Origin of the sequence: Sodalis sp. RH24, assembly GCF_047324145.1 — a bacterium.
Lineage (GTDB): Bacteria > Pseudomonadota > Gammaproteobacteria > Enterobacterales > Enterobacteriaceae > Acerihabitans.
In genome coordinates this window covers 1,265,344-1,378,362 of sequence record NZ_CP178729.1, presented here as the reverse complement: position 1 = coordinate 1,378,362, position 113,019 = coordinate 1,265,344, and the positions used below count along the sequence as shown (strand labels likewise).

At 55.2% G+C, this 113,019-nt stretch carries 112 protein-coding genes, 2 tRNA genes and 8 pseudogenes (2 of these 122 cut by a window edge); 65 read left to right on the top strand and 57 right to left on the bottom strand.

Going from position 1 to position 113,019, the window contains the following annotated elements; genetic code table 11:
• Both ACL2XG_RS06380 and ACL2XG_RS06375 read left to right on the top strand, forming a co-directional pair.
• On the top strand, positions 1-867 hold the 3' portion of the coding sequence (locus ACL2XG_RS06380) for an amidohydrolase (protein ID WP_410015491.1). The gene continues 285 nt to the left of window position 1, outside the view; 867 of the gene's 1,152 nt are visible here — the last part of the coding sequence; its start codon lies off the left edge, out of view; it ends in the stop codon at positions 865-867.
• 1 nt (position 868) lies between these two features.
• Positions 869-2,215 (top strand): MmgE/PrpD family protein, encoded by a 1,347-nt coding sequence (locus ACL2XG_RS06375; RefSeq protein WP_410015490.1) that lies wholly within the window; start codon positions 869-871, stop codon positions 2,213-2,215.
• 115 nt (positions 2,216-2,330) lie between these two features.
• Here ACL2XG_RS06375 and ACL2XG_RS06370 read toward each other — a convergent pair whose 3' ends face one another.
• The 4 genes from ACL2XG_RS06370 to ACL2XG_RS06355 are packed head-to-tail and all read right to left on the bottom strand — an operon-like array spanning position 2,331 to position 7,260.
• Positions 2,331-4,655 carry a molybdopterin-dependent oxidoreductase gene (locus ACL2XG_RS06370; RefSeq protein ID WP_413722577.1) on the bottom strand — a complete coding sequence of 775 codons (2,325 nt, stop codon included), beginning with the start codon at positions 4,653-4,655 and terminating at the stop codon, positions 2,331-2,333.
• A gap of 31 nt (positions 4,656-4,686) precedes the next feature.
• On the bottom strand, positions 4,687-5,448 hold the full coding sequence (locus tag ACL2XG_RS06365; RefSeq protein WP_413722578.1) for an amino acid ABC transporter ATP-binding protein: 762 nt from the start codon (positions 5,446-5,448) through the stop codon (positions 4,687-4,689).
• Positions 5,441-6,367: an amino acid ABC transporter permease gene (locus ACL2XG_RS06360; RefSeq protein WP_413722579.1), complete on the bottom strand. Its 927-nt coding sequence runs from the start codon at positions 6,365-6,367 to the stop codon at positions 5,441-5,443. The genes ACL2XG_RS06365 and ACL2XG_RS06360 overlap by 8 nt, the downstream gene beginning before the upstream one ends.
• The gene (locus ACL2XG_RS06355) at positions 6,364-7,260 is read right to left on the bottom strand and encodes an ABC transporter substrate-binding protein (RefSeq protein WP_413722580.1); all 897 of its coding nucleotides are present in this window, start codon (positions 7,258-7,260) and stop codon (positions 6,364-6,366) included. The genes ACL2XG_RS06360 and ACL2XG_RS06355 overlap by 4 nt, the downstream gene beginning before the upstream one ends.
• Positions 7,261-7,630: 370 nt before the next feature.
• Between ACL2XG_RS06355 and ACL2XG_RS06350 the strand changes: the two genes are divergently transcribed.
• From ACL2XG_RS06350 to ACL2XG_RS06340, 3 genes and pseudogenes are all read left to right on the top strand, one after another.
• Positions 7,631-7,753 (top strand): PfkB family carbohydrate kinase, encoded by a 123-nt coding sequence (locus tag ACL2XG_RS06350; RefSeq protein WP_413723594.1) that lies wholly within the window; start codon positions 7,631-7,633, stop codon positions 7,751-7,753.
• 1 nt (position 7,754) lies between these two features.
• Positions 7,755-7,949, top strand: a pseudogene (locus tag ACL2XG_RS06345) (dihydrodipicolinate synthase family protein); the annotation flags it as partial.
• Positions 7,943-8,302 (top strand): annotated as a pseudogene (locus ACL2XG_RS06340) (proton-translocating transhydrogenase family protein); the annotation flags it as partial. The pseudogenes ACL2XG_RS06345 and ACL2XG_RS06340, both read left to right, overlap by 7 nt.
• A 37-nt stretch (positions 8,303-8,339) precedes the next feature.
• Here ACL2XG_RS06340 and ACL2XG_RS06335 read toward each other — a convergent pair.
• The gene (locus tag ACL2XG_RS06335) at positions 8,340-8,765 is read right to left on the bottom strand and encodes a MarR family winged helix-turn-helix transcriptional regulator (protein ID WP_410015485.1); all 426 of its coding nucleotides are present in this window, start codon (positions 8,763-8,765) and stop codon (positions 8,340-8,342) included.
• Positions 8,766-9,109: 344 nt separating this feature from the next.
• Between ACL2XG_RS06335 and ACL2XG_RS06330 the strand changes: the two genes are divergently transcribed.
• Both ACL2XG_RS06330 and ACL2XG_RS06325 read left to right on the top strand, forming a co-directional pair.
• Entirely contained in the window at positions 9,110-10,537 is a 1,428-nt protein-coding gene (locus ACL2XG_RS06330) for a non-oxidative hydroxyarylic acid decarboxylases subunit C (protein WP_410015484.1), read from the top strand.
• Between the two features lie 25 nt (positions 10,538-10,562).
• Entirely contained in the window at positions 10,563-10,802 is a 240-nt protein-coding gene (locus ACL2XG_RS06325) for a non-oxidative hydroxyarylic acid decarboxylases subunit D (protein WP_413723587.1), read from the top strand.
• 101 nt (positions 10,803-10,903) lie between these two features.
• On the opposite strand, the pseudogene ACL2XG_RS06320 reads toward ACL2XG_RS06325, so the two are convergent.
• Positions 10,904-11,110: pseudogene (locus tag ACL2XG_RS06320) on the bottom strand (AAA family ATPase); the annotation flags it as partial.
• Between the two features lie 392 nt (positions 11,111-11,502).
• On the opposite strand from ACL2XG_RS06320, the gene ACL2XG_RS06315 reads away from it, so the two are divergent.
• The 3 genes from ACL2XG_RS06315 to ACL2XG_RS06305 are packed head-to-tail and all read left to right on the top strand — an operon-like array spanning position 11,503 to position 12,998.
• On the top strand, positions 11,503-12,117 hold the full coding sequence (locus ACL2XG_RS06315) for a DUF2913 family protein (protein ID WP_413722581.1): 615 nt from the start codon (positions 11,503-11,505) through the stop codon (positions 12,115-12,117).
• A gap of 33 nt (positions 12,118-12,150) precedes the next feature.
• A complete protein-coding gene (locus ACL2XG_RS06310) occupies positions 12,151-12,612 on the top strand; it encodes a universal stress protein (RefSeq protein ID WP_413723586.1) in 462 nt (153 codons plus the stop codon).
• 20 nt (positions 12,613-12,632) lie between these two features.
• Positions 12,633-12,998: a hypothetical protein gene (locus ACL2XG_RS06305; protein ID WP_413723585.1), complete on the top strand. Its 366-nt coding sequence runs from the start codon at positions 12,633-12,635 to the stop codon at positions 12,996-12,998.
• A 1,056-nt stretch (positions 12,999-14,054) separates the two neighbouring features.
• On the opposite strand, the gene ACL2XG_RS06300 is transcribed toward ACL2XG_RS06305, so the two are convergent.
• Both ACL2XG_RS06300 and ACL2XG_RS06295 read right to left on the bottom strand, forming a co-directional pair.
• Complete coding sequence (locus ACL2XG_RS06300) at positions 14,055-14,954, bottom strand: helix-turn-helix domain-containing protein (protein ID WP_413722583.1); 900 nt, start codon at positions 14,952-14,954, stop codon at positions 14,055-14,057.
• Between the two features lie 12 nt (positions 14,955-14,966).
• Positions 14,967-15,611 (bottom strand): TetR/AcrR family transcriptional regulator, encoded by a 645-nt coding sequence (locus ACL2XG_RS06295; RefSeq protein ID WP_413722584.1) that lies wholly within the window; start codon positions 15,609-15,611, stop codon positions 14,967-14,969.
• Between the two features lie 349 nt (positions 15,612-15,960).
• Between ACL2XG_RS06295 and ACL2XG_RS06290 the strand changes: the two genes are divergently transcribed.
• The gene (locus tag ACL2XG_RS06290) at positions 15,961-16,137 is read left to right on the top strand and encodes a glycogen synthase (RefSeq protein ID WP_413722585.1); all 177 of its coding nucleotides are present in this window, start codon (positions 15,961-15,963) and stop codon (positions 16,135-16,137) included.
• A gap of 420 nt (positions 16,138-16,557) precedes the next feature.
• Here ACL2XG_RS06290 and idnD read toward each other — a convergent pair whose 3' ends face one another.
• The 3 genes from idnD to ACL2XG_RS06275 all read right to left on the bottom strand — a co-directional run bounded on the left by idnD (position 16,558) and on the right by ACL2XG_RS06275 (position 19,847).
• Complete coding sequence (gene idnD / locus ACL2XG_RS06285; RefSeq protein ID WP_413722586.1) at positions 16,558-17,604, bottom strand: L-idonate 5-dehydrogenase; 1,047 nt, start codon at positions 17,602-17,604, stop codon at positions 16,558-16,560.
• Positions 17,604-18,968 (bottom strand): MFS transporter, encoded by a 1,365-nt coding sequence (locus ACL2XG_RS06280; protein WP_410015481.1) that lies wholly within the window; start codon positions 18,966-18,968, stop codon positions 17,604-17,606. The genes idnD and ACL2XG_RS06280 overlap by 1 nt, the downstream gene beginning before the upstream one ends.
• Before the next feature lie 111 nt (positions 18,969-19,079).
• Positions 19,080-19,847 carry an SDR family oxidoreductase gene (locus ACL2XG_RS06275; protein WP_413722587.1) on the bottom strand — a complete coding sequence of 256 codons (768 nt, stop codon included), beginning with the start codon at positions 19,845-19,847 and terminating at the stop codon, positions 19,080-19,082.
• 412 nt (positions 19,848-20,259) lie between these two features.
• Between ACL2XG_RS06275 and ACL2XG_RS06270 the strand changes: the two genes are divergently transcribed.
• The gene (locus tag ACL2XG_RS06270) at positions 20,260-21,513 is read left to right on the top strand and encodes an enolase C-terminal domain-like protein (RefSeq protein WP_410015479.1); all 1,254 of its coding nucleotides are present in this window, start codon (positions 20,260-20,262) and stop codon (positions 21,511-21,513) included.
• A 48-nt stretch (positions 21,514-21,561) separates the two neighbouring features.
• On the opposite strand, the gene ACL2XG_RS06265 is transcribed toward ACL2XG_RS06270, so the two are convergent.
• Positions 21,562-22,275 carry a FadR/GntR family transcriptional regulator gene (locus ACL2XG_RS06265; RefSeq protein ID WP_410015478.1) on the bottom strand — a complete coding sequence of 238 codons (714 nt, stop codon included), beginning with the start codon at positions 22,273-22,275 and terminating at the stop codon, positions 21,562-21,564.
• Positions 22,276-22,577: 302 nt separating this feature from the next.
• Between ACL2XG_RS06265 and ACL2XG_RS06260 the strand changes: the two genes are divergently transcribed.
• Entirely contained in the window at positions 22,578-23,873 is a 1,296-nt protein-coding gene (locus ACL2XG_RS06260) for an MFS transporter (protein WP_410015477.1), read from the top strand.
• A 179-nt stretch (positions 23,874-24,052) separates the two neighbouring features.
• Here the strand turns inward: ACL2XG_RS06260 and ACL2XG_RS06255 are convergent.
• Positions 24,053-24,940: pseudogene (locus ACL2XG_RS06255) on the bottom strand (12-oxophytodienoate reductase); the annotation flags it as partial.
• Positions 24,941-25,173: 233 nt separating this feature from the next.
• The gene (locus tag ACL2XG_RS06250) at positions 25,174-25,782 is read right to left on the bottom strand and encodes a TetR/AcrR family transcriptional regulator (RefSeq protein ID WP_413722588.1); all 609 of its coding nucleotides are present in this window, start codon (positions 25,780-25,782) and stop codon (positions 25,174-25,176) included.
• Between the two features lie 78 nt (positions 25,783-25,860).
• Here ACL2XG_RS06250 and ACL2XG_RS06245 point away from each other — a divergent pair, with 78 nt between their 5' ends.
• On the top strand, positions 25,861-26,745 hold the full coding sequence (locus ACL2XG_RS06245) for an SDR family oxidoreductase (protein WP_413722589.1): 885 nt from the start codon (positions 25,861-25,863) through the stop codon (positions 26,743-26,745).
• 153 nt (positions 26,746-26,898) lie between these two features.
• Here ACL2XG_RS06245 and ACL2XG_RS06240 read toward each other — a convergent pair whose 3' ends face one another.
• Together ACL2XG_RS06240 and ACL2XG_RS06235 are read right to left on the bottom strand one after the other, a co-directional pair.
• Positions 26,899-27,777, bottom strand: coding sequence for a helix-turn-helix transcriptional regulator (locus ACL2XG_RS06240; RefSeq protein ID WP_413722590.1), 879 nt, complete (start codon positions 27,775-27,777; stop codon positions 26,899-26,901).
• A gap of 28 nt (positions 27,778-27,805) precedes the next feature.
• Positions 27,806-28,438 carry a YbhB/YbcL family Raf kinase inhibitor-like protein gene (locus ACL2XG_RS06235; RefSeq protein WP_413722591.1) on the bottom strand — a complete coding sequence of 211 codons (633 nt, stop codon included), beginning with the start codon at positions 28,436-28,438 and terminating at the stop codon, positions 27,806-27,808.
• A 291-nt stretch (positions 28,439-28,729) separates the two neighbouring features.
• Between ACL2XG_RS06235 and ACL2XG_RS06230 the strand changes: the two genes are divergently transcribed.
• The gene (locus ACL2XG_RS06230) at positions 28,730-30,751 is read left to right on the top strand and encodes a TonB-dependent receptor domain-containing protein (RefSeq protein WP_413722592.1); all 2,022 of its coding nucleotides are present in this window, start codon (positions 28,730-28,732) and stop codon (positions 30,749-30,751) included.
• A 34-nt stretch (positions 30,752-30,785) separates the two neighbouring features.
• On the opposite strand, the gene ACL2XG_RS06225 is transcribed toward ACL2XG_RS06230, so the two are convergent.
• The 7 genes from ACL2XG_RS06225 to ACL2XG_RS06195 form a co-directional block, all read right to left on the bottom strand.
• Positions 30,786-31,631, bottom strand: coding sequence for an AraC family transcriptional regulator (locus ACL2XG_RS06225; protein ID WP_413722593.1), 846 nt, complete (start codon positions 31,629-31,631; stop codon positions 30,786-30,788).
• Between the two features lie 643 nt (positions 31,632-32,274).
• Positions 32,275-32,580 carry a transcriptional repressor gene (locus ACL2XG_RS06220; RefSeq protein WP_413723584.1) on the bottom strand — a complete coding sequence of 102 codons (306 nt, stop codon included), beginning with the start codon at positions 32,578-32,580 and terminating at the stop codon, positions 32,275-32,277.
• A gap of 48 nt (positions 32,581-32,628) precedes the next feature.
• Positions 32,629-33,054 (bottom strand): hypothetical protein, encoded by a 426-nt coding sequence (locus tag ACL2XG_RS06215; protein ID WP_410015469.1) that lies wholly within the window; start codon positions 33,052-33,054, stop codon positions 32,629-32,631.
• A 552-nt stretch (positions 33,055-33,606) separates the two neighbouring features.
• Positions 33,607-34,365 (bottom strand): ABC transporter ATP-binding protein, encoded by a 759-nt coding sequence (locus ACL2XG_RS06210; protein ID WP_410015468.1) that lies wholly within the window; start codon positions 34,363-34,365, stop codon positions 33,607-33,609.
• Entirely contained in the window at positions 34,362-35,294 is a 933-nt protein-coding gene (locus ACL2XG_RS06205; protein WP_413722595.1) for an iron chelate uptake ABC transporter family permease subunit, read from the bottom strand. Before ACL2XG_RS06205 ends, ACL2XG_RS06210 begins: the two co-directional genes overlap by 4 nt.
• A gap of 22 nt (positions 35,295-35,316) precedes the next feature.
• Positions 35,317-36,276, bottom strand: coding sequence for an ABC transporter permease (locus ACL2XG_RS06200; RefSeq protein ID WP_413722596.1), 960 nt, complete (start codon positions 36,274-36,276; stop codon positions 35,317-35,319).
• Positions 36,277-36,299: 23 nt separating this feature from the next.
• Positions 36,300-37,286, bottom strand: a complete 987-nt coding sequence (locus ACL2XG_RS06195; protein WP_413722597.1) for a siderophore ABC transporter substrate-binding protein — start codon at positions 37,284-37,286, stop codon at positions 36,300-36,302.
• Positions 37,287-37,543: 257 nt separating this feature from the next.
• Between ACL2XG_RS06195 and tnpC the strand changes: the two are divergent.
• Positions 37,544-38,266, top strand: a pseudogene (tnpC, locus tag ACL2XG_RS06190) (IS66 family transposase); the annotation flags it as partial.
• 146 nt (positions 38,267-38,412) lie between these two features.
• On the opposite strand, the gene ACL2XG_RS06185 reads toward tnpC, so the two are convergent.
• Positions 38,413-39,315 carry a LysR family transcriptional regulator gene (locus ACL2XG_RS06185; protein ID WP_413722598.1) on the bottom strand — a complete coding sequence of 301 codons (903 nt, stop codon included), beginning with the start codon at positions 39,313-39,315 and terminating at the stop codon, positions 38,413-38,415.
• A 136-nt stretch (positions 39,316-39,451) separates the two neighbouring features.
• Between ACL2XG_RS06185 and ACL2XG_RS06180 the strand changes: the two genes are divergently transcribed.
• Complete coding sequence (locus ACL2XG_RS06180; protein ID WP_413722599.1) at positions 39,452-40,198, top strand: SDR family oxidoreductase; 747 nt, start codon at positions 39,452-39,454, stop codon at positions 40,196-40,198.
• Here the strand turns inward: ACL2XG_RS06180 and ACL2XG_RS06175 are convergent.
• Together ACL2XG_RS06175 and ACL2XG_RS06170 are read right to left on the bottom strand one after the other, a co-directional pair.
• A pseudogene (locus ACL2XG_RS06175) lies at positions 40,190-40,282 on the bottom strand (transposase); the annotation flags it as partial. The gene ACL2XG_RS06180 and the pseudogene ACL2XG_RS06175 sit on opposite strands and share 9 nt — an antisense overlap.
• Positions 40,283-40,579: 297 nt before the next feature.
• Positions 40,580-41,188 carry a TetR/AcrR family transcriptional regulator gene (locus ACL2XG_RS06170; protein ID WP_410015461.1) on the bottom strand — a complete coding sequence of 203 codons (609 nt, stop codon included), beginning with the start codon at positions 41,186-41,188 and terminating at the stop codon, positions 40,580-40,582.
• 93 nt (positions 41,189-41,281) lie between these two features.
• On the opposite strand from ACL2XG_RS06170, the gene ACL2XG_RS06165 reads away from it, so the two are divergent.
• Positions 41,282-42,163 (top strand): SDR family oxidoreductase, encoded by an 882-nt coding sequence (locus ACL2XG_RS06165; protein WP_413722600.1) that lies wholly within the window; start codon positions 41,282-41,284, stop codon positions 42,161-42,163.
• A 133-nt stretch (positions 42,164-42,296) separates the two neighbouring features.
• Positions 42,297-43,045 (top strand): annotated as a pseudogene (locus ACL2XG_RS06160) (2-hydroxyacid dehydrogenase); the annotation flags it as partial.
• Positions 43,046-43,378: 333 nt separating this feature from the next.
• On the opposite strand, the gene ACL2XG_RS06155 reads toward ACL2XG_RS06160, so the two are convergent.
• Positions 43,379-43,454, bottom strand: a tRNA-Asn gene (locus ACL2XG_RS06155).
• A gap of 92 nt (positions 43,455-43,546) precedes the next feature.
• A complete protein-coding gene (mtfA, locus tag ACL2XG_RS06150) occupies positions 43,547-44,323 on the bottom strand; it encodes a DgsA anti-repressor MtfA (protein WP_413722601.1) in 777 nt (258 codons plus the stop codon).
• Positions 44,324-44,416: 93 nt separating this feature from the next.
• Here mtfA and ACL2XG_RS06145 point away from each other — a divergent pair.
• The 10 genes from ACL2XG_RS06145 to ACL2XG_RS06100 all read left to right on the top strand — a co-directional run bounded on the left by ACL2XG_RS06145 (position 44,417) and on the right by ACL2XG_RS06100 (position 52,668).
• Positions 44,417-44,506: transfer RNA gene (locus ACL2XG_RS06145), tRNA-Ser, on the top strand.
• Between the two features lie 219 nt (positions 44,507-44,725).
• Positions 44,726-45,634, top strand: coding sequence for a cation diffusion facilitator family transporter (locus tag ACL2XG_RS06140; RefSeq protein ID WP_410015439.1), 909 nt, complete (start codon positions 44,726-44,728; stop codon positions 45,632-45,634).
• Between the two features lie 407 nt (positions 45,635-46,041).
• On the top strand, positions 46,042-46,461 hold the full coding sequence (locus ACL2XG_RS06135; RefSeq protein ID WP_410015438.1) for a DUF6515 family protein: 420 nt from the start codon (positions 46,042-46,044) through the stop codon (positions 46,459-46,461).
• 278 nt (positions 46,462-46,739) lie between these two features.
• A complete protein-coding gene (gene pepT / locus ACL2XG_RS06130) occupies positions 46,740-47,972 on the top strand; it encodes a peptidase T (RefSeq protein ID WP_413722602.1) in 1,233 nt (410 codons plus the stop codon).
• The gene (yddG, locus tag ACL2XG_RS06125) at positions 47,972-48,919 is read left to right on the top strand and encodes an aromatic amino acid DMT transporter YddG (protein ID WP_410015436.1); all 948 of its coding nucleotides are present in this window, start codon (positions 47,972-47,974) and stop codon (positions 48,917-48,919) included. The genes pepT and yddG overlap by 1 nt, the downstream gene beginning before the upstream one ends.
• A 167-nt stretch (positions 48,920-49,086) precedes the next feature.
• Positions 49,087-50,073 (top strand): 2-keto-3-deoxygluconate transporter, encoded by a 987-nt coding sequence (kdgT, locus tag ACL2XG_RS06120; RefSeq protein ID WP_413722603.1) that lies wholly within the window; start codon positions 49,087-49,089, stop codon positions 50,071-50,073.
• Between the two features lie 170 nt (positions 50,074-50,243).
• The gene (locus ACL2XG_RS06115) at positions 50,244-50,543 is read left to right on the top strand and encodes a hypothetical protein (RefSeq protein ID WP_410015434.1); all 300 of its coding nucleotides are present in this window, start codon (positions 50,244-50,246) and stop codon (positions 50,541-50,543) included.
• Positions 50,544-50,723: 180 nt separating this feature from the next.
• Entirely contained in the window at positions 50,724-51,800 is a 1,077-nt protein-coding gene (gene apbE / locus ACL2XG_RS06110; RefSeq protein WP_410015433.1) for an FAD:protein FMN transferase ApbE, read from the top strand.
• Between the two features lie 14 nt (positions 51,801-51,814).
• The gene (locus ACL2XG_RS06105; RefSeq protein ID WP_410015432.1) at positions 51,815-52,201 is read left to right on the top strand and encodes a DUF305 domain-containing protein; all 387 of its coding nucleotides are present in this window, start codon (positions 51,815-51,817) and stop codon (positions 52,199-52,201) included.
• A 335-nt stretch (positions 52,202-52,536) separates the two neighbouring features.
• Positions 52,537-52,668, top strand: coding sequence for a hypothetical protein (locus ACL2XG_RS06100; RefSeq protein WP_410015431.1), 132 nt, complete (start codon positions 52,537-52,539; stop codon positions 52,666-52,668).
• 600 nt (positions 52,669-53,268) lie between these two features.
• On the opposite strand, the gene ACL2XG_RS06095 is transcribed toward ACL2XG_RS06100, so the two are convergent.
• From ACL2XG_RS06095 to ACL2XG_RS06080, 4 genes are all read right to left on the bottom strand, one after another.
• Positions 53,269-53,640: a helix-turn-helix domain-containing protein gene (locus tag ACL2XG_RS06095; RefSeq protein WP_410015430.1), complete on the bottom strand. Its 372-nt coding sequence runs from the start codon at positions 53,638-53,640 to the stop codon at positions 53,269-53,271.
• A 189-nt stretch (positions 53,641-53,829) separates the two neighbouring features.
• Positions 53,830-55,050, bottom strand: coding sequence for a glycosyl transferase (locus tag ACL2XG_RS06090; protein WP_410015429.1), 1,221 nt, complete (start codon positions 55,048-55,050; stop codon positions 53,830-53,832).
• A gap of 51 nt (positions 55,051-55,101) precedes the next feature.
• Positions 55,102-55,896 (bottom strand): mannosyl-3-phosphoglycerate phosphatase-related protein, encoded by a 795-nt coding sequence (locus ACL2XG_RS06085; protein WP_410015428.1) that lies wholly within the window; start codon positions 55,894-55,896, stop codon positions 55,102-55,104.
• A gap of 523 nt (positions 55,897-56,419) precedes the next feature.
• Complete coding sequence (locus ACL2XG_RS06080) at positions 56,420-56,653, bottom strand: DUF2525 domain-containing protein (RefSeq protein WP_410015427.1); 234 nt, start codon at positions 56,651-56,653, stop codon at positions 56,420-56,422.
• A gap of 182 nt (positions 56,654-56,835) precedes the next feature.
• On the opposite strand from ACL2XG_RS06080, the gene dsrB reads away from it, so the two are divergent.
• A complete protein-coding gene (gene dsrB / locus ACL2XG_RS06075; RefSeq protein WP_410015426.1) occupies positions 56,836-57,033 on the top strand; it encodes a protein DsrB in 198 nt (65 codons plus the stop codon).
• 85 nt (positions 57,034-57,118) lie between these two features.
• Here dsrB and rcsA read toward each other — a convergent pair whose 3' ends face one another.
• Positions 57,119-57,754, bottom strand: a complete 636-nt coding sequence (gene rcsA, locus ACL2XG_RS06070) for a transcriptional regulator RcsA (RefSeq protein ID WP_410015425.1) — start codon at positions 57,752-57,754, stop codon at positions 57,119-57,121.
• Between the two features lie 455 nt (positions 57,755-58,209).
• On the opposite strand from rcsA, the gene ACL2XG_RS06065 reads away from it, so the two are divergent.
• The 18 genes from ACL2XG_RS06065 to ACL2XG_RS05980 all read left to right on the top strand — a co-directional run bounded on the left by ACL2XG_RS06065 (position 58,210) and on the right by ACL2XG_RS05980 (position 79,096).
• Positions 58,210-58,467 (top strand): hypothetical protein, encoded by a 258-nt coding sequence (locus ACL2XG_RS06065; protein ID WP_410015424.1) that lies wholly within the window; start codon positions 58,210-58,212, stop codon positions 58,465-58,467.
• A gap of 269 nt (positions 58,468-58,736) precedes the next feature.
• Positions 58,737-59,525: a trehalose-phosphatase gene (gene otsB / locus ACL2XG_RS06060; protein ID WP_410015423.1), complete on the top strand. Its 789-nt coding sequence runs from the start codon at positions 58,737-58,739 to the stop codon at positions 59,523-59,525.
• Positions 59,522-60,904 (top strand): alpha,alpha-trehalose-phosphate synthase, encoded by a 1,383-nt coding sequence (otsA, locus tag ACL2XG_RS06055; RefSeq protein WP_410015422.1) that lies wholly within the window; start codon positions 59,522-59,524, stop codon positions 60,902-60,904. The genes otsB and otsA overlap by 4 nt, the downstream gene beginning before the upstream one ends.
• A gap of 1,122 nt (positions 60,905-62,026) precedes the next feature.
• Complete coding sequence (gene flhD / locus ACL2XG_RS06050; RefSeq protein WP_410015421.1) at positions 62,027-62,377, top strand: flagellar transcriptional regulator FlhD; 351 nt, start codon at positions 62,027-62,029, stop codon at positions 62,375-62,377.
• A 2-nt stretch (positions 62,378-62,379) separates the two neighbouring features.
• Complete coding sequence (flhC, locus tag ACL2XG_RS06045; RefSeq protein ID WP_410015420.1) at positions 62,380-62,961, top strand: flagellar transcriptional regulator FlhC; 582 nt, start codon at positions 62,380-62,382, stop codon at positions 62,959-62,961.
• A 125-nt stretch (positions 62,962-63,086) separates the two neighbouring features.
• The gene (gene motA / locus ACL2XG_RS06040; protein ID WP_410015419.1) at positions 63,087-63,977 is read left to right on the top strand and encodes a flagellar motor stator protein MotA; all 891 of its coding nucleotides are present in this window, start codon (positions 63,087-63,089) and stop codon (positions 63,975-63,977) included.
• Positions 63,974-65,143, top strand: a complete 1,170-nt coding sequence (gene motB, locus ACL2XG_RS06035) for a flagellar motor protein MotB (protein WP_413722604.1) — start codon at positions 63,974-63,976, stop codon at positions 65,141-65,143. Before motA ends, motB begins: the two co-directional genes overlap by 4 nt.
• A 10-nt stretch (positions 65,144-65,153) precedes the next feature.
• Positions 65,154-67,211 carry a chemotaxis protein CheA gene (cheA, locus tag ACL2XG_RS06030; protein WP_410016568.1) on the top strand — a complete coding sequence of 686 codons (2,058 nt, stop codon included), beginning with the start codon at positions 65,154-65,156 and terminating at the stop codon, positions 67,209-67,211.
• A 38-nt stretch (positions 67,212-67,249) separates the two neighbouring features.
• Positions 67,250-67,747 (top strand): chemotaxis protein CheW, encoded by a 498-nt coding sequence (gene cheW, locus ACL2XG_RS06025; RefSeq protein WP_410015417.1) that lies wholly within the window; start codon positions 67,250-67,252, stop codon positions 67,745-67,747.
• A 990-nt stretch (positions 67,748-68,737) separates the two neighbouring features.
• A complete protein-coding gene (locus ACL2XG_RS06020; RefSeq protein WP_413722605.1) occupies positions 68,738-70,408 on the top strand; it encodes a methyl-accepting chemotaxis protein in 1,671 nt (556 codons plus the stop codon).
• Between the two features lie 40 nt (positions 70,409-70,448).
• Entirely contained in the window at positions 70,449-72,068 is a 1,620-nt protein-coding gene (locus ACL2XG_RS06015) for a methyl-accepting chemotaxis protein (protein WP_413723429.1), read from the top strand.
• 34 nt (positions 72,069-72,102) lie between these two features.
• The gene (gene cheR, locus ACL2XG_RS06010; RefSeq protein WP_410015415.1) at positions 72,103-72,963 is read left to right on the top strand and encodes a protein-glutamate O-methyltransferase CheR; all 861 of its coding nucleotides are present in this window, start codon (positions 72,103-72,105) and stop codon (positions 72,961-72,963) included.
• The gene (locus ACL2XG_RS06005; protein WP_410015414.1) at positions 72,960-74,006 is read left to right on the top strand and encodes a chemotaxis response regulator protein-glutamate methylesterase; all 1,047 of its coding nucleotides are present in this window, start codon (positions 72,960-72,962) and stop codon (positions 74,004-74,006) included. Before cheR ends, ACL2XG_RS06005 begins: the two co-directional genes overlap by 4 nt.
• A gap of 40 nt (positions 74,007-74,046) precedes the next feature.
• Positions 74,047-74,436: a chemotaxis response regulator CheY gene (gene cheY, locus ACL2XG_RS06000; protein WP_410015413.1), complete on the top strand. Its 390-nt coding sequence runs from the start codon at positions 74,047-74,049 to the stop codon at positions 74,434-74,436.
• A gap of 12 nt (positions 74,437-74,448) precedes the next feature.
• Complete coding sequence (gene cheZ / locus ACL2XG_RS05995; RefSeq protein WP_413722606.1) at positions 74,449-75,090, top strand: protein phosphatase CheZ; 642 nt, start codon at positions 74,449-74,451, stop codon at positions 75,088-75,090.
• 148 nt (positions 75,091-75,238) lie between these two features.
• Positions 75,239-76,381 carry a flagellar biosynthesis protein FlhB gene (gene flhB / locus ACL2XG_RS05990; protein ID WP_413722607.1) on the top strand — a complete coding sequence of 381 codons (1,143 nt, stop codon included), beginning with the start codon at positions 75,239-75,241 and terminating at the stop codon, positions 76,379-76,381.
• 1 nt (position 76,382) lies between these two features.
• Positions 76,383-78,470: a flagellar biosynthesis protein FlhA gene (gene flhA / locus ACL2XG_RS05985; RefSeq protein WP_410015410.1), complete on the top strand. Its 2,088-nt coding sequence runs from the start codon at positions 76,383-76,385 to the stop codon at positions 78,468-78,470.
• Positions 78,467-79,096 (top strand): flagellar protein FlhE, encoded by a 630-nt coding sequence (locus tag ACL2XG_RS05980; protein WP_413722608.1) that lies wholly within the window; start codon positions 78,467-78,469, stop codon positions 79,094-79,096. The genes flhA and ACL2XG_RS05980 overlap by 4 nt, the downstream gene beginning before the upstream one ends.
• Here ACL2XG_RS05980 and ACL2XG_RS05975 read toward each other — a convergent pair.
• From ACL2XG_RS05975 to flgA, 3 genes are all read right to left on the bottom strand, one after another.
• The gene (locus ACL2XG_RS05975; RefSeq protein WP_413722609.1) at positions 79,086-79,529 is read right to left on the bottom strand and encodes a flagella synthesis protein FlgN; all 444 of its coding nucleotides are present in this window, start codon (positions 79,527-79,529) and stop codon (positions 79,086-79,088) included. The two genes, ACL2XG_RS05980 and ACL2XG_RS05975, sit on opposite strands and share 11 nt — an antisense overlap.
• Before the next feature lie 9 nt (positions 79,530-79,538).
• The gene (gene flgM, locus ACL2XG_RS05970) at positions 79,539-79,835 is read right to left on the bottom strand and encodes a flagellar biosynthesis anti-sigma factor FlgM (protein ID WP_410015407.1); all 297 of its coding nucleotides are present in this window, start codon (positions 79,833-79,835) and stop codon (positions 79,539-79,541) included.
• Between the two features lie 96 nt (positions 79,836-79,931).
• Positions 79,932-80,678 (bottom strand): flagellar basal body P-ring formation chaperone FlgA, encoded by a 747-nt coding sequence (flgA, locus tag ACL2XG_RS05965; protein ID WP_413722610.1) that lies wholly within the window; start codon positions 80,676-80,678, stop codon positions 79,932-79,934.
• 195 nt (positions 80,679-80,873) lie between these two features.
• On the opposite strand from flgA, the gene flgB reads away from it, so the two are divergent.
• From flgB to flgL, 11 genes are all read left to right on the top strand, one after another.
• Complete coding sequence (gene flgB / locus ACL2XG_RS05960) at positions 80,874-81,284, top strand: flagellar basal body rod protein FlgB (RefSeq protein ID WP_410016566.1); 411 nt, start codon at positions 80,874-80,876, stop codon at positions 81,282-81,284.
• A gap of 7 nt (positions 81,285-81,291) precedes the next feature.
• Positions 81,292-81,696, top strand: a complete 405-nt coding sequence (flgC, locus tag ACL2XG_RS05955; RefSeq protein ID WP_410015405.1) for a flagellar basal body rod protein FlgC — start codon at positions 81,292-81,294, stop codon at positions 81,694-81,696.
• A 12-nt stretch (positions 81,697-81,708) separates the two neighbouring features.
• Entirely contained in the window at positions 81,709-82,377 is a 669-nt protein-coding gene (gene flgD, locus ACL2XG_RS05950) for a flagellar hook assembly protein FlgD (RefSeq protein ID WP_410015404.1), read from the top strand.
• Positions 82,378-82,434: 57 nt separating this feature from the next.
• The gene (gene flgE, locus ACL2XG_RS05945) at positions 82,435-83,640 is read left to right on the top strand and encodes a flagellar hook protein FlgE (RefSeq protein WP_413722611.1); all 1,206 of its coding nucleotides are present in this window, start codon (positions 82,435-82,437) and stop codon (positions 83,638-83,640) included.
• A 21-nt stretch (positions 83,641-83,661) separates the two neighbouring features.
• Positions 83,662-84,420, top strand: a complete 759-nt coding sequence (locus ACL2XG_RS05940) for a flagellar basal body rod protein FlgF (protein ID WP_413722612.1) — start codon at positions 83,662-83,664, stop codon at positions 84,418-84,420.
• A gap of 19 nt (positions 84,421-84,439) precedes the next feature.
• Positions 84,440-85,222 carry a flagellar basal-body rod protein FlgG gene (gene flgG, locus ACL2XG_RS05935; protein ID WP_410015401.1) on the top strand — a complete coding sequence of 261 codons (783 nt, stop codon included), beginning with the start codon at positions 84,440-84,442 and terminating at the stop codon, positions 85,220-85,222.
• Positions 85,223-85,492: 270 nt separating this feature from the next.
• A complete protein-coding gene (locus ACL2XG_RS05930) occupies positions 85,493-86,119 on the top strand; it encodes a flagellar basal body L-ring protein FlgH (protein WP_410016565.1) in 627 nt (208 codons plus the stop codon).
• Between the two features lie 93 nt (positions 86,120-86,212).
• Positions 86,213-87,277 (top strand): flagellar basal body P-ring protein FlgI, encoded by a 1,065-nt coding sequence (locus tag ACL2XG_RS05925; RefSeq protein WP_410016564.1) that lies wholly within the window; start codon positions 86,213-86,215, stop codon positions 87,275-87,277.
• Positions 87,277-88,251, top strand: a complete 975-nt coding sequence (gene flgJ, locus ACL2XG_RS05920; RefSeq protein WP_413722613.1) for a flagellar assembly peptidoglycan hydrolase FlgJ — start codon at positions 87,277-87,279, stop codon at positions 88,249-88,251. Before ACL2XG_RS05925 ends, flgJ begins: the two co-directional genes overlap by 1 nt.
• A 133-nt stretch (positions 88,252-88,384) precedes the next feature.
• Positions 88,385-90,031: a flagellar hook-associated protein FlgK gene (flgK, locus tag ACL2XG_RS05915; protein WP_413722614.1), complete on the top strand. Its 1,647-nt coding sequence runs from the start codon at positions 88,385-88,387 to the stop codon at positions 90,029-90,031.
• Positions 90,032-90,079: 48 nt separating this feature from the next.
• Entirely contained in the window at positions 90,080-91,045 is a 966-nt protein-coding gene (gene flgL / locus ACL2XG_RS05910; protein WP_413722615.1) for a flagellar hook-associated protein FlgL, read from the top strand.
• 110 nt (positions 91,046-91,155) lie between these two features.
• Here the strand turns inward: flgL and fliR are convergent, their stop codons facing one another.
• The 13 genes and pseudogenes from fliR to fliF all read right to left on the bottom strand — a co-directional run bounded on the left by fliR (position 91,156) and on the right by fliF (position 102,093).
• Positions 91,156-91,941, bottom strand: a complete 786-nt coding sequence (gene fliR, locus ACL2XG_RS05905; RefSeq protein ID WP_410015397.1) for a flagellar biosynthetic protein FliR — start codon at positions 91,939-91,941, stop codon at positions 91,156-91,158.
• Between the two features lie 2 nt (positions 91,942-91,943).
• The gene (fliQ, locus tag ACL2XG_RS05900) at positions 91,944-92,213 is read right to left on the bottom strand and encodes a flagellar biosynthesis protein FliQ (protein WP_410015396.1); all 270 of its coding nucleotides are present in this window, start codon (positions 92,211-92,213) and stop codon (positions 91,944-91,946) included.
• A 23-nt stretch (positions 92,214-92,236) separates the two neighbouring features.
• Entirely contained in the window at positions 92,237-93,001 is a 765-nt protein-coding gene (fliP, locus tag ACL2XG_RS05895) for a flagellar type III secretion system pore protein FliP (protein ID WP_410015395.1), read from the bottom strand.
• Positions 93,002-93,030: 29 nt separating this feature from the next.
• Positions 93,031-93,396 (bottom strand): annotated as a pseudogene (fliO, locus tag ACL2XG_RS05890) (flagellar biosynthetic protein FliO); the annotation flags it as partial.
• A complete protein-coding gene (fliN, locus tag ACL2XG_RS05885; RefSeq protein WP_410015394.1) occupies positions 93,397-93,816 on the bottom strand; it encodes a flagellar motor switch protein FliN in 420 nt (139 codons plus the stop codon). It lies immediately after the preceding pseudogene.
• Positions 93,809-94,810: a flagellar motor switch protein FliM gene (fliM, locus tag ACL2XG_RS05880; protein WP_410015393.1), complete on the bottom strand. Its 1,002-nt coding sequence runs from the start codon at positions 94,808-94,810 to the stop codon at positions 93,809-93,811. Before fliM ends, fliN begins: the two co-directional genes overlap by 8 nt.
• A gap of 5 nt (positions 94,811-94,815) precedes the next feature.
• Positions 94,816-95,295 carry a flagellar basal body-associated protein FliL gene (fliL, locus tag ACL2XG_RS05875; protein ID WP_410015392.1) on the bottom strand — a complete coding sequence of 160 codons (480 nt, stop codon included), beginning with the start codon at positions 95,293-95,295 and terminating at the stop codon, positions 94,816-94,818.
• Between the two features lie 149 nt (positions 95,296-95,444).
• Positions 95,445-96,881 carry a flagellar hook-length control protein FliK gene (locus ACL2XG_RS05870; protein ID WP_413722616.1) on the bottom strand — a complete coding sequence of 479 codons (1,437 nt, stop codon included), beginning with the start codon at positions 96,879-96,881 and terminating at the stop codon, positions 95,445-95,447.
• Positions 96,878-97,321, bottom strand: a complete 444-nt coding sequence (gene fliJ / locus ACL2XG_RS05865) for a flagellar export protein FliJ (RefSeq protein ID WP_410015390.1) — start codon at positions 97,319-97,321, stop codon at positions 96,878-96,880. The genes ACL2XG_RS05870 and fliJ overlap by 4 nt, the downstream gene beginning before the upstream one ends.
• Before the next feature lie 18 nt (positions 97,322-97,339).
• Positions 97,340-98,701 (bottom strand): flagellar protein export ATPase FliI, encoded by a 1,362-nt coding sequence (fliI, locus tag ACL2XG_RS05860; RefSeq protein WP_410015389.1) that lies wholly within the window; start codon positions 98,699-98,701, stop codon positions 97,340-97,342.
• Positions 98,701-99,390: a flagellar assembly protein FliH gene (gene fliH / locus ACL2XG_RS05855; RefSeq protein WP_410015388.1), complete on the bottom strand. Its 690-nt coding sequence runs from the start codon at positions 99,388-99,390 to the stop codon at positions 98,701-98,703. The genes fliI and fliH overlap by 1 nt, the downstream gene beginning before the upstream one ends.
• Positions 99,383-100,375 (bottom strand): flagellar motor switch protein FliG, encoded by a 993-nt coding sequence (fliG, locus tag ACL2XG_RS05850; protein ID WP_413722617.1) that lies wholly within the window; start codon positions 100,373-100,375, stop codon positions 99,383-99,385. Before fliG ends, fliH begins: the two co-directional genes overlap by 8 nt.
• Positions 100,372-102,093: a flagellar basal-body MS-ring/collar protein FliF gene (gene fliF / locus ACL2XG_RS05845; protein WP_413722618.1), complete on the bottom strand. Its 1,722-nt coding sequence runs from the start codon at positions 102,091-102,093 to the stop codon at positions 100,372-100,374. The genes fliG and fliF overlap by 4 nt, the downstream gene beginning before the upstream one ends.
• A 234-nt stretch (positions 102,094-102,327) precedes the next feature.
• Between fliF and fliE the strand changes: the two genes are divergently transcribed.
• Positions 102,328-102,639, top strand: a complete 312-nt coding sequence (gene fliE, locus ACL2XG_RS05840) for a flagellar hook-basal body complex protein FliE (RefSeq protein ID WP_410015385.1) — start codon at positions 102,328-102,330, stop codon at positions 102,637-102,639.
• A 264-nt stretch (positions 102,640-102,903) separates the two neighbouring features.
• Here fliE and lysM read toward each other — a convergent pair whose 3' ends face one another.
• Positions 102,904-103,341 (bottom strand): peptidoglycan-binding protein LysM, encoded by a 438-nt coding sequence (lysM, locus tag ACL2XG_RS05835; protein WP_410015384.1) that lies wholly within the window; start codon positions 103,339-103,341, stop codon positions 102,904-102,906.
• A gap of 160 nt (positions 103,342-103,501) precedes the next feature.
• Between lysM and ACL2XG_RS05830 the strand changes: the two genes are divergently transcribed.
• Positions 103,502-103,750 (top strand): hypothetical protein, encoded by a 249-nt coding sequence (locus tag ACL2XG_RS05830; RefSeq protein ID WP_413722619.1) that lies wholly within the window; start codon positions 103,502-103,504, stop codon positions 103,748-103,750.
• 30 nt (positions 103,751-103,780) lie between these two features.
• Here the strand turns inward: ACL2XG_RS05830 and ACL2XG_RS05825 are convergent, their stop codons facing one another.
• Entirely contained in the window at positions 103,781-104,215 is a 435-nt protein-coding gene (locus ACL2XG_RS05825) for a hypothetical protein (RefSeq protein WP_413722620.1), read from the bottom strand.
• Between the two features lie 517 nt (positions 104,216-104,732).
• On the opposite strand from ACL2XG_RS05825, the gene ACL2XG_RS05820 reads away from it, so the two are divergent.
• The gene (locus ACL2XG_RS05820; protein ID WP_410015381.1) at positions 104,733-104,936 is read left to right on the top strand and encodes a hypothetical protein; all 204 of its coding nucleotides are present in this window, start codon (positions 104,733-104,735) and stop codon (positions 104,934-104,936) included.
• Positions 104,937-104,965: 29 nt separating this feature from the next.
• On the opposite strand, the gene ACL2XG_RS05815 is transcribed toward ACL2XG_RS05820, so the two are convergent.
• The 5 genes from ACL2XG_RS05815 to fliD all read right to left on the bottom strand — a co-directional run bounded on the left by ACL2XG_RS05815 (position 104,966) and on the right by fliD (position 108,018).
• Positions 104,966-105,127 carry a YnfU family zinc-binding protein gene (locus tag ACL2XG_RS05815; protein WP_410015380.1) on the bottom strand — a complete coding sequence of 54 codons (162 nt, stop codon included), beginning with the start codon at positions 105,125-105,127 and terminating at the stop codon, positions 104,966-104,968.
• 144 nt (positions 105,128-105,271) lie between these two features.
• The gene (locus ACL2XG_RS05810; RefSeq protein ID WP_410015379.1) at positions 105,272-105,526 is read right to left on the bottom strand and encodes a CsbD family protein; all 255 of its coding nucleotides are present in this window, start codon (positions 105,524-105,526) and stop codon (positions 105,272-105,274) included.
• A gap of 119 nt (positions 105,527-105,645) precedes the next feature.
• Positions 105,646-106,023, bottom strand: a complete 378-nt coding sequence (fliT, locus tag ACL2XG_RS05805) for a flagellar protein FliT (RefSeq protein WP_413722621.1) — start codon at positions 106,021-106,023, stop codon at positions 105,646-105,648.
• A 138-nt stretch (positions 106,024-106,161) separates the two neighbouring features.
• Positions 106,162-106,551 carry a flagellar export chaperone FliS gene (gene fliS, locus ACL2XG_RS05800; protein WP_413722622.1) on the bottom strand — a complete coding sequence of 130 codons (390 nt, stop codon included), beginning with the start codon at positions 106,549-106,551 and terminating at the stop codon, positions 106,162-106,164.
• Positions 106,552-106,590: 39 nt separating this feature from the next.
• Positions 106,591-108,018: a flagellar filament capping protein FliD gene (gene fliD, locus ACL2XG_RS05795; protein ID WP_413722623.1), complete on the bottom strand. Its 1,428-nt coding sequence runs from the start codon at positions 108,016-108,018 to the stop codon at positions 106,591-106,593.
• Between the two features lie 280 nt (positions 108,019-108,298).
• Between fliD and ACL2XG_RS05790 the strand changes: the two genes are divergently transcribed.
• The 3 genes from ACL2XG_RS05790 to fliZ all read left to right on the top strand — a co-directional run bounded on the left by ACL2XG_RS05790 (position 108,299) and on the right by fliZ (position 111,438).
• Positions 108,299-109,828 (top strand): flagellin, encoded by a 1,530-nt coding sequence (locus tag ACL2XG_RS05790; protein WP_410015375.1) that lies wholly within the window; start codon positions 108,299-108,301, stop codon positions 109,826-109,828.
• Positions 109,829-110,070: 242 nt separating this feature from the next.
• On the top strand, positions 110,071-110,793 hold the full coding sequence (locus ACL2XG_RS05785; RefSeq protein WP_413723430.1) for an RNA polymerase sigma factor FliA: 723 nt from the start codon (positions 110,071-110,073) through the stop codon (positions 110,791-110,793).
• A gap of 135 nt (positions 110,794-110,928) precedes the next feature.
• Positions 110,929-111,438, top strand: coding sequence for a flagella biosynthesis regulatory protein FliZ (gene fliZ, locus ACL2XG_RS05780; RefSeq protein WP_410015374.1), 510 nt, complete (start codon positions 110,929-110,931; stop codon positions 111,436-111,438).
• Between the two features lie 62 nt (positions 111,439-111,500).
• Here fliZ and putA read toward each other — a convergent pair whose 3' ends face one another.
• On the bottom strand, positions 111,501-113,019 hold the 3' portion of the coding sequence (gene putA / locus ACL2XG_RS05775) for a trifunctional transcriptional regulator/proline dehydrogenase/L-glutamate gamma-semialdehyde dehydrogenase (RefSeq protein ID WP_413722624.1). The gene runs 2,420 nt beyond the window's last position; only the last 1,519 of its 3,939 coding nucleotides appear in the window; its start codon lies beyond the right edge, outside the window; its stop codon occupies positions 111,501-111,503.

Sequence of the window (113,019 nt, the reverse complement as noted above, 5' to 3'; positions counted from 1 at the left end):
GGCGTGATGCATGCCTGCGGCCATGATTTTCATAGTTCGGCCGCACTCGGCGCCGCCATCCTGCTCAAGCGCCGGGAGGAGGGATTACAGGGCAGGGTGCGCGTGCTGTTCCAGGCGGCGGAAGAAACCGGCCTGGGTGCGCCGGATCTGATTGCCACCGGCGCGCTGGACGACGCCGCGGTCATTTTCGGCATCCATAACGATCCCACCCTGCCGGTGGGCGTGGTGGGCGGCAAGGACGGCGCGCTGACGGCGGGCGTGGACAGGTTCGAGATCAAGATCGCCGCCAAAGGCTCCCATGCCGCCAAGCCGCACGAGGGCAACGATCCCATTATTATCCTCGGCCAGCTGATTGGCGCGGTGCAAACCCTGATCAGCCGCAACGTGCCGTCCAACAACAATGCCGTGGTATCCATCACCCAGGTCCACAGCGGCAGCACATGGAATGTGATCCCGGATACCGCCTATATCGAGGGCACGGTGCGGACTTTCAGCCAGGACGTGCGCGATCTTATCGAGCAGCGCTTCCGCCAGCTGGTGCAAGGCATCGCCGAGGCCTATGGGGCGCAGCTGGAATTTTTATGGCACGCCGGGCCGCCGTCGGTAGTGAATACGCCGGAATGGGTGGCTTTTGCCCTGGAACAGGCCACCGAGACCGGCTTTGAGGCAAGGCGCGTCGACGCCAGCCCCATCGGCGAGGATTTCGCCTTTTACCAGCAGAAACTGCCCGGCACCTTCATGATGGTCGGATCCGGCGGCCCCCATGCGCTGCACCACCCGAAATTTCGCGTGGACGATCGCGCTTTATTCCCCACCGCCCGTTATCTTGCGCGCCTGGCCGGCGAAGCGCTGAAGTCGCTGGCGTAGCATGAGCGAAACGCTCACCCGGCGGCTGGCGACGCTTATCGTCGACACCCGGCCAGACGAAACGGCGCGGGGAAAATCCCGGGCCGGAGTGCTGGACTATCTGGCGGTGACCCTCCCGGTGCTGCTTGGACGCGTGGCTGACAGCGGCCTGGTTTGCCTGCGCCGGGTCTATGACGGCCGGGATGCGCGCACGCGGGCGCTGCTGCTGGGTTATGCCGGCCATGCGCTGGACTATGATGATTTTCACCCCGACTTTCGTGGCCATCCCAGCACCGTGATCCTGCCGGCGCTGTTCGCCCTGGCCGCAGAGCATCCGACGGTCGGCGCCGCGAGGTTTCTCGACGCCTATGCCGTCGGGGTGGAAGCGGCGGGGCGGCTGGGATTGGCCGCCGGCCGCCGGCATTACGCCATGGGTTTTCACAGCACCGGCACCCTGGGCACGCTGGCGGCAACGGCGGCGGCGGCGCGGCTGGTGAAGGCCGACGCCGGTGCGACGGCGGTGATGCTGGGCATTGCCGCCACTCAAGCCAGCGGGCTGCGCGCGCAGACCGGTTCCGCAGCGAAACCCTTGCATGCCGGACTGGCGGCGCAGGCCGCGGTGGCCGCTTGCCAGCTCGCGTTGGCGGGGTTTTCCGGACAGCCTGACGGGATTATCGAGGATTTTCTGGCGGCCAGCTGTGGCGGCCGACAGGATCCGGACCTGTTGACCGACCGTTGGGGCGAACCTTGGCGCATTGTCACTCCCGGGCTGGAGTTCAAGCCGTATGCCGCCTGCAGCGGTACCCACAGCGCCGCCGATGCGGCGCGCCGGTTACGCCGGCAGTGGCTGGACAGCGGCCATACCCTCGACGCGCTGCTGGATAGGCTTGATCATATCGAGGTGGCGTTTCCGCCGGGCGGCGATCTCGCGCCCTCGGTGCGCCGGCCCCGTAACGGTATGGAAGCGCGCTTTAGCCTGGAATACGTTATCGCCGCCGGCCTGTTGCTTGATGATCTTACCCTTGCGGAATTTGCCGAAGGGCCGGTGAATCCGGCGATTTCGGCGCTGGCGCAGCGGGTCAGCCGCTGTCCCGACCCACTGGCGCCTCCCGATGAGCTGGACCCCTCCGCCCGTTTCCATCAGGTGACGCTATTTTTCCATCACGATGCGCCGCTGCGTTGTAAGGTGACGCGCCGGGAGAGCCTGTCCCATCCGGTGGACCTGTCGCATAAGCTGCGGCGCTGCCTGGCGGGTGAAACGGATGCGACGATCGACGCCATCGAAAGCCTGAGCCGCCTGGATTCACCCTCGGCGCTGTCCCGGCTGGGGACGTTACTCCTGTCGGCGCTTCATCAGCCCCGCCGATAGACGCGCTTTACGCTTGACTCATCCCGCCGGCCTCCGCGTTTCACTTGCGCGCCGCGGCCGCTCCCTGCCCGCCGCGCCCCGGCACGCTTAATGATGTCCGTGCCGCAATCGATGCTTACCCACCGCTGCTTTCCGGCCGACGTGACACCGCGACCGGCGGCTCAAAGACCCTGACTTCCGGCGCCTCGCCCGCAAAACGGCCGACGCGCACCACGGTAATCTGACCGGCGCAGCCCTGGCTGAGCGAAGAGGTGCCGATGTCCAGCGTCAGCACATTGGGATTGCCATGGCGGCAGACGGGTCTCTCCGCCAACGGATCCACCGGATCGTACCAGGCGCCGGTCGGCAACTGTACCACCCCCGGCATAATACGCGCGCTCACCTCAGCGCTAGCCAGCACCGTGCCGCGGCCGTTGACCAGCTCAACCACGTCGCCGGTGGTTATGCCGAGGCGCCGCGCGTCGTCGGGATTCAGGCAACATATCTCGCGCCCGCCGCGTTTGCGGCTGACGCTGTACTGTCCGAAATCAAGCTGGCTGTGCAGACGCGATTCGGGCTGGTTGGCAATCAGATAAAAAGGATGCTGTTCGTCGGGCCGTTGTTGCGGCTCAAGCCACACCGGATGTCCCGGACAGTCCGCATAACCAAAGCCGGCGATGGTCTGGGAGAAAATCTCGATTTTGCCGCTCGGGGTCGGCAGCGGATTGCGCTCCGGATCCTGGCGAAATGCCCGCAGCAGCCGGCCTCCATCCCGATCCTGCGGCAGTTCCAGGATGCCCTGCTGCCAGAATGTGGCAAAATCAGGCACGCTGACGTCACGTTCACGCAGACGTTCACGCATCTGCTGATAGAGATGCGCCAGCCATTCTCGGGCGCTGCGTCCCTCGGTAAACGCCGCTTCCCGGCCGAGCCGCCGAGCCAGTTCGGTAAAAATGGCGTAATCATCCTTCGCTTCGCCGTAAGGCGTGGCCGCCTGCTGCATGGCAACCAGATACCGGTCCGTCGGTGCGCCGCCGATGTCTTCCCGCTCCAGCGTCATGGTGGCGGGCAGCACGATATCGGCATGACGCGCCGTTGCCGTCCAGGCGGTCTCATGCACGATCAGCGTATCAAGCCGGCAAAACGCCCGGCGCAGGCGCGCCAAGTCCTGATGGTGATGGAACGGATTGCCGCCCGCCCAATAGGCTAGCCGGATGGTCGGATAGGTAAGATGGCGCCCGTTGTAAACGAATTTTTCACCGGGATGCAGCAGCATATCGGCCACGCGCGCCACCGGGATAAACCGGTCGATACCGTTTTTACCCTGCGGCAGCGCCGGGAATGCCACCTGGTTGTGGTGCTTGCCGTAATGGCCCAGCGCGCCCAGCGCATAAGCGTAGCCCCCGCCCGGCAGTCCCGGCTGCCCCAACGCCGCCGCCAGCACGAGCCCGAGCCATACCGGCTGCTCGCCGTGCTCCGCCCGCTGCAGCGAGTGCGCCACGGTCACCATCACCCTGCGTCCATGTAACTGGGCCGCCAGCGCGTCGATACGCGCTGCGGGGATGCCGCAGATGGGCGCCGCCCAGGCGGCATCGCGGACCTGTCCGTCCACGTCGCCGCGGATATAGGCCACCAGCTTTTCCCAACCGACGCAGTAACGTGCCAGGAACGCCGCATCAATCCACTGGCGGTTTGCCAATATGTGCAGCAGCGCGAGGATCAGCGCCGCGTCGGTGCCGGGACGTATCGGCAGCCACTCACCCCGGGCCTCGGCGGGCAGATCGCTTTCCAGCGGGCTGACCGAGATAAAAGTTGCGCCGCGCCGCGCCGCCTGGTCTATAAAACCGCGCTCAGTGTGTTCGCTCATCCCGCCGCTGGCCACCTGGGAGTTTTTTAACGCCAGGCCGCCGAAGGAGATCATGACCTCGGTGTGCTGCGCGATTTCCTGCCAACTGACGCCGCGGCGGGCGATTTCGTTGATATCGCCGATGATATGCGGCAGCAGGACAGACGACGCGCCGGAGCTATAGCTGTTGACCGAGCGGACGTAACCGCCGAGCGTGGTATTAAGGAAACGATGCACCTGGCTTTGGGCGTGATGAAAGCGTCCGGCGCTGGACCAGCCGTAGGAACCGCCAAATATCGCCTCCGGTCCGGATACACCCGCTACCCGTTGCAACTCGGCGGCCACCCGCTCATAGGCCTCCGGCCAGCTCAGGGCGACATACTCGTCCGCGCCCCGGCGGTTATCGGGGCCCGGGCCCTGTTCCAGCCAACCGCGCCGCACCATCGGACCAGCGATACGCGCCTGATGGCTGAGGGCGTTGGCAATGTTCTGCAGCAGCGGGCTGGGATCGGGATCGCCGCTGAACGGGGTAATGACCAGCCGGTCATCCTGCCAGCGGGCGGTGAAAGCCCCCCAATGGGAGCTGTGGGTTTTGTGATGGGTCGAGGTCATCATGGGTATCCAGGTGAAATAGCAAGCCCGTGATTTACAGCACGGTTGCCAGAAAGTGCCGCACGCGATGATTTTGCGGATCGTCCAGCACACGGTTCGCCGGACCGGCGGCGATAATTTTACCTTCTTCCATAAAAACGACGTTATCCGCCACTTCACGCGCGAAACCAATTTCGTGGGTAACAATTACCATGGTGATGCCTGAGTGCGCCAGCGCTTTAATCACCTGCAGCACTTCTCCCACCAGCTCCGGATCCAGCGCCGATGTCGGCTCATCAAACAGCAGAACCGCCGGATCCATTGCCAGCGCACGGGCAATGGCGACGCGTTGCTGCTGCCCACCGGAAAGCTGCTGCGGCCAGTCGTTTTCCCGTTCGGCCAGCCCGACCTGCCGCAATAGCAGCCGCGCCTTGCTGGTAGCCTGCTGGCGGCTCAGTTTTTTTACCAGCATGGGCGCATCGATGATGTTCTGCAGCACCGTGCGGTGCGAAAAGAGGTTAAATTGCTGGAACACCATGCCGATCCGGCTGCGCTGAAGCGCAATCTCGCGGCTGCCTAATTCATGGAGCGCCTGTCCTTTCTGCCGGTAGCCCACCAGTTCTCCGCCGATAAGAATGGTACCGCCATCAAGCTTTTCCAGATGGTTGATGCACCGCAGCAGGGTAGATTTGCCGGATCCGGACGGCCCGAGGATCACCGTCACCGAGCCGGCGGGAATCTCGAGGGTCACATTATCGAGGATCGTGTTGCCGGAAAAGCGTTTGGTGACTTTGCGCAGGGTGATAGTCTCAGCCATTGTTTAGCCTCCCGGTCTTCAGGCTATAAAACAACAGCTTGCGTTTCGCGCGATCCTGGCTTGGCTGGCGGGTAAGGCTGCGGCTAAAATAACGCTCAACGTAATACTGGCCCACCGACAGGACCGAGGTCATCAGCAGATACCACAGTGTCGCCACCAGTAACAGCGGGATTACCTGGTAGGTGCGCTGGTAGATAATTTGCGCCGAGAACAGCACATCCTGCAGCGCGATCACCGAGACCACCGCGGTGGTCTTCAGCTGGCCGATAATTTCGTTGCCGGCCGGCGGCAAAATGGCCCGCATCGCCTGCGGCAAGATGGTGTGGCGAAAGATCTGCGCCGGGCGATAGCCCAGCGCCCGCGCCGCTTCCAGTTGGCCATGCCCGACGCTTTGGATCCCTGCGCGCACGATTTCCGCGGCATAGGCGGACTGGTGCATCACCAGCGCGATCACCGCCGCGCTGAACGGACTTATCAGGGTGTTGGCGTCGGCGCTCCACAGCGCGCCGACGCCGGGAAGGGCCAGGGAAATCTTGGGATAGAGCGCGGCGATATTGTACCAGAGGAACAGCTGTACCAGCATCGGCACGCCGCGAAAGAACCAGGTATAAGCCCAGCTTACCGCCACCAGCACCGGATTGGACGAGAGGCGCATCAGCGCCAGCACGGTGCCGAAGGCAAAACCGAACAAGACTGAAATGACGGTCAGTTGCAGCGTCATCAGCACGCCGCGCAGGATGGATTCCTCGGTAAAGCTCCCGATAATAGTCTGCCACTCGAAGCGGGGATTGGACATCATAGAATGGATGGCGGCGCACAGCAGGATCAGCACGAAAAACGCGCTGATCCAGCGGCCGTAATAGCGTTTGCCGACAATCCTCAGCTCATCGGCTTCGGTTTCCTGCGGTGTACTGTTCATTGGAATATCTCTTCGTTTCGTTTTGCTTCTTTCACGGCGCCATAGCCGATCCCCCAACGATCGAGAATTTTTTGATAGCTGCCGTCCTGGATCAGGGAATTGAGCGCGGCCTGCACCGGTTCTTCCAACGGCGACTGTTTGGGGAAAGCGATGGAAACCGGCGCGTCATCCACGCTGATTTCGCCGCTCATGGCCAGCGCTTTCACCAGGTTCACCTGCCAGGTGAGTCCTTCGTAAGGGCCGAAAAACAGCGGCACGCGCCCGCTGACCACGGCCTGCACCCCGGCGGGGCGGTCTGGGAACACCGCGATGTTAATCGGCGGTTTGCCCTGCTCCACGCACTGTTTGCTGGCGGCGTCGAGACGGGTCAGCTGGGTAGTGCCGGCCCCGCCGCCGACCTGTTTGCCGCACACCGCCAATAACGAGGTAAAAGGGGCGACATTGGCGTCTTTACGGGAAATAACCCCGAGCCGGGAAGCATTGTAATAGCCGATAAAATCGATTTGCTGCAAGCGCGCCTTGGTGGCGTTGATATTGGACAGCGCCACGTCATACCGGCCCGACTTCAGCCCGGGAATAATGTTGTCGAACCCGCCGGTATCCTGCCAGTGCACCGTCACGCCCAGCCGTTCGGCAACGGCGTTCATGATATCGATTTCACGTCCCGCCAGCGTGCGGTTGTCTTCCTGGAAAAAAGTAGTGGGCGGCGTATTGGGGTTGGTGCCGGCAATAATATAGCCCCGGGTCACAATATCGGCGGGCAGTTTATTTTTCAGCCTTTCATCGCTCTTGACGTGAAACGAACTGGCCGTGGGAACATTCTGCTCGGCCGCCCAGGCGTTATGCGCGCCCGCCATCATGAAAAGCGATATAAAACCATGGGATAACTTCATTAAAGGCTTCTCTCCAGATGAAATATGACAAAGGGGCCTGCGTGCAGACCTTAGATAGATAAACATTCAAATTAGATAAAGGCGGAAGCGGTCAGGGCGCTTAGGCAAACGTCGGTCTGGCAACGGTTTCGGCATATTGTCCACTCATTAATAGATTGTCATGGAATACCGACGACCTTCACAAGTGACAAAATTCGCTAAGCTTATAAGAAATTTTGGAATGACCCGCGCCGGGAACGGTGATTGCGCCCCTGAGGCCGGGCCGTGTGACCCTACCCCAATAATGAGCGGAGCAAAGTCGGGGGGCAGGTCAATTCTTTCTCGCCACATGCGTTGGAATGCCTGGAATATGTCGATGTGATCACTCCGAATAAAACCGAGGCCTCACAGCTTTCCGGCGCTGAGTGCTGACACCACCGGCGCCGGTGACGCTTTTAACGGCGCGTTTGCGGCAGCACTGGCCCGCGGCGAGTCGGTGGTGCAAGGAGAATGAGATGACTAAAATTGGAGGTATTGTGCCGGTTATGTTGACTCCCTTTACCCCCGATAACCACATTGACTATGACGGCCTGGCGCGCCTGATTGACTGGTATCTGGAGAAAGGCGTCGATGCATTATTCGCGGTGTGTCAGTCGAGCGAAATGCACTTCCTCAGTCTGGATGCGCGGGCGGAACTGGCACGATCCGTGGGGTGACGGTGGTTAAACTCGGCGAGATTACATGGCCGGCGCCGCCCATCGAGGTCTCTGCGCAGCCGGCGAAGCCCCTGCCGGCAGCCATCGTTAAACCCTTGGCTAAGCCGATTGCGCCCTGGGAAAAATACGTTCTGCTGGTGGTAGGAATAGTGCTGTTTGGTCGGCTGGCCAACGTGGCGCCGCAGGCGTTCTTGTCGCATTTTACCGTATTCGCGCTGGCGTGCGTGGTGGGCGATTATGTGGTTTGGAACGTCAGCCATGCGCTGCATACGCCCTTGATGTCGGTAACCAACGCTATTTCCGGGATCATCGTGGTGGGGGCGTTGCTGCAGATGGGTCACCGCGGCCGCGGTTGGCGCGCCGTTCCCGCAGCGCCGGTCCGCCCTAGGTGTCCTTGGCGTGGATGCCGCGTCTCATCTTGGCCAGAATTTGCACCAGGGCCTCGCGTTCTTCGGGGGACAACGTCTGCAATAAGCTGTCCGAGACCTGTTCAGCCACGGGTCGGGCAAGATTCAGCATAGTGCGGCCCTGCTTGGTGAGCCGGATAAGACGCCGGCGGCTATCGGCGGCATCCGGGTGCCGGACAATCAGCTGCCTGGTTTCCATGCGTCCAAGCATTTCCGCCAGGGTTGCCTTGGTGGTGGCGCTAGCCTGCCCGAGCGCGGCCTGATCGAGTCCTTCGGGCGAGGTGGCGAGCGCTTCCAAAACCGCATATTGCGGTTTGGTTAGTTCGGGCATCAGCAAGGTCCAGCGGGCGGTATGCTCCTGCAGGACAACGCGCATGAGGTGGAATAAGGTCTTGTCAAACATCCGCTCTATATCCTGTCCGGTAGTTCCCCGTTCACGCCCGTTTGGCGGGGCGGGTATTATCTCCGCTACGTTTGGCGTGCACAAGCAAATCCCGCCATTGATGCATGCCGGGCTTGACGTTCGTATACGAACTAAATAGAATTTTCCGTGAAGCCTGGGGCGGAGTCTGTTCGTCCGAACATATAGTTCGTATACGAACTATATGTTGTTGCCTTGCTTCGTTTATGCGACTTATCCTCGTTATATCGCGGGCCGCTGACGTTGGGGAAGGGCTGACCGGCGCCGGGTAAAACGGCAGGGTAGATGAGTCGACCCGCCTTTTCACATTGGATACGGGATTTAACATGATATTCGACGATTTGCGCCAGTTTCTGCAGGCGCTGGATGAACATGGCCAGCTGCTGCATGTGAAAGACTCCGTCCAGGCCGAGCCGGACCTGGCGGCGGCGGCCAATGCGGCCGGCCGGATCGGGGATAAAGCGCCGGCGCTTTATTTCGATAATATCGCGGGTTTCACCGACGCCAAGGTTGCGCTTAATACCCTGGGTTCGTGGCCTAACCACGCTATCGCCTTGGGCATGGCTCCCGGTACCTCCACCAAGGATCAGGTTGCGGAATTCATCCGGCGCTGGGACGAATTCCCCGTATCGGTGGAGCGCCGCGCAAATCCGCCCTGGCGGGAAAACAGCGTCGAAGGCGACGATATCAATCTTTTTGAAATACTGCCGCTGTTTCGCCTCAACGATGGCGACGGGGGTTTTTATCTGGACAAAGCCGCGGTGGTCTCGCGCGACCCGCAGGACCCCGATAATTTCGGCAAGCAGAATGTCGGCATTTACCGTATGCAGGTCAAGGGCAAACGCCGTCTCGCCATCCAGCCCGTGCCGGTGCACGATATCGCCATCCACCTCAAGGCGGCGGAGGAGCGGGGCGAGGACCTGCCTATCGCCATCACCCTTGGCAACGATCCGATCATCACGCTTATGGCGTCGACGCCCTTGGGCTATGACCAGTCGGAATACGAAATGGCGGGCGCGCTGCGGCAGGCGCCTTATCCGATCGCCACGGCCCCGCTAACCGGATTTGACGTCCCATGGGGGTCGGAGGTGGTTATCGAAGGCGTGATCGAAAGCCGCAAGCGCGAACTGGAAGGCCCGTTCGGCGAGTTCACGGGCAATTATTCCGGCGGGCACCGGATGCCGGTGATAAGGATCGACCGGGTTTCTTATAGAACGCAGCCGATCTTCGAGTCCCTTTATCTTGGCATGCCCTGGACGGAGGTGGACTATCTCATCGGTCCGGCAACATGTGTCCCGCTTTACAAGCAGCTCAAGGCCGATTTTCCCGAGGTGCAGGCCGTTAATGCCATGTATACCCATGGCCTGCTGGCGATTATTTCCACCAAGAAACGTTATGGCGGATTCGCGAAAGCGGTAGGACTGCGCGCCATGACGACGCCCCATGGATTGGGTTACGTAAAAATGGCGATTGTCGTGGATGAGGACGTCGATCCCTTCAATTTACCCCAGGTTATGTGGGCTTTGTCCACCAAGGTGAATCCCGCGGGCGATCTGGTACAACTGCCCAATATGTCGGTGGTCGCGCTTGACCCCGGCTCGACGCCCGCAGGCGTGACCGACAAGCTGGTCATTGATGCGACGACCCCCGTCGTTCCGGACACGCGCGGCAATTACGGTCTACCGGTGCGCGATCTTCCCGAAACGGGCCGCTGGATCGAGCGGCTGAACACGCTGATCGCCAACAACCGTTGATCCGATAATAAATGAAAAGGAACATATGATGATTTGTCCTCGTTGCCAGCATCCGGAGACGGACGTTTTGTTTGAAAGCCCGGTCCCGGGCGTATTTACCGTATTTCAATGCGGGCAATGCCTCTACACCTGGCGTTCGACCGAGCCTCCGCGCCGTTCCGATCCCCGGTTTTATCCGCAAGCGTTCCGCCTGGACCCCGGGAGTCTGGAACACGCCGAGGAAATACCACCGGTTCCGGTCCTGCAGAAAGTCACCGGAGAGTAATACACCGCTTATCCGGTGCGCCTGGGTAAGGGGTAAAATCATTCCCGCCACACCGCGTCGCGGGCTTTAATAGCCCGCAGGAGCATACCTAGCGTGTAAAAGCGGCCGGCGAGATAAAATTGATGGTTGTCCACCCGCCCGACGCCGTTGGCAATCACACGAAGCCGGCCGCCCTGTTCGGCATCGCTCAGCAACGGGTCCCACATCATCCAGGCATCCGCGGCATGATGATCGCTTGGCGCCAGCGAATACTTCGGCGGCGCATAGACTACCCGTATGTCATCCAGCGTCAGGCCGGCCTCATCAAGGTCCGCAGCAAAAGATAGAATTGATGCTATTGCTATGTCATATTTTCGAATCTGGTAAATCACGCGGCGAAGTAAGGACGAATGCCCATGTACAAACGCTGGCTTGCCTGGTCTATTTTGTTTTTTATGGTGCCCTGAGGAATTGCATTTTAATGCCAACAGACGGTTGGACAGCAAAAGAAGGAGCCACCGCTTTGGATATGCTTTTTTCTCTAATCGACACCGATACGAGTGAATATTATAAATAAATAGCATTTCAGAGTAGAGAAAAAAAATCTCTCTCATACACCTGCGATTTTACCTAGTGCCGAACTCAGGGCACATTAAGCACAAGCATTACACCGATTCTGAGTAGACTACATTTGTCTTTCTACCTAATGGAGAACATAGCCGTGGCGACACCAGGCGAGACACTTCCAGCGTTGGCTCATTTTTCCTGGTGTGCGCAGGTAGCGCTGAGGCTTGCTATTCAAGATGGACTGATCCATTCTCCCTTAGATGAGCATCTCTTTTTGCTAAACTGGATAGTCACAGCGAAAACGCAAAAGCGTTTTCCGAAGATGATTGGGACGGATATCGACAATCTCATATCGCATGCCAGCCGATTAGGCATACAAATTAATCTCCTGCAACAACTTCATTCTATTTATATTTTTTACATGTTTCCTATGGTTAAGAAAACAGACCGACTTCGGTTCAGCTATGTTATTGAGTCGTTGCGTTTGTTGGGATGGCAGGATTTTAGCATATCTCGAAAAGACGGGTTGGCCCTGGAGAAATTTTCTTTGGATTCAAGAAAAAATGTAATTTTCATCGAATATGAATCTTTAAATAAAGCATTTGATGCGGAAGGTCGTCAGATCTCTATTATTGAATTAAAACTGTCTGGACCGATAAATAAAATCATTGAATTATTTGTCAAGCAAGATTTTTATTGCAATTATGTAAATGAAACACAAAGCTATTATCTGCTTTTTATTAACACATCACCTGTTAATGGAAAATAATGATTTAGTCCAATGTGATTAGAGACAATATATATGCTACTAAAGGTTATCGTGGTATTTATTGATGTTTCACTAAATAATCAGGCACGGCTTGATTACGCAGTAAAAATCGCACGCCGCTATGGTGCTCATCTCGCGGGACTCTATATCGCCCCAACTTACTGGGAGACCAGTCCATCTAAAATTTATGATATTGGCAGTGATGCATCAACTGAGTTGACAAGATTTCAGCGCGAGGAAGAGCAGGAGACATTAAAAAAGGCGAGAGAGGTTTTCAACGCTGCCACCCACAGTGAAAAGATTGATTCTGAGTTTCACATCATTAAAGACAGCGCAGATGACATGCAGTTCAGGTCAATTTTGTTATATACAGATCTGATCATCGTTGGTACCCCTGGAACCAACGGACTGCCAAAAAATTGGTCGGCGCAAGCGATACTACTTGCTACAGATGTTCCATTCCTTATAGTGCCAAATGGATGGCGGTGTCAATAGGGGAGATCGGTAAACGAATCATGCTCAGCTGGAATGGTAGCCGTGAGTCACGCCGGGCTATCATGGATTCCCTGCCATTTTTGAGCGCTGCACAATCTGTGTCGGTTGTCGACGTCGTAAAGGAAAAATATCCACATCATGGCGACTCGCTTGGCACGGACTTTTTACTTTTTATCAGCAGGCACGGAATTCAGGTCGCTGTTGATGTATTGTTATCACAAGATCGTCCCTCCGCCGCCGTGCTCTTGCAGTACGCAGCGGTGCATGATATTGATTTAATTATTCTAGGGGCTTATAGCCATTGCCAGTCGGGTGTGATTATCTTCAGAGGCCTCGCAAGATCACTCTTGCATGTTACGACCGTTCCCTTGCTAATCGCACATTAGTATAAATAATGATTTATTGATGTGATTATATCATTTGAGAACAAAAATATCGTATTAGCCTCTTGGGCGCCAAAGACATCCGCCGATTAGACTGGCTTAATAAGGATAGATTACGTCTACTGTCTAGATATTAATATTAGCCCAAACTCTTTCAGTATAAAGTAAAAAAATCCACCGTTTCCGGTGGGTAATTAGTACAAAATTCTATCCATGAATAACGGGGGAAATCCTTTTATGAAGAGTTATTCTAACGCCATTAATCAGTGGGTAGTGTGCAAAAATTGCTTTGTGTAGAGATTTTAACAAAAATGATTAACTATAATTTTTCATATTTTAAAAGCTTGTGTTTTCTAAATTGCAACAGAAAGCTGAGCAGATATGGAAAGAAAAGAAGGTTTTACATCTACAGCCTCGATCATGGGCAGGCAATTCTTAGCTAATGTAAGAGGAGATATGTTAATCCAGCGGTGCGGGAACGCACATGAACAGGTTTTCCTGTCAGACCACAAGCGTAAAAAAAGGTGGGCCAACTGTGATGGAAACGCCCTCAGCAAGCACAAGCATCATTTAAATTTCACATTATTTTTTATTATTATAAAGCTTACGTTTATATTTATGAAAACGATCATTCAGTTTATGTTTATTTTGTGTACTCAAGTGTTTACCTAAAACAGTAAAAACCACGACGAGAAGGAATAAAATAATCAATAAATACAATAAATTATATAAAAACATATTAACCTCAAATCAGTTTGAACTGCTGGATCTTTCACACTTAAAATTATACCGTCAGAACAGCACAGTGAATGATCAATCTGTGCGCAGTTTTACAAAGGCTGTACTTGAGAAATTGTTAGCGTATGAATGTGCTTAAGACTAAAATTGATAAAATGTATGACTTTATTCCTCTCGTATTGCCAATTGTGATGAATAATGCCCCGGCCCAGATAAATAGCAATACCTTGGTAATTGGTATGTATAGCGATATTACTAATTGCTCAATTTGGTCATCAAGAGACTATTTGTTTATGCACAATTCTGTAGGAAATGACATGCTCATGATAAATAGGAATCTTTTTCAACTATTGGAATAAGGTATTCGCAAACTATATTATAATCAGTCGAATACTGAATAGGAGAATTGAATGAGAAACGTTCGATGTCAGGACCCTGACTCCGCGTCAAACGCAAGCTCGGCATGGATGACTTATAGACCAGCATAATAAAATTTTGCAGCCCTCCGGCAGGTCCTTCATAAGTAAACCGCGCGTAAGTACCGCCTTCGAGAACCACCGGAGACGCAGATGGAAGATGTTCAGGCAACTGCCCCTGGGGCCAGGCTGTGGTGTAATACAATGTCATGTCCCCATTACGCCTTGGTGTCTCGCTCGGTAGCATGCGATTCAGTCCGTAAAGTAGCGGTGAAAGAGGTGTTCCTTGTTGCAGATACTGATGCCAGAGTGGTGTTCTCAAGTCGCGGCGAACAAAGTCTTGAAAATGTTCCAGGGTACTGTGATATCTTTTGGTCACTCCGATCAGGCGGGTCGCGGGGATGACGATGAAATCAGGTGTGGGAAACCTGGTCAAGTCAAGGTATATAGGCGGACAAAGTCCCGCCAGCCGCCAGTTTGACGCGCAGCGGTAGGAGCCCGGCGTTTGGGCGAATTGCCGTTTAAAGGCGCGGGTGAAAATTTGTTGTGAGTCGAAATGGTAAAAATACCCGATCTCAAATATAGATCGACGCGTTAAGCGTAATGCCACCGCTGCCTGGGATAACCGCCTCTCCCGGGTATAACCTCCAAGGTTACGGCCAGTAATAGTCTTAAACATGCGTTGCAAATACCATTTAGAAAAGCCGGCCTTTGCTGCAACGTCATCCAATAATAATCGCTGATCCAGGTTATCTTCTAACCAGTCCAGTAATACGCTGATTATATTTAATTGGGAGTTGGACATGGCTACTCTCACTTATCTTATCATTGTTAATTGACCAAATAGTGTGCGCTTCAGCTCGCGTCGGAATGTTTCATCCTTAGCGGCGGTCGGAGAAAAGCGAATAATGAAGCTTCGGGTCGCCACCGTCATCGCGATTGAACCAGTGAACACAAAGAAAAACAGCTCAGGATCGATATCGCCGATGTCTCCGGCTTCACGCGCCTTTTTGAGCAACGGCAAAAGCAAATCATAAGGAGGTTTGATCAATCGCTCGTAAACATAGTCAGATCGCGCGTCATGCTGGGCGACTTCCTTGACAACAAATTTAGCCATCAGCGGAGTGTCGCAAATCAGATCGATCAATTGCTCCATGACATGACGAAAGTACTCACCCTCCGAGAGGTCGCCATTTTTTTCCTGCTCCATGACAAGTATTACGGCGACAACCCGCTCAGCGACATGGTCAATGACCGCTTGCCACAAACCAAGTTTCGAGCCAAAACTATGAGAGAGAAGTGAGACATCCACATCGGCCTCTGAAGCAATCTGGCGCAAGCTCGACCCCTCGAACCCAAATCTGGAGAAAATATCGAGCGCGCTCTCCAAGATCCGATCCGATGTCGGTACTTGCGATTTGCGTGGTCTGCCCCTTGGTCTGCGGGGGGTGTCGGCTATCATCGTTATCTCTATTCCTGTTGTTTTTTCAGTCTGACCTGGACAGGTGACTCTATCATTTATTCTTCTCAATAATCAACGGATGTTGATTATTAAGGGATATGAAAAATGATTATCTTGCTGACGGCGCATATCGGCGCATCAGGTTGCTCGCCGGGTCGGATAGTGGTGTTTTTTGGCGAGCCGTTGGTTCATGTTTGACGGCCGATGGGAAGTGCTGTCGCCAATAATCCTGAAATGCCTGCCGGCATTGCACAACGAACAGATATTGGGCACTAAAAGCACATCTACCCAGATGGTTTATAGGCTATTTTTGCATAAATGATAATAGGGTCAATCAGGAGTGAGCAGTATGACGAACTTACATCCGTTTACCCCTCATTATAATTATGCCAATGTGGACTTCATGGCGTCCACGGTGGCTTTCATGGAACGCCAAAAAATGTCCATTGACCTTGTTACCCTTGAGGCGAAAATTCCCAGTTCTGGTAAAAAGATGTGCAATTTTTTTACCAAAAATGAATTATGACATTGAATGTGCGTTGTTTTTTTTCGAAAAAATAAGTGAAGCAAAAATATAGATGTTATCAAAAATATTTTTTGGTTAACACATTCGCCTCCAGCAAGGTAACTCATTACAAAAATTTATCTGTTATCGTTCATGGATCCGTCAGGGATCATGCAACACTGGATGATGTCGTGGAAGAGTTTTAATAAAAAACAGGACTCTATTATTAAGGTAACCTACATCGGCGGATATAATGCCTTGCAAGGCGGTTCTGTTTTGCTTAAATAATATATTTTTGGGGAGGCTATATTATCATATTCCTGTATAAATCCATTTTTATAACAGTATGTATTTGTGGATGCAATCTGATTTTTTATCGGCGAACCAGCCCCATGTTGAAAACCTGAGGTTGGTTTTTCCCAGAGATAAGTTTATGAAATATTAGAATTTAATTTGTATCTTTGACGATGTCGTTTTATCGGCGGCGGCGATCAACGCGCTCTCGATGGCTTCCGGCTGATATTCGCCGCTCAGCAGCGGCAGCGGATTGATGCGACCGTCCTGCAGCCATTTCACCGCGGTGTCGAACTCATTTATAAAACGGAAAGATCCGACCCAGCGTATTTCTTTCACCAGCATCGGCATCACCGGGTATTCTACGCTGCTGGCGCCCATGCCCACCTGCACCACGGTGCCGGCCGGGCGGGTGAGGGCGACGGTGGAGCTGATGGCCGCCGGGCTGCCGGAAGCTTCAAACACCACGTCAAAATAGCCCCGGTCCCGCTGATAGAAAGCGGCGCTGTCTTTATTCATCGGGTTAAATGTCGCGGTGGCGCCCATCTGAGCGGCCAGCGTCAGGCAGCGGTCGCTGACATCGCACGCCACGGCTTCGGCCGCCCCGGCGCTTAACGCCGCGGCCAGGATCAGGCAGCCAATCGGCCCGGCGCCGATCACCAGCACTTTTTTGCCGACCAGCGTGCCCGCCGCGTTAACGGCGTGGATCGCCACCGCCAGCGGTTCGGCAAAGGCGATGACTTTCGGTTCGGCGTGCTCATCATAAGGAATACACTGTTTTACAGCAGCCACCACATATTCGGAGAATCCCCCGTTAACATGCGGATCGAACTGCGCGCTGCCCATAAAACGCATGGCGGAGCACAGGTTTTGCTTGCCCTCCAGGCAGAACACGCAATGGTTGCAGGGTTGCGAAGGATTGACCGCCACGCGCTGGCCGACCCGCAGGTTAGAGTCCACCGGCGCCTTGCTTACAACGCCAACGAACTCATGGCCGACCACCATGGGATGTTTGAGTACCGACATCCCGGCGCGTCCATGTTGGTAATAATGGATGTCGGACCCGCAAATGCCGCCGCGGTCCACCTTCACCAGCACATCCTCATCCTGGTATTCCAGCTCACGTTGTTCTACGCGAATATCTTTCTCACCGTAGGCGAAGCAGGCTTTGCAGCTGATTGTATGGGTGCTCATTATTTGACCTCGATTTTAAGTGCGTCTGGGCCGGGTTGCGGCCGGACAGGTTCAGTTGATTTCGGCGGGACGATCACGTCGATTTTCCCGACCAGGAAGGTGTAGGCCAGCAGGCCGGCCAGTGCGACCGCGGCGATATACCACATCGCGTACTGGAAATTATTGGTGCGCTGCAGGATCACGCCGATGACAATCGGACTGATGATGCCGGACAGGTTGCCGCAGATATTCAGGCAGCCGCCCATGGTGCCGAGAAAGTTGCGCGGGATAACGTCGCTCCATACCACCCAACCCAGATTGGAGAAGGCGTTGGCGAAAAAGGCGATGGACAGGATGGCAATGGCCATGAGGGGCTGGTCTTCAAAATAGTTGACCAGGCAAATCACCATGGTCAGGCACAGCCCGGACATCACGGGCAGTTTGCGGGCCAGCGTACGCGATGCGCCTTTTTTCAGCAGCATGTCGCTCAGGGTGCCGCCGCACAGCACGCCGGCCATGGCCATCAGGTATGGAAAGGAAGCTCCCAGGCCCGCTTTGGCGATCGACAGGTGCAGCCCCTTTTCCAGATAGACGATAAACCAGGTCAGGAAGAAATATAGCGTGGAGGAACAGGCGAACTGGGCAATAAACAGACCCCAGATGGTGCGTTTTTTCAGGAAGAAGCGAATATCGGCCCAGCGTACTTTTTCGCTGACGTTAGCCTGGTTTAGTGAACCGTAGCCGCCGCCGTCGCGGATATAATCCAGTTCTTGCCGGTTGGTCTTGACGCTATGCTGCGGATCGCGGTATTTCATCAGCCAGAAGATGCCGAACAGGACGCCGGCGGCGCCGGACAGGTAAAATGACATTTGCCAGCCGAATTCCGCCACGATAAACGACAGTGCCGGAGTGAGCAGCGCCAGCCCGATGTATTGCGCGCTGGAATAAATGGCGGTGGCGCGCGCCCGTTCATGATCGGGAAACCAGGTGGCGATTATCTTGGTATTGGACGGGAAAGAGGGCGCTTCGGCTATGCCGATCAAGGCCCGGCAGCCCAGTAACATCAGGAATGACGCGGTAGCGGTGGCAAACAGGTGATGCGAGGCAAACCCCATCAGGAAGGTAAACACGCTCCACAGGATGATGGCGCTGCCGTACAGGACGCGTGAGCCGATGCGGTCCAGCACATAACCTACCGGGATCTGGCTGGCGGCGTAGAACCAGGTGAACATGGAGAACAGCAGCCCAAGCTGGGTGGGACTTAAATCGAAATCGGCCTGGATTTTACTGCCGGCGACGGACAGGTTGGCCCGGTCCATATAATTAATTGCCGTTACGATAAATAACAGCGACAAAATAAAGAATCGCGACTTGGTTGCTTTCATTTTATTTTCCTGGTCAAAAGGTACCATTTTTTTATAAGCAGACGGATACAGGGATATAGCCCACAGCGGCGATGCTGTGGGCGTAGGTATATTCAGATCAGGCTGGGCGGGTTACAGCACGGCCAGCCAGCCGCCGTCGACGTAGATAATCTGGCCGTTGATGTAGTCGGACGCGGTGGAGGAAAGGAACACCGCGGTGCCGATCAGTTCTTGCGGCTTGCCCCAGCGCTTTGACGGGTTGCTGGCTTTGACCCAGGCGTCGAACTGTTTATTGTCGATAAGCGCGGTGTTCATATCGGTAAGGATATAACCGGGGCCGATGGCGTTGGTCTGAATGTTGAATTCCGCCCATTCGGCGGCCATTGAGCAGGTCAGCATCTTGATACCGCCTTTGGCCGCGGTATAGGGCGCCACGGTGGGGCGGGCGGCCTGGCTGGTCAGCGATCCGATATTGATGATCTTGCCGCCGTTGCCGCGGGCAATCATCCGTTTCGCGGCCGCGCGCGAAACGATAAAAGCGCTGGTCAGGTTAGTGTCGATGACGCGTTGCCACTGTTCCAGCTCCAGCTCCACCATGGGTTTGCGGTACTGGATGCCGGCATTGTTAATCAGGATATTCACCGGCAGCCCCTGTTGTTCCAGGGCGGCGAACGCGCTTTCCACCGCATCCTCATTGGTGACGTCGAAGGCGACGCCCTGCGCCTGATAACCTTTAGCACGGAGTTTTTGTACCGATTCATCCAGCAGCTCCGCGCGGATATCGTTCAGGACTACGCTGGCGCCAGCGGCGGCCAGCCCTTCGGCGTAACAATATCCCAAACCTCGTGCCGAACCGGTCACCAGTGCCGTTTTCCCGGTTAAATCAAACAGTGCAGACATAGCAATTCCTCATTATGGGGTCCTGGCGATAAAGATCGCTCGTTAACTTGTATGACATCATTCATATTTAAAGTGAAGTAATGAATTTCTTAAAGCAATGCTCATAGATATTTTTTGCAATGAAGATCACAAAATAATCTCTCTTAATGTTTTTTATTCTTATAAATATGTTTTAAAACAACTATATAAACCAGCATTATTATTTTTATGATCGGGTACACATTATTGAATTCCCAGGCTTTGCGTCGCTCATTTTTACGGGTATAACAAAAATTACTTGTAGGACAACATATGAGATGCTAGATCTGATAACACTAGCCGGTTGGGTGTCCGGGCGGTTAAGGCGAGGGAACACGCCGCCGTGAAATGAACACGGATGTTAACGGGCAAACATTAAATTTAAGGAGTGACTGTGAGTAATTTGAAAATCACCGCGGTGAAAACCATTCTGACCGCCCCGGGCGGCATCGATCTGGCGGTGGTGAAGGTAGAAACCAATCAGCCGGGATTATATGGCCTGGGCTGCGCCACCTTTACCCAGCGTATCCAGGCGGTGAAAAGCGCCATCGACGGCTACATGGCGCCGTTCCTGATTGGCAAGGACCCGGCGCGCATCGAGGATATCTGGCAATCGGCCTGCGTAAGCGGTTACTGGCGCAGCGGCCCCATCATGAATAACGCGCTGTCCGGCGTGGACATGGCGTTATGGGATATCAAAGGCAAGCTGGCCGGCATGCCGGTGTATGAGCTGCTGGGCGGCAAATGCCGCGATGGCATTCCGCTGTACGTGCATACCGACGGCAGCGACGAATTTGAAGTGGAGGACAATGTCCGCGCACGCATGGAAGAGGGCTATCAGTACGTCCGCTGCCAGATGGGCATGTATGGCGGCGCGGGTACCGACGACCTGAAGCTTATCGCCACCCGGCTGGCCCGGGCAAAGAATATTCAGCCGAAACGCTCGCCGCGCGCCAGCACGCCGGGGATTTATTTCGATCCGGATGCCTACGTGAAAAGCGTGCCGCGCCTGTTCGACCATCTGCGCAATACACTCGGCTTCGGCATCGAATTTATCCATGATGTGCACGAGCGCGTGACGCCGATGGCCGCCATCCAGCTGGCCAAGAATCTGGAACAGTACCAGATGTTTTATCTTGAGGACCCCGTGGCGCCGGAAAATATCGATTGGCTGAAGATGCTGCGCCAACAATCGTCCACGCCGATTTCGATGGGCGAATTGTTTACCAGCGTCAATGACTGGAGACCGCTGATTACTCACAACCTGATCGATTATATCCGTTGCCATGTCAGCACCATCGGTGGCATCACCCCGGCGAAAAAGCTGGCGACGCTGAGCGAAATCCACGGCGTGCGCACCGCCTGGCATGGCCCGGGTGACATTTCGCCAGTGGGCGTTTGCGCCAACCTGCACCTGGATATGAGCGTGACCAACTTCGGCATCCAGGAATACACGCCGGTCAACGACGCGCTGCGAGAGGTGTTCCCCGGCTGCCCGGAAATCGAGCTGGGTTATGCGTACCTGAGCGACCGCCCGGGGCTGGGCATTGATATCAATGAGGAAAAAGCGGCGCAATACCCCTGTATCGGTGGTATCCCGTCCTGGACCCTGGCGCGTACTCCTGATGGGACTGCGTCGCGGCCATAGGGAACGCGCGGCATAGGAGGATGGCATCCTCTTATAGCGGCCGGGCGCTTATGCGTCCGGCGCCGACTGTTTCAGTTTCTCAATCGCCGCCACGTTTTCCGACATCGCTTCATTGAGCACCGCCACCGCGGTGGAGGAGTCTCGGTTCTTGATCGCCATGAACACCTTGATATGGGCCTCGACGCTTTCCAGCGAGATGCCGAGTGCGCGGTTCAGCTCTTCCAGATAGTAGTAGTAGATGTCTTTGATGGAATTCATGACGTTGTAAAACACTTTGTTCTGCGATGCCTTGGCGATCGCCAGATGGAAATCAAAGTCGGCCTGTGAATACTTTTTGTAGTCGTCCTTGTTCACCAGCATGCGGTTCAACGCCTGTTCCAGGGCGGTGATGTCGTCGGGCGTGGCGTTGCATACCGCCAGCTCCATGCATTTGAACTCCACCGTTTGGCGGAACACCATCATATCGTGAAACTCTTCGCGGCTCAGGTGCATGATGGGTTGGTGTTCGTTTAACAGACTTTGCTGGTTAAGGTCCTTGGTGACAAAGCTGCCTTTGCCCTGGTGAGTGATGACAATACCCAGATCGCGCAGGCGCTGTACCGCGCTGCGGATGCTGACGCGGCTGACGTTGAACGAGGCGGTCAGTTCGGCCTCGGAAGGTAGCTTGCTGCCCGGGGGCCAACTTCCGTCCAGCAGCTTTTCCTTGATCTGATCATAAACCGCGTTAACCACGTTGTGTTTCTGTATTGATTGAATGCTCATGGTGTCCGTCGCATACGTTGTCCTACAACATGCCTGTGTATAGCACGCCCAGCGGGGGCTGTGAAGCCAAAAAGCGCATTTTCATGCTGTCAGGATGAAACCAGCCGCTGAAAATAAAATATGTGATCGTCACTTCATTTTGGCGGATTGGTCATTGATCGGCGATGGAGAATGCCGCATTTTTAAACATGAATGATGTCATACAAGATGTTGTGTGACAGGTAGTGTTTGGCAATGAAGAAAGATAAACACTCCGGCTTCAGGTACTGACCGGTAATAATTAACCCCCTTGGAATATCGACATGAGTCAACTTTTGCCACAGAACCTAGCGCCGATACGCTGGCGTAAACTGATCCCGCTGGCTTTTATAACCTACAGCCTGGCCTATCTCGATCGCGCCAACTACGGTTTTGGCGCCGCCTCAGGACTGGCGCACGATCTGAATATCACTCCAGGCATATCGTCGTTGCTGGGCGCGTTGTTTTTCCTGGGTTATTTTTTCTTCCAGGTGCCGGGCGGCATCTATTCGGAACGGCGCAGCGCCAAAAAACTGATTTTCTGGAGCCTGATATTGTGGGGGATCCTGGCGACTGCAACCGGCATAGTGCATAGCGTGGCGGCGCTGGCCGTGATCCGTTTCCTGCTGGGCGTGGCCGAAAGCGTGGTGATGCCGGCGATGCTGGTGTTCCTCAGCCACTGGTTTACCAAGCGCGAGCGTTCCAAAGCCAATACGTTCCTGTTCCTAGGCAACCCGATCACGGTGTTGTGGATGTCGATTGTGTCAGGTTATCTGGTGAATTCCTTCGGCTGGCGCGGCATGTTTATCATCGAAGGCGTGCCGGCGATCGTCTGGGCGGTTATCTGGTGGGTTATCTTTGTTGACCGGCCGAAAGACGCCAAATGGCTGACAGACCAAGAGAAGCAGGATCTTGAGGCTGCGCTGGCGGCCGAGCAGGTGGAAATGAAACCCGTGAAAAATTACGCCGAGGCGTTCCGCTCGAAGAAGGTGCTGGCGTTGTCGTTTATCCATTTCTTCTGGAATATCGGCATGTACGGTTTCATTATGTGGCTGCCTTCGATCCTGAAGACCGCCTCGGGGTTGGGCATCGTGGCCACCGGTTGGCTATCCGCCGCGCCTTACCTGCTGGCGGTGCCGCTGATGCTGACCGCCTCCTATTTCTCCGATAAATTCCAGCAGCGTAAGCTGGTGGTGCTGTTGTTCCTGGGACTGGGGGCGGTATGTTTTTGCGGATCCTTTACCCTGGGCGCCGACCATTTTTGGTTGTCCTACGTGCTGCTGGTGATCGCCGGCGGAGCGATGTACACCCCTTATGGGCCTTTTTTTGCCGCGGTGCCGGAGTTGTTGCCGCGCAATGTCATGGCGGGGGCGATGGCGTTTATCGTCAGCTTCGGCGCGCTGGGCTCGTTTGTCGGGGCGTGGATTGTCGGCTACCTGAATGGCGTTTTCCAGGGGCCGCAGGCGTCTTATGTTTTTATGGGCGGTTCACTGGTGATCGCCGTCATCTTGACCGCTTTGACCGGTTTCAGTAATAAATCCTCTGCGCAGGCGGCGTCGAAGGCGGTGGCGCTACCCTAATCCCTATACAGGCCGGTTACTTTAACGGCCTGGTTTTTGCGTCCATTACCTTCGATTATGTGTAAGTGTTCTACAACCGTACCCGCCGGCACGGCCATCTGGGCGGGGTCAGTCCTGCCAGACGGTCCCGATTTACAGGGCCGCCTTATGAATAGACTTGAAACACCTGTCGTGCAGTCTTAAACCCATTCAGCCAGGGATGCCGGAGTAAATCCGCTCAATGCTGTGTAATTGCCATCTTCCACTTTCGTTACCCAATCCGGATCGCTTAGCAGGGCACGGCCCACGGCGATGAGATCACACTCTTCACGCTCCATGCGCTCAATAAGGCGCTCAAGGCTCGCAGAAGCCGATCCCTTTCCGGCGAAAGCATTAGTCACATCGTTATCCAGACCAACAGAACCTACGCTAATCGTCGCGGCGCCGGTCACTTTTTCGCCTAACCCGCACAGTTCAGGCCGTTTCCGCCATCAATTTCAGGGAATTCCGGCTCCCAGAATCGACGTTGCGAACAGTGTAGGATATCGACGCCAGCCTCAACCAGCGGTAATAACCATTCTTCCATCACCGCCGGGGTTTCGGCAATTCGTACCCCGAAGTCCTGCTGCTTCCATTGGCTGACACGCATGATAATCGGAAAATCAGGACCGACTGCGTGACGAACGGCAGAGATAATCTCACTGGCAAAGCGCGAACGTTCTTTGATTGTTGGGCCACCGTAGCGGTCCGTACGCAGATCAGTACCGGCCCAGAAGAACGGGTCGATTAAAAATCCATGAGCGCCATGGATTTCGGCCGTGTCGAAGCCCAGACGTTTGGCATCCGCCGCTGCCTTTACGAACGCCGAAACGGTATCCGCAATATCTTCTTCACTCATTGCAACGCCGCGTGGGTCTCCGGGCGCATCAAAACCTGACGGGCTTTCAACAGGGGCTGCCGGCTCCCAGCCGTTGATATAACGCACTGCACCGGTATGCCAGATCTGCGGCGCCATGCGGCCGCCTGCACTGTGCACAGCATCAATAACGTTTTTCCAGCCAAAGTGCCGCTTCACCATGGAAAAAGGGAAAAAGGGAAAAAGGGATGCCGCTTCGTGGACTACGCCAATGGACGCTTAATAAGGTGCCTGAAGTCGAAGCAGCCAGGCGGCAATTTAATCAGGTTGCTGGAATGAAATGAGAAAAGGTGGACAACCCGATGTGTTGTTTAAGCAAAACGTTGCCTGTTGACGCGCTACCCCTTTCTGATCTTAAACTCCGCTAAGCGCGAGTCCTGATATTATTAATGATACACATTCAGGTTATCCATCAGAATCCGGAGGGTAATCTCGTTTTTTTGGCCAGGCCGACATTGAAATATCAATGAGCTGTGAAAGTGTCTGTCGGCTTGCGCCTGCTGAAGGCAGATTTACCACCGACTGCAGAATGCCAAAGTAATACCAGGCCAGCAGTTCCAGATTGATATCCTGCGCGATTTCTCCCGTTTGTTGCCCCTTCGCCAGAATGTTTAACAATATCTGTCGCTGTTGGCGAATCCCCACGTTCATCGTCATTTTCCCTGCGGCGGTAAGATCGGCTTGCTCACTGAGGCTGCGAGACAGCAGGCAACCTCTGAGGTTATCCAGTCCAGCGTTATCCGGAAGGAATTCACGCAGCAATGCTTCAACCCTTGCTCTTGGGGACGCAAGTTGAATTGAATTCATGCGAGACAGGACGCGGTCCGTATACAGCCTGAGGCACTCATTGAAGAGCCCGTCCTTATCCTTAAATCGCTGATAAAGGCTGGAGCGGGACAGACCTGTTGCTTCAGTAAGGTCGCTGATGGAGGCGTTTGCATAACCATGACTCCAGAAAACGCCGATCGCCGCATTCAACACGGCACTTTCATCGTATTGCGGTTTACCGCTCATAAATCCCCCGTTGACAATCTGGAATGATCGTACCAAGATTGCTGGACTGATCGTTCCATCATATAATAAGGGTTCACCATGCTTAATCAATCGAATACTCAAGTTCCTGAACTTCGCATCGCTGTCGCGGGTGCCACGGGTCGGGTCGGCTCACACTTAATCAATATGCTCGCATCAGATCCCGTAGCGATCATTGCACTCACGCGTCAGAAGACACCTGAAAATATTTCCGACAGGGTATCATCTGTTGTTGTCAATTTTGATAAACCCTCAACGCTCGAAAGGGGGCTAGCAGGTGCCGATAAGCTTTTCATCGCTCATGGGACATCATCTCAACAGGTGGCTAATGAGATAGCACTGATTGATGCTGCTGTAAAAACAGGCGTGCGACATATTGTTAAACTTTCGGTGATGGGGCCAGCAACGCCCATAAATCCTTTTGCATGGCATGCAGTGATAGAGGCTCATCTGGCCCGACAACCTGTGGCCTCAACCATATTGAGACCCACTACTTTCATGGATATACTCAAGCGTGCTGGAAGCCAGGTCGCTGCGGGAACCTGGGCGGGCGCTGCAAGTAACGGGCGCGTCAATCTGATTGACACCCGCGATGTAGCCGGGGTGGCACGTGTAGCGCTGCTTGAAAAAGTAGCAGATAACTCCCAACGTGCTTATCACCTAACGGGTCCGCGTAACTGGACAATGCCTGAGATTGCTGAGAAATTATCCGATCTTTTAGGTCGTACGGTCACCTATATTGACCGCTCACCCAATGAACAGCGCGCTGCATTACTTGCTGACGGTCTTTCACCGTTTGTCACTGAACTGCTTATTGGACTTGACCGGATTTTCAACCATTCAGTGCTGATTGAGCGCACTTTGACTGTTGAAGAATTAACTGGATTGCCCCCGCGCTCATTGTCAGATTGGCTGCAGGAAAATATTGCGTTTTTCAATCGGTAGATCCGGGGTGTCATCAGGCACTACGTTAAAGAGATCTCCTCATCCAATATTGATGAAAATGAACGTTAATCAAATTATTCATAACATTCGCAATGAATAAGATAATTTATCTGGTGCTTATTACCTATAAAACGCATGGCCCTAATGAAAGTACTAACGTAACCGCGATGGAGACAGGCCAAAACGCTGTGTAAATCTTTCAGCGAAGCGTGAAACCGATTTGTAGCCGCAGGCATCTGCCACCTGCGTCATGTTCCAGTTGGTGGTTTGTATCAGCAATAAGCCGTGGTGCATGCGTATATCCACGAGAAGCTTCTCAAAGCGGATACCCTCTTCGCGCAACCGCCTTCGCAGGGTTGATTCGCTCATAGCCAATGCTTCACCGGCGGAGCGGGCAGTCCAGCCGATTTCTGGTGAGGCGCGTAGCAGATGGCTTAAACGTGGGAAGACGCCCTGTCGTTGTGGAAGGGTAAAATGAATATTTTGCTCGGCAAGGACTAACAGTAAGTCAAAAATTCTTAACCGAATCCTTGCATCGCTAAGACTCGGCTGATCCAGGTTTTTCAGTAACGTTCGCAATGATTCGTGTAGAGCGCTATTAAGATCAACCGTGGTGAACTGAGGTTTCTTTTTGGCACTGGAAATGTCGCCCTGAAAAAACTGATAAAAATATTCCAACACATCTGCACTGAAAGTGAGAAATATTGACCGGAACGGGGAGTCATTACTCGGGGGATATTTGGTATAATCGGCAATCACGCCCTGATCTATAAAACCTACGGCGGCCTTATCAGCTAATGTATGGTTTTCCCCCGAAGCCAGGAACTCAATTCTTCCCGCTAATACGATCAGCACCGTCGGTTCAAAGAAGAAAAAAGAGGGGGTACTCTGCTCCACCCTGAGTTGCGGATAAGCCACCGAAACCAGATTATTACGGCTGGTGCTGCTGCCATAAAAACCAGACCAGGAAAATTGTTCACTGCTCAAGGCGTATTTCTCATCTGATGCGAATAACCTATTTTCTCTGGTCATGGTTTACCTGCTGCTTAGACGCTGAGCGTTACACTTTCACGTCCGGGTTAAGACTGTAGACTCCAGTCAGCGTAGCTTTGGCCAAAACGTCGCTGTTTTCCAGCGTGCGACGGATGTTAGCACCAGTAAGCTCTCCTGCTACGTTCAATGTCGGGGTCGGGAGCGCATATAATGTGAATACATAATGATGGATTATTTCATCATTCCACGGCGGACAAGGACCATCATAGCCATAGTAGGTGCCTGCCATCGACTCATCATTGGCAAACCACCCGGTATAATCATTTATGCCATGGGTCAGTCCATCTGGCGCAGAGGGACCCTGTTTGCCTCCAGCGGAAATGCCATGGGATTGTGACCCCTCAACGATTTCGCTCTGACCCGCCGGGATATTTAACAGTAACCAGTGAAAAAAATCGGCGCGGGGCAACGATGCCGGGACACTCTTACCTGGCTGATTTACATTTTCAGCACTGGTAGGAACATCGGGATCGTGGCAAAGGAGCACCAGCGACTGCGTACCCGCGGGAACATCTTCCCAGCGGAGGTGTGGGTTAAGGTTATCAGATAAACGGATATTATTTTCAGGATCGTAAACGGCAAAACTATTCTTGCCGGGGATGGCACCGCCATCTTTAAAATTATGGCTATATAATTTCATGCTGTTGCCTTGTCTATAAATGGAAAAATCGATTATACGACTTTCACAAACCTTACCAGTGCCTCATCCAGTCAAATTTCTTCCTGAAGCTATCATTTTGGCTGGACATGCTTAGTTTAAAACAAAAAACGTATCACGTGAATGATGGCTGCTTTTGTTTTGGTGAAGCCGAAGAATGGCCGAAAAGAAGAATAAAATGACCGAATTTAGCAATGTGCTTTGTAATTTATTTAATTATATTACCTTCTCTTGAATAATAATGAGTATCATTATCATATAAAGGCGTGTAAAATGTATCTCAATAAAGCGCGAGTAACAGCCCCATTTCGATTGAAATTAAGTGTTTTTTATTTTCTTACTTGTTTTTCCCAGGCACATGCAACACCGATTGATGAAGGTAGTGAAAATAAACTTAATAACAATAATAAAGACGAAACGATGGTTGTAAGCGCAAGCGCCAATGGAATGGATAAATCTACAAGCCAGGCACCTGCGTCTGTCACTTCGATATCAAGTGAAGAAATCCAAAAAAAACCTTATCGTGATATCGCAGATTTGCTCCAAGGGGTTCCGGGTATCACTACCACGATTGGCGGGGATCACAAGGAGATAAATATTCGTGGCATGGGATCTGATTATACCTTATATATGGTCGATGGTATGAGAATTGACTCCAGGGATACGAGCCGTTTATTTGATGGCTATGGTCAGATGAATGCCTGGATGCCTCCTGCTTCTGCAATAGATCATATTGAGGTTATACGAGGGCCGATGTCCGCTTTATATGGATCAGATGCAATGGGTGGTGTAATTAATATAATAACACGTAAAAATTCAAATAAATGGCAAGGAAGTATTGGCGCCGATTTTACAATGCAGGAGCATAGTGATTCGGGTAATATATTTCAGAATAATTTCTTTTTAACCGGTCCATTGATTGACAATATCCTTTCAATGCAGGCTTATGGAAATTATTCTAAGCGTGACGAAGACGATATCTATAATGGTTATCGAGGTAGCAAAAGAGATAACATAACAGGCAAGATAACACTAACCCCTTCGGATAAACAAGAAATTACTTTTACAGCTAATCATACACAACAGGATATAACTCAGACCGTAGGGAAGTCTATTAGCCCAGCATATAATTATGTCACTGGCGTGCCGACAGATTACAGGAAAAAGACTGAGGTTAACCGTTTTTCTGTAAATCATATTGGCTATTTGCCCATTGGAAAAACAGAATCGTATATCCAAAGCGAAGATTATACGATAGGTTCTGAGGATGTTTGGCTAAAGAATTTAAACATGCGATCCTCACTTTCTTCAAATATAGGCAGCCATATCCTGACCTTTGGTGGAGAACTTAGTATTAAAAAGTTACATGATGGAACATCAAATCAGCTATCCAGTGAGACAGATCTAAAACGTACCGAAAAGTCCTTGTTCCTGGAAGACGCATGGCTGGCTACTGAAGATTTCACTTTAACTTCAGGTGTACGTTTTGATGATGATGATCAGTTTGGGAGTCACTGGAGCCCGAGAATTTATGGTGTCTGGAATGTTGCCACAAACTGGACGATTAAAGGGGGCGTCAGTAGTGGTTTCAAAGCACCGGCTATTACAGAAACTTCAACATCGTTTGGTACCGTATCTTATGTTGGCAACGTTTACGGAAATCCTGATCTGAAACCGGAAAAGTCAATAACCCAAGAAATGGGACTCCTTTATGACAACGATGAAGGATTAACAGGAGGTATTACATTATTTAATAACCAGTTCAAGGACAAGATAGATACAGTATCTTGCCCAGAAAACCAATGTCTGTCAGTACCTAATGTTTATGGTGCTTACCCACTTATCTATACAAATATTGGTAAAGCAGTAACTCGGGGTGTTGAAGCCTCACTTGCTTTTCCTGTTACTGAAAAAGTAAGCATTGCGAATAACTATACATATACCTATTCAAAACAGCAGTCTGGTGAAAATAAAGGGAAGCCACTTAATAAACTGCCTAAACATCAATTCAATAGTACTGTTAATTATCAATATAGTGAGAGGTTGAAAACCTGGCTGGCAATAAATATTCGCGGAAAGGATAGTGATAATGTAGGTGGTGCACAAGCGACTATATTACCTATCCAGGCACCTTCATTTGCCATGTTAGATATCGGAGCGGATTATGCAGTCGCCAAAAATGTAGATATTAAGGCTGGTGTTTCAAATATTCTCGACAAAAAAATTCGTTATGATGATTATGGTTATGTTGAAGATGGCAGACGATACTGGCTTGCTGTGAATTATTCTTTTTAGGTAATAAAAACGGGGGGAGGACGGCACCCCCTTTCTATTTTTTAATTTCATGCAAATCGATAAGTTTTGAAGATGAATTTTTTAAATCATTAAAATAACTCAGCGGTGGTTTACCTAATATTTTTTTGAACATGGTAACAAAACTGCTTGCATTTTCATAACCCAGGTCAAGTGCAATAGCGGTAATACTATCCCCCTCGGAAATTCGCTGAAGTGCTATAACTATATGAAGTTGCTGCTTCCATCTGCCAAAGCTCATGCCCAGCTCATGTTGCACTAACCTGGTGAAGCTTCTTTCACTCATATTGACTCTTAGCGCCCATTCATGAAGTTTAAGTGAATTATTCGGACTTTTAATAAGCTCATTGGTTACTGAATATAAGCGCGATTCTGAAGGCATTGGAAGACTAACTTCGAGTTTAGTCGTAGCTTTTAACTGATCGACTAATACATCTATTATTTTTTTTTCGGATTCTGATAATGTAGATTTGCCGTTAAAATTTGAGGCAAAAAAAATCAATTCACGCAAAAGAGGATGTACAGAAAGAGTTGCACATTCTTCAGGAAGCCCCTTTATTTTAGTAGTGTCAATGAATAAGCAGTAACAGCTAGTATTGCCGGCTCCTCTTGTAGAGTGAACTGTATTAGTTGGTATCCATATAGCACATTGCGGTGGTATTAGGTAGATTGATTTTTTTACTTCACATATTATAATTCCTTTTGGCGAAAATATTAGTTGAGCTTCAGGATGCTGATGTGGCTTGAGTTCCCAGCAATCTGTAAAATTATCTGATTTAATGGATAAAACTGGTAAAAAGGGATTTCTCACTTCAGAAATTTCGTAATGGTTTACTGTATTAAATGAGCGATCAGTTGTCATAGAATTCAAACCTCTTGGTCGAATAACTAAGATTATAACATTAACCATATGAAGTGGAAAGTTTTAAGCTAGGTGAGCGTAAAAATCTCCAATTATAATAACTAAATTGTTGTGATTTTTTTAAGGTTTTTGCTAAAATATGCTTTATTTAAATTATTATCATCTTCACCATTGTGTTCTACTAATTAACAATTTTATTCATTAAAATCTGATGGTTCAAAAGCAACTAATCGAGTTGATAAATCTTAATAGTGGATTCATTTATGTCTACCATTTAATATTCAACTTCATTTTATTCAGATGGTCAATTAGACAATTAATTGATTTTATCCCCAGGCGGTCATTGAGGCTTACACACGGATGGCGGAATTATCGGTATTTTGGAGAATTAATATATTAATGGGTGTGTTGATACAATAAAAGAATACAATTAGGTACTGCTTTTATAAAGGTGATTATATGAGAGGTATTCTTGCTTTTTTAGATGTGATTTATTTCGCTTATGTTAATCATGTTTTATTTTTATTAATGTCATTCTTTACGTGTTGTTAAATGTTGTTTTTCGAAAGCACTGCATTGTGCAATTGCCTGAATGATGGGGTCCATCAAAGAGTGTTATTGTGTCGGTTTTAAAAATCAGCGGTTAAGCTGAATTTAATTGACTTGGCGTAGTCAATAGTTGATGATTTGCACTGTTATGTAATTTTTGTGAACTATATGATGATTTATGTCGGTATGAGATTCGTCCACTTCTCTCATTCAGTTGTCTCTCCAATAGACCGGCTTCATACAATTCTCGGGATGCGCGATAAACCACGCTTAGACTAATCTTTTTTTCATCGTACATATTAATATAGATATCCCTTACCTCCAGAAAAGCATCCTGATGCTTTTGCATAACGTCTAATACATATGCTCTGGGGATGGTGTATCGTAATATTTTCTTCATTAAATTATTTCTCATACTGAGCATGCTTTTTCAAATTAACAATGGCTTTTAATTTTTATCTTCAATGCGTTTAAGTAATTCGTGAGCCTTTTCAATTGCTGCGTCTTTATTGCTGGCTATAATTAAAGGAAAGCCCCAAAATTTAGAAAATGTTTTTGAAAAAGCGCTGAGTAATATCGTTTGCTTCTCCTTTGGGATGACCTGGACCTGAGCTATTATATAATTTCTAACATCAGGTTTGTTGTTTTTCATCCATTTAACAATAATCATTTTTTCTTCTTTAGAATGCGCGTGATTTTCCTCATTTCCATAATCATCTCCATTGATCAATATAAAAGGGGTTTTCCTTGCAAAAAGTGCTTTTAGCTGAGAAAAAGTGTTTTCAACATCAAAACTGTTATTGTTTAATTCCTTTTCATCATTGACCTGTTTCAACCACACTAAAGGGAATCTTGAATCATCTATTACAAGCATTGCCATGTCCTTTATGGAATATGAGAATGATAAATATTACCATTGGTGTTTTGATTTTAGTTTGGAAATCCGGCCGTTTTATATTCATTTTCAGCCTATTTGTCGTTTTTCTACCCCGGTCTTCGTTAGTACGCTTCTTGTGTCATTCCTTGTCAGGACATAGCTTGAAATGCGTGATCGCAGATACCGGTCTTGGTGTAGTCGCCCATCATTCGTAGCCATTTGTTGACTACGTTTTCACACATTTATTGTTGCGGACACGAATCCTGAGAAACAATGGACTGCCCTCATCCATAAGACGATCCTGCCCCATAGTTTGGCTATAAGAGGAATGTATTTATCCTTTTCACACCCAGGCCGGGCCTGATGCGGCCCATAGAGCACAAGGAGGAGGGTGTCTGTTTCTTTCAGAAAGCGCGCACAGAAAAGTAAAAGGATTTCATTTCAATAATAAGGAAGCTGTTCAAGCGCATGGGTATAACGTTATGCCTGACCGATCAGCATCGATTCAGACCTCTGAAAATGGCAAAGTTTAAAAAAATATTCTGGGTATTATTCGTAGTAAGTCACTATCCGTTGTCCACACAGTTCATGGACATTAATATTCATATCATAAAGTTGACCGAGACGCTCAGCGGTAATGACATGATTAGGAGAACCTTCATAGTGTACTCTGCCCGCAGACATCGCAATAATGTGATCTGAATAGTACGAAGCAAAGTTGATATCATGAAGCACCAATACGACGGTTTTACCAAGTTCGTCTGCTGCTCTTCGAAGAATCTTCATTGTAGCGGTCGCATGCTTGAGGTCTAGACTATTTAGGGGCTCATCCAGTAGCAGATAGTCGGTGTCCTGACATAGGACCATTGCGATAAAGGCGCGCTGGCGTTGTCCACCGGAAAGCTCGTCAAGGAAACGGTCGCGCAACGATGTGATGCCCAGATACTCCAGTGCACGCTCAATATGCCCTCGATCATCGTGGGTGAAACGTCCTTTCGAGTGCGGGTAGCGGCCAAAAGCGACCAAGTCACTGACGGACAGGCGCACGCTGATATGGTTATCCTGTCGCAGGATCGCCAGACGTTGCGCAAGTAGGGCCGTGGGAGTGTTAACGACATTCATCTCGTCAACCTTCACGGTCCCACTCGTTGCCGGCAGTAGCCTGCTAATAAGCATCATGAGCGTGGATTTACCGGCACCATTGGGGCCGATGATGGATGTCAGTCCGCCTTTGGGGATCCTCACCGAGACGTTGTCCACGACGGTAGTTGTGCCATAGCGTTTAGTGAGTGCGTGTGTTTCGATCATCGCGCCCTCTGCATGATTAATATAATGAAAGCAATACCGCCAAAGAACTCAATGACAATGCTCAGGCTGGTATTAAAACCAAACAGCCTCTCCAGAACAAACTGCCCGCCAACCAGACATATCATCGCGATCAGCGCGGAGGCAGGGAGCATCAGAGCATGCCGCGCATTCCCGACAAAACGGTAAGCCAGGTTGGCGACCAGTAGGCCGAAGAAAGTGACCGGCCCTACCAACGCTGTAGAGACCGATACGAGAATAGCAATTATCATCAGGATGGTTCTAACAGTCCGGGTGTAATCGATGCCGAGATTGATTGCCGAGTCTCGCCCAAGCACCAGCACATCAAAGCTACGCCGCATTCTCCAGCCTATCACCGAGACGCTGAAGACAAGTATTGCTGCGATGGACAGCAGGCTTGAGTCGATAAGATTGAAGCTTGCAAAGAGGCGATCCTGCAGGACGGCGAATTCACCCGGATCGATGACACGCTGTAGGAAATTCGACAGGCTACGCAGTAGCCCGCCGAACACGAGACCGGCCAGCGCCAGGAACATCAGGTCTCTGCGACCTCCGGCGAAGAGCCAGCGATAGAGCAGGGCCGCTGAACTGACCATGACGAATGTCTCCACGGCAAAGCGCAGATATGGGTTGATGGCGGCGCCGTGGACGTAGCCGATGGTGAATGCCACCAGGGTCTGGATAAGAACGTACAGCGCATCAAAGCCCATGATCGATGGCGTCAGGATATGATTCTGGGTAATGGTCTGGAACAGTACGGTCGACACTGCCATTGCGTAGCCAATCAACAACAGCCCTGCGAGCTTTTGCGCACGAAGCGGTAGCACAAAAGACCAATGTCCTCCGGCACCAACGGTCATGAATGCAACTGATGCGATTATCGTCAGTATAACGAGCAGAATGATGACCATACCGGGCCTCATTTCTTGAAATTCAGCCAAATCGTGCAACTCCTCGTTTGAGGATGAAAAGGAAAATCACGCTGCCAGCAATCCCGATAATGGGGCCCACGGGGATCTCGAAGGGTTGGGTTACGGAGCGGCCTATAATGTCGCAACTCAGTACGAAACCGGCGCCGAGAGTGGCGGTCCACGGTACTGCTCTGCGCAGGTTGTCGCCGATCACCATGCTGATGATATTCGGCACGACCAGACCGACAAAGGGGATCGCGCCTACTGTCGCGACCACAGCAGCTGTTGCGATCGAAACGATAACAAGCCCGGTCATGAGTGTTACCCGATAGTTCAGGCCCAGGTTATTTGTGAAATCCTGCCCAAGTCCTGCCACCGTGAATCTGTCGGCTGCAACATAAGCGACGACAGCGGCGACAAACGAGATCCAGAGCAGTTCATAGCGGCCGCGCAGCACCGATGAAAAGTCCCCAGTAGACCATGTGACCAGCGACTGAATAAGATCGAACCGGTAGGCAAGAAATGTCGCCGCTGCGTTAATTATGCCGCCGAGCATCAGACCGACGAGCGGGACCATCAATGGCGAGCGCATGGGTGACAGCCGCAGTATGACAAGGAACAGTAGCGTTCCCAGCAGGGCGGTAAAACACGCCACAAGCATGCGCGCGGGCACAGGCAGTCCGGGAGCCAGCAGAGCAGCCAGCAATAACCCAAGTGTGGCGGACTCAATCGTCCCTGCTGTGCCTGGCTCCACGAAGCGATTGCGCGAAAGCATTTGCATGATCAGGCCAGCCACCGCCATGGAACTTCCAGCGAGGAGCAATGCAACGGTCCGCGGAATGCGGCTCGCCAGTAAAATGTTTGTGGTAGACGTGGTATAGCCTGCTAAAAGCGATGCAGGCGAAATTGTCGTCGCACCGATAAATAGGCTAATCAGGGAAAGCAACCCGACCACGATCAGTGCGATTACAAGTCCCTTCATTGACGTTTTGCGTGCTGAAAGCGTCATTTTGTCTTGGTTATTGCCAAGGAAACTTCATCAGCCATCGACTGAAGCGCGGTCAGTCCGTCGCCAACAATATACCACGCGACAGGATCGAGGTAGACGATGTGGCCAGCCTTCCAGGCCTTGGTTTGTCGAACCAGTTCATTATCCAGCAGCTGTCTGGCGGATGCTCCCTTTTCCCCAATGGCTGCATCACGATCGATGACATAAAGCCAGTCAGGATTAGTTTCGAGAATGAACTCGGAGGAGATCACCTGACCGTGCGGACCCTCATCAAGCTTGCGCGTCACGGGTTGCACGCCGAAGTCGTTATACAGTGTCCCAAACCAAGATTTCGGGCCGAGCGCTCCGATGCGACCACCGCTGGTCATCACCAGCAGTCCTGTCCCCATCTTTGCCGTGCGTGCCCGAAGCGCGTCGACTGATGCCCGCAACGTGCTGGCACGACGGGCGACCTCAGCTTGTTTACCGAAAATGTTTCCAAGGATCTGCGCATGCGCTATCGCGCTGTCAACGCGGTGTTGAAAGTCAGGAGTCAGATCAATGGTAGGGGCGAGCTTCGCCACCTGAGCGTACTTCGGCGATGAACGCCCGCCCACGATGATCAGATCAGGTGAAAGCGCGTTAAGTGCTTCGTAATCGGGTTCGAAAAGAGAGCCAACCTTCCGGTACCGGCTTTCTCCAAATTTAGCGAGATAAGGTGGATAGTTGAGCGTGGGAACGCCTGCGACATCGACCCCGATGGAGGCAAGGGTATCTAGCGCGGCGATATCAAGAATAGCCACGACCCTGGGATTGACCGGGACGCGGGTCACCCCTTGAGTATGATGAACGGTGATCTCTTCGGCTTGCAGCATGCGCGAAAAGAGAACGAAGCATGTCAGGGAGATTATAGCCAACGTATACATCATGCACGTTGCGACTTTCGCAGGGCGCGGATAATAGCGGTGTGATACGAATAGAAGGGCGATGTGCCTGTTGAACATGCTGAATTTCCGTATTTGTAGGCGTCAACGCGTTACACATAATGTTTGTCGCATTGATCATCTTATTAGTATTGCCGGTGCCGTCCCCCGTTGGCATTGCGAGGCACGGCAGTTCGCGCATAGGGTCAAAATGGAAATGGCCTGCTAAAATGATATGGATAGAATGCTAATGTGTCATTGCACAATATGGCCTATCTGTTATCCAATTCAGCCAAAATGAATTGGATAATCATTCTCATCGGATAAAGCGCAATCCGCGTGACGACCGCAATGCCGGCTCGGTGCTGCCGCCCGCGGTGTGGTTCGCCTACAGCCCGGACCGCAAGGGGGTGCATCCGCAAACCTATCCGGCGCGGTTCAGCGGAATGTTGCTGGCGGATGCGGGCTTCAACCCGCTGTATGAAGAAGGCCCTATCCGCGAGGTCGGCTGCATGGCCCACGCCCGGTGTAAGATCCATGATATCCATGTGCGGCATCCGTCGCCGACCACCGCCGAGGCACTGCACCGGATCGGCGAGCTGTATGCGATCGAAGCCGACATCCGGGGGCGTCCGGCAGAAGAACGACAACAGGTGCGCGAAGCGCGCTCCCGGCCGTTACTGATGGGCCTGGAGAGCGGGAACCGGGAAAAGCTCGCCACATTGCCGCGACAGGCCGATACGGCCAAGGCGTTCAACTACCTGATGAACCACTGGCAGGCGTTGTGTTATTACAGCACCGATGGTTGGGGGGAGATCGACAATAACATCACGGAAAACGCGTTAAGAGCGGTGAGCCTGGGGCGAAAAAATTATCTGTTCTTCGGTTCTGATAACGGCGGCGAACGTGCCGCGCTGATGTATACGCTGATCGGCAGTTGCAAACTGAACGGCGTGGAGCCGGAAGCCTATCTGCGCCATGTACTGGCGACAATCGCGGATCATCCCATCAATAAGATCAAAGATCTCCTGCCGTGGAACCTTATAATACCTGCCGAATAAGCGTCAATACGTCACTGAGTTGACGCTTACCCTAAGCCAAGCCGGGATTCTTTAAGGTTATTTCTCAGGCGACTGTTAGGTTAAGGGACACAGCCTAAGATTGACTAAATTTTACAAATGATTCAGATATGTTCGTTATCTCAGGCTCATTTCATTGAGTTGTACACTTTGAAGGCGGGATTTTTTTCAAAAATTTCAGCAACAAAATCCATGAACACAATCGCCCGTTTTGGTAAAAGTCGATTAGCAACATAAACGGCCTGAATGGGAACGGGGGATGCAGTGTAATCAGTCAGTAATAATTGTAGGTTGCCATTTTCCAGTCCCTCCTCGAACAGCCATTCTGGGCCCTGTGCGATCCCAATCCCTGCATTGACAAATTTCTGTACTGCTTCTGGTGAATTGACCCTGAGCCGACCAGAAATAGGAACATTGATATCCTGAAATCTCCAGGTAGCTCCTGTTGTTAGCAAGGTATAGATCAAACAATCATGTTTTTTTAAATCCTCTGGGGTATTAGGGGTTCCGTGTTTAGCTAAGTACTTGTTACTGGCAACACAGACTCGCTCAAACATGCCAAGTCTGCGGGCACGCATAGCACTGTCCTCCAGGTGTCCAATGCGGATTGCCAGCTCAGCCCCTTCATCAACGAGATTGATATAGCGGTCATTAATCTGTAGATCGAGTGCTAGCTCAGGGTAGCGTTCTAAAAAATCTGGGATGTGCGGGACTAAGAATGTGTGAGCCAATGCTGTGGGGCAGGCAACGCGTAATAGCCCTGTGGGTGTAACATTTTCTCTGAAAGAAGACTCTGACTCTTCGACGGCTTCCAGAATACGCCTTGCTTCCAAATAATAACGTTCTCCTTCAGGAGTTAGGGAAAGCTTGCGGGTTGATCTGTGAAGTAATCTGGTCTGCAAATGCTCTTCGAGGGTTGCAACATGACGACTCACGTTCGGTTGCCCTAAGCCTAAATCCCTACCGGCTGCGGAAAAGCTGCCTGTTTCAGCGGTACGGACAAAGCATGTCATCAAAAGTAATCTATCCATCCTAAAACCCATTTATGCTTTTAATGCATGAAACATATTTAAAAACACAATCTTATCACAATATGAGCATGAGCATATAGTGGCTATCAAATCGGTCATTCGCCGATCAGTTGTAAAACTAACAGGAGATATTTACATGTCTAGATTACAAGGTAAGCGCGCACTGATTACGGGTGGAACAAGTGGTATTGGTCTTGAAACAGCGAAGCTGTTTGTTGCAGAAGGTGCACGCGTAATTGTTACTGGTGTTAACCCTGATTCTATCGCAAAGGCGAAAGTAGAACTTGGTAATGATGTGTTAGTCGTGAGCGCTGATTCCGCTGATGTGAACACACAGAAAGCTCTGGCTCAAACGGTTAAGGAACACTTTGGACAACTGGATATCGCTTTCCTGAATGCGGGTATATCAATGTATATGCCAATTGAGGTATGGACAGAAGAGATGTTCGACCGCATTTATGATATCAACGTTAAAGGTCCTTACTTCCTAATGCAGGCGCTGCTGCCAGTGTTCGCAAGCTCTGCATCAGTGGTCTTTAATACATCTGTAAATGCTCACACGGGACCAGTGAACTCTTCAGTTTATGGCTCAACCAAAGCAGCATTACTGAACATGTCGAAAACACTTTCTAACGAGTTACTTTCTCGTGGGATCCGTATCAACGCAGTGAGCCCAGGCCCTGTTGATACACCGCTTTACGATAAGGCGGGGATCCCAGTGGAATATCATGATCAAGTGATGAAAGATATCGTTGCAACCATCCCTGCAGGTCGTTTTGGTAAGCCTCAGGAAGTAGCGCAAGCGGTACTTTACTTCGCATCTGATGAGTCAGCCTGGACCGTGGGTTCAGAAATCATCATCGACGGCGGCGTTTCAATCTAAGCCACCAAAATCACGCTGGAACAGGCGTATCCACCTGAACAAAACATTGTCATTCACGTTGTGACGGCAAGCGACCTCGGCAACGGATGTACCTGGTTATAGAGCAAGCTGGACCGGCTTTAACTTCAGTTCTGGAGAGTGGAACTGGCGAGGCGCTGAACGCCAGTCCATCTTGGCCTGAGGCGTTTCCTGGACTGCCCCCCAAAACCGTGGCCAGTTTTGCTTGACCACTACAAAGTTAACGCCCCTCTCACGAAATTAGGAGGGGGCGAAGCTACTAAAATTTCCCTGTGCACTAGATTGTTAAGTAAGCACTCTTTTAATGTAACCCAGATATAAAAATGCGTTCTTTTTTCAGATATTCTGAACTGGCTGAAATAGTCATCCCAGCATAGAAAAAGCGACTAATAATATCTTCTTCACAGTTTGCGGATCTTCTCCATGAGCTAGCAGTGACGAAGCATTAATCAACTGTGCGTCGATATAAGTAGCTGCAAACTCTGGAGACATATTGGCAGAAAACTCTCCTTTGGCTTTTGAGCGCTTCACCCATTCTTTGAAAGTGGATAAGCCTTGCTCCTCAAGGAAATCGACTTGTGCGCGAGTTGCTTCGCCTAATTGCATCCGTGCCTCACGCATTTTTACAAAAAGGCACCCCATTGGAGACTCATGGTTACAACTCACTGACGTGGCAAATGACACGAGATTGTCAAGTACCTCTCGAAACGGAGAGTCACTATTTAACATCTCTTGCACAGGACTTAGCACTTGTTCCTGGTACCTGATAAGAACAGCTTTCATCAAGCCATCTTCATTCGAAAATTCACGATAAAGGCCAGGCTTCGATACACCAGATCTCCTGCAAATTTCATTGAGGGATAAACTGCCTATATCCTCTTTCCAATAAGAATCCATTGCTACATCTAAAACATGGTCACGATCAAGGGTCTTAGGTCGCCCTCTTGAAGGTTTGATTGGATTTAAATTCATTTTATACTGCCCGGTATTTTAATTTGACAGATCGTATACTAACTTTTATTATACCAGCCGGTATTTAATTTTCAATCCAGTAGGAAAGTAAAGATGAGTGAAGCAAAGAAAAACATCGTGGTCACAGGAAGCAGCAGTGGATTTGGTCAAAAGTCAGTAAAAGATTTTGCAGATAAAGGCTACCAAGTGTTTGCCACGATGCGTGGTCCAGAAGGCAAGAACGCTGCAGTTAAGGCTGAATTGGAAGCGTATAGCGATTCCATCCAAGTAGTCGATATGGATGTTACCAATGACGAATCGGTCAAAACAGCCATTGCAAGCGTACTAGATAAAGCGGGCAAAATTGATGTTTTGCTAAACAATGCTGGTGTAATGTACCTTGGCATTACAGAAGCATTTAGCATTGCCCAAGCTCGCGAGCAGATGGAAACCAACTACTATGGCGCTATGCGTACTATTCAGGCAGTTTTGCCTGCGATGCGTGAAGCCAAGTCAGGCCTGATCATCAACACCTCATCCATGGTTGGCCAAATTTCAGCGCCATATTTTTCTACCTACGCCGCAACTAAACACGCTTTGGAAGGCTACCTCCAGGGGTTACGCTACGAAGTGGCACCATTCGGCATCGATATCGCCATCGTACAACCCGGCCCATTCCCTACAGGTCTAAGTGCAGCAGGACAACAACCGTCACGCACAGACATACTGGACAGCTACGGTGAATTAGCAGATATTCCTGCTGCTCTGTTCGAAGAATTCGGTAAATTTATGCAGAGCGATCAAGCACCTGATCCACAAATGGTCGTAGATGCCTATTTAGCGCTAGCCGATATGCCTAAAGGCAAACGCCCAACACGCACAGCGGTTGGCTTAGTTTGGGGGGTTGATGAAATTAACGCGGCTAAACAACCCATTCAAGACCGTGTGTTGAAAGAAATGCAACTAGACAACGTTTTAGGTGGTGCTGACGCGTAATTTTCGGTCACAGGGGCAGACTATCTTTTGCCCCTGTGACCTGCTCCCCGTTGATTAACATCACGCGGTGTTAGTAGTATCTTACGAACTTCCGTTTGTGGTGGTGCACGCATCGGGATTGCGCGCATTATGATTACCTAACCTTGAACTCATCAGCGATTTTGGTGTTGGCTATGACGGTATTGATGTTGCCGCGGCAAGAGAGCGTCAGATCGCTGTGACCCATACCCCGGCGTATTGACGGATGACGTTGCAGATCTGTCCATGGGGTTGATACTGGCAACGTCACGCCAGTTCCCCGGAGCACAACGTTTTATCGAACAGGGTGCATGGCAGAAGGGCGGTTATACGTGGACCCGCAAAGTCTCAGGGGCGCGGTTAGGCATTATTGGCATGGGGCGTATTGGGCGTGCTATCGCCAAACGCGCGGTTGCATTTAACATGTCGATCGCTATACGGATCGCGCCGCACTTGCCGACATGGACTACACCTTCCATGCAACATTGCTATCGCTGGCCGGGGCGCGTGATTTTCTGGTGGGCTGTACCAACGGTGGTGCAGAAACCCGCAGCCTCGTTAACCGAGATGTATTTAATGCCTTGGGCGCAGAAGGCATTCTGATCAATATTTCCCGTGGATCGATAGTAGATGAGCGCGGGCGCTAGTTGAAGTCATCGGAGAGGGGGCTCTCGGGGAGCCGGTCTGGATGTTTTCACCGACGAAGCGCTAGTCCCGCAAGCATTGTTACACCGGGCAAATGTGGTTGTCACGCCGCATAGGGCCAGCGCTACCTGGGCGACGCGCAAAGAGATGTTGCGTCTGGTGCTGGAAAATGTCAGCACCTATTTTGCTGGCGAGCCGTTGTTGACACCTATTCCGTAGTAACCGAGTGAAAACGGATTCTGCATTTAAATCAGAGCGTGGCGTTAAGTCGCGCTTATTTATTGTCAGCGTTAAGCCACCTCCCCGGGAGGTGGTGATTGTCCCGGTGAGGTCATTTACAGGGTTTTCCGGATGGTTTTAAGTTGCGGATTTTTGCGTCGTTAAGAGATATTTGGGGGGAACTCTGTCATCGAACCCACCTGACCCCAAATCTGACCACCAATTTTTCCCGATGCGGAGGGAAAACTGAAAATGCATCGGGAAGACTTTTCACACTAACTTGTTGAATCTAAATCGTATAAAGATTCGTGAAGATGCATGAAAACATAAATTTGGCTCCTCTGACTGGACTCGAACCAGTGACATACGGATTAACAGTCCGCCGTTCTACCGACTGAACTACAGAGGAATTGCGAGAACGGGGCGAATCATATCCGGCCCCTCCAGGCGTGTCAACGTAAAAACAAATGTTACGGCGCGATTGCGCAACCCTTGGTCAAATCATGTGCCGGCATGCCGCTGAGCGTCCAGGCGCGCCAGGGGATCCTGACGGTAAAACTGCGTAAAGCAGCGATAGAGTTCGGGGAAGCGTTCGTTTAACAGCTCGGTGGAGCTGAAAAAATACTCGGACAAGACCGCAAAGCATTCGGCCGGATCGCTGGCGGCGTAGGCATCCATGCTGGCGGCGTCTTCGCCGACCAGATCAACCTCATCCTGCAAATCCTCCATGGCCGCGTGCAGCAGCGTTTCCCAGCGCGCCACGTCCCTGATGGAAATCAGCGGCACGCCGTTAACCACCCCGGCATTTCGCGCGTCCAGCTTATGGGCGGTCTCGTGGATAATCAGGTTAAAACCGCTGAGATCGAACGAGTCCTGGATCTCCAGCCAGTTAAGGACGATAGGGCCCTGATCCCAACTTTGCCCGGAATGCACCGCTTCGCCGCGATGCACCAGGCCATACTCATCCTGCCATTCGTCATTCACCACGAACGGCGCGGGATAGATAACCACTTCATGAAAACCGTCCAGCCACTCAATGCCCAGCCCCAAGACCGGCAGGGCAAACATCAGGGCGATACGTGCCTCCATCGCGTCATCCAGGGTCAGGCCCTGCAAGGGGACTAATTTCTTCTGCTGGAGAAACTTACCGGCCAGCATTACCAGAGCGTGCCGCTCCGCGGCGCAGAGGGGTGAAAATAACGGGATCGCCAGCGCCTCTTGCCATAAGGCAAGGGTTGCAGCGGATGGCGTAGAACTTTTCCATGGCCATTTTATCATCGTGTTGCTCGATAAGTCGTCACTTGAATCGCCAGGCGAGGTTTAGGACTATTAAAATGCCGTAAAACAGGGCATGATAGCAACCGCTAAAAAGGAGAGATGCCGGAGCGGCTGAACGGGACGGTCTCGAAAACCGTTGAAGGAGCGATCCTTCCCAGGGTTCAAATCCCTGTCTCTCCGCCACTATTCAAACAGTTATCCCCCTGCCGGTCTGTGACTGGCGCCACGCTGGCCACCACACCCCAAAAAAAAACGCACCGATAACCCTGATGGCATCCCATAGGCAGCGGCAGGGGTTGATGATAACCTAGCCCGGTCCGGTCTTATCCGTATTCCCGCTTACATCGCAATATCAAACGGTTAGCTATATGAAGAAAAAGAATAGCCGTGGGAGAGAGTGTCATGTTGTTTAATCTTCCCGGTAAGACGCTGACGCGCATGGCGTCGCTGATGTCGCTTAGCCTGGCTCTGGTGATGGTGGTCGTAAAAATCTGGGCGTGGACGCTGACGGGGTCCATGGCGCTGTTGACGTCGGCCGCGGATGGTTTGGTCGACGTTCTGGCCTCGGTGGTTACGCTGATTGGCGTCTTTTACGCCCAACGTCCCGCTGACAAAGGCCATCGCTACGGGCACGGCAAGTCTGAGGCCGTGGCGGCGTTTGTGCAGGCGCTGCTGCTGGGCGGCGCCGGGCTGGTGCTGGGCATGGAATCCATGCAGCGCCTGTTCCACCCGCAGCCGCTGATGCAGCACGGGCTGGGCATTTGGGTTATCATCGGCAGCACCCTGTGCACCGCCGTGCTGGTTTCAATGCAAACCTTTGTCGTCAGGCAAACGGCCTCCACGGCCATCGCCGCCGATCGCGCGCATTACGTTACCGATATCGCGGTAAACCTGGCGGTGCTGTGCGCCCTGGTGCTTGACAGCGCCTTCGGCTGGACCCGATCGGACGCTATCGGCGCCCTGGCCATTTCCTGCTATATGATCTGGAACGCGCGCGGCATGGTCGTTACCGCCCTGCGGCAACTGCTGGACCAGGAGCTTGGCGCTGAGGATCGCCGGCGTATCCGCGACGCCGCCCTGGGCTGCGAGGGGGTGCGCGGGGTGCATGATATCCGCACCCGCAACGGCGGCGATCGGGTTTTCGTCGAACTGCATGTCGAGGTGGACGGCCAACTGTCGGTAGATGTGGGCCATGAAATCGGCGACGCGGCGGAAGCGGCGGTCAGGAAACTGTTTCCCGCGGCGGAGGTACTGGCGCATCTTGAACCGGCCGGGATCGTCGACGAGCGTCTTGACGATCTGGTAAAATAACGCGCGCGCCAAGGGCGGATAAAAAAAACACCCACCGAAAAAAACTGTGGGTGCCCAACATCACATATGCCGGCTCTGGAGCGAGCGGACGGTTAAAAAATAACATTGCCGGTCGTCGGCTTCCAATGAGAACGGCTAATCGCAGCGTTATCAATATTCATATAAATTATATGTTTACAACTCCTTGCATCCTTAACCCTTTATTTGCATTGCAGGCGTTGCATAATGGGCGTCCAGAGCAGGCACCCTGCAGTTGCGATCAATTATTAATGGATGGTAAGGATTCTGTTATAGCCGGCTAAAGATGCGTAAATGCACTTGCGAATTCATCCGTTTAGGTCTGTTATGAGAGCATCGGCGACTTTTTTTAAGCATGTGTTTTTAAGCGGGAAGGTTAAAGGTACCTTATGAAAAAATTATTGAGCCTTGTGTTATCGCTTAGCCTCCTGGCGCCGGTGGCGGGTTTTGCCGCTCCCGGCTGGCACGACGGGGGTCACGGCGGCCATGGATGGGGCGGACGGGGACCCGGTTGGGGTGGTCCGCATCGCGGCGCAAGATTTGATTTCCTGCCCGGCGTGGCGGCAACGGTGCTGGTCGCCGGCCTGACGTATTATGTGCTTGACGGTATCTACTACCAGCGGCAGGAAAATCAATATGTGGTGGTCGACGCGCCGCCGCAGCCGCAGGTTTACGCCTCCGGCGGCATGAGCGGCAATATGACGGTGCTTGACCTCAATGGTGAACGCTTTTACGTTAACCAGGGGCATTATTATCGTCGTAGTATCAACGGCCAGTATTTGGAAGTGCCGCGTCCGGCCGGCTTATAAGCCTGGACCGCGCGCCGGTTCGCAAACCGGCGGTTGCACCTGTCGCCACAATGCCCGCTCCGGCGGGCATTGTGCTGTCTGGGGCCCGGTACGTTATCGCCGGTGCGCGTAGGCGGACCGGCAGAAGCGGGCTTCTCCGGCGTATTCCGGCTGGAGACCTGCGCCCGGAGCGTTTATATTATCTCCCGGCCGGAATCAATACGGGGCGCCCGCACCGGGCGATAAACCGCGTTTGGGCGGCGTTTTTTTGCAGACTGCATTTTTGCCAGGGGATCGTTATGCCACAAGATATCGCCGGACAGTTGATTCAACGCTTTTACCGCTACCTGGCGGTGACCAGCCAAAGCCATGCCGCGGCGACCACGTTGCCCAGCACGCCGGGACAGCAACAGCTGGCGGATATGCTGGCGCAGGAGCTGCGCGTTTTAGGCCTGGAGGATATCCAGGTCGATGACCGCGCCACCGTCACCGCGTTGAAACGCGGCAACACGCCGGCTGCGCCGCGCATCGGATTTATCGCCCATCTGGATACGGTGGATGTCGGCCTGTCGCCGGAGATTCATCCGCAGCTGCTGCGTTTCACCGGCGAAGATATCTGCCTGAACGCCGGGCGGGATATTTGGCTGCGCGTGGCCGAACATCCCGAGATCATGCCCTATCGCGGCCAGGATATTATTTTCAGCGATGGTACCAGCGTGCTCGGCGCCGATAATAAAGCCGCCGTCACCGCCATCATGACCATGCTGGAAAACCTGGACGCGGATACGCCCCACGGCGATATTGTCGTTGCCTTCGTCCCGGACGAAGAAATCGGCTTGCGCGGCGCCAAAGCGCTGGATCCGGCCCGTTTCGCCGTGGATTTCGCCTACACCATCGATTGCTGTGAGCTGGGCGAAGTGGTCTATGAAAATTTTAATGCCGCCAGCGCGGCGGTGACCCTGACCGGGGTGACCGCGCACCCGATGTCGGCGAAAAATGTGCTGGTGAATCCGATTTTAATGGCGCAGGAGTTCATCAGTCATTTTGACCGGCGGGAAACACCGGAAAATACCGAGGGCCGGGAAGGCTATTTCTGGTTTAACGATATGGCGGCGAATGCGCGCCAGGCGCGGCTGAATATTTCGATCCGCGATTTTGACCGGGATCGTTTTTTAGCACGCAAGCAGCGTATCGGCGAGGTGGCGGAAGAAATTGCCCGGCGTTATCCAACGGGAAAGGTCGAGTTCAAGATAACCGATATCTACAGTAATATCAGCAACGCCATCGGCGACGATCGTCGCGCCATCGATTTGCTGTTCGCCGGTCTGAAGGAACTGGGCATCGCGCCGAAAGTGACGCCGATGCGGGGCGGCACCGACGGCGCAGCCCTATCCGCCCGGGGGCTGTTAACGCCCAACTATTTTACCGGCGCGCACAATTTTCACTCGCAATTTGAATTTCTGCCGGTCAGCGCCTTTGTCGCCAGTTATGAACTGACACGCAAGCTGTGCCTGTTGGCCGTGCGAGCCTAGTGGCAGCGCTTTGTGGCGGCGCGCGCAAAACGCGCGCCACGCTGCTGGGTCTGCTGGCAATCGTGCTGTGGAGCACCCTGGCCGGCTTAATCCGCAGCCTGAGCGAGCAGTTCGGCCCCACCGGCGGTGCGGCCATGATCTACACCGTCAGCGCCGTATTCCTGCTGGCGCTGGCGGCGCGTCCGCGTGTTGCCGGCTTTAGGCTTAAGTATATGCTCACCGCCGGACTGCTGTTTGCCAGCTATGAGATCTGCTCCTCCCTGTCGCTCGGCTACGCCGCCAGCCGGGAACAATCGATTGAGGTGGGCATGATTAACTATCTCTGGCCCAGCCTGACCGTACTGCTGGCGATGATGATGAACGGCGCAAAGGGCGGTGCCGGTGTTTATACCGGCCTGCTGCTGGCGCTGACGGGTATCGTCTGGCTGATGTGCGGCGACGGCGGATGGACGCCCCGGCATATGCTGGATAATGTATTATCCAATCCGCTAAGCTATGGCCTGGCGCTGGGCGGCGCACTGATCTGGGCGGTCTACTGCAATGTTACCCGTCGGTTTGCCGGCGGACAACATGGCGTTACGCTGTTTTTTATCCTGACCGCGCTGCTGCTATGGGTGAAATACTTGTTCAGCAACGAACCGGGACTGGTGTTCAGCGGCGCGAGCGTCGTCGCCCTGCTGGTGACCGGCGCGGTGATGGGTATCGCCTATGCGTCCTGGAATATCGGCATCATCAACGGCAATATGACCCTGCTGGCCGCCTGTTCCTATTTTACCCCGGTGCTGTCCTCGCTGTTTGCCGCCACGTTGCTCCATATCCACCTCACCGGTAGGTTCTGGCAGGGCGTGGCGCTGGTGTGCTGCGGCTCGCTGCTCTGCTGGCTGACAACCCGCGAACGCCCTGTCGCGGCACCGGCCCCACGCGCCGAGAGTGGTGATCATCTCTAATGTGATGTACGTCACATGATCCTTTCATGCTGTCAGCGCCAAATGGTGATTTGCATCACAAATATTATGTGACGAAGATCACATTTAGCCTGAAGGAATACGTCGTATCATTCAAAAATGAAATATTGGTTCATTTTTTAAGGCATGGCGTTTCTTACAGGTGCGGTATGAAAATCAAACAAAGCTTAGATAAAATTCCCGGCGGGTTAATGTTGGTTCCCCTGTTCATCGGGGCGATTATCAATACCTTCTACCCGCACGCGGGCGCGTATTTCGGATCATTTACGAACGGCATCCTGAAAGGCACGGTGCCCATTCTGGGGGTCTGGTTCTTTTGCATGGGCGCCACCATTCAATTACGCGCATCCGGCGTCGTGTTGAAAAAATCCGGTACCCTGGTGGCGGTTAAAACCCTCACTGCCTGGGTGGTGGCGCTGGTTGCCTCACGCTTCCTGCCGCTGGACGGCGTGCAAAGCGGCTTTTTTACCGGCATTTCCGCCCTGGTGCTGGCCGCGTCGATGAACATGACCAACGGCGGGCTCTATGCCTCGCTGATGCAGCAATACGGCAGTAAAGAAGATTCAGCCGCCTTTGTGCTGATGTCCATCGAATCCGGTCCGCTGTTAACGATGATTATCCTCGGGTCCGCCGGCGTGGCATCGTTTGAACCCAGGCTATTCCTGGGCGCGGTGCTGCCGTTCATTCTCGGGTTCATCCTGGGCAATCTGGATGATGAGCTGCGCGCATTTTTTGGCCGCGCGGTGCCGGCGCTGATTCCCTTTTTTGCCTTCTCGCTGGGCAGCGCCATTGATTTATCGGTGATCCGCGATACCGGACTGCTGGGGATCCTGCTGGGCGTGGGCGTTATTATCGTCACCGGCATTCCCTTGATCCTGGCTGATAAATTTATTGGCGGCGGCGACGGCACCGCCGGGATTGCCGCTTCCAGCTCGGCCGGCGCGGCGGCGGCCACGCCGTTTTTAATCGCCGAGATGAATCCGGTATTTAAAAGCCAGGTGGCGTCGGCCACGGCGCTGGTGGCCACGGCGGTTATCGTCACCTCCGTGCTGGTGCCCATCCTCACCGCGCTGTGGGCCAAATGGGCCAAACGGGGACAAGATGGCGCCCATGCGCCCACCGTCTCTGCCGATTAGCGCCGCTCATGCGATCGTCAGCGCAACGCCGCCGGGCGTTGCACGCTCCCGCCATCTTTTGTTGACTATACTGGCTGTTGGCAATAACAATAAAAAGCCGATACATCATCCGCCGGCCAATGCGGCCGCGGGTGTCGGGCGCCTGCCCGAATGACACTGGGAGAGAAAATATGGCCAACGATCCGCTTTATGACGCGCTGCTCAAACGCATCGAGGCGCTGGAAGCCCGTGAAGAGTTGCTTACCGTCACGTCCCATGCCTATCAAGTGGTGATTACCACGATATTGGGCAATATCGATGCCGAAACCCGCGATCGTATCATCACCATGGTAGACGAGGCGCATGAGATTGCCTATTCCCAGGCAGTGAACCGCAGCGATAAACATCTCTCCGAAATTATCAAAGGTGCCGACGAAATCGTCCAGCGGATGTTTAACTACGCGCAGGGCGGCACGCAGCCGGACCATTGATCCCGCGTTTTTTGCCGGCCCGTCCCGTTTCCACCCAGCACGATCCCGGTTCCCCGCCGGGCTCGTGCTTTCTTTCTTATACCCGCCGATGACGGTCTGATTTTTGCAAAGCCAGTCAGACGTATTAAGATAGCGCTGGCGGCGCTGGCCGGTTTATTTCAGGGTGGAACAGGGAAATTCATGAAGCGATATGCAGCAATACTGTTGATCATCGGGGCTCCGGTGGTTCTGACGCTGGCCGGGTGCGACCGACCCGCGCCGCCGGACGCCGCGCAGGCGTGGGTCGCCGAAGGGCGGACAATGGGAACCTTTTACCGCGTCACCCTGGCCGCGCCTCCGCCGGCGGCCCTAGAGGGATTAAAGGACAGCATCGCCCGGCAACTGGAGCAGGACAACCATGAATTGTCGACTTATCAACAGGACACGGTTTTGTCGCGTTTCAACCAGTACCGCGGCACCGATCCGCAGCCCATTACCGCCAATATGGCCGATATTGTCACCACCGCGCTGCGTATCGGGGTGAAAACCGGCGGCGCCATGGATATCACCGTCGGGCCGCTGGTGAATCTCTGGGGATTCGGTCCGGATAAACAGCCGCGGGCGTTGCCCGAACAGCAGGACATCGACAGTGCCCGCGCCCGGGTCGGGCTGCGCCACCTGAGGCTTATCGAAGATAGCCAGGGGCAATGGCTGCAAAAAGATCTGCCGGACCTGTATGTGGATTTGTCCACGCTGGGCGAGGGCGCCGCCACCGATCATCTCGCCGCGCTGCTGGAACGGCGCGGCATTACCCGCTATCTGGTCTCGGTGGGGGGCGCCGTGATCTCGCGCGGTCTTTCGCCGCAGGGAATACCGTGGCGCGTGGCGATCCAGCGGCCGACCGATCGGGAAATCGGCGCCCAGGCTATAGTCGATTTGCAGGGACACGGCATCAGTACGTCGGGCAGTTATCGCAATTACTATGAATTGCAGGGAAAACGGCTCTCGCATATCATCGACCCGGCGACCGGCAGGCCAATTGAACATAAGCTGGTGTCGGCCACGGTTATCGCGCCCACCGCCCTGGAAGCGGACGGCTGGGATACCGGACTGATGGTGCTGGGCACCGAAAAAGCCCAGGCGCTGGCCGAGCAGCAGGGTCTGGCGGTTTATCTTATCACCCGTTCCGCCGATGGTTTTACCGCCTGGATGTCGCCGCAGTTCAAGTCTTATATCATCGGTCAGGATGACGCCGCGACCGAGACCGGGCATAAATAATAACAGGAGGGAATATGAGCAAATACGTGATGCTGTCGCTGTTGATGTTAACCTTGCCGTGCGCGTCGTCTTCCGTTTGGGCTGACGACGCCATGCCCGGCATGAACATGGATCATGGGTCGGCGGCCGGGCTCAGTAAGTCCAGCCAGGACTATATGGCCGCCATGCAGGACATGCATAAGGATATGGCGGAAGGGGTGAAAGCCCAAGACCCCGACGTCGCTTTTGCCCGCGGTATGATTCCACACCACCGGGGCGCTATCGCCATGGCGGAGACCGAATTAAAATACGGTAAGGACCCCCGGATGCGGCAGATGGCGGAGAGGGTGATTAAAGCGCAAAAAGCCGAGATCGATACCATGAACAACTGGCTGAAGGATCATCCCGATAAAGCGCGGTAATCGTTCCTTCTTGCATTTAGCGTCCAGGTTTGATAACTCTAGGTGGCCCGGGTGTTATCGGGAAGTCTTTTGGTCAACCCCCTAAATCTGACAAGTAAGCGAGGTGTTTATGAGTAGAGGTAAGGACAAGTCAGCCAAGAAGAGACCGGAGAAGACACTGAAGGAAAAGCGCGCGGACAAGAAGAGCAAGAAAGGGCTCGAAATCTGACCCTGCATTTTTTTCGCGACGTAACCCGGCAATGGCCGGGTTTTTTTATCCAGGGCTCGCAGGGTTAACGTTTTTATACGCAATTGGTTATACTGTCCTCGGTGCTCACTAACGGGATATTTGAACCATGAACGATGATATTTTTGAATTTGATATTGATGCCGAATTGGCCAAGGCGCAGGAACATGCCGAACAAAAAGCCAAGGAAGTGCCGGAAGCCTTTTCGGCAGAGGACGATTGTGAAGGCTGTAAAATTTAAGCATTTTTGTCCACAGCGCCTGACATTATGCCAGGCGCCTTCCCCGGTATGCTGGAAAGATCGCCCGCGGCATAATAAATTGGATAACGACGGGCATTTTGCCTACGCCGGGCAGTGTCGTGGTGATGTGCGATTAGTGTTGCTGATATTTAAAGTCGCCTGTAGAGACAAATGATAATTTCAAAAAATAAAATCTTAGCGACTTCCAAGAAGAGAGGCAGAAAAAAGGAATGGTATATCAATGCGTTATGGGGCGTGGTAAAAAAGCCCGCCGAAAAAAGCGGGCAACATTACTTCTTAAGTTACACCAGGGAAATTAATCTTACTTATACATAGTACGCTAAACTTGGGGAATTACTATTTATTTCAGTCATGTTTTAGCGTGTAAGCGGAAATTAAAATTGAATAACGATATGCTTATTTGAATATCACGTAATGAAGTGAATATTTAAAAGAGCAAAGACATTGATTTAATTAGCATCATGCAGTCTCGCTAATGCCGTGACCCGCGTGTGGCGTGAATTAAATTAATTCATTTGTAATAACACTTTTATCCAGAAATAGACAGGCCCTCGTCCGGGCGATCCTTGACCTTCCTGCTTAATAACGCAGCGGTGGCGTTAATGGCAATATTAGCGAGCAATCGTTACGGCACGCCTGCGGCGTGATGCCAAAATATTTTTTGAACAACGTCGTGAACTGTGATTGGGAGTTAAAGCCATAATCGAGGGCGATGTCCATGATTCTGTTGTCGCTATTGCGCAGGCGATAGACGGCTTCCGTCAATTTGCGCTCGCGGATATAACGACCGACGGCAATGCCGGTGGTCGCGCGGAACACGCCCTGCATATGCCATACCGAATACCCTGACCGGGCGGCGAGCTCAGGCAAGGCGATATCCCGGTCCAGATGATCCTCGATCCACTGCGCAAGGGCGGCGACCAGGGGTTCATTCGGTTTCAGTTCGCGCATAATCATTCTTTTCCGCCCGGACGATGACCGGTTTAGCACAAAGACAATAACGGGTTAATGGCACAGCCAGCCACATGATGAGCAGGGTATCACCGCGCATGACTCATCACCCTGCGGCATAACGAAAGCCGTTGGCGGGCAAACCGGGGGCCGCATGCCAGCGGCCCCGCTGTTTGCCGCCAGCCGCGACTATACGTCGCCGTTATTATCTTCCTCCACCGCATCATAGATGCGCTGCATAATATCGGGGAAAGCGGATTGCACCCGGCTCCAGCTCGGGATAAAGGGTTTATCGTTCGGGCGTTCGATAAAGGCTTGTCCGGCGTCAAGGATGCATTGCATAAACAATTCCACCGCCGCCTCCTCGCTGTGCTGGTCGAATTTCAGTCCGTTCATGATGGCGTCATGATGATAAAACTCCAGGATGTCCAGCGCATTGCGGTAATAGGTAGCCTTGAGCACCCGGAAGGAGTCGCTGGTTAAATTGACGCCCATCGTGGCCAGCTTACGGTACAGGGACTGGATAATATCGTTGCTCATGCGCTTAAGGCCGCCGGAGCCATCCTCTTCCGCCAGGGGCTGGTGCTTGTGGTCATAATTATCGGCGATTTCCACCTGGCAAATATGATTTGGCGAGTAGTTGCGGTAAATCTCGGACAATAACCCAATCTCCAGCCCCCAATCCCCCGGGATTTTCATATCATGCATGACGCGGGTGCGCATGGCGAATTCGCCGGACAGGGGATAGCGGAAGCTGTTGAGATAATCCAGGTACGGGGATTGGCCGTAGACGTTTTCCAGCGAACGCAGCAGCGGCCCCACCAGTAAGCGCACGACGCGCCCGTTCATCTTGCCGTTGGCCACCCGGGCATAGAAGCCTTTACAGAATTCATAACTGAATTTGGGATGGACCACGGGATACAGCAGCCGGGCCAGCATGCCGCGATCGTAGGTGACGATATCGCAATCGTGCAGCGCCACCGCCAGCGTACGATCCGACGCCAGCGTATAGCCGGTGCAGAACCAGACGTTGCGTCCTTTTCCCGGTTCGGTGGGAGAAAGTCCTTCTTTTTCCAGCTCGGCGTCAATAGCCTTTAACCGCGGTCCGTCATTCCAAAGAATGCGGTGATGCTGAGGCAGCCGGGAAAAAAAATCCCGGGCAAAAAGGAATTGATCGCGGTCGGCGCGATCCAACCCGATAACGATTTCCTCCAGATAGGGCACTTTGGCCAATTCATCAACGATATGGGCTAGCGCCGGTCCTTCAAGCTCAGAAAACAGCGACGGCAGGATCAGACCCATTTTGCGCTTTTTGGCAAACCCAAGCAGCTCTGTTTCTAACTCCTCGACCTTGCGATCGGAGAGGTTGTGAAAATTGGCGATAATTCCATTTTGATGAAAATCACTCATGCGTTTTCTCCCCAAGCTTTTTTTTTTCTTAAAATTGTTATCCGACTCTGATTAAGCCGAGGTAATAAAATAATCCATCCCTTCGCACCAGCCTTCCGGTCCATAGGCGTTGGTGCGATAAACATACCGCTGCTGCGGGCTGACGGTGACCGGCGTTTTCGTGTAACCCCGAATGATGACCGCATAGTCCACCGCGTCCAGCAGCGAAATATCGTTTGGCCCGTCGCCCAGGCCTATGGATTGCCACGGGCGGCCGTCCTGCTGACGATAGTGCTGCAAAAGCCGGCGCACCGCGGCGCCTTTGCTGCTGCCTTGCGACATCACGTGATAAAACCGTCCTCCCTGGGTCACCGCCAGGCCCTCCTTGGCCAGGAGGTCGGTAAAGTCGCGCAGCCGCTCGTCGCTTTCACGCCAGATAAAGGCCTCCGAGGCCTGCCGACGCTGCGCCAGCAGCGCGTCTTGGGCGGATAACCCGGTCCATTCGCCGACCAGCTTCTCATCAACGTCGCCGAAGCCGAAGAATTTGAAACCGTATTCCTGCCGCAGCCGTTCCATCGCCGCGCGTACCGCGGCATAGTCCTGTCCCATGATCCTGCCGGACAGTTCGCCGTCAAGCTGTAACAACGCGCCGTTTTCGGCAATAAATGGCGTTCCCGACAGCCCCATGCTCTCTTGCAGCGGCACAATCTCGGCGGTGGTCTTGCTTGAGCAAAACACCACGGGGATATGATGGGCCTTAAGCCTATCAAGCCAGGGCGCGGCAGGTTGCCAACTGTAGGTATGATGGTCGAGCAACGACCCGTCCAAATCGGTTATGACCACTAACGGGTCGGTGAGACTTGGCATGTTTTTCCCGCCTTTTTGACAGTTGTGGCAATGGGCTGACGTCATCTTATAAAACTGAGTATATACGAAGGATTGCCGCGGAAGCGGCAAATGTTCGCCGGATTCGGGTCAAGCTAACCGTGCCGATGTGCTGTAAAGCAGCATTTTTCCTAAAGTATCATTAAGAATAATCCTAAAAAATAGCGCGTAATACCGGCTGGGCCAGCGTGGAAAAATTGGGCGCAAAATCTAATTATTTTTAATAATCATATGAAAATAAACAATTATTATCGGGGAAGCCAGGTGTTTTTCATCGTGACGACCCTTTTTGGCGCGGTTGTGGCGCGTAATGCGATAGAGTAGCAACCATTATGTTACTTGCCAAATTAAGTGATGCCGCTACTATGGGCGGGTAATTTGATTTCCTAGTGTAACGAACTTTAAAATTCCTTATGCACCCCGCAAAGGAATATGCTTTTTTTTCGCCCGGCCTGATCGGCCGGGGTCTTTTTCTGTGTTTATCGCTGCCGCCAGGCCGCCATGGTCACCGATTGACTTCCGCCACGGTATAATCGCGTATATCCAGGTCATAGGCTTCCGCCAGGGCGCCGTAGGTGTTAAATTCGCGCCCGTCGGCCGTGACCATATGGGCGTGTTCATTGCTCTGGTGTTCATGTATTTCCCCTTGCGCCGCCTCCCTGACCGCCTGTAGCAACGCATCCACGTCTATACTTATTTCTCGCTGCAGCTGTTCATTGAATTCTTTGGCAAAGGCCATGATGTTTCCCCTCTGTGAAGACCAGCAAAAACGTGCCTGTTAAGTATAGCTTTTGCCGCGGGTTTGGATCGCCTTGCGTACGTTGGCCGGGGTGGAATAAATGTCCCGGCCGATCGGGTACGGGCTGACTGGACGGGGTGTTTTATACTAAACTAGCTATCGGGCATATTTAGAGGTAAGTCATGAAATTACACGATCGGGTGACGGTGAAAACCGATGGCGGGCCACGGCGTAAAGGCAAAATCCAGGCCATAGAAGAATTCAGCGAAGGGGTGATGTATCTGGTGGCGTTGGATGATTATCCTACCGCCATTTGGTTTTTTAACGAGACCAGCCATCCTGACGGCATTTTTGTTGAACCCTTGCTGGAGGAGCGCTAGTACGACGTAAAAAAACGGTATCAGGCGGCGCCCTGATACCGAAAAGCCCCCGCGCGCCCAGGCATTAAAGCGACGGGGCCTATGGTCAGCGTACGTTAACGTAAATGCCGTTGGTTACGGTGTCCGTCAGCCGCACGACGTGATAAATCACCTGCTTGTTATGAGTCTTGATTTTCCGCTTGATATTGCCTTTATGCGAAGAGACCGTCTTGGCCTTGATCTGCATGCGGTCCGATATCTGGATGGTGTCGTGACCGGACATCCACATGCGCAGCATATTGGATTCGGTCTGGCTTAACCGCACCGGGTTCAAATCCACCGGCGACTTGTGGGCGCCGTCATCCAGGCATTTATGTTTATTGCAGCCCGTAAGCAGCGAATTGAGCGTCTCGGGCTTAATCGATTTCGAGGTGATAATCAGGTTTTTACGCACAAACAGATAATCTTCAAAATGGATGTTGGTCATTGCCATAAAAATGAAAAACAGCGTATCGGGATGCTGGGTAATGATCTTTTTGATTCTATCCGTCGCATCCGGTTCATGGATAAAACACTCTTCATTCACAAAAACCACATCAGGCTTCACGCGCGTGCATTTTGTCTGCAACTGGCCGATATCAGCTACGATATTGATATTGCGCTTTTTTACACCGGTATCCGTCAAAAATCCGGTAAGACCAAGGCGGGTATAGCTGCATGAATCCATGATGATCGTTGGCATAGCGCACCCTCATTTAATTTGATTATCTGTTTTTAGCAACGATAAAATGCTTCTTATTGGCCTGTAGATTTCATAAAGCTTCACAGTTACCTAATGTTTTAACAACAATTCACAATTAAGTTCAACGATATTTTTTTGAGACCGCTCTCCCAAAAGTGAATCGATAAATTTGACTTAAGTCTAACGATGCACCGTTCAAGGCAGGTAACGCTTTTGCTGGCCGCCACGCGAAGGAACTGCGCACGTTTTGCCAAGCGGCAGGCGCTTCCGTTTAAAGGCAAGCGGTTTGTTCGGAAAATGATATTACAAATTAGTCAAAATAAACATAAGAAAAATTCATGGACTTTTTTGTATGATTTTTTATGTTCATGGCGGTTGACAATATGACGCCGATCTATGGCTATTTCAGATTTTTTCTATTAATAATTAATTACTTAAGTGATATGTGCGTATAAATGAAACTGATTATCGTTTATATTTGTCTGATTTTTGAGCAAAATGCCTTTTTTTTAGCCTTATACGTCAAGGCGTATTTAACTTTATATACAATTTTTGACTTTTCCGGGCCGCTTTTACCGCATTTAGGCCAGCAGAGACGCTATCATGAAATGGAACCTATCTATAACGTTGAAGTATTGCCTGCCATTGCTTGGCCGGGCGGGGCGTTTGCCGCCATTTATGACAGATCAAAAATTATTGTCTATACTAACTAAAGTGTTCACTGCCGCCCGAAGGACAGGTGGGACAGAAAGCATGCCTTACCGGCCATGCAAAAGCGTTTTCTTTGCGCCTTATGTTCCGCGATAACGCCAGCGCAGTTTCAAGGAGAACGACGATTTTAAAATTCACCTCAATGCTTCTCACTCCTTTGTTACCGCTTACCACTTGTCATCCGGGCTGCGCTAATGCGCTGTAGCGCAACCACTTATCCAGCGATGCGCCCGGAATGCTGCTCGCTCGCGGTAACAGGAGGATAACAGGTATGACAGACAGTGATTCGCTACCCCCGATACCCTTGGACACCTTCGCCTGTTTTTTTGATGTGGACGGCACCCTGGCTCCCATTGAAAAACGGCCCGAATTAGTGTCCATCCCCGATAATATCAAACAGACTTTATATGCCATCTCCAGCGTCGGCGGGGGCGCCGTGGCGCTGGTATCGGGCCGCTCCTTAACGGAACTCGACGCCCTCAGCGCGCCACTGCATGGCCCTGCGGCCGGCGTGCACGGCGCTGAACGCCGGGACGCGCGCGGAGAAATCCACCGCACCGACTTATCGCCGGAGCTGGCGATGAAGCTTGAACGGGAACTGACGCAGGCCATCGCCGCATTTCCCGGCTGCCATGTTGAAGCAAAAGGCATGGCCTATGCCTTGCATTATCGCCAGGCGCCGCAATATCAAGACGCGATCATGGCGGTGGCTGAAACCTTTGCCCGCCGTTATGCGGAACTGGCCCTGCAGCCGGGCAAATGCGTCGTGGAGCTCAAGCCGAAGGGCGTCGACAAAGGTGCCGCCATCCAGGCCTTTATGCAGGAAAGCCCTTTTGCCGGAAGAACGCCGCTGTTTATCGGCGACGACTTGACGGACGAAGCCGGATTTATCCAGGTCAACGCCCTGAACGGCATCTCAATAAAGGTCGGACCGGGCGCTACCGCGGCGCGTTATCATTTGGACGATGTTGGGCACGTTCATCTTTGGCTATTGTCATTGCTTAAACAACAAGATAATTATTCTATTAAAACCAAAAGCTCGGTTGGGGAGGATTTATGAGTCGCTTAATAGTAGTATCGAACCGTATTGCGGCTATGGAAGGTAAAAAAGAAAGCGCGGGCGGCCTGGCCGTCGGCATTATGGATTCGCTGAAGGACGCGGGCGGCTTATGGTTCGGCTGGAACGGCAAAATCAGCGAAGAAGAGCTTCCTTTGGAGAAACACCAGCAGGACAACATTACGTTTGCTGCGTTCACATTGAACCAAAGCGAATATGATCAATATTATCTCAATTTTTCCAATACCGTTATCTGGCCGGCGTTTCATTACCGCCTGGACCTGGTGCAATACCAGCGTGAGGATTATGACGGTTATTGCCATGTTAACGAGAAGCTGGCGGGACGTTTGCAGCCTCTCGTGGAAGACGACGATATCCTGTGGATCCATGATTATCATCTGTTACCCTTCGCCGCCGCCTGCCGCAAGCTGGGCATGACCAATCGCATTGGTTTTTTCCTGCATATCCCGTTCCCGACCTCGGAAATATTCAATGCCTTGCCGCCGCGAAAAGAATTGTTGGAAATGCTGTGCGAATATGATCTCATCGGTTTCCAGGCGGAAACCGACCGTTTGGCCTTTATTGAAAACCTGTCGCTGGTGACCGACGTGGAGCAACTGGATGAAGACCGCTTTGCCGCCTATGGCAAATCGGTCACGGTGCGCGTGTATCCCATAGGCGTGGAACCGGACAGTATCCGTGAACTGGCGGAAGGGGCGCTGCCGCCTAAGCTTGCGCATCTGCGGGATAAAATGAACGGCAAGCTGATTATCAGCGTGGATCGCCTGGATTATTCCAAAGGTTTGCCGGAGCGATTCCAGGCCTTCGAGACCCTGCTTGAGAACTATCCACAGCACCGCGGCAATATACGTTTTTTCCAGATAGCGCCCACTTCGCGCGGCGACGTCCAGGCCTACCAGGATATTCGTCACGAACTGGAGACGGAAGCCGGCAGGATTAACGGCCATTTTTCAACGCTGGAATGGACCCCGTTATTCTATCTTAACCAGCATTATGAACGCAGCCTGCTGATGAAGATTTTCCGCCATTGCGAAGTCGGCCTGGTCACCCCGCTGCGCGACGGGATGAACCTGGTGGCGAAAGAGTATGTCGCCTCGCAGGATCCCGCCAATCCGGGCGTACTGATTCTTTCCCGTTTTGCCGGGGCCGCCAATGAGCTTACCTCGGCGTTGCTGGTGAATCCTTATGACCGCGACGGTGTCGCCGCCGCCCTGGATAAAGCGCTCTGTATGCCGCTGGAAGAGCGCATTTCTCGCCATGCGGAAATGATGAAGGTGATTAATAAAAATGACATCGTACACTGGCGTCAATCGTTCCTGAATGACTTAAAAGCCGTTCCGGCCACCACGGCGGCGCATTAAAGCCTATCGTCCCGTACCCGCCGCCGCGCCCTTACGCTGGCCGGGGGCGGAGGGAACGGCATAGGTCCCGGCCAGCGGGACGCTTGCCCCGGGGTCCGTGACATAGCCCTGCTCAACGTATCGCCGCCGTAAACCCGGACCGGAATTACGGCGGCATTTTTGTAGCTGTATGATAACGTTATGCGTTATCACCCTTATTTTCCCTAACAGACGTGGACATAAATACCCGTCGCGGCGTTGCAAATCCCCTGGTATAAAAAACGATCTAAAATAAAGAGTTACTGCATATTTTGCGAATATTTTGATCAGTTTTATCTCAAGTTTTGAATAAGTATGCCGATGATAATCATACATGGCTATTTTGGGTTGTGGGCACGCCCTCATCCTTTTAACAGCCACATAAATGTTTACGTATCATTTCCCTCCCCAATCTCATTCCTTCCATTGTTAACATTCCCCTGTAAAATCGTTCATTTTTAATACAAAAGAATCTGACCCTGACGGGCAAAAGCCGTTGGTATGTTTCAATAATGTTATTGATGTATCCATGACGTTTATCCTGGAAAAACAGCATTAATACTGATGAATTTAATTTTAAAAGATATTTTAGGGTGCGAATTTGTTTTTTCGAATGATATTCTGTCAAAATCAATATGATCAGATGAATCCGCTGATTGTGCGGGGATTTTTGCTAAAAATTTGTTGCAATCTTTTTTTGTGTTCATTTTTTGATCAGCAATCACATCAGACCAGTAGCAATTCTGATCAAGTAAGCTAAATTTCTGTGATCTAGATCACACTTTATCTAAAATTTGCCCAGGGGTAGATTGTATGAACGACAGAATCGGCGTTAGAGTTGCGGCGCAATTAGGAATAATCTCACTAAATTGTAAAAATGTTTCACGGAAGAAACCTTAATGATTCATGTTAATTTTGGGCATATTTTACACCAAGAATATTTAACGGTACGGCTTTTATAATTAGCCGCTTCGATTACCGGACAATTTAAGTATGTACGGTATCGTTGATTTCATTAGCCACCCAGGGGAAAAATCCCCGGATACCGGGCGATATTTTATCACCCAAGTTATGTTTTTAAACATAGTCTAGAGGGATGGGAAAATGAATACGAGTGAAATACGTAAACATGTTTACGATATAAATTTATCATATTTATTATTGGCGCAGCGTTTGATCAACCAGGAAAAAGCGTCGGCAATGTTTCGGCTGGGGATTAACGATACCATGGCCGATGTTTTACTGAAACTGACCTTGCCGCAAATGGTTAAACTGGCCGAAACGAATCAGCTATTGTGCCTGTTTCGTTTTGACGATCACCAAACCATTACGCAATTAACGCAGGATTCCCGCGTGGACGAATTACAGCAAATCCACACCGGCATATTGCTATCTAGTCAACTACAGGAACGGCTGGCGGCAAAAGACAACCATCTGCCGAAGAAAAGGGCATAGCGATGGCCGGCAAAAGTATTGTCCAGGAAGCGAAGGATATTCAGCTGGCTATGGAGCTGATTACGTTGGGCGCCCGGTTGCAAATGTTGGAAAGCGAAACGCAGCTTAGTCGCGGTCGACTGATCAAATTGTACAAGGAGCTGCGCGGCAGTCCTCCGCCCAAGGGTATGCTGCCGTTCTCAACCGATTGGTTCATGACCTGGGAACAGAACATTCATTCGTCGATGTTTTACAATATTTTCCAGGTGTTGCTGCAAAACGGGCAATGCACCGGTGTTGAAGCGGTGATCAGGGCCTACCGGTTATACCTTGAGCAGTGTCCCCAGCAGGACGGTGAACAGCCGATACTGGCGCTGACCCGCGCCTGGACCCTGGTGCGGTTTGTCGAAAGCGGCATGCTGCAGCTAACCCCGTGCAGCCACTGCCATGGCCACTTTATCACTTATGCTCATCAGCCCATTTACGGGTTTGTCTGCAGTTTGTGCCAGCCGCCGTCCCGGGCGGTAAAAAGACGTAAACTTTTGCCGGTAGCGGCCGATATCAATACCAAGCTGCTGGATGAGCAGGCGCAGCATGCGGTGTGATGGGCAATCCTAACGGATGACGACATCCACGACGATATCCTGGCATAAGCTTGCCAAGACTGTCGTCGTTCGGTTTCCCGGATGTGCTGCGTGCAGGCCGACATCTTTTTACCGGGAGAACGGATGTGTTAGTGATAGTGGGATACCTTGTGGTAATGGGCGCCGTATTTGGCGGTTATGCCTTAGTCGGCGGCCATCTGGGCGCGCTGTATCAACCTGCCGAGTTTCTTATGATTGGCGGCGCTGGCCTTGGCGCCTTTATTGTCGGCAATAACGGCAAAGCGATCAGATTGACAATAAAGGCCTTCCCGCAGTTATTTCGTGGCTCTAAATATAACAAATCCCTCTATATGGACCTCATGGCATTATTATTCCGTTTAATGGCCAAGGCGCGCCAGCACGGAATGCTGGTACTGGAATTTGATATCGATTCCCCCAATGAGAGCGACATCTTTAAACTCTATCCGCGTATTCTTGCCGACAAACATCTGATGGACTTTATTACGGATTATTTACGCCTGATGATCGGCGGCAATATGAACGCGTTTGAAATTGAAACGCTGATGGATGAGGAAATCGAAACTTATGAGCATGAATGCGATATACCGGCCAGCAGTCTGGGGCAGGTAGGCGATTCGCTGCCGGCCTTCGGTATTGTCGCCGCGGTTATGGGGGTGGTGCACGCCCTTTCCGCAGCGGACCGCTCGGCCGTTGAGCTGGGTGCGATGATAGCTGAGGCCATGGTAGGTACCTTTTTAGGCATACTGCTGGCTTATGGTTTTGTCTCGCCGTTGGCGTCGCTGCTGCGGCAAAAGAAAGATGAAAGCACCAAAATGATGCAATGCATCAAAATTACTCTGCTCTCCAGTATCCATGGCTATGCGCCGCAAATCGCCGTGGAGTTTGGGCGAAAAACGCTGTTCTCCGCCGAGCGCCCGTCGTTCAGCGAACTGGAGGCGCATGTCAGGTTGGCCAGGGAACCGATTAAACAGCAGCCGGTGGAAGAGGATGCATGAAAAACCAGCCGATCATCGTGGTACGCAAACGGCGTGGGTCCAAACGCCATGCCGAGCACGGCGGCTCCTGGAAAATCGCCTATGCCGACTTCATGACCGCCATGATGGCGTTCTTCCTGGTGATGTGGCTGCTGGCCATCGCCACGCCAAAGGAGCGGGTTTCCATCGCCGAGTATTTCCGCACCCCGCTGAGCGTGGCGCTGACCGGCGGCAATCGCAGCAGTTCGGATACCAGTCCCATCCCCGGCGGCGGCGCGGATCCGACACGTCAGCAGGGCGATGTGCATAAGAACATTAACGATCTGTTGGACAAGCTGGAAAAGAAACGGCTGAACAAGCTGCGCGAGCGCCTGGACCAGCTTATTGAATCCGATCCGCGCCTGCGGGTGCTGCGTCCCCAGTTGCTTATCAATCTGGTGGACGAGGGGCTGCGTATCCAGATCCTCGATAGCCAGAACCGGCCGATGTTTGAAACCGGCAGCGCGCGGGTGGAACCCTATATGCGGGATGTGCTGCGCGGCATCGCGCCGATCCTCAATGATATTCCCAATAAAATCAGCATATCGGGGCATACCGACGCCGCCCCCTACGCCAATGGCGAACGCGGCTACAGTAACTGGGAATTATCGGCTGAACGCGCCAACGCGTCCAGGCGGGAACTTATCACCGGCGGGCTGGCGGAAGGCAAAATCCTGCGGGTGGTGGGCATGGCCGCCACCATGAGCCTTGCGCCGCAGCAGCCCGACGCGGCGATTAACCGCCGCATCAGCCTGCTGGTGCTGAATAAGCAAACGGAACTGAGCATTGCACATGAAAACGTGCAAAGCCAGGGGATGGAAATCAATAACTCGAAAGGATTAACGCAGCAGCCGTCATTTAAGGACGCTACCGATACGCCGCCGGTTCCGGACCCGGCGGCGCCGGGAACACCGGAATCGACGCCAGTGAAACCCGCGGCGCCGCCAGCGGCAGGGGAGCCGGCGGTAACCCCGCCAGGAACCGCGGAACCTGTGCCGTCCACCGCCCGGCAGACCAATGCCGGCGTCAACGCGGCGCCGGCGAGTTCATCATCCGGGGGACCGGCCGCAGCCCCGGCTACTTTGCCATCCGGGGCCTCCGTTCCGGCTGCCTCGCCGTTTAACGAACGTGATTCACAGCAGAGGTGATTTCGTGAGCATGGAATTAAGCGCTTTTTACCAAACTTTTTTTGATGAAGCCGCCGAACTGCTGGCGGATATGGAACAGCACCTGCTGGTACTGGATCCGCAAAATCCGGATAGCGAACAGCTGAATGCGATTTTTCGCGCCGCCCATTCGATTAAAGGCGGGGCGGGAACCTTCGGTTTTACGGTATTGCAGGAAACCACGCATTTGCTGGAGAACCTTCTGGACGAGGCGCGGCGGGGGGAGATGTCCCTCAGCACGGAGATTGTTAACCTGTTTTTGGAAACCAAAGATATCATGCAGGATCAATTAGATGCCTACAAAACGGCTCAGGAGCCTGATGCGGCAAGCTTTGCTTATATCTGCGAAGCGCTGCGCCAGCTGGCTTTGGAAGCTAAAGGCGCCGTGGCGCCGGCCGACGGCGCCGTCGCACAGGCGGCGGACAATGTCCAGCAGAACGCGGCGCCGCGTCCCGGTCAAACGGACGCGGCGGATGCTGCGCTGCGCATACGGCTTAGCGGCCTTAAAGCCAGTGAAATTCCGCTGATGCTTGAGGAACTGGGCAATCTCGGCACGGTGCTGGCTCACGAGGAAACGCCCGACGGCCTGAGCGCCAGCCTGCAAACCACGGTGAGCGAGGATGACATCTGCGCAGTGCTGTGTTTTGTGCTGGATGCCGATCAGATTCATTTTGACGCCGAGCCCGACGCCGCGACCGTAGCCGAAGCCCCCGAAGCCCCCGATGCCAACCCGTTGCCGGCCGCCGCCGGCCAGGCCCAGGTCGGCGAAATCGCGCACGCCGGCCACGCCGACAATGTCACGCCCATCAACGCCGCGGGCGCGCCGGCCAGACAGGCCGATACCGGCGCGGCACGAGTCAAACCCGCTGATACCAGTATCCGGGTGGCGGTAGAGAAAGTGGACCAGTTGATCAATCTGGTCGGCGAACTCGTGATTACGCAGTCCATGATTGCCCAGCGCGCCGGCGCGCTGGATCCGGTGGAACATAGCGATTTAATGATCAGCATGGGGCAATTGGAACGCAATGCCCGCGATCTGCAGGAATCGGTGATGTCGATCCGCATGATGCCGATGGAGTATGTCTTTAACCGTTTCCCGCGCCTGGTGCGGGATCTCGCCGCCAAGCTGGATAAGCAGGTGGAGCTGACGCTTGAGGGCAGTTCAACCGAGCTGGATAAGAGCCTGATCGAACGTATTATCGATCCGTTGACCCATTTGGTGCGTAATAGTCTCGATCACGGGATTGAGTCGCCGGATATCCGTACGGCGCTCGGCAAGCCGGCCGTCGGCAACCTGCAGCTGCGCGCCGAGCATCAGGGGGGCAACATTTGTATCGAGGTGATCGACGATGGCGCCGGCCTTAACCGCGAAAGAATTCTGGCCAAAGCGTTGTCCCAGGGACTGCCGGTGAGCGACAGCATGACCGACGAAGAAGTGGGCATGTTGATTTTCGCGCCGGGATTTTCCACCGCCGAACAGGTGACCGATGTTTCCGGACGCGGGGTGGGCATGGATGTGGTGAAACGCAACATTCAGGCGATGGGCGGCCATGTGGATATTTTGTCCCAGGCCGGCAAAGGCACCACCATCCGCATCCTGCTGCCCCTGACGCTGGCGATCCTGGACGGTATGTCGGTACGGGTAAACCAGGATGTGTTTATCCTGCCGCTGAATACCGTGATGGAGTCGTTGCAGCCGCAGGCGGACGATTTGCACCCGCTTGCCGGCGGCGAGCAGGTCTTGCAGGTGCGCGGCGAATACCTGCCGCTGGTGGAAATGCACCATTTGTTTGATATCAACGGCGCCAAGACCGATCCGACCCAGGGCATCGTGGTGATCCTGCAAAGCGCGGGGCGACGTTATGCCCTGCTGGTGGATCAGCTTATCGGCCAGCATCAGGTGGTGGTGAAAAACCTGGAAAGCAATTATCGCAAGGTACCGGGAATTTCCGCCGCCACCATTCTTGGCGATGGCAGCGTGGCGCTGATTATCGATGTGTCCGCACTACAGGCCCTGAACCGTAGTAAACGGTTGGCCGGTGCTGCTTAATTTATCTTATTTAGCCGACTGATTAAAAGGTGAAAACCATGGCAGGACTTGCAAGCGTCACCGCGCTGAACGGAGAAACCGTGGGTCAGGAGTTTCTGATCTTTACGCTGGGCGATGAAGAATATGGTATTGATATCCTGAAGGTACAGGAGATCCGTGGTTATGATCAGGTGACGCGGATCGCTAATACGCCGGCCTTTATCAAAGGCGTTACCAATCTGCGCGGCGTGATTGTGCCGATATTGGATCTGCGCATTAAGTTCGCGCAGTCGGATGTTATGTACAATGACAATACGGTCGTGATTGTGCTGAACCTGTACCAGCGGGTGGTGGGCATTGTTGTCGACGGCGTTTCCGACGTGCTGTCGTTGACCGCCGAGCAGATCCGCCCGGCGCCGGAATTTGCCGTGACACTGGCGACTGAGTATTTGACGGGCCTGGGGTCGCTGGGCGAACGGATGCTTATCCTGGTGGATATTGAGCGGTTGTTGAATAGCGAGGAAATGGCGCTGGTGGATAGCGTCGCCATGGCGTAAATAAGCCCCATTGGCACGCTCTCCCTTGAACACGTCTGCTTTAAGCGCGGTGTTGGCGGGCATACCGTGCCATGGGGCGCTCGGTCGGGCGGGAAAATCACGCCCGATTCGACCCCAGTGGCACGCTCTCCCTTGAACACGTCTGCTTTAAGCGCGGTGGTGGCGGGCATACCGCGCCATGGGGCGCTCGGTCGGGCGGGAAAATCACGCCCGATTCGACCCCATTGGCACGCTCTCCCTTGAACACGTCTGCTTTAAGCGCGGTGGTGGCGGGCATACCGCGCCATGGGGCGCTCGGTCGGGCGGGAAAATCACGCCCGATTCGACCCCATCGGCACGCTCTCCCTTTAACACGATTGCTTTAGGCCCGGTGCTGGCGGGCATACCGCGCCATGGGGCGCTCGGTCGGGCGGGAAAATCACGCCCGATTCGACCCCATTGGCACGCTCTCCCTTGAACACGTCTGCTTTAAGCGCGGTGGTGGCGGGCATACCGTGCCATGGGGCGCTCGGTCGGGCAGGAAAATCACGCCCGATTCGACCTCATAGGCACGCTCTCCCTTGAACACATCTGCTTTAAGCGCGGTATTGGCGGGCATACCGCGCCATGGGGCGCTCGGTCGGGCGGGAAAAACACGCCCGATTCGACCCCATTGGCACGCTCTCCCTTGAACACATCTGCTTTAAGCGCGGCGTTGGCGGGCATACCGCGCCATGGGGCGCTCGGTCGGGCGGGAAAATCACGCCCGATTCGACCCCATTGGCACGCTCTCCCTTGAACACGTCTGCTTTAAGCGCGGTGTTGGCGGGCATACCGTGCCATGGGCCTCGGTTGGGCAGGCCAATTCGACCCCATTGGCACGCTATTCCTTGAACAGGCTCGGTTTGGTACTGGGTGCTCGCGGGCCTGGCGCTAATTTCTGACGATAGCGGTAAAGTTTGGCGGTTGCCTGCCGATACAATTAGCACCAGTTGTAGTGGGAAAACAGGCATGTTTAACCGAATAAGAGTAGTGACCGGCTTAGTTCTTGTGTTGATAATTTTTTGTTTATTACAACTCTCCTCCGGAGGCGTGTTTTATCATTCGCTGAAACAAGATCAACACTATTTTGGCGTGTATCAGAATCTGCGTAAGCAGCAAACCGCGCTGAGCGCCAGTTGGGTTGCCCTGGTCCAGACCCGTAATACCCTTAACCGGGCGGCGGTGCGTTACCTGATGGACGAGAATAAAATGGGCAGCGGCGCAACGGTGACCGAATTATTATCCGAAGCGGTGGGGACCCTGCGGCGTTCGGAGCAGACCTTCGGTAATTTCATGGCGATGCCGCGCGAGGAAGGGCAGGACGAAGCCAATATTCAGGCCATGAAACAGCGCTATGATGCCCTGCACTCCGCGTTGGCTGAGCTCAATACCCAATTGAGCAACGGCAATATCGTTGATTTTTACGCGCAGCCTACCCAGGCGGTGCAAAATAATTTCGAGGATACCTATAGCCGTTACCTGGCCGGGAATATCCGCCTCTATAACGACGCGGTGGACATGAACCAGCAGTCCTATAACCAGTCCCTCGGCGTGCTGGGCGGTGTTCTGGTCATTTTTATTCTGATTTCCCTGTTGGTGTGGGTCGGCATCCGCCGCATCCTGCTGCATCCGCTGCGCTATCTGATAAGCCATATCCGCGGTATCGCCGCGGGCGATCTTACCCAGGCGCTGACATTAAACAGCCGTAATGAAATGGGCATGCTGGCGGAGAGCCTGCGGGATATGCAGCATGCGCTGACCGGCACCGTGCATACCGTGCGCCAAAGCGCCGACGCCATTTACAGCGGCGCCGGTGAAATCGCCGCCGGCAATAACGATTTGTCCGCGCGCACCGAGCAGCAGGCGTCGGCGCTGGAGGAAACGGCCGCCAGCATGGAGCAGTTGACCGCCACGGTGAAACAGAACGCCGAGAATGCCCGTCAGGCGCGGCAACTGGCTCTGAGCGCGTCGGAAACCGCGCAAAAGGGTGGCAAGGTGGTGGATAACGTGGTCACTACCATGCATGAAATTGCCGGAAGCTCGCAGAAGATAGCCGATATTACTGGTGTTATCGACGGCATTGCTTTCCAGACCAATATCCTGGCCCTGAACGCGGCGGTAGAGGCGGCGCGCGCCGGGGAGCAGGGGCGCGGATTCGCAGTGGTGGCGGGCGAGGTGCGCAGTCTGGCGCAGCGCAGCGCCCAGGCGGCGAAGGAAATCAAGGGACTGATTGACGATTCGGTTAATCGTGTCGACGTGGGTTCGGCGCTGGTGGAAAGCGCCGGCGAAACTATGTCGGAGATTGTCGACGCGGTGACACGCGTGACCGATATCATGGGCGAAATTTCTTCCGCGTCCGATGAGCAAAGCCACGGTATCGACCAGGTGGGCGAGGCGGTGGCGGAAATGGATCGCACCACGCAGCAGAATGCCGCCCTGGTGCAGCAGTCGGCCCAGGCCGCTGCTCAACTGGAAGCGCAGGCCGGCCTGTTGACCCAGGCCGTGTCGGTATTCCGGCTGGAGACGGCGGCGGCGCCCGCGACGGAAAAGGCGGTGGTCCCTGTGCCGCAAACGCCCTCGTCCGCGACGGCAAAAAAAACCACGGAAAGCACGTCGCAGGAAAATTGGGAAACCTTCTAACTACGCATTATATAAGCCACACACCGGCATGAGGTTAATGATGTTAACGCGTATACGGATTTCCACCAGCCTGATCATGATTGTTTTGATCTTTGGCCTGATGCAGCTGGTCAGCAGCGGACTCTCGTTTGAAAATTTCAGGCGCAGTAGCGAGAACTTTCATCAGGTAGAGGCGGACAACCTGAAACGTAACTCGCTGAGCATGAGTTGGTCGGAGATGCTGCAAACCCGTAATTCCCTGAACCGGGCGGCAACGCGTTTTGCGTCTTATACGCCGCTTGAGCAGATCCTGCCCCTGATGGCGGACGCCAAAAAAAGGCTGAGCCATGGGGAAGCGGTGTTTAAGGAATTCAACGCCTATCCGGCGGACAACGAAGCGGAGCAGGCGCTGCGCGTCAAGACCGTGAAGAGTTTCAAGGAATTCGACCAGGCGATGCATGAGGCGATAGAGATGCTGGACAACGGTAATGTCCAGGCCTTTATGGGCCAGCCCACGCAGAAGTTCCAGGATGCGTTCGAACTGCAGTACAACGCCTATATGACCCAGCTTTCCGGGGTGATTGGCGAAGCCAGCGAGGCAAATCGCATCGCCTATGGCCGTTCGGGCTGGATGCTGGGGCTGATGACCGGCATGACCGCGCTGCTGACGCTGGTGGCCCTGCTGTGGCTGAAACGTATGCTGCTGCGGCCGCTGGCCGTAATGAGCGGCCATTTCAACGCCATTGCCGGCGGCGACCTGGGTAACCGTATCGAGGTCAGCGGACGCAACGAAATCAGCCAGCTGTTTCATCAGTTGGAGACGATGCGCGATGAACTGGCGCAAACGGTGATGACCGTACGCCAGGGCACCGATGCCATGCTTAGCGGCATCCAGGAAATCGCCAGCGGCAATAACGACCTGTCGTCACGTACCGAACAACAGGCCGCGGCGCTTGAGGAAACGGCCAGCAGCATGGAGCAGCTGACCTCGACGGTGAAGCAGAACGCCGAAAATGCCCGCCAGGCCAGCAAACTGGCCAGCGATGCATCCAGCACCGCGCAAAAAGGCGGCACGCTGACCGGCAACGTGGTTAAACGCATGGCCGATATCGCCGTAAGCTCGCGCAAAATCAGCGATATCACAAGCGTGATAGACGGCATCGCCTTCCAGACCAATATCCTGGCGCTGAACGCGGCGGTGGAAGCCGCACGCGCGGGCGAGCAGGGCCGCGGGTTCGCGGTGGTGGCGGGCGAGGTGCGCAGTCTGGCGCAGCGCAGCGCCCAGGCGGCCAAAGAGATCAAGGGGTTGATTGACGAGTCGGCGACCCGGGTACAGCAGGGATCGGAGCTGGTGGCCTCCGCCGGTGAAACCATGGATGAAATCGTGCGTTCGGTGGCCCGTGTCACCGATATCATGGGTGAAATCGCCTCGGCGTCGGATGAGCAAAGCCGGGGCATTGAACAGGTCGCCACCGCCGTCAATCAAATGGACGCGGCAACCCAGCAGAATGCGTCGCTGGTGGAACAATCAGCCGCCGCCGGCCATGCGCTGGAATCACAGGCGGAAGCATTAATGCAGGCGGTACGGGTATTCAGGCTAACGCAGCATGAGCTGCAGGAAAACCAGGATGAACCAATGGCTTCAGACCTCAGCACCCGGCAACTCGGGTCCATAACCTAACGCCAAACGCAAGCGCGGCGCAGCGAGAAACCCTATGTCAAACCAAGCTGAAATTGCCGCAAAATGGTCTAACTGGGCACAACAGGTGCCCTTATCCGATGTGCATTTCCAGCGCATCTGCCAATTGATCTACCAGCGGGCCGGCCTTGTGCTGGCCAGCCATAAGCGGGAGATGGTGTATAACCGCCTTGTCAGGCGGCTGCGTACGCTGAATATAGCGGACTTCGGCACCTATCTGGCGCTGCTGGATGCCGATGTCAAGGGGCCGGAGTGGGAGATATTCGTCAATGCGCTGACGACCAATCTGACGGCCTTTTTCCGTGAACAGCACCATTTCCCGGTGTTGGCGCGGCACGCCAAGGAGCGGCCGGGACCCTACAGCGTCTGGAGCACCGCGGCTTCCACCGGCGAGGAGCCTTATTCCATCGCCATGACGCTGATGGAAACCCTGACGGGTTCGCTGGCGCAGGTGTCGGTTATCGGCAGCGATATCAATACCCAGGTGTTGGACAAAGCCCGCGCCGGCGTGTACCGCCATGAAGAACTGCGCGGGCTGAGCACCGTGCAGCGGCAGCGGTTCTTTCTGCGCGGCACCGGTCCCCATGACGGGCTGGCGCGGGTCAGGCCCGAACTGAACGCCATGGTGCGGTTTCAGTACCTGAACCTGCTGGCGGCAGAGTGGGCGTTGCCCGGGCCTTTCGACGCGATATTTTGCCGTAATGTAATGATTTATTTTGATAAGGAGACGCAGGAGCGCATTTTGCGCCGCTTCGCGCCGTTGCTGAAGCCCGGCGGGTTGCTGTTTGCCGGCCATTCGGAAAATTTTAGTCAGATAAGCCAGGATTTCAAGCTGCGCGGACAAACGGTCTATCAGCTTACTAAGGAAAGAATATGAGAAAAATCAGAGTGCTTTGCGTAGATGATTCCGCGCTGATGCGCCAATTAATGACTGAAATCATTAATGGTTTTCCCGATATGGAAGTGGTGGCCACCGCGCCCGATCCGCTGGTGGCCCGCGATCTGATTAAAAAATTAAACCCGGAAGTGCTGACGCTGGATGTGGAAATGCCGCGCATGGACGGGCTGGATTTCCTGGAAAAACTGATGCGCCTGCGGCCGATGCCGGTGGTGATGGTGTCGTCACTGACCGGGCGCGGCTCGGAAATCACCCTGCGGGCTTTGGAGCTGGGGGCGATTGATTTTGTGACCAAACCCCAGACCGGCCTGCGCGACGGCATGCTGGCCTATAGCGAAGCCATTGCCGAGAAGATCCGCACCGCCTCCCGCGCCAGGCTGCCGCAGCGGCGCTCGACCGATGCCGCGCCGATCATCCATGTCCCGCTGCTGAGCAGCGAGAAGCTGATTGCCATCGGCGCGTCCACCGGCGGAACGGAGGCGATCCGCCACGTTCTGGAGCCGTTGCCGGCCAATAGCCCGGCGCTGCTGATTACCCAGCATATGCCGCCGGGATTTACCCGCTCCTTTGCCGAACGGTTGAACAAGCTTTGCCAGATAACGGTAAAGGAAGCCGAGGACGGCGAGCGGATATTGCCGGGGCACGCCTACATCGCACCCGGGGCCCGGCATATGGAGCTGGCCCGCAGCGGCGCCAACTACCAGATCCGGCTGCATGACGGCGAGCCGGTCAACCGGCACCGCCCATCGGTGGACGTCCTGTTTCATTCGGTGGCGCAATTCGCCGGGCGCAACGCCGTCGGGGTGATCCTGACCGGCATGGGCAATGACGGCGCCGCCGGCATGCTGGCGATGCGCAACGCCGGCGCCTATACCCTGGCGCAGGACGAGTCCAGCTGCGTGGTGTTCGGCATGCCGCGCGAGGCGATTGCCATGGGCGCCAGCAACGAAACCGTGCCGCTGCATCAGATGAGCCAGAGAATGATGGCGCAAATCAGCAGCGGTCAGGCATTACGTATTTAGCGGCCCGCGAGCGGGTTACATGTTAATAACAGGAGTAGGTATGGCGGACAAAGAACTCAGGTTTCTGGTGGTGGACGATTTCGCGACAATGCGTCGCATCGTCCGTAACCTGCTAAAGGAACTTGGCTTTAACAATGTGGACGAAGCCGAGGATGGCGTCGACGCTCTCACCAAGCTGCGCGCCAACAAGATTGATTTTGTCATTTCCGATTGGAATATGCCGAATATGGACGGACTGGCCCTGCTGCAGAATATCCGCGCCGATGGCGCGATGGCCGCGCTGCCGGTGCTGATGGTGACCGCGGAAGCCAAGAAGGAAAATATCATTGCCGCCGCGCAGGCGGGCGCCAGCGGCTATGTGGTTAAGCCGTTTACCGCGGCGACACTGGAAGAAAAGCTTAATAAGATCTTCGAAAAGCTGGGGATGTAATCAGGAGGGGATATGAATAATACACCGACCATGCCGAATGTTAACGCCACCGCCACGGATATCATCTCCCGTATCGGACAATTGACGCGTATGCTGCGCGACAGCCTGAAGGAACTGGGCCTCGACCAGGCCATCGCCCAGGCCGCCGAAGCCATCCCCGACGCCCGCGACCGGCTGGATTATGTGGTGCAGATGACCGCCCAGGCGGCTGAGCGCGCGCTGAACTGCGTCGAGGCGGCGCAACCACGGCAGACCGCCATGGAACGTGGCGCCAAGGGGCTGACCACCCGTTGGGACCAGTGGTTCGACAGCCCCATTGAACTGGCCGACGCGCGCGAGCTGGTGACCGATACCCGGCACTACCTGGCCGAGGTGCCCGGCCATACCGCCTTTACCCATGCCCAATTGCTGGAGATCATGATGGCGCAGGACTTCCAGGATCTGACCGGCCAGGTGATCAAGCGCATGATGGATGTGATCCAGGAAATAGAAAAGCAGCTGCTGATGGTGTTGCTGGAAAACATGCCGGAGCCGGCGAAGGGCAAACGCGCCAGCGACGGCCTGCTCAACGGCCCGCAGCTTGATCACAGCGTCGACGGCGTGGTGGCCAACCAGGGCCAGGTGGACGACCTGCTCGACAGCCTCGGTTTTTAAATCCTTTCTCCCGGCCCGGACCGTCGTCCGGGCTACGCCTATGCGCCAAATAACCGTCGCTTTAACGCGCTGTTCCCGCCATCGGTCCGGGCGTAATTTGTCATGCTGGTAAGATAATGCCCATGGCAAAACGCATTCGGGAACAGTGATGGCGGAAGACAGCGATCAGGAAAAAAACGAGGCCCCCACCGCCCACCGGTTGGATAAGGCTCGTGAAGAGGGACAGATCCCCCGATCGCGTGAATTAACCTCGGTATTGATGTTGGTGACCGGGCTGGCCGTGTTATGGATGGGCGGCGAGCCGCTGGCGCGTCAGCTGGCGGCGATGCTGGCCCAGGGATTGCGCTTTGACCACGGTATTATCAGCGACGACCGGCAAATCCTGTTCCAGGTGGAATCGCTTATCGGCCAAACCGTCTGGGCGCTGCTGCCGGTGTTTGCCGGACTGGTGGTGATGGCGCTGGTAGCGCCGTCGCTGCTGGGCGGGGTGATGTTTAATCCCGGCTCGATAAAATTTGATTTAAAAAAACTTAATCCGCTGCCGGGCCTGAAACGGGTGGTATCCGCCCAGTCGCTGTCGGAGCTGTTCAAGGCCATTCTGAAAGCGTTGCTGGCGGGGTGGGTCACCGGCTGGTTCCTGTGGCATAACTGGCCGCGCATGCTGCATCTGGTGCTGGAATCGCCGATCGCGGCGCTGGGAGATGCCCTGGGCCTGATCGCCACCTGCGCGCTGATGGTTATCCTGTCATTTATTCCCATCGTGGCGTTCGACGCCTTTTGGCAACTGTGGAGCCATGTCAAGAAGCTGCGCATGACCCGCCAGGAAATCCGCGACGAGTTCAAGGACCAGGAAGGGGACCCGCACGTCAAAAACCATATTCGCCAGCAGCAGCGCGCCATGTCGCGCCGGCGCATGATGCGCGACGTGCCGGCGGCGGACGTTATCATCACCAACCCGACCCATTACGCCGTCGCGCTGCGTTATGAAGACAGTAAAATGAGCGCGCCGAAGGTGGTGGCCAAAGGCGCCGGCGACATCGCCATGCGCATCCGCGCGCTGGGGGAAACCCATCATGTGCCGATGCTGGAGGCGCCGTCGCTGGCCCGCGCGTTGTACCGGCACAGCGACATCGGCGAGGCCATTCCGGCCCAGTTGTACGCGGCAGTGGCCGAGGTGCTGGCCTGGGTTTACCAGCTCAAGCGCTGGCGCAGCCAGGGCGGCCTGATTCCGAAAAAACCTGAACATTTACCGGTGCCGGCGGCACTGGATTTTGCCCACGAGAAAGAGTGATATGGCCAATCTGGTAGCATTATTACGTTTGCCTTCGAATTTCAAGACTATCCAATGGCAGATCCTGGCCGGGCCGGTATTGATTCTCATGATCCTGTCGATGATGGTGCTGCCGTTGCCGGCCCTGGTGCTGGATCTGCTGTTTACCTTTAATATCGCCCTGTCGATCATGGTGCTGCTGGTGGCGATGTTTACCCGCAAAACCCTCGAGTTCGCGGCCTTTCCCACCATCCTGCTGTTTTCCACGCTGCTCAGGCTGTCCCTGAACATCGCCTCAACGCGCATCATCCTGCTGCACGGCCATTCCGGCACCGCGGCGGCGGGCCGGGTCATCGAGGCGTTTGGCCATTTCCTGGTGGGGGGCAATTTCGCCATTGGTATCGTGGTGTTTATTATCCTGGTGGTGATCAACTTTATGGTGATCACCAAGGGGGCGGGACGTATCGCCGAGGTCGGGGCGCGTTTCGTGCTCGACGGCATGCCCGGCAAACAAATGGCCATCGACGCCGACCTCAACGCCGGCCTGATCGGCGAGGAGGAGGCCAAGTCCCGGCGCAGCGAAGTGACCCAGGAAGCGGATTTCTACGGCTCCATGGACGGGGCCAGTAAATTTGTGCGCGGCGACGCCATCGCCGGCCTGATGATCATGGTGATCAATGTGATCGGCGGGCTGCTGGTGGGCATGATCCAGCACGGCATGAGCCTGGGCAACGCGGCGGAAAGTTATACCCTGCTGACCATCGGCGACGGCCTGGTGGCGCAGATCCCGGCGCTGGTGATCTCCACCGCCGCGGGCGTTATCGTCACCCGCGTGGGCAGCAACGAGGACGTCGGCCAGCAAATGGTCGGCCAGCTGTTCAATAATCCGCGGGTGATGCTGCTGAGCGCCTGCGTGCTGGGGCTGCTCGGGCTGGTTCCCGGTATGCCCAACCTGGTGTTTTTATTCTTTACCGCCATGCTGCTGGGACTGGCCTGGTGGCTGCGTGGCAAGACCATGGACGGTCCCGCGGCCGAGGCGCCGCCCGCGGTGGCGCAGCAGGAAAACGCCTTCGCCAAGGAAGCCAGCTGGAGCGATGTGCAGCTGGAGGATCCGTTGGGCATGGAGGTGGGGTACCGTCTGATCCCCATGGTGGATTTCCAGCAGAACGGCGAGCTGTTGGGCCGTATCCGCAGCATCCGCAAAAAATTCGCCCAGGAAACCGGTTATCTCCCGCCGGTGGTGCATATCCGCGATAACCTGGAGCTGCAGCCCGCCAGTTACCGCATCCTGCTGAAAGGCGTTGAAATGGGGCGCGGCGAGGCCTACCCCGGCCGCTGGATGGCGATTAATCCCGGCGGCGCGGCGGGAGAACTGGCCGGCGACGTGACCCGCGATCCGGCGTTCGGCCTGCCGGCGGTCTGGATTGACAGCGCCCTGAAAGAGCAGGCGCAGATACAAGGCTACACCGTGGTCGAGGCCAGTACGGTGGTGGCCACCCATCTCAACCATCTGATCGGCATCCATGCCAGCGAATTGCTGGGCCGTCAGGAGACGCAGCAGTTGCTGGAACGCGTTACCCAGGAAATGCCGAAACTGACCGAAGACTTTATTCCCGGCACCCTGTCGCTGACGATTTTTCATAAAGTATTGCAAAACCTGCTGGCGGAAAGCGTGCCGATCCGCGATATGCGCACTATTATCGAAACCCTGGTCGAACATGCCCCGGTGCAAAAAGATCCGGCGGAGTTGACGGTCGTGGTGCGGGTGGCTCTGGGACGGGCTATTACCCAGCGCTGGTTTCCGGGCGACAGCGAAATCCAGGTTATCGGCCTGGATCTGGCGCTGGAGCGCGTCCTGCTGCAGGCGTTGCAAAGCGGCGGCGGGCTGGAGCCGGGCATGGCGGATCGCGTGCTGGCCCAGGCCAGGGACGTATTGGCGCAGCAGGAAAACCTGAACGCGCCGCCGGTATTGCTGGTCAACCATAGCCTGCGCCCGCTGCTGGCGCGCTTTCTGCGCCGTACTCTGCCGCAGATGGCGGTGCTCTCCAACCTGGAGGTCAGCGACCAGCGGCAAATCCGCATGACCTCCATGCTGGGCGCCACCCAGTGACCGGGCGGCGGCAGCGGGTCAGGCGTCGTCCGCTGGCGGGGTATCTGGTTGCGGGCGCGCTAACCGGCCTGGCGCCGCTGGCCGCCGCCATGCCCGCACTGGGCAATGGCGTGCCGGCTGCCGGGGCGGCGCTTGGCATCAGCGCGCGAGTGGTGGCGCCGGGGGGCGGTACGGGCCCTGTCCGTATGCCGCCTGCGGATCTTGCCGCGCGGCGCGCGGCGCCGGACGCCCCCGCGGGTTTTGGACATCAGATCAAGGGCGGCGCGCAGGGAGGATGGCAGGGGACAGGGCAAATGCTGGTGCTTTCCCAGCGCGGCAGCGCCAAAAGCAGCCCGCCGATGCGCCCCTTCGCGCCTTTACCGGCCGGGGTGCGCGTCACGTCGATCAACTGGCGGATAGAAACCGGGCGGCCATTGCCGTCACAGGTTGTTCTGGCGCTCTGCATGCCGGGGAAATGTGTTTATCTGGACGGCCTGGCCGGGCGCAGCGACGCCATGGCTGGCCAGCCTGCGGACAATCCGGTGACGCTATTGATACAAGTCGCTGGGCGCGGGGTGATAAATCAACCGCTGATAGTAAACCGCTACCAGGTGCTGGTGAATTACCAGGGAGACATTAAACGCTGAATTTGCGCCCGAGCGCGCTGCCGCCCAGGGCCTGGCCGTCGGGGCCGTACATGCGGCGCTGGGTTTGATATTCATCCAATACCGATAATACCTGATCGTTATGCTTAAGGTGCTGCGCCAGCAATAAACCGTTACGGTAGTTATTGCGGCTGAGATCTTCCGTCAGGCGCGTGATGGCCAGCCAAATCCGGTGCAGGCCGGGATGCGGCTCATAAGGAGGATTGCCGGCGTCGCTGGCTTGCGCCTGCTGCTGGCGGTGGTGATCCACATACTGCAGGGTGGTTAACTGCTCGTTTTTGTTTTCCGTCACCCGGTGCAGCAACGCCGTATTCACCTGGCCGGCGCTCAGTAAACGCTGTTCCTCCACCAGGGTCAGTTCCAATTGCTGCAAAATACCCAGCATCCGGGCGCAGATCTGTTCCAGTTCGTTCATGGCGGTCGCTTATTCATCCAGCATCGATTGCGTTTGCGCTATCAGCGCATCGGCAATTTTGCCGGTATCTATTTTTAATTCACCGTTGCGGATCGCCTGCTTCAGGCTTTCCACCTTGGCGACGTTGATGTCATTGCTGCCGGGCTGGCGCAGTTGCGCCTGGGCATCGCTCAGCTTAACCCGCGTCTCTTCGCCGGGCGTGACGGCGGGAGCGGCGGCCTTGGCTTTCGGCGACTGGACAGTACCCTGGTCGTTACCCGGCAGGGTGGACAGGGGTCGTATCGGGCGCGTACTTTCAATACTCATACAATCTCGCTTAGGTAGGGGATAAATGGTGCTAAAGGCTTATCCTGAATTATCGGTCAAATTACCCAAAGCTTTAATTTTTAATCAGCGCGGCCGTTAAGGCTCAATGCGGATGCCGCCATCAGGGGTGACCTGGCCGACGACCATCTGGCCGGACTCCATCCGCACCCGCAGGCGATCGTTGACCGCCGCGTTGCCCATCGCCTTGCCGGTGCCTTGCACCGAAAATCCATCGCCCTGCGCCGTGACCTGCACGGGCTGGCCGGTTTTGACCAGCCAGGGACGACGCAGCATGGCGGCGGTCAACACCTGACCGCTGCCCAGGGCACGTTCGCTGAGACTTCCGTAGACCCAGGCCATATCGGTGAGCGGCGTCACGGACATGTTGTCCACGCGCCCGGTCTGCCAGACGACATCGCCCTGCGCCAGCGTCTGGTTCGCGGAAATGGCGCGGGCGGTGACCAGATAGCGATCCGTGACCTGCACCTCGGCCTGCACATAGCGTTTTTGATTGCCGCAGATCACCTGGACACTGATATTCCCCCGGGCGCGATTATTGGCGGGCAATGAAAACTGCGGCTGTTCGCAGTCCGGCCGGCGGGCGGCCGGCGTTTTTACCACCACCTTCAGCTCGACCGGCGGCGAGGCATATTGCCGCAGCAAAAAATCGGTCAGTCCCTCGGTAAGGCGATCGGCCGCCCGGGCGCCGGTGGACAACAGCAGGGCGCCCGCCATGCCATACAAAAAACCGTTGGCTACGCGCCGCGCCGCCATACGCCAAGCACCGCCCGCCGGCGCCCGCGTGGGTTCGCCCTCCGGCTGTTGTCTGTTTTGTCCGCTCACGCCATGACCTTGTCGGTGGAGGAATTGCTGTTATCCGCCTCTTTGCGCGATAACCCCGGAAAACAAGTGTACCGGTCCCCGTTTGCCGCCAATGGGTAAATTAGCGCTGCAATTCATGCTTATTCCAACGATAGGGAAGGGAATGTTGCGTCTAAGCTGGCAAGCATAAATCAGTATAGCCTTCTTAGGATAATGATGATTGATAAGCTTGATGCCGCCCTGCAATTCCAGCAGGAAGCCCTCAACCTGCGCGCGCAGCGTCAGGAAATTCTTGCCGCCAATATCGCCAATGCCGATACCCCGGGCTATCAGGCGCGCGATATCGATTTTGCCAGCGAATTAAACAAAGCGATCACGCAGGGACGCGCCAGCGGCAACTCACTGTCGTTGACCACCACGTCGACGCGCCATATCGAGGCGTCCACCTCCACCCCCGCCGCCAGGGAACTATTATACCGCGTGCCGGACCAGCCGGCACTGGACGGCAATACCGTGGACATGGATCGCGAAAGAACGCAGTTTGCCGAAAACAGCCTGCAATATCAAACCGACCTGACGGTACTGGGCGGACAGATTAAAAACATGATGTCGGTGCTACAGGAGTAAATAGCCCATGGGTATGACTTCGATTTTTGCTATTTCCGGATCGGCGCTTACCGCGCAATCCCAGCGGATGAACGTGGCCGCCAGCAACCTGGCCAACGCGGACAGCGTCACCGGGCCGGACGGCCAGCCCTACCATGCCAAGGAAGTGGTGTTCCAGGTCGCGGCGCCCGCCGGGCAAGAAATAGGGGGCGTGCAGGTCAGCGGGGTGGTGGAATCGTCGGAAGCGGAAAAACTGGTCTTCCAGCCGGGCAACCCCATGGCGGATGAAAAAGGCTATGTGCGGATGCCGAATGTCAACGTGGTCGATGAGATGGTGAACAGCATGTCTGCCTCGCGCAGCTACCAGGCCAATATTGAAGTGCTGAACACCGCCAAAACCCTGATGCAAAAAACCCTGACGCTGGGTCAATAATCGGAGCAACCCATGAGCACCACCGTTAACACCAATAACACCACCGCCACGTCCGCCGCCACCAGTACCAGTAGCAGCAGCGCAGACCTGCAGAATCAGTTTCTGAAGCTGCTGGTGGCGCAGTTGCAAAACCAGGACCCGACCAATCCCATGGACAACGCGCAACTGACCACGCAACTGGCGCAGATAAGCACCCTCAGCGGCATTGAAAACCTCAATACCACCCTGGGGTCGATTTCCGGTCAGCTGACCACCAGCCAGTCGCTGCAGGCGTCCACCCTGGTCGGCCACGGCGTGATGATCGACGGCAGCGGCATTCTGGTGGGCGCCGATAGCTCCACCACGCCGTTCGGCGTGTCGCTGGATAATGCGTCCGCCACCACCACCGTCACCGTTAAGGATTCCGCCGGCACCGTGGTGCGCACCGTCGATCTCGGCGCGCAGACCGCCGGCGTGCATAGCTTTTCCTGGGACGGGACCAACGATGCCGGCGCCGCCGTACCGGAAGGGGCCTACACCTTCACGGTGGCCGCGACAACGGCGGCCGGCGCCAGCGTGGTGAGCACGCCGCTGCAATACGCCGCGGTCTATGGCGTGAACAACAATGCCACCGGCGGCACGGAGCTGAACCTTGGCCTGGCCGGCAACATCACGCTGGATAAGGTTCGTCAAATCATCTAATGGGCACGGGCGCCGTCGAGCGCGGCAGGCCGGGTGTTTTTACCACAGGAGAGTCAAATGGGTTTTTCACAAGCGGTCAGCGGGTTGAATGCCGCCTCAAATAATTTAAACGTTATCGGTAACAATATCGCCAACTCCGAAACCAGCGGCTTTAAATCAGCTTCCGTGTCCTTTGCCGATGTCTACGCCAGCTCCCAGGTGGGGCTGGGGGTCAAGGTGGCCTCGGTGTCGCAGAATTTCAAGGACGGCACGGTGAACACCACCGATAATAATCTGAACGTGGCGATTTCCAACAGCGGCTTTTTCCGCCTGACGGACGCCAGCGGTTCGGTGTATTACTCCCGAAACGGCGATTGGCATCTGGATCCTGAGCGCAACCTGGTTACCACCAGCGGCCTGAACGTGACCGGCTATGCCGCCACCGGCACGCCGCCGACCATACAGCAGGGCGCCAATCCGGTTAATCTCACCATCCCGACCACCGGCATGACGGCGAAAGCCACCACCACCGGCTCTATGACGCTGAAACTCAACTCCGGCTCGGCGATACTCGACGACACCAAGTTCAGCGCCGCCGATACCACCTCCTATAGTTTTGCGCAGCCGCTGACCACCTACGACAGTCTCGGCAATCCGCATAATATGAGCTTTTATTTTGTCAAGACCGCGGATAACACCTGGAAAGTGCATAGCATCGACGGCAGCGACAGCACCGGCACGGTCGACGATCTTGGCACCCTGTCCTTCGACACCAACGGCCAACTGACCGGCACCGATAATTTTAATGTCGCTATGAGCGGCGTTAACGGCTCCCTCGCCGGCGCATTCAATATCAGCTTTAAGGGTTCCCAGCAGCAGTACACCACGACCAGCAGCGTCAGCGGCCAGGATCAGAACGGCTATTACGCCGGCGATCTGACCAAGTATGCCATCAATGACGACGGCACCATCACCGGCACCTACTCCAACGGCCAGAACCAGTTGCTGGGACAAATCGTGCTGGCCAACTTCGCCAATCCTCAGGGGCTGAAATCCGACGGCAATAACGTCTGGACCGCCACGTCCGCGTCAGGGCAGGCCGTGGTCGGCACCGCCGGCAGCGGTAATTTCGGTTCGCTGACCCCGGAAGCGCTGGAAAGCTCCAACGTCGATCTGAGCAAGGAGCTGGTCAATCTGATTGTCGCCCAGCGCGATTATCAATCGAACGCGCAGACCATCAAGGCGCAGGACACGATTATGCAAACGCTGGTCAACTTAAGCTGACCACTCTGACGGAATAAGCCAATGGATCACGCAATTTATACCGCTATGGGCGCCGCCGGCCAGACCCTTGACCAGCAGGCGATCATTACCAATAACCTGGCCAACGCCTCGACGCCGGGGTTTCGCGCGCAGCTGTTCGCCATGCGGGCGGTGCCCATCGAGGGCCAGACCCTGCCGACGCGCACGCTGGTGGTCGCCTCGACCCCCGGCGCGCTGATGACCCAGGGGCCATTGGATAACACCGATCGCCCCCTGGATGTGGCGGTTCAGGATCAGGGCTGGCTGGCGGTGCAACTGCCCGACGGCACCGAGGCCTATACCCGTAACGGTAATATGCAGGTGGACGCTACCGGCCAATTGCTGATCCAGGGATATCCCGTCATGGGGCAAGGCGGTCCGCTGACGGTGCCGACCCAATCGGCCATTACGGTTGCGGCCGACGGTACCGTTTCGGCGCTGGGCGACGGCGACGCGCCCAACACCATCGGGCCGGTAGGGCAGCTTAAGCGGGTTAAACCCGCCGACGCCAGCCAGCTGGAGCGCGGCGACGACGGCTTATTTCATCTTACCGCCGCCGCCAGCGCCGCGACGGGAGGAACCTTGCCCAACGACGAGACCATTAAGGTCATGCCCGGCGTGCTTGAAGGCAGTAACGTCAACACCGCGGAAACCCTGGTGGATATGATTGGCAGCGCCCGGCGTTTCGAAATGCAGATGAAGGTTATCGCCGATGTCGATCAAAACGCGGAGCATGCCAACCAGCTGCTTTCACTTAGCTAATTTTCGGGAGTATTAACGGATGATCCGTTCATTATGGATTGCCAAAACGGGTCTGGATGCACAGCAGACCAATATGGATGTGATTTCCAATAACCTGGCGAACGTCAGCACCAACGGCTTTAAACGCCAGCGGGCGGTATTCGAGGATTTACTGTACCAAACGGTACGCCAGCCTGGCGCGCAGTCGTCGGAACAAACCACCCTGCCTTCCGGATTACAGCTGGGCACCGGGGTACGGCCTGTCTCTACCGAACGCCTGCACAGCCAGGGCAATCTTCAGCAGACGGAAAACACCAAAGACGTCGCCATTAACGGCAAAGGCTTTTTTCAGGTGCAAATGCCCGACGGCACCACCGCCTATACCCGCGACGGTTCGTTCCAGGTCAATCAAAACGGCCAGTTGGTGACCTCCAGCGGCTATCTTATCCAGCCGGCGATTACCGTGCCGGAAAATGCCCTGACCGTCGCAGTGGCCCGTGACGGGGTGGTGAGCGTCACCACCCAGGGGCAGGCCGCCGCCAGCCAGGTCGGCCAGCTCACGTTGAGTAATTTTATCAACGAGGCCGGTTTGCAGAGCCTGGGCGAAAATCTCTATCAGGAAACCGACAGCTCCGGCGCGCCGAATGAATCCACGCCGGGCCAGAATGGCGTCGGATTGTTGTACCAGGGGTACGTGGAAACCTCCAACGTCAATGTGGCGGAGGAATTGGTGGACATGATCCAGGTGCAGCGCGCTTATGAAATCAACAGCAAAGCCGTTACCGCCTCTGATGCCATGCTGCAAAAGCTGACGCAGCTCTAAACCGGGTAAAGGCATAGGTTACGTTGTAACATTAAATCAGCATTTCGTTACAACGTAACATATAGCCGACTATGGTGGATTTTTTTAAGTGACGGTGTCACTATTAACCGCGCTTCGCGGCGGCTGATTTGCCGGCCAGGATAGACAGGTCATATGAAACTGAAAAAGAGTACCTTTGCATCGCCAGCAGCCAGGCCGGCGTTTCCGGGCCGGCCTCTGGCGCGCGTACTGGCGGCGCTCGGCCTGTTGACGCTGCAGGGCTGTGCGTATATGCCGCATAAAAACCTGGTGGAAGGCGAAACCAGCGCCCAGCCGGCGCCGGCTTCAATGCCCATTGCCAATGGATCGATTTTCCAGGCGGTGCAGCCGATGAACTACGGTTACCAGCCCTTGTTCGAGGACCGGCGGCCGCGCAACGTCGGCGATATCCTGACCATCACCTTGCAGGAAAACGTCAGCGCCAGCAAAAGCTCCTCCGCCAATACGGCGCGCAAGTCGTCCAATACGCTCAACCTGGCCACCACGCCCGCCATGCTGACCGGCGCCATCGGCAACGGCAAGGTGGATCTGGACGCCGCCGGCACCAATGATTTTGACGGCAAGGGTGGCGCCACCGCCAAAAATACCTTTACCGGCACTATTACCGTGACCGTGCAGCAGGTATTGGCCAACGGCAACCTGAAAGTCGTGGGCGAAAAGCAGATCGCCATTAACCAGGGCGCCGAATATATTCGTTTTTCCGGCATCGTCAACCCGCGCACCATTAACGGCAACAATGCGGTGGTATCCACCCAGGTGGCGGACGCGCGCATCGAATACGTCGGCAAAGGCTATATCAACGAAGCGCAGGAAATGGGCTGGCTGCAGCGCTTCTTCCTTAATATTTCACCCTTTTAACAGGCGGCCGGCACCATGCGGATTTCAACTTTACCCTTACGGTTAACCGCCGCCATCGCCGGGCGGTATCTCGCCTGCGCGCTGGCGCTGGCAATGTGCCTACAACCGGCCGGCGCGGAGCGCCTGCGCGATTTGGTGGATATCCAGGGCGTTCGCGATAACCCCTTGATCGGCTACGGGCTGGTGGTGGGGCTGGACGGCACCGGCGACCAGACCACGCAAACGCCGTTTACCACCCAAAGTCTGACCAATATGCTTTCGCAGATGGGCATTACGGTCCCCAGCGGCACCAATATGCAGCTGAAAAATGTGGCCGCGGTAATGGTGACCGCCAATTTCCCGGCGTTCGCGCGCGCCGGCCAGAATATCGACATCGTGGTTTCGTCCATGGGATCGGCTAAAAGCCTGCGCGGCGGCACGTTGCTGATGACGCCGCTAAAGGGATCGGATAACCAGGTCTATGCCCTGGCGCAGGGCAATTTGCTGGTGGGCGGCTCGGGCGCCTCGTCCGGCGGCAGCAAAGTGCAAATCAACCAGCTGGCCGGCGGGCGCATTAACAACGGCGCGGTGATTGAGCGCGAGCTGCCCAGTACCTTCGGCGCCAGCCGCGTCCTGACGCTGCAGCTCAAGCAGGAAAATTTCAGCCTGGCGCAGCGCATCAGCGACGCCATTAACGGCCAGAACGGCATGGGGATCGCCCGCGCCCTGGATGCGCGCACCATCGAGCTGCAGATGCCGGCCAATAACAGCAGCCAGGTCCGTTTCCTGGCGCAAATCCAGGATATCAATATTGCCATGGGTGAGATGGATGCCAAGGTGATTATCAATTCACGCACCGGTTCGGTGGTGATGAACCGTAACGTGATGCTGGACACCTGCGCCGTGGCCCAGGGCAACCTGTCGGTGGTGGTGAATAACCAGCAAAACGTCAGCCAGCCGGATACCCCGTTTGGCGGCGGCCAAACGGTGGTGACCAATCAAACGCAGATTTCGGTTAACCAAAGCGGCGGCTCGCTGCAGCAGGTCACTTCCAGCGCCAGCCTGAACAACGTTATCCGTACCCTTAACTCCCTGGGCGCCACGCCCAATGACCTGATGTCGATTTTGCAGGCTATGCACAGCGCCGGGTGCCTCCAGGCGACGCTGGAGATCATCTGATGGAGCTTAACGCCACCACCGATTTTTCATCCGCCGCCTATGACGTCAAGTCGCTGCAAAAGCTGCATAACCAGGCGGCGCAGTCCTCGCCGCAGGCGCTGAATGCGGTGGCGAAACAGGTGGAGGGTCTGTTTGTACAGATGATGCTGAAAAGCATGCGCGCCGCGCTGCCCAAGGGCGGGGTATTCTCAAGCGACCAAACGGAACTGTTCACCAGCCTCTACGACCAGCAGATGTCCCAACAGCTCACCGCCAAGGGGCTGGGCCTGGCGGATATGATGGTTAAACAGCTTGGCGGTCAGAACGCCGCGGCGGAGGCGGCGAAAAATCCCGTTCCCGAAGCCCTTTCCCAGGCCGATACGCCGGTCAGCGCCAACGTCATTAACGCGCAATTTATGTCGCCCGCGCTGCTGGGAGAATACTGGCGACGCGATCGTCAGCAATCCGCGCCGGCGCCGGTGGCGGCAACGCCCGGCGGGGCAAGTTTTACCGAACGCCTGTCGATCCCGGCGATGATTGCCAGCCGGCAAAGCGGCATTCCCCATCACCTGATTATGGCGCAGGCGGCGCTGGAATCAGACTGGGGCAAGCGGGAAATTCCCGCCGGCGACGGCAAGACCAGCTTCAACCTGTTCGGCATCAAAGCGTCCGACGACTGGCAGGGCAAGACCACCACCATCACCACGACGGAATACCAGAACGGCCAGGCGGTGAAGGTGCAGCAGAAATTCCGGGTCTATGACTCCTACCTGGACGCCCTGGGCGACTATATTCATGTCCTGACGGACAACCCGCGTTATCGCGAGGTGGTGAACGCCGTCCAGCCGGAGGCCGGGGCTTATGCGCTGCAGCGCGCCGGCTACGCCACCGATCCGGCGTACGCCGCCAAGCTTATCCGGATTATCACCCAATTGAAGCACGGCGCCCAGGAGGCGGCCAAATCCTACGGTAGCGATCTGGGCGGGCTGTTCTAGGCGAGCGGGGGCGCGTGGTTTTTTTGCCGCGGCGCTCAAGTTTGTCCCGGTGCGGACGATATAGATATAAAGGGTGGAGCGCGCCGTCGCAGATGAACCGGGCGTCATCGCCTCCCCGGCATAAGGAAAAACGATGTCCAATACGTTAGTGAATATTGCCTCCAGCGGCATCCAGGCCGCGCAGGCCGCGCAGAACGCGGTGGCGAACAACATCAGCAATGTGTACGTCCCGGGTTATAATCGCCAGACCGCGCAGCTGTCGGAAAAACTGACCAGCGGCATTTCCGGCAACGGCGTCTCGGTGACCGGCGTCAGCCGCGCTTATGATTCCCTGGTGGTGAACCAGCTGCGCTCCGCGTCGTCCACTTATGCCGCCTCCAGCAGTTATTACGACCAGATTTCGCAAATCAACACCCTGCTGTCGAACACCGACAGCGATCTGTCCACCATGGTCAGCACGTTTTTCAGCAGTATCCAGTCGCTGAGCAGCAACGCGCAGGACAACGCGGCGCGCCAGACGGTGATCAGCAGCTCGCAAAGCCTGGTCAACCAGTTTAAAAGCGCCAACACCTATCTGCAGAATATGGACGACGGCATCAATCAGCAGCTTTCCTCCAGCGCCGATCAGATCAACGTTTACGCCAAGCAAATCGCCAATCTTAACGATCAAATCGTGCGCCAGGGCGGGGGCGATACGTCCAATGCCCTGCTGGATCAGCGCGATCAGCTGGTCAGCGAGCTTAACGGCATCGTCGGGGTAACGGCCAGCGTCCAGGATAATAATTCGGTTAACCTGACCTTCGGCAACGGCCTGACGCTGGTGCAGGGCAGCAGCGCCTACCAGGTCAAGGCGGTGACGTCAAGCGCCGACCCGTCGCGCAGCACCCTTGCCTATGACCGTGGCACCGGCACCCCCAGCGAAATTGATGAAAAAAGCCTGACCACCGGCAGCGTCGGCGGTTTGCTCAGCTTCCGCTCCGGCGCCCTGGACGATGCCCGCAACCGTCTCGGCCAGATTGCCCTGGGACTGGCCGGCAGCTTTAATGAGACGCATAAACTCGGCGTTGATCTTAACGGCGATGCCGGTGAGGATTTTTTCAGCTTCAGCGACCCTACCGTCAGCGCCAATAGCAAAAATACCGGCACCGCGGTGATGACCGTCACCTACAGCGATACCAGCGCGGTCAAGGCCAGCGATTATAATGTCAAATATTCCGGCGGCGCCTGGCAGGTAACGCGCGCCAGCGACGGTGCTGCCGTCGACCTCACGCCCGCGCCCGTCACCGACGCCGCGGGCAACACCACCATGAGTTTCGACGGGCTTAGCGTCGCCATCAGCAGCGGGGCGGCGAGCAACGATAAATACACTATCAATACCGTCAGCAATGTCATCAACAGCCTGAACGTGGCGATTACCGACCCGGCCAAGATTGCCGCCGGTCTCGACGACAGCGCCGGCGGCGAAAGCGACAACCGCAACGCGAAGGCGCTGCTGGCGCTGCAAACCACCAAAGTGATTGGCGGAACGGCGACGATCAGCACGGCCTACGCGACGCTTGTGAGCAATATCGGCACCAATACCAGCAACGCCGACGTGACCAGCACCGCGCAATCCAATATCGTCGATCAACTGACCGAGCGGCAACAATCCATCTCGGGCGTTAACCTGGACGAGGAGTATATCGACCTCACGCGTTATCAGCAGTATTACCAGGCCAATGCCAAAGTGCTCAATACCGCCAGCGATGTGTTTAATTCGCTGCTATCGGCGCTCAGTTAAACGGCCCGCGGGCCACTCATTTACGTCTAAGCGGAAAGGATAAACACCATGCGTTTAAGTACCAGCATGATTTATCAGCAGAATCTGAACAGCATTACCAACGCCTACGGCAAATGGCAGGCCACCGGCACCCAGTTGGCCACCGGCAACCGGGTGAATTCCCCGGCCGACGATCCCATCGCCGCATCGCAGGCGGTGGCCGTCAACCAGATGCAGGCGCAGGGCGCGCAATATTCCGCGGCGCGCAGCACATCCGAGGCCAGCCTGTCGCTGGAGAGCACCGTGCTCGATCAGGTGACCACCGCGATCCAGGGTATCCAGACGCTGCTGGTGCAGGCCGGGGACGGTACCCAGGGCGATTCGGACCGGCAGTCGCTGGCGACCAAGCTGCAATCCTATAAGGATCAGCTGCTGACGCTGGCCAATACCCAAGATTCCAACGGCAACTATATGTTCGCCGGCTACAAGACCGAGACCGCGCCATTTGTGCAGGATGCCGACGGCAACGTCACCTACGTCGGCGGCACCGAGGCGGTCAGCCAGGACGTGGATTCGAGCCGCACCATGACTATCGGCGATACCGGCAAGACGGTTTTTGACAGCCTGGCCGCCGGTTATACCGTCGAACCGGACAGTACTGCCAGTGAAACCAACGTCTTCAATTCCATCAACCTGGCGCTGAACGCGTTGAACACGCCCCAAGACGACGCGGATGACGCCACCCGCGCCCAGTACACCGCCGATATGGCCAAGGCCCAGCGCGGCATGGCCAACTCGCTGGATAACGTCTTGTCGGTGCAGTCGTCGACAGGCAGCAAACTCAATGAACTGGACACGCTCGATACCATCGGCACCGACCGGACCACTATCTATACCACCCGGCTTAACGATTTGATTGGCGCGGACCCCTACCAGGTGATTTCCGATTACAGCAAACAGCAGGTGGCGCTGCAGGCGTCCTACGCCACGTTTAACGCCATGCAGAAGCTGTCGCTGTTCCAGACCAATCAATAACCAGGCACCAAACCCGTCCGGTGGCTCTGGCGGGTAATTTTGGGCGGGTAATCATGTGTGCCGGCCCTGTTGGTATGCCATTCGGGTAACGACGGATGGCATACCTTTTTTTATCCCTTGGGCATTTCCGCCAGGATATCCGCCAGCAAATCGAAGGTTTCCCCCATCAGTTTTTCACTGTAGGGCGCCAGCAGCGGCAGCAGCAGGCCGAAGGTGAGGATGCCGATGGTCAGGGTGAGCGGAAAACCCACCACAAACACGGTCAGCTGCGGCGAAACGCGGTTCAGCAGGCCGAGCGCGATATTCAGCGTCAGCAGCAGCGTAATCATCGGCAGGGCCAGCATCAGGCCGTTGATGAAAATCATGCCGGCGGCGCGGCATAACGCCATAAACGCGTTGGCGTTCAGCGGCAGGCCGGATACCGGCAGGGAATGAAAGCTGTCCGCCAGCAGTGAAAGCATCCACAGATGGCCGTTCAGGCTGGTGAACACCAGCAGGGAAAGCAGATTAAGCAATTGCGCCAGCACCGGCATATTCAGGCCGCTGGCCGGGTTGAAAAAGGTGGCGAAGGACAGCCCCATCTGCAGACCTATCACTTCGCCGGCCATGCGGATGGCGGCAAATGCAAACTGCATGGTCAGCCCCAGCGCGGTGCCGATCAGGATTTGCTCCGTCGCCAGCCAAAAGCCGGCGATGGAAAACAACGGCGTGTTGATGGGCGGCAGGCCGGGCGACAGCACCAGGGTCACCATCAGGCCCAGGCCAAGCTTGACGCGCGCCGGAATGATTTTTTCGCTAAACAGCGGCGCGGTGCCGATAAGCGCGAGGATACGCACCAGCGGCCAGAAATACTGGCCGATCCAGAATGCGAGCTGCGTGGTATCCAGTTGCAGCATCGTCAGCCGGCGAGCGCGGGCAGGCTGGTGAACAGCGTGCGCATATAGTCCAGGATCAGGTTGAGCATCCAGGGACCGGCAATCACGATGGTGGCCACCACCGCCAGTATTTTGGGGATAAATGATAACGTCATTTCATTGATCTGGGTGGCGGCCTGCAGCAGGCTGATGATAAGGCCGCTGAACAGGGCGGCCATCAGCAGCGGGGCGGCCAGCGCCAGCGCCACTAAGATTGCCTCGTGGCCCAGGGCCATTACCGATTCCGGCGTCATAATCTTGCCTGTCTTGTTAAGGGTTAAGTATAGAAACTCTGCGCCAGGGAACTCAGCAGCAGCTGCCAGCCGTCCACCAGCACAAATAACATGAGTTTAAAGGGCAGGGAGATGGTGGCGGGCGGCACCATCATCATGCCCAGCGCCATCAGTACGCTGGCGACCACCAGATCGATAATCAGGAAGGGAATAAAAATGGTAAACCCGATCTGAAAGGCGGTTTTCAACTCGCTGGTGACATAAGCCGGCAGCAGGATGCGCATGGGCACCGCTTCCGGGCCATCGAGCGGCGGCGCCTTGGCCAGCCGGGCAAACAGGGCCAGATCCGCTTCGCGCGTCTGGCGCAGCATAAAGGCGCGCAGCGGCTGCGCCCCTTTTTCCAGCGCGGCCTGCATGCTGATTTTGTTTTCGCTTAACGGCAAGTAGGCTTCGTCGTAAATGGTATTGAATACCGGCGCCATAATAAAAAAAGTCAGGAACAGCCCCAGCCCCAGCAAAACCTGGTTGGGGGGCGCGGAAGGCGTGCCGATGGCGCTGCGCAGCAAGCCCAGCACGATAATGATGCGCGTAAAGCAGGTCATCATCAGCAGCGCGGCCGGGATAAAGGTCAGCGAGGTAAGGAATACCAGCGTCTGCACCGGCAGCGACCAGTTTTGCCCGCCGCCCGCCAGCGGCTGGCTGATGATGCCGGGCAGTTGCGCCCAACCGCACGGGGCGACGGCCAGCAGCGCCAGCCCAAGAACGATAAGCCGGCCGTTTCCGGGCCGGCAGAGACACAACCTGTTCATCGGGCGTTCCCCGTCCTTTGCATCACCTGGCGCAGCCGCTGGCGAAAGTCCGGCGGCGCAACGCCGTTGTCCGTGGCGTCGGGCGGCGCGGGCAGGGTATGCAGCGGTGTAATCTGCTGCGCGGTAACCCCCAGCACCAGCCAGGTGCCCTCGACCTCCACCATCACCACGCGCTCACGCTGGCCCAGGGAGCAGCTGGCCAGTATTTTCAGCCGTTGCGATTGCCTTGCCGCGGGCGCCAGGCCCAGCTTACGCACCACCCAGGCGCCGAGGAGGATAACCAGCAGGATGGCGCCCAAGGCGCCCGCTACCTGGGTAAGGGCGCCCGCGCCGTTAAATTCATGGGCGGCGGGAGGCGAGGCGTGGGCCGTGACGAGGGGCTGGGCGGCGGTCATTTAGCGGCTCAACCGGCGCATGCGTTCGGAGGGCGTAATGATATCGGTAATGCGCACGCCGTATTTATCCGCCACCACCACGACCTCGCCCTGGGCAATCAGATAGCCGTTGATCAAAATATCCAGCGGCTCGCCGGCCAGGCCGTCCAGCGCCACCACCGAGCCCTGCGACAGCCGCAGCAGCTCCTTGATGGTCATTTTGGTCCGTCCCAGCTCAACGGTAAGCTTGACCGGGATATCCATAATCATATCGATATCCTGCAAGGGGCCGGCATTATCCTCGGCGGTCAACTGGTGGAAAATACCGTCGGTGGATGCCGGTGATTCCTTGCCGGCGGACTGCTGCTCGTCGAATGCCTCCGCCCACAGATCGTCGGCGGACGGCGTATCTGCGCCGGACGGATTCTTAGGGTCACTCATCGGGCTGTTCCTCATTAAGGGAGTTCAATACGGGGTTAATAAGTTGTTTTACGCTGAGCGCGTACTGACCGTTCAGGGTGCCGTAGGTACTGGTCAGCACCGGCACGCCGTCCACATGGGAAATCAGGTAATCGGGTTTGTCGATTGGCAGCACGTCGCCGGGCGCCAGTTTGAGGATTTCCGACAACCGCAGCGAGACCTCGGCAAAATTCGCCACCAGCTCCAACTGCGTATGCTGGACCTGCTTCACCAGGTTTTCCCGCCATCCCTGGTCTTCCACCCGGGAATATTCGAGCGGCGGATTGGTCAGCAGTTCCCGTAACGGTTCAATCATGGAAAACGGAATGCAGATATAGAATTCGCCCACCATCGAGCCGATTTCCACATGAAATGGCGTGGTGACCACGATATCGTTAGGCGAAGTGGTGATATTGGTGAATTTCACCTGCATTTCGGCGCGCACGTATTCCACATGCAGTTTATAGATGGCGTTCCAGGCGTCTTCATAGCCGTCCAGCGCCAGTTTCAGCATACGGCGGATCACCCGCTGCTCGGTATGGGTAAATTCCCGGCCCTCGACCTTGATGGGAAAACGGCCGTCGCCGCCGAACAGGTTATCGACCGCGATAAACACCAGGCTGGGCGAAAACACCAGCAGGGCGGTGCCGCGCAGCGGTTTGAGGTGGATAAGGTTCAGATTGGTGGGCACCGGCAGGTTACGGGCGAAATCATGATAAGGCTGGATCTTGATGGCGCCAACGGTAATATCCGGGCTGCGCCGCAACAGGTTAAATAATCCCATGCGAAACGAACGCGCAAAACGTTCGTTGATGATTTCCAGCGCCTGCAGCCGTTCGCGCACCACCCGCCGCTGGGTATTGGGATTATAGGGTTTGACATCGTTTTCAATACCCGCGCTGACCGGCTGCTGTTCACCGTCGTCGCCATTGAGCAGCGCATCGATTTCGGCCTGGGATAATATGCTATCGCCCATGATGTTCAGCGCAGGATAAAAGCAGTGAAAAGGACATCATTCACAACGGGCCGAGGCTGGCCCGCCACCAAGGGTTCACTCAAAGTCAATTTAATCTGCTCGACCAACTGCTGTTTACCCTTATCATTTGCCAGCGCCTCCGCGTCCTGGCGGGACAGCAGCAGCAGCATGCGGCTGCGTACCGTCGGCATAAAATCAATCATCGCCTTGCGTGTGGGTTCGTCGGGCAGGCGCAGCGTCAGGCCGATGTAGAGCACGCGATCGGGATCGTTGGCCGGATTGACCAGGTTCACGGTGAACGTGTCCAGCGATAAAAATATCGGTATCGGCGCCACGGGCGCCGGGGCCTCCAAAGCTGTCTGACCGGGCAGGCGATGCTGCCACCAAAGGTAACCCGCCGCGCTGCCAGCAGCCAGGGCAATGACCACCAGGGCCATCAGCCATTTTGATTTTTTCCGAGCCGAAGGAAGCACATTTTGTGACATAACGATTAGGTATTCCTGTAAGCGTGACGGCATTTTTCCATGGCGACTGCCGTAAAATGCCGGTTATTGACGGTAATTATCCCGTCTCCCGCGTAATTCAATAGCGCGAATAGGCGCGGTAATTTGCCTTAACTTGCCCGTTTGCAGCATCAGGCGAAGGTATCTATGCCGGCGGCGCGACGGCCGGTGGCCGCGGGCGCAACAACGCCGCTGGCGTTCCCGGCGACGGCGTCAATGGTGAATCCCGATGCCGCGCGGGCATTGCCTGCGGCCTCGTGCCCGGCGCCGCCCCAATTGGGCGTGGCATCGCTGCCGACGCTGCTCTGGCCCAGATGGATACCGCTTTCCGCCAGGGAGGCGCGCAGCTGCGGCAGGGCGTCTTCCAGGGCGGAACGCACCTGGCTATGTCCCGAGACCAGATGGATTTGCGCCTGGTTGTTGCCATCCATGCGCAGGCTGATCTGCAGGGCGCCCAGATTGTCCGGGTGTAAACGCAGCTCGGCGTTCTGCTGGCCGTTGCGCAGCTGCATCAATACCTGCTGGCCGATGGCCTGGCGCCATTCGTCGCTGCCAAGCTGGGCGCTGATAAGCGCGGGGGCAGGTGCTGCGGGGGTGGTGACGGCCGCATCGGCGGCGCTCAGCGTAGGTGTGACCGGCGCCGTGGCGCCAGGCATGGACACGTCGGACAGGACGCCGGTGGTTTTTTTCAGGAGCAGGGCAGTGACGGCCGCCGGGTCGGTTCCTTCTTTAGCGCTATCGGCGCCGGCGGCGATAGCCGGATTGACCGGCGAGCCGGTCGCGGCGGTGGCGGCCGGCGGCGGTAATCCCGCATCGGCGACGGGCGATGGCTTGCCCTTGGTCGCCGTGGCGGCGGGGACGGTTTTCAACTCAGGCGCCGTGGCGTCGACGGTCTTGGCGGAAACGAAACCCGCCACCAGTGCTGCCGGCGACGTCAACGGCGGCGTCGCGGCGGCGTCGTCCGGGGTGATAACGGTATTCTGCGCGTTGTCCGCCGTGGCGGCGGCGTTATTCGTCCCGACGCTCAGGGCGGCGGCGTTTTCGGCCTGGGCCAGTGGCACCGTCGCCACGGCCATGTCGCTGTTCTGGGCGGCAGCGGCGCTATCGGTATTCGCGGTGACGCCGGCGGCGGCCACGGACGTGTCAGCAACCGTCGGGCGGGTCAATGCCAGCAACGCCATCAGGGCGGCGGCGTCGCTGTTCAGGACCGGGTCCGCTTCCTGTGCCGTCGCCGCCGGCATGGCGGCTGGCGCGGTGGCGGTATCGCCGGCGGATGGCGGCAACGTCTCGTTCACGGCGCCGGCCGGGACATCGCCGGTCAGCTTGGCCGCCAGCTTTTCCGCCAGCAGGTCGGGACGTGCCGGTTCGGCCGTGGTCGCGACGGGAGCGTCCTCTGCGGCGTCGGCCTGGGCGCTGCCGGCGTCGGCTGCCGGCGCCGGCAGCTGGCGGTCGTTAACCTTGCCGCTCAGCATGGCGCTGAAATCCGGGGCGGCGTTGCCGGTGTTTTTAGCGCCGTTGCCGCCGGCCGTATCCTGCATGGAAGCAATGTCACTGACTGCGACTATCATGAGTGTTTCCTCGCGCACGCCCGTTGGGCGAACTCATCCATTCGTTTTTGATCCTGGCGGTTATCATGCGCCAGCTGAAGCTGTTGATGACGCGTATGCAACGTCACCAATGCGTTAAGGCGCTGATGTTTGTTCTGCCAGACCTGAACCGCCTGCTGCAGCCGCAGGCTCCATTGTTCCAGCAGGGTGCGGTGCTGTTCGATGGCGGTTTCCAGCGTGATGATAAACTGCTGATAGTTGTACCAGCTGGCCGAAGCCATGCCTTCGGTCATGCCGCGCTGTAGTTTCTGCCGGTATTCCCGTTCATATTCCTGTAGCTGCTCCAGCTGTTTACGGGCCAGTTGATGGGATTGGCGGATTTGCCCCAGGCGGATCGCCGCCTTGTCCAGTTCTTCTTTTGCCCGTTCGCGCAAAACGTCCAGCGGTGCATTACTTTTCATTGATCCTCGTTAACCGGCTTAACTGAATAATCCCTGCAATTGCTCGCAGGCCGACAGATATTCGCAACGCTGATGCATGTCCTGCTGTAAAAAAGCCTCGATGGCCGGATAAAGCGCGATGGCGCGATCGAGCTGTACGTCGCTGCCGGCGGCGTAGGCGCCGACGCTGATTAAATCCCGGTTGCGCTGGTAACGCGACAGCAGTTGCTTGAACTGCCTGACCAGCGTTTCCTGCGCCGCGGGCACGATGGCGGTCATGGCGCGGCTAATGGAGGCCTCGATGTCGATGGCCGGATAATGGCCGGCCTCGGCCAGCTGGCGCGATAGCACGATATGGCCGTCAAGTATGGCGCGCGCGGCGTCGGCGATGGGATCCTGCTGGTCGTCGCCCTCGGTCAGCACGGTATAGAAGGCGGTAATGGAGCCGCCGCCGCTGATACCGTTGCCGGCGCGCTCCACCAGCGCGGGCAGGCGCGCGAACACTGACGGGGGATACCCTTTGGTGGCCGGCGGTTCGCCGACAGCGAGGGCGATTTCACGCTGCGCCATGGCGTAGCGGGTCAGGGAATCCATGATCAGCAGGACATGGCTGCCGCGATCGCGGAAATCCTCGGCGATGCGGGTGGCGTAGGAGGCGCCCTGCATGCGCAGCAGGGGCGACACGTCCGCCGGGGCGGCGATAACCACCGAGCGCGCCAGGCCCTCCCGGCCCAGGATATTGTCGATAAAATCCTTCACTTCGCGTCCGCGCTCGCCGATAAGCCCCACCACGATCACATCGGCCTGGGTATAACGCGCCATCATGCCCAGCAGTACGCTTTTACCTACGCCTGAGCCGGCAAAAAGTCCCATACGCTGACCGCGCCCGACGGTAAGCAGGGCATTGATGGTGCGCACGCCGACGTCGAGCACATCGTAAATCGGCGTGCGCTGCAGCGGATTGACCGGCGCAGTGTTCAATGACGCGCGGTAGCCGGTATCCGGCAGCGGCAATCCGTCCAGCGGCTTGCCGCTGCCGTCCAGCACGCGGCCAAGCAGGGCGGTGCCGAGCGGCAACTGCTTGCCGTTCTGGCCGTCTGCGCGCCGGCGCGCATAGACGCGCGCGCCCGGCACAATGCCTTCCACTTCCTCAAGCGGCATCAGGAACAGCTTATCGCCGTTGAAGCCAACGACCTCGCAGTCGATTTCCTCGACCATGCCGGCGTCGCCCTGGCGCTCAATCAGGCAGGGCGCGCCCAGCGGCAACTGCAGGCCGGTGGCTTCCATAATCAGGCCGGTGGCGCGGGTCAGCCTGCCGTAATGCCTGATCTGCGGCGTGGCGGACAAACGTTGCTCCAGCGTATCCATGGCGTCCAGCCAGCGGCCCAGACGGGTGGCCATTAGACGTCTCCCGGCGCGGCCAGGCGGCATAGTTCATGCCAGCGGGTGGCGAGACTGGCGTCGATATCGCCCTCCGGCGAGGTGACTTTACAGCCGCCGGGATGCAGTTCGTCGTCGGGGATCAGCCGCCAGCCGTGCAGTTTCAGTGTCGCGCCCAGATGCTGTTCCACCAGCGCCACCTGTGCCGGATGCACGCGCAGCTGCGGTTTGCCGCTCAGGAGCGGCTCCTGCTGTAGTAAACGCTGGATAAGGCGCAGCATGGCGTCTCCGCCGCCGGCCGGCTCCTGGCCCAACACCTGGCGGGCGGCGGTCAGCGCCAGCTGTGCGAGCCGTTCGGCCACCACGGTGTCAAGGGAGTCAAGGGAATGCTGGAACTCGTTGACCAGCATTTGCATTTGCGCGACGGCGGGCTGCTGGTCGCGCTGTATCTGCAGCAGGCCCTCCTCTTGCCCGGCGCGCAGCCCGGCCTGGTAACCTTCCTGCTGCCCCTGTTTAACGCCTTCCGCGTAACCGCTGCGGTGCGCTTCCTGTTTGGCCTGGTTGCGCAGGGCGTTGATTGCCGCCTGCTGGATTTGCGTATCGTCCGCCTGGGCGTCCAGTGCGATCGGCAGCATGTCCGCCGGCACCGGACTTGCCAGGTCGTTTAATGCCCAAGGGCGCCAGGGTAAGTGGTTAAATGCATCAGACATAGGTATCCTCTCCGCCACCGATCGCCATTTCGCCGCTTTCCGCCAGGCGGCGGACAATCAGCAAAATCGCCTTTTGTTCGTTCTCTACCTGCGACATACGTACCGGGCCACGGGTGGCCAGATCGTCGCGCAGGATCTCGGCCGAGCGCTGCGGCATATTGCGCAGGAACTTCTCGCGCAACGGCGGCTGGGCATTTTTCAGGGCAATCAGCAGGGACTCCGATTCCACTTCTTGCAACAACCGCTGGATGCTGCGGTCGTCCACGTCCACCAGATTTTCGAACAGGAACATTTCGTCGATGATTTTTTGCGCCAGTTCGTGGTCGTAGCCGCGTACCGCGTCGATGACGGATTCTTCCTGCTGCGTTTTCATCAGGTTGATAATCTCGGCCGCGGTGCGCACGCCGCCCATTTTGCTGCGTTTCAGGTTCTGGCCGTCCAGCAGGCCGTTTAGCACCTCGGTCAGCTCCGCCAGCGCGGCCGGCTGCACGCCGCCGAAGGTGGCGATACGCAGCATGACGTCGTTGCGCAGTTTTTCGTCAAACAACGCCAGGATATCGGCGGCCTGCGAGCGCCGCAGGTGGACCAGGATGGTGGCGATAATCTGTGGATGCTCTTCATGGATCAAATCCGCCGCATTCTGCGGCTCCATAAAGTTGAGGGTTTCCATGCCGGTGGTGGTTTCGCGGGTTTCGAGGATATCCTCCAGCAGGCTGGAGGCGCGTTCCTCGCCGAGCGCCTTGATCAGTACCGTGCGCAGGAAATCGCCGGCATTCACGCTGAGCGCGGCATACTGCTCGGACTCGGCTTCGAACTCTTTCAGCACCTCCAGCAGTTCCTGATGCGAGGTCTGGTGCATATTGGCCATGGCGTTGCTCAACTGCTGCACTTCCCGGGCCGACAGATGTTTGAAAACCTCCGCCGCCCGGTCTTCGCCCAGGGTCATCAATAACACGGCGCTTTTTTCGGTTCCGGTCATGCTCATTGTTCGCTGCTCATCCATTGGCGGATAACTAACGCCACGATACGGGGATCCTGATCCGACATATCGCGGATTCGTTGGGTACGCGCCTCGGTGTTTTCCCGCTGCTGCGCCCGTTTCTGATCTTCTTGCTGATCGCGGCTGAGCCTGACCACCACATCCTCGGCGGCGGGGGCTGCCGACGCCGCCGCGCCTGCGCCCGCCGCGTTCACCGGCGCCTCGGGTTTAACCCGAAGCAGCGGTTTCACCAGCTTGCGCCATAGGATCCATGCCACCAGCAGCACCAGCAGCCAGCGTCCCGCGGTCAACAGGCTGTCGAAGAAGGACGCCTGCTGCCAGAACGGCAGCACGCCGCCATTGTCTTCGGTGGTGACAAACGGCGTATTCACCACGTTAAGACTATCGCCGCGATCGGCGGAGAACCCCATCGCCTCGCGGGTTAAATCCTCAATCTGCTTGATCTGGTCCGGCGTAAGCGGCGTGCCGGGCTTACCGGCCTCGCCGGGCAGGTAGTTGACCACCACCGCCACTGACAGACGCTGCAAGTTACCCTCGCTGCGTTTTACATGCACTACCTTATGATCCAGCTCATAATTGATGGTTTCATCATGCCGGGTATTGGACGGTGTGGCGGTGGCCTTGGACTGGGCGGCGTTTTGCCCGCTGACGCCGGCGCGGGCGCCGGGCGCGGTAGTCTGGCCGTTAGTATTGGCCACCGGCGGCTTATCAATGGGGGCCACGGCGGTGGGGGCCGGTTGGTTGGATAACGCGCCGGGCACGCCGCCCAACGGCGAACCGCCCAACTGCTCGCTTTGCGCCACCTGTTTGGAGCGAATGGCCGAGTTATCGTCGCGCCCGTTCGGCTGATACTGTTCCTCGGTCTGTTCGTGGCTGTCGAAATCGATTTGCGCCGTCACCTGGGCATGCACGTTGGCGCTGCCCACCACCGGCGCCAGAATGGTTTCGATGCGGCGCTGGTAGCGGTTTTCCAGCTCATTGTTGAATTTCAGCTGGGTCGCGTTCAGCGCGCGGCCGTTGGCGTCGGCTTGGGTCAACAGATGCCCCTGCTGATCCAATACCGTGACGCTTGCCGGCGGCAAACCGGCCACGCTGCTGGAGATCATATAGACGATGGCGTTAACCTGGCCGTCATCCAGCGCGCGGCCCGGCTGCAGGTTCAGGGTCACCGACGCTGAGGGGTTTTTCTGTTCACGCACAAACAGCGACGGCTTAGGCAGCGCCAAATGCACCCGCGCCGACTGTACCGGTCCCAGGGTTTCGATGGTGCGCGCCAGCTCGCCTTCCAGCGCCCGCTGGTAATTGATCTGCTCGCTGAACTGGCTGATGCCGAATTTTTCCTGATCAAGCAGCTCGAAGCCCACCGAGCCGCCCTTCGGCAGGCCGAGGCTGGCCAGTTTCAGGCGGGTTTCATGCACCGACTCGCTCGGCACCAGCACGGCGGTGCCCTGTTCGGTAAAACGGTAGGGGATATTCATCTGCGTCAGCTGCGCGACGATATCGCCGCCGTCGCGATCGCCGAGATTACTGTACAGCACCCGATAATCGGGGCTTTTTGCCCATAGTGCCAGTACCACCACAACCGCTATCATCGCGGCGGCGGCAATTGCCGCGGATATTTTAGGATGGCTGCGCAGCCGCTCCAGCATCGGCATGAACGGATTCTTGCCCTGTCCGGTAGAACCGTTTTTAACCGTACTCATCGCATCATTCCGCCATGAGTTGAACGGTATTGCTTAATCGCTGATAACAAATCACTCTCCCTGCGGTGCTTAACGGGCATAGCCGGCGGTCATCATATAAATGTGGATGCCATTATTTGCCTTTAGCAACACAATCGATGGCTGAAATAACCGGGTGTTTTAGCGTTATTTAGCGCCTTAGGCCGCCAAGGGTTCTGCTAAGGTAGCAGCCAACGTTAAAATTGAGGAAACGTCATGGCTATTCAGGGGATTGAATCAGCGGTTCAACAACTGCAGCAGGCCGCCAGGGCTGCGGGCGGCGTTAGCGAAGCCCCCGAGTCCGGCGGCGGTTTTGCCGGCATGCTCAGCGCTGCGCTGGATAAAACCAGCGATACGCAAAACCAGGTTCGCGTCCAGTCGGAAGCCTTCGCCACCGGCAATTCGGCTTTAGGACTCAATGATGTGATGGTGGATATGCAAAAATCTTCCATTTCGTTGCAAACCGCCGTCCAGGTGAGAAATAAAATGGTGGCGGCCTATCAGGACATCATGAACATGTCCGTGTAGGGGCACTGACGTACTGATAGTAATGTCCATTCCCTCACGCTGTTTCTCCATGGGGCATGGGTGGGGCAAAGAACGATAATGTCAGATGACGTGTTGTCCCGCGCGTGTATGGCGGTCAATAGGGGTGAATACAACAGGCAATGCGGGTTCAACGAACTAAAGAACCCGGATAAATTCATCCCTCAAAAGAGGGCCTGGCGGTTTCCTGCTCTCAGGTCATGGCGTTAGGGTTGCCCCGAATATAACGGTTAGCCACGCAGCCGGTTATTTTGGAATACGCAAAACCTGACCGGGGTAGATTTTATCGGGGTGGGAGAGCATAGGTTTATTGGCTGCAAAAATTTTGTTGTACTCGTTGGGAGTACCGTAAACCTGCTTTGAGATGGCGCTTAATGTGTCGCCTTTCTTGACGGTATAGAGTTCCGATTGGGGGACGTTATCGACCGCGGTAACGTTGTCTTCCACTTTCGTGATCCCGGCAACATTGCCAGCAGCGATAAGAATTTTTTCTTTAAGCTCTTGTGAAATCCCGGCACCGGTAGCTGTAACCGTATCACCGTTGACTTTGACCTCAACTTTATCACTGCCTGGCAATCCCAGCTTGCTGATGTGTTCTTGCAGTTTCTTGTTCGCATCATCACTATTACTGACGGCATCCCATAATTTTTCGCCTGCTTCTTTGACAAAACTGAAAAGGCTCATGATTAACTCCTTTGCTTGTGTTGAAAACTGATATTGCCCCTTGGAATATTAATATTAGTTTAAATATCCGATTTTGCATCCTAAAGCCCAGCGCCCGGACATTGGACAATAATCTATCACCGCGCCGTCAGGCGTTCCTCAGTTAAAAGGGCGCCGAGGTGTGAGCGTGCTGATTGATAGTGGCAGCACGGTCGAGAATACAGACAAACTGAGTGCTAATGTGCCTATACCCTATGACCGCAGTGTCATAGCCGGGGTAACTGTTGCGGTAAATGATGCTTATTTTTTTATCCGTTGCAACGCCCTAGAGGGCCAATGCGGCATGATTGCATCTGCCCAGCCGCTCTGCCCGTTCCATGCCGATGAGGAAATTAATAACATTGATCCACTCCTTACAATATTACATTGAAACGTCGCCCCAGGGCGGCTGAATCAGGTATCACAACTTGATGACAATTTTCCCACTCATTTTATTTATCTTCACGCGCTTAGCTCTGAAAATAAATGTGATGTAGGGAATCACAACTTTCCGCCATAGCGGTGTCTTTCTGTAGGATATTGAAAGTATTGAAAGATCTTCTTGGGTAATGATTTTTTGAATAATATCTGTTCCACGTTGATCAAGGAGATGCGACTCAAAAGAAACAGTCTCATAACCGTCGGCCTTGAGCTTTTTCAAAATACTACGCAAAGAGCTATAAATCGCTGCTGATTTAGCGCGATTCCTTGGCGTCTTGCAAGGAATTAAATGCAAACCAACATCTTTTTTGCGCTTATTCGTGTATCTGAAACGGCCGTAACTCCCGATGGTCAACCAAGACCAAACATAACAACACCCAAGTAAACCCAGCAAAGTAATAAATACGTAATTCATATATTTCCCCTTATTCGTTTAATAGCTTATCGGCAACCAGAATAAAAAGGTTACGAGAATAACTGGCTAAACCAGATTGGGAGGCCATTACGTCGGTTTACCGGGGGATTGTTGTCTTTAAGATAAATAGGCTCTGTTCATGGCGTCAATGCAGGCACTCTCCGTTCTACTTGCGCATGCGCATGTCAATGACGGCCCAGGCGGTCGCTCTGTGGGTTAACGTGGTATTGGTGGTAATGATTCCCGCATGGATGAGAAGGGGCGATATGCCTTCCCGTAGCAAGTGAAGGGGGCTGCTACGGAAACGATAACAGCGATCGGCACCGATTTTGCTCATAGATTTCGCTAAAAAACGTACTTATACGCAGACAGGCCAAAAAACGGATTTTATCCATCATGACTCTATTCGCCTGGCGCCGTTGTGTGCCGTCATATCCCCTGCGCCGCTTTCCATTCCCTGTTCATTTTTCTGCAACATTACGCCGGCAAAATGATAAAGAGAAAATAGGAGACGGCGATGACAATACCCGCAGAGGCGTTGCGGCACACCCATGATACGGTAAGTCTGTTGATAGGCCAGGCCAGCCTGGCGCTCCACCGGCGCGGCGCCAAGATTCATCCGGCCGCCATCATGGCGTACCTGGCCGCCGAGCAGGAGCGGGAAAGCGACGAAACCCGGCGTTTTTTTATCGGCGTGGCGATAGGGTTGCTCGCGGTATAGCGCGGGCGAATTTCTCAATAGGGCAAAGCCTATTTGTCTTTCGGCAGAAAATAGTGACCGCATTTAGGACAAACTAACGTGATGTTTTTGCGTACTTTTTGGGCGGGTTGCTGGGTTGCGTTGCCGCATTCCGGGCACGTGACTTTAACTGAAGTACTGCCGAACGCCTTAAGCGCATCAAGGATAGACATAATAATCGCCGCGGCTATAAAGAGACGATGATGATAACACTTCGCCACCCGTATAGCTCTTGCTGCTTTTACAACCGCGGGCTTACCGCGACACCGGGCAACCGCATGTGGGACACGCCGTCGCCCGGCGCCAACCGGGCAGAATCAATGACGGCGATGGCCTAAAATTTTAGCCAGCAGGAAACCCACGCCGCTGGCAATCAGCAGCGCCGGAATCGGATCATTGACGGTTTTTTCTTTAATCTGATCAATACAGTCGTTCACGCTGTAAGACGCCTGCGCGGCGCGTTTACGCAGTTTCCCTTCCAGATGGAGCGCGTTGTCCCCGGTAGCACGGCCGAATTCTTCCTGGCCCTTGCCCGCAATTTCTTCCGCTTTATCTTTGGCTCTATCAAACATTGTTATCATCCTTATTGAGTGTTCACCCTGTAAATATAGGCGAAAATGACAATTTTGCCTCCCACGTGGGCCTGGACGCATTTTTTAGGATGATTCCCGCCTGATATCGTCGCAGGCGGTTATTTTTTTATCTCGCCCGGCAGCATAGACGCCTGATCGGAAAACTTATGGTAGGCCGAGTTAATGGATTGCTGACGATTTGACTGGCCGATGAGCTCTTTCAACTGATCAAGGCGTGATTGAAGCAATTGATTTACTTCATGTTCATTTTTCAGCAACTGCTGTAATACCAAGGCAATATTATCCTGGATAACGGTGGAAAGTGGATTTTCCAACAAAGAATTCAGTTCGGCGATCTTGGCCACCGCCTGAACATATTTTTCTTCAATATAGACCAAGGCATCCCATTCTGACTGACGGGCCATCGACAACATATTTTCGCTTAGCGCAAGAATTTGCTGATAATGGGCTAAAAGAGAAGGGCAAGCATCCATCATGGCTATCCTAGTAGGTATCGGACATATAAATTGGGTTAATTCTGCTCATTTCCTAGCTATTTTTATCACACACCCTGACGTGTCGGGATAACCATTATTAGAAACGAAACATGAACCTGATAATCAGAATATTCCTCATTAGGGTTGCGGGCCGCCCGGGGAAATATGCTTCCAGGCATCGGCGATCCCGGTGAGCATCAGACGGATGTCCTGCAGCAGGTCGCGATCGTTATGCAGATTGACCTGGATAAGCTGCCGGCAGAAATAATCATACAAACCGGCCAGGTTATGGCTCAGTTCGCCGCCGTTTTCCATATCCAGACCCATTTTCAGTCCGTTATCGATGATCTCGATCGCTTTGGACAACGCAGTGCCTTTGGCGGCGATATTGCCCTGCGCCATGAAGATGTCCGCTTTCGCCAGGGCGCTGAGCGCCCCGTCAAATAACAAGGTGATAAGCTTATGCGGGCTGGCGCTCATGACGCTGCTCTGCAAGCCCACGACGGCATACGCATGTGAACCGTACATTGTTACTATCCTTCTCCCGGAAATTTACGCCCGCGGCAATCAGTTGCTGCTGGATGATATGTTAGAAATGGCATCAAACTGCTGGGTTAAATACGTCGCGGTATTGTTCAGCGACGAAACCAGCACGTCCAGTTGGGTAAACTGTTTTTTATAGCGGGCAATATTATTGGTGATGCTGGTCTGAACCTGGGTGTACTGCTTGTTCAGTCCGGTCAGCACGTCGGCCAGGCTGTCCTTGGTATCACTGATGGTGCCGCTGTCCTCGGTGAACGAGGTGACAATGGACGACATTTGGGTCGCCATTCCGGTGGTTTTGCCGTCGCCGGCGAAAAAGCCCGCCACCTGCGATGGATTGTCCGCCAGGTTTTTGACCAGTTTGGCCTCATCGGTGGCCAGGGTGCCGTCTTTATTCAGCGTGATGCCGACCTGGCTTAACGCCTTGATGCCGTCGTTGCTCTGGCCCGCGCCCAGCACGCTGCGCAGCTGATTTTTTACCGACGTTAAAACACTGTCGCTTAACAGAACCCCATTGCTGGCGTCCGGCGCAGTGCCGGCCGTTACGGGGGTATATTTTGTCAGCGTGGTAAAGGTGGTTTGCAGGGTGTTATACGCCGAGACCCAATCCTCGACGGCTTTGGTTGAATCGGTGGCGCTCTGGCGCACTATCAGGTTCTGTGCGGTGGTATTTTCCGCCGTCAGGGTCAGGGTAACGCCCTGGGGCACGTCGGTAATGGTGTTGCTGCTGCGTTCGACGTCGATACCGTTCAGCGTTAGCTTGGCGTTCTGAGCCGTCACGGCGGCATTCATGCCGGCGGCGGTTTTATCGGCGTCGGTGCCGTTGCTGTCGTAGCCCAGGATGCCGTTCAGGGTAGCGTCGCCGGTGACGCTCATGGTGACATTGGAGGAGGTACCGGTGGTGTTGGACGTGACGACCAGCTGGTAACCGCTGTCCCCGGACTGGACGATACTGGCGGTGACGCCGGCGTTGGCCTTATTAATGGCGTCGCGCACTCCGCCGAGTGTGGTTTGCGCGTCGGTCAGGGGAATGGCCACGGCCTTGCCGCTGCCCACCTGAATGCTGAGGCTACGGGTGGTGCTGCTGGCGCCGATAAGCGAGGTGGTATCGGTAAACACTTGTTTGGTGGCCAGCGACTGCGCCGTCGCCAGTTGGGTCACTTTAATGCTATAGCTGCCGCTGGCCGCCGTGTCGCCCGCCGTCGAGGTAAACCCATCGGTGGTGCTGGTCACTTTTTTAGTATAAAGCGTGTTATCGGACAGGGCCTTGGTGGCGGTATTAAAGGTTTCCAGCGCGGTTTGCAGCGTACTGTAGGCCGCCACTTTGGCATTGATATTGGTCTGCTTGTTGGTTATCGGTGTTAACCGCTTGTTTTCGTCGGTGGTTAACGTATCCAGCAGGGTGCTTAGGTCCAGGTTGGACCCGACGCCGAGTGAACTGATGTTGGTCATGTTGCTCTCCTGATAATTACGCGGTAGGCGAAGCGGTTATCGGCACCGGCGGCAAGAAGTTTACCGCGATTTTTGCCGCGTCATGGAGGGTAGAGGGGAAAAGAAGGGGGTTAATTCCGGCTATTAAGGTGTTGCGGGGAATGGTAGGGCGAAATTTGCATTTTTCATTAAAGGTTACCGACGGCTCGCCGATACCTTGTGGGACGGCCATTAACACTTACTCGTATTGATGCCCGAATTAATTACTCAGTCCTGATGCATGATTTCAAAGGAATATACCATGGCTCAAGTTATCAATACTAACAGCATTTCCCTGCTGGCTCAGAACAACCTGAACAAGTCTCAGTCCAAACTGAGTACCGCTATCGAACGTCTGTCATCAGGCCTGCGCATCAACAGCGCTAAAGATGATGCCGCCGGTCAGGCGATCTCCAACCGTTTCACTTCCAATATCAACGGCCTGACCCAGGCGTCGCGTAATGCCAATGACGGTATCTCCCTGGCGCAGACCACTGAAGGCGCGCTGGACGAAATCAATACCAACCTGCAGGCCATTCGTACCCTGACCGTGCAGTCGCAAACCGGCACCAACTCCGCCAGCGACCTGCAGTCCATCCAGGACGAAGTCACGCAGCGCCTCTCTGAAGTCGACCGTATCTCCCAGCAAACCGACTTCAACGGCGTGAAAGTGTTGAGCCAGAATAAAACCCTGTCAATCCAGGTGGGTTCCAACGATGGTGAAGTGATCAATATCGATCTGCAAAAAATTGATTCCACCACGCTGACACTGAATACCTTTAATGTTAACGGCCCGAACGGCACCACGTCCGCCGCCGCCTTGTCAACCGGTACCGCTGTTGCCGCCACGGGCACCGTCGCACTTACTGCGACCGCCGCTGATGCGACCGGTGCTGATGCACCTGTCAAGGCAGCCATCGGCGCCAGCACCAAGGTAATTTCCGACGGTACCGATTATTATATCGAAGGTGATGACGGCAAGGCTTATAAAGCCACCACCACAATTGATAAAACCGGTAAATTAACGGCTACCGTAGGCGCCGGTGTGACTAACACCGACTTGACCGGTAAAACCGTCAATACCGTAACCGCCGGCAGCACCGCTGCCTACACCTCACTGGCTGCCACCGTGGATGCCGCCGGTAACGCCGACGCGACCAATATCGGTGCCGGTACCCTGGTTGCAGACGCCAAGGGCAATTACTCCGTCGTGACTTCCGCAGGTAAAAGTTATGCCGCCACCGTTTCTGTCGACGGCTCTGGCGTATTAACCGCGAAGGTTGAAGCTGCGACTACCGCTGCAGTTTCCGTTGCCACCGATACCAATAAAGACTCGAAAATTGATTCGGCCAATGTCAGTATTGTTCAAGATAAAAATAACCATTACTTTATCAAAGATACGACAGACGGCACCACGGCTGATAAAGTTAAGTATTACGCCGCTGACGTCACTACTGATGATGACGGCAAGATTACCAGCGCCGCTTACGATTCAAGCAAATCGCTGGCCGTCGCCACCACCGATCCGTTGAAAGCCCTGGACAGCGCGCTGTCCACCGTTGATACCCTGCGCTCCAAGCTGGGTGCGGTGGAAAACCGTTTTGACTCCACTATCAACAACCTGGCCAGCACCAACAGCAACCTGAGCGAAGCGCAATCCCGTATCCAGGATGCCGACTACGCGACGGAAGTGTCCAACATGAGCAAGGCGCAGATCCTGCAACAGGCCGGTACCTCGGTTCTGGCCCAGGCTAACCAGGTTCCGCAGACCGTGCTGAAACTGCTGCAATAATTTGTTCATCGCATTGTAATGCGTAAAAACCCCGCCCAGGCGGGGTTTTTTTTCGCTATATCATGGCCAATGTGAAATAAATACCGCCGCGGACGAAGATAAGCCACTGTTTATATAAAGTAAATTGCGTTCGATCCGGCAGGATATAAATAGAGGGGTATTTAAGCGACTATTCAGCCGATTGATCGTGCCGGCTAACCGGATAATAACATCGATAAGAGGATCAATGTAGGATAGTCATGGTGAGCGATCTGTATACTGCCACGGGCGTAATAGATAAACAGTCCCTATGGCAACGCTATATTCCGTTGGTCCGTCACGAGGCCTTGCGTCTGCAGGTGCGGCTGCCGGCAAGCGTGGAACTCGACGATCTGCTGCAGGCGGGGGGGATAGGCCTGTTGAGCGCGGTGGAACGGTACGACTGCCTGCAGGGCACGACCTTTACCACCTACGCGGTGCAGCGCATTCGCGGCGCCATGCTTGATGAGCTGCGCAGCAGGGACTGGGTGCCCAGGAGCGTGCGGCGCCATGCGCGGGAGGTGGCGCAGGCCATTCATCAGGCCGAACAGCAGCTGGGCCGGGTTGCCACTGAACAGGAAGTCGCCCAGACGCTCAATATTACGCTTGGGGAATACAGGCAGATATTGCTCGACACCAACAACAGTCAGCTCTTTTCTTATGACGAATGGTGTGAAGATCACGGCGACAGTGCCGATAATCTAATGCCGGGACACGAAGACGCTAATCCGCTCCAGATATTAATGGAGAGCAATTTGCGTGAAAGGGTCATTGAGGCCATCGACGGTTTGCCGGAAAGGGAAAAAATGGTCCTGGTGCTGTATTACCAGGAGGAATTGAACCTGAAGGAAATTGGCGCGGTGCTGGAGGTGGGTGAATCACGGGTAAGTCAATTGCATAGCCAGGCGATTAAACGTTTGCGCGCGCGCCTGAATAACGATCATTAGCGGCCGGGTAGGGGAATAATAAATTCCCCGTTGTTAAGCACGCTGATAGAGATATTAAAACATATTAATTAGCTTTCCATAGCGCAAGTCCAATGCGCTATTGAAAGCCCTATTCTTAGCACTAGGGAAAACGACATGTTAGCCAAAGTGGGTAAAAAACGGCCCTTGAGCCGTTACCTGAAAGATTTCAAGCACTGTCAAACCCATTGCTGCCAGTGCGGCAAGCCGTTGGATCGTATGACATTGGTGTTTCGCGGGCAGATTATCAATAAAGAAGCCATCGCCGGTATGGACCAGCTTATCGACGATCTCGTCTGGCAAAGCCTGAATAAAGAGCTGACGGCGCTGTGCCGGTTTTGCAGCGTAATTTCTTGCAATAGTGAAGCCAACTATTTCGATATCAAAGCGTTCAAACAGTATTTATTTGAACAGACGGCGATGAGTCACAGTACTATTCGCGAATATGTGGTACGCCTGCGGCGCCTTGATGAAATATTGGCGGCCAGGAATTATCCCCATGATAAATTCGAGCGTCCCAGCGGCCCGCAAATGCTTATTGAGGATGTCCCGGACGCAGGGCAAAGCAATTACCGCATCGCCCTGCGTAAATACGATCAGTATCTCAACTGGCAGCGTAATTTTTAATAGCCGGGCCGGGTGCCCGTCCACGCCATGCCTATACCATGGCGGCGGACGGGGATGAAGGTTTAGCCGATGGTCATCAGGCTGGCGTTGCCGCCCGCGGCGGCGGTATTAATGCTGACCGACCGTTCCACTAATAAGCGTTCCAGTAAAATCGCCGTCTCGCCGCGCGCGTATCCATGCACCTGGATAATGGGGCCGGGCCGCCGCGCGAGCGTGCCGCAGAGCGCCAGCAGCCGGTCCGAGTCGCCATGGAACAGCACGGCGTCAAACGGATCCGCCGCCTTGAGCCAATCATCGTGCAGGACAATGCGCGCCTGCGCCGCCTCCGGCAGACCGTCATACAGCACGCGGGTCTCCGGCCCGTCCTGCCACAGTGCCTGGGACCCGACGCTTAACACCGCCGCCAGTTGCGTTAGCCGGTCATTATTGTCTTCGGCCAGACACAATACGCGTGCGCGCGGCAATATGCGGTAGCTGTTCTGCTCGCCGGTCGGGCCTGTGAGCATCCTGACCGTGCCGGCCAATGACAGCTCGCCAAAGCGCCTGAGCGCGCGCACCTTCTCCGCCGGCATATTCTCCCCGGCCCATATCATCAGGGCGTCATAAGCCGGCCGCGGCGCGCACGGGCTGCCGGTCGCGTCCCCGGCGCGCAGCGCGTCGGGCCGTGCCTCGGGCAGCCGTTGGGATAACAGGCGATAAAGATACAGCGGGCCGCCGGCTTTGGGCCCGGTGCCGGAGAGTCCTTCTCCGCCGAAGGGCTGCACGCCGACCACGGCGCCGACCATATTGCGGTTGACATAACAGTTGCCTACCCGCGCCTGTTCCATTACCCGGTTTATGGTTTCATCAATGCGGGTATGCAGGCCCAGGGTCAGGCCATACCCGCCGGCGTTAATCTGCTCAAGCAAGGTGTTCAGGTCGCGGCTGCGGTAGCGGACCACGTGCAGGACCGGACCGAACACTTCCTTATCCAGCTGCGCCACGCTGTCCAGCTCAATCAGCGTGGGCATGACAAAGGTACCGGCGCCCAGGGATTGCCGTCCGGCGCCGTCGTTATGGGCGCCCTGCCATACCGGGTGGCCGGCTTCGCGCATGGCGGCGATATGTTCCTCTATAGCCTGCCGGGCCTGGGCGTCAATCACCGGACCAATATCGGTGGCAAGCCATTGCGGATCGCCGACGCTGCACTGCGCCATGGCGCCGCGCAGCATGCGCAGAGTGCGTTCGGCCACCTCTTCCTGAATACATAATAAACGCAGCGCCGAACACCGTTGCCCGGCGCTGTCGAACGCGGAGGCGATGACATCGTTCACCACCTGTTCCGTTAAAGCGGAAGAGTCAACGATCATGGCGTTAATCCCGCCGGTTTCCGCCACCAGCGGCACCGGACGTCCCAGCGGGTCCAGCCGTTGGGCGAGCGTCGCCTGTATCAGTCGGGCGACGGCGGTGGAGCCGGTAAACATCACGCCGCGCACCCGATGGTCGCCCACCAGCCGCGCGCCGACGGTCTCGCCGTCGCCCGGAAGGAAATGCAGTACGCCGGGCGGCACGCCCGCTTCCAGCAGGATGCCGACGGCCTGC

Coding starts and splice junctions, on each gene's coding strand:
- ACL2XG_RS05820 (WP_410015381.1), top strand. CDS start 104,733: ATGACAATACCCGCAGAGGCGTTGCGGCACACCCATGATACGGTAAGT.
- fliR (WP_410015397.1), bottom strand. CDS start 91,941: ATGCTGCAACTGGATACCACGCAGCTCGCATTCTGGATCGGCCAGTAT.
- flhC (WP_410015420.1), top strand. CDS start 62,380: ATGGCCGGCAAAAGTATTGTCCAGGAAGCGAAGGATATTCAGCTGGCT.
- ACL2XG_RS06365 (WP_413722578.1), bottom strand. CDS start 5,448: ATGGCTGAGACTATCACCCTGCGCAAAGTCACCAAACGCTTTTCCGGC.
- ACL2XG_RS06295 (WP_413722584.1), bottom strand. CDS start 15,611: ATGATAGCCGACACCCCCCGCAGACCAAGGGGCAGACCACGCAAATCG.
- flgJ (WP_413722613.1), top strand. CDS start 87,277: ATGGAGCTTAACGCCACCACCGATTTTTCATCCGCCGCCTATGACGTC.
- ACL2XG_RS06375 (WP_410015490.1), top strand. CDS start 869: ATGAGCGAAACGCTCACCCGGCGGCTGGCGACGCTTATCGTCGACACC.
- ACL2XG_RS06225 (WP_413722593.1), bottom strand. CDS start 31,631: ATGACAACTGATCGCTCATTTAATACAGTAAACCATTACGAAATTTCT.
- ACL2XG_RS05810 (WP_410015379.1), bottom strand. CDS start 105,526: ATGTTTGATAGAGCCAAAGATAAAGCGGAAGAAATTGCGGGCAAGGGC.
- ACL2XG_RS06245 (WP_413722589.1), top strand. CDS start 25,861: ATGCTTAATCAATCGAATACTCAAGTTCCTGAACTTCGCATCGCTGTC.
- ACL2XG_RS06135 (WP_410015438.1), top strand. CDS start 46,042: ATGAAAAAATTATTGAGCCTTGTGTTATCGCTTAGCCTCCTGGCGCCG.
- ACL2XG_RS06205 (WP_413722595.1), bottom strand. CDS start 35,294: ATGGTCATCATTCTGCTCGTTATACTGACGATAATCGCATCAGTTGCA.
- ACL2XG_RS05930 (WP_410016565.1), top strand. CDS start 85,493: ATGCCGCATAAAAACCTGGTGGAAGGCGAAACCAGCGCCCAGCCGGCG.
- ACL2XG_RS06200 (WP_413722596.1), bottom strand. CDS start 36,276: ATGAAGGGACTTGTAATCGCACTGATCGTGGTCGGGTTGCTTTCCCTG.
- ACL2XG_RS06170 (WP_410015461.1), bottom strand. CDS start 41,188: ATGAATTTAAATCCAATCAAACCTTCAAGAGGGCGACCTAAGACCCTT.
- ACL2XG_RS06100 (WP_410015431.1), top strand. CDS start 52,537: ATGAACGATGATATTTTTGAATTTGATATTGATGCCGAATTGGCCAAG.
- ACL2XG_RS05790 (WP_410015375.1), top strand. CDS start 108,299: ATGGCTCAAGTTATCAATACTAACAGCATTTCCCTGCTGGCTCAGAAC.
- ACL2XG_RS05975 (WP_413722609.1), bottom strand. CDS start 79,529: ATGAACGAACTGGAACAGATCTGCGCCCGGATGCTGGGTATTTTGCAG.
- fliH (WP_410015388.1), bottom strand. CDS start 99,390: ATGTCTGATGCATTTAACCACTTACCCTGGCGCCCTTGGGCATTAAAC.
- dsrB (WP_410015426.1), top strand. CDS start 56,836: ATGAAATTACACGATCGGGTGACGGTGAAAACCGATGGCGGGCCACGG.
- ACL2XG_RS06240 (WP_413722590.1), bottom strand. CDS start 27,777: ATGACCAGAGAAAATAGGTTATTCGCATCAGATGAGAAATACGCCTTG.
- rcsA (WP_410015425.1), bottom strand. CDS start 57,754: ATGCCAACGATCATCATGGATTCATGCAGCTATACCCGCCTTGGTCTT.
- ACL2XG_RS06280 (WP_410015481.1), bottom strand. CDS start 18,968: ATGAAAGCAACCAAGTCGCGATTCTTTATTTTGTCGCTGTTATTTATC.
- flgG (WP_410015401.1), top strand. CDS start 84,440: ATGATCCGTTCATTATGGATTGCCAAAACGGGTCTGGATGCACAGCAG.
- fliF (WP_413722618.1), bottom strand. CDS start 102,093: ATGAGTACGGTTAAAAACGGTTCTACCGGACAGGGCAAGAATCCGTTC.
- fliS (WP_413722622.1), bottom strand. CDS start 106,551: ATGTACGGTTCACATGCGTATGCCGTCGTGGGCTTGCAGAGCAGCGTC.
- fliG (WP_413722617.1), bottom strand. CDS start 100,375: ATGAGCATGACCGGAACCGAAAAAAGCGCCGTGTTATTGATGACCCTG.
- ACL2XG_RS06250 (WP_413722588.1), bottom strand. CDS start 25,782: ATGAGCGGTAAACCGCAATACGATGAAAGTGCCGTGTTGAATGCGGCG.
- ACL2XG_RS06260 (WP_410015477.1), top strand. CDS start 22,578: ATGAGTCAACTTTTGCCACAGAACCTAGCGCCGATACGCTGGCGTAAA.
- flgD (WP_410015404.1), top strand. CDS start 81,709: ATGAGCACCACCGTTAACACCAATAACACCACCGCCACGTCCGCCGCC.
- ACL2XG_RS06370 (WP_413722577.1), bottom strand. CDS start 4,655: ATGATGACCTCGACCCATCACAAAACCCACAGCTCCCATTGGGGGGCT.
- ACL2XG_RS06165 (WP_413722600.1), top strand. CDS start 41,282: ATGAGTGAAGCAAAGAAAAACATCGTGGTCACAGGAAGCAGCAGTGGA.
- otsA (WP_410015422.1), top strand. CDS start 59,522: ATGAGTCGCTTAATAGTAGTATCGAACCGTATTGCGGCTATGGAAGGT.
- ACL2XG_RS06230 (WP_413722592.1), top strand. CDS start 28,730: ATGTATCTCAATAAAGCGCGAGTAACAGCCCCATTTCGATTGAAATTA.
- fliD (WP_413722623.1), bottom strand. CDS start 108,018: ATGACCAACATCAGTTCACTCGGCGTCGGGTCCAACCTGGACCTAAGC.
- ACL2XG_RS06105 (WP_410015432.1), top strand. CDS start 51,815: ATGAGCAAATACGTGATGCTGTCGCTGTTGATGTTAACCTTGCCGTGC.
- lysM (WP_410015384.1), bottom strand. CDS start 103,341: ATGAGCCTTTTCAGTTTTGTCAAAGAAGCAGGCGAAAAATTATGGGAT.
- flgC (WP_410015405.1), top strand. CDS start 81,292: ATGGGTATGACTTCGATTTTTGCTATTTCCGGATCGGCGCTTACCGCG.
- kdgT (WP_413722603.1), top strand. CDS start 49,087: ATGAAAATCAAACAAAGCTTAGATAAAATTCCCGGCGGGTTAATGTTG.
- ACL2XG_RS06080 (WP_410015427.1), bottom strand. CDS start 56,653: ATGGCCTTTGCCAAAGAATTCAATGAACAGCTGCAGCGAGAAATAAGT.
- cheY (WP_410015413.1), top strand. CDS start 74,047: ATGGCGGACAAAGAACTCAGGTTTCTGGTGGTGGACGATTTCGCGACA.
- ACL2XG_RS06115 (WP_410015434.1), top strand. CDS start 50,244: ATGGCCAACGATCCGCTTTATGACGCGCTGCTCAAACGCATCGAGGCG.
- cheZ (WP_413722606.1), top strand. CDS start 74,449: ATGAATAATACACCGACCATGCCGAATGTTAACGCCACCGCCACGGAT.
- fliE (WP_410015385.1), top strand. CDS start 102,328: ATGGCTATTCAGGGGATTGAATCAGCGGTTCAACAACTGCAGCAGGCC.
- flhD (WP_410015421.1), top strand. CDS start 62,027: ATGAATACGAGTGAAATACGTAAACATGTTTACGATATAAATTTATCA.
- ACL2XG_RS06085 (WP_410015428.1), bottom strand. CDS start 55,896: ATGCCAAGTCTCACCGACCCGTTAGTGGTCATAACCGATTTGGACGGG.
- flgB (WP_410016566.1), top strand. CDS start 80,874: ATGATTGATAAGCTTGATGCCGCCCTGCAATTCCAGCAGGAAGCCCTC.
- fliZ (WP_410015374.1), top strand. CDS start 110,929: ATGTTAGCCAAAGTGGGTAAAAAACGGCCCTTGAGCCGTTACCTGAAA.
- ACL2XG_RS06300 (WP_413722583.1), bottom strand. CDS start 14,954: ATGTCCAACTCCCAATTAAATATAATCAGCGTATTACTGGACTGGTTA.
- ACL2XG_RS06185 (WP_413722598.1), bottom strand. CDS start 39,315: ATGGATAGATTACTTTTGATGACATGCTTTGTCCGTACCGCTGAAACA.
- ACL2XG_RS06180 (WP_413722599.1), top strand. CDS start 39,452: ATGTCTAGATTACAAGGTAAGCGCGCACTGATTACGGGTGGAACAAGT.
- fliT (WP_413722621.1), bottom strand. CDS start 106,023: ATGATGGATGCTTGCCCTTCTCTTTTAGCCCATTATCAGCAAATTCTT.
- ACL2XG_RS06355 (WP_413722580.1), bottom strand. CDS start 7,260: ATGAAGTTATCCCATGGTTTTATATCGCTTTTCATGATGGCGGGCGCG.
- ACL2XG_RS06020 (WP_413722605.1), top strand. CDS start 68,738: ATGTTTAACCGAATAAGAGTAGTGACCGGCTTAGTTCTTGTGTTGATA.
- ACL2XG_RS06360 (WP_413722579.1), bottom strand. CDS start 6,367: ATGAACAGTACACCGCAGGAAACCGAAGCCGATGAGCTGAGGATTGTC.
- fliI (WP_410015389.1), bottom strand. CDS start 98,701: ATGGCCACCCGTCTGGGCCGCTGGCTGGACGCCATGGATACGCTGGAG.
- ACL2XG_RS06310 (WP_413723586.1), top strand. CDS start 12,151: ATGCTACTAAAGGTTATCGTGGTATTTATTGATGTTTCACTAAATAAT.
- ACL2XG_RS05870 (WP_413722616.1), bottom strand. CDS start 96,881: ATGATAGTCGCAGTCAGTGACATTGCTTCCATGCAGGATACGGCCGGC.
- fliQ (WP_410015396.1), bottom strand. CDS start 92,213: ATGACGCCGGAATCGGTAATGGCCCTGGGCCACGAGGCAATCTTAGTG.
- flgM (WP_410015407.1), bottom strand. CDS start 79,835: ATGAGTATTGAAAGTACGCGCCCGATACGACCCCTGTCCACCCTGCCG.
- flgL (WP_413722615.1), top strand. CDS start 90,080: ATGCGTTTAAGTACCAGCATGATTTATCAGCAGAATCTGAACAGCATT.
- ACL2XG_RS06065 (WP_410015424.1), top strand. CDS start 58,210: ATGAAACTGATTATCGTTTATATTTGTCTGATTTTTGAGCAAAATGCC.
- fliJ (WP_410015390.1), bottom strand. CDS start 97,321: ATGAAAAGTAATGCACCGCTGGACGTTTTGCGCGAACGGGCAAAAGAA.
- ACL2XG_RS06210 (WP_410015468.1), bottom strand. CDS start 34,365: ATGATCGAAACACACGCACTCACTAAACGCTATGGCACAACTACCGTC.
- pepT (WP_413722602.1), top strand. CDS start 46,740: ATGCCACAAGATATCGCCGGACAGTTGATTCAACGCTTTTACCGCTAC.
- fliM (WP_410015393.1), bottom strand. CDS start 94,810: ATGGGCGATAGCATATTATCCCAGGCCGAAATCGATGCGCTGCTCAAT.
- ACL2XG_RS06095 (WP_410015430.1), bottom strand. CDS start 53,640: ATGCGCGAACTGAAACCGAATGAACCCCTGGTCGCCGCCCTTGCGCAG.
- idnD (WP_413722586.1), bottom strand. CDS start 17,604: ATGAGCACCCATACAATCAGCTGCAAAGCCTGCTTCGCCTACGGTGAG.
- cheA (WP_410016568.1), top strand. CDS start 65,154: ATGGAATTAAGCGCTTTTTACCAAACTTTTTTTGATGAAGCCGCCGAA.
- ACL2XG_RS06220 (WP_413723584.1), bottom strand. CDS start 32,580: ATGAAGAAAATATTACGATACACCATCCCCAGAGCATATGTATTAGAC.
- ACL2XG_RS06090 (WP_410015429.1), bottom strand. CDS start 55,050: ATGAGTGATTTTCATCAAAATGGAATTATCGCCAATTTTCACAACCTC.
- ACL2XG_RS06290 (WP_413722585.1), top strand. CDS start 15,961: ATGACGAACTTACATCCGTTTACCCCTCATTATAATTATGCCAATGTG.
- ACL2XG_RS06275 (WP_413722587.1), bottom strand. CDS start 19,847: ATGTCTGCACTGTTTGATTTAACCGGGAAAACGGCACTGGTGACCGGT.
- cheR (WP_410015415.1), top strand. CDS start 72,103: ATGTCAAACCAAGCTGAAATTGCCGCAAAATGGTCTAACTGGGCACAA.
- flhB (WP_413722607.1), top strand. CDS start 75,239: ATGGCGGAAGACAGCGATCAGGAAAAAAACGAGGCCCCCACCGCCCAC.
- ACL2XG_RS06215 (WP_410015469.1), bottom strand. CDS start 33,054: ATGCTTGTAATAGATGATTCAAGATTCCCTTTAGTGTGGTTGAAACAG.
- flgK (WP_413722614.1), top strand. CDS start 88,385: ATGTCCAATACGTTAGTGAATATTGCCTCCAGCGGCATCCAGGCCGCG.
- ACL2XG_RS05825 (WP_413722620.1), bottom strand. CDS start 104,215: ATGAATTACGTATTTATTACTTTGCTGGGTTTACTTGGGTGTTGTTAT.
- fliP (WP_410015395.1), bottom strand. CDS start 93,001: ATGAACAGGTTGTGTCTCTGCCGGCCCGGAAACGGCCGGCTTATCGTT.
- ACL2XG_RS06265 (WP_410015478.1), bottom strand. CDS start 22,275: ATGAGCATTCAATCAATACAGAAACACAACGTGGTTAACGCGGTTTAT.
- ACL2XG_RS06335 (WP_410015485.1), bottom strand. CDS start 8,765: ATGTTTGACAAGACCTTATTCCACCTCATGCGCGTTGTCCTGCAGGAG.
- ACL2XG_RS06305 (WP_413723585.1), top strand. CDS start 12,633: ATGCTCAGCTGGAATGGTAGCCGTGAGTCACGCCGGGCTATCATGGAT.
- ACL2XG_RS06140 (WP_410015439.1), top strand. CDS start 44,726: ATGTTGTTTAATCTTCCCGGTAAGACGCTGACGCGCATGGCGTCGCTG.
- ACL2XG_RS06015 (WP_413723429.1), top strand. CDS start 70,449: ATGTTAACGCGTATACGGATTTCCACCAGCCTGATCATGATTGTTTTG.
- apbE (WP_410015433.1), top strand. CDS start 50,724: ATGAAGCGATATGCAGCAATACTGTTGATCATCGGGGCTCCGGTGGTT.
- ACL2XG_RS05940 (WP_413722612.1), top strand. CDS start 83,662: ATGGATCACGCAATTTATACCGCTATGGGCGCCGCCGGCCAGACCCTT.
- ACL2XG_RS06195 (WP_413722597.1), bottom strand. CDS start 37,286: ATGTTCAACAGGCACATCGCCCTTCTATTCGTATCACACCGCTATTAT.
- ACL2XG_RS06005 (WP_410015414.1), top strand. CDS start 72,960: ATGAGAAAAATCAGAGTGCTTTGCGTAGATGATTCCGCGCTGATGCGC.
- mtfA (WP_413722601.1), bottom strand. CDS start 44,323: ATGATAAAATGGCCATGGAAAAGTTCTACGCCATCCGCTGCAACCCTT.
- fliN (WP_410015394.1), bottom strand. CDS start 93,816: ATGAGTGACCCTAAGAATCCGTCCGGCGCAGATACGCCGTCCGCCGAC.
- flhA (WP_410015410.1), top strand. CDS start 76,383: ATGGCCAATCTGGTAGCATTATTACGTTTGCCTTCGAATTTCAAGACT.
- ACL2XG_RS06330 (WP_410015484.1), top strand. CDS start 9,110: ATGATATTCGACGATTTGCGCCAGTTTCTGCAGGCGCTGGATGAACAT.
- motB (WP_413722604.1), top strand. CDS start 63,974: ATGAAAAACCAGCCGATCATCGTGGTACGCAAACGGCGTGGGTCCAAA.
- otsB (WP_410015423.1), top strand. CDS start 58,737: ATGACAGACAGTGATTCGCTACCCCCGATACCCTTGGACACCTTCGCC.
- ACL2XG_RS06325 (WP_413723587.1), top strand. CDS start 10,563: ATGATGATTTGTCCTCGTTGCCAGCATCCGGAGACGGACGTTTTGTTT.
- fliL (WP_410015392.1), bottom strand. CDS start 95,295: ATGTCACAAAATGTGCTTCCTTCGGCTCGGAAAAAATCAAAATGGCTG.
- flgE (WP_413722611.1), top strand. CDS start 82,435: ATGGGTTTTTCACAAGCGGTCAGCGGGTTGAATGCCGCCTCAAATAAT.
- ACL2XG_RS05925 (WP_410016564.1), top strand. CDS start 86,213: ATGTGCCTACAACCGGCCGGCGCGGAGCGCCTGCGCGATTTGGTGGAT.
- ACL2XG_RS06235 (WP_413722591.1), bottom strand. CDS start 28,438: ATGAAATTATATAGCCATAATTTTAAAGATGGCGGTGCCATCCCCGGC.
- cheW (WP_410015417.1), top strand. CDS start 67,250: ATGGCAGGACTTGCAAGCGTCACCGCGCTGAACGGAGAAACCGTGGGT.
- ACL2XG_RS05815 (WP_410015380.1), bottom strand. CDS start 105,127: ATGTCTATCCTTGATGCGCTTAAGGCGTTCGGCAGTACTTCAGTTAAA.